Annotated in this window: 94 protein-coding genes, 7 pseudogenes and 1 riboswitch (1 of these 102 running past the window's edge); of the genes and pseudogenes, 55 read left to right on the top strand and 46 right to left on the bottom strand. The window is 40.8% G+C overall.

The window, feature by feature from the left end; genetic code table 11:
- The 7 genes and pseudogenes from polA to AC0L6R_RS02160 form a co-directional block, all read left to right on the top strand.
- Nucleotides 1–2,457, top strand: a pseudogene (polA, locus tag AC0L6R_RS02190) (DNA polymerase I); it begins 371 nt to the left of the window's first position.
- 193 nt (nucleotides 2,458–2,650) lie between these two features.
- A pseudogene (radA, locus tag AC0L6R_RS02185) lies at nucleotides 2,651–4,025 on the top strand (DNA repair protein RadA).
- A 224-nt stretch (nucleotides 4,026–4,249) separates the two neighbouring features.
- Entirely contained in the window at nucleotides 4,250–5,563 is a 1,314-nt protein-coding gene (locus AC0L6R_RS02180) for a tyrosine-type recombinase/integrase (protein WP_473269750.1), read from the top strand.
- Between the two features lie 55 nt (nucleotides 5,564–5,618).
- Nucleotides 5,619–5,960, top strand: a complete 342-nt coding sequence (locus AC0L6R_RS02175) for a hypothetical protein (protein ID WP_473269749.1) — start codon at nucleotides 5,619–5,621, stop codon at nucleotides 5,958–5,960.
- 155 nt (nucleotides 5,961–6,115) lie between these two features.
- Nucleotides 6,116–6,715, top strand: a complete 600-nt coding sequence (locus AC0L6R_RS02170) for a hypothetical protein (RefSeq protein WP_473269748.1) — start codon at nucleotides 6,116–6,118, stop codon at nucleotides 6,713–6,715.
- 326 nt (nucleotides 6,716–7,041) lie between these two features.
- Nucleotides 7,042–7,281, top strand: a complete 240-nt coding sequence (locus tag AC0L6R_RS02165; protein ID WP_283412533.1) for a type II toxin-antitoxin system RelE/ParE family toxin — start codon at nucleotides 7,042–7,044, stop codon at nucleotides 7,279–7,281.
- Nucleotides 7,278–7,590: pseudogene (locus AC0L6R_RS02160) on the top strand (helix-turn-helix domain-containing protein). Before AC0L6R_RS02165 ends, AC0L6R_RS02160 begins: the two are co-directional and overlap by 4 nt.
- 326 nt (nucleotides 7,591–7,916) lie before the next feature.
- On the opposite strand, the gene AC0L6R_RS02155 reads toward AC0L6R_RS02160, so the two are convergent.
- Complete coding sequence (locus AC0L6R_RS02155) at nucleotides 7,917–8,126, bottom strand: group II intron maturase-specific domain-containing protein (protein WP_473269747.1); 210 nt, start codon at nucleotides 8,124–8,126, stop codon at nucleotides 7,917–7,919.
- 161 nt (nucleotides 8,127–8,287) lie between these two features.
- On the opposite strand from AC0L6R_RS02155, the gene AC0L6R_RS02150 reads away from it, so the two are divergent.
- On the top strand, nucleotides 8,288–9,679 hold the full coding sequence (locus tag AC0L6R_RS02150; protein ID WP_473269746.1) for a sulfatase-like hydrolase/transferase: 1,392 nt from the start codon (nucleotides 8,288–8,290) through the stop codon (nucleotides 9,677–9,679).
- Between the two features lie 115 nt (nucleotides 9,680–9,794).
- Here AC0L6R_RS02150 and AC0L6R_RS02145 read toward each other — a convergent pair whose 3' ends face one another.
- Nucleotides 9,795–11,381, bottom strand: coding sequence for an ABC-F family ATP-binding cassette domain-containing protein (locus AC0L6R_RS02145; RefSeq protein ID WP_473269745.1), 1,587 nt, complete (start codon nucleotides 11,379–11,381; stop codon nucleotides 9,795–9,797).
- A 289-nt stretch (nucleotides 11,382–11,670) separates the two neighbouring features.
- On the opposite strand from AC0L6R_RS02145, the gene AC0L6R_RS02140 reads away from it, so the two are divergent.
- From AC0L6R_RS02140 to AC0L6R_RS02115, 6 genes are all read left to right on the top strand, one after another.
- Nucleotides 11,671–12,714 carry a family 43 glycosylhydrolase gene (locus AC0L6R_RS02140; protein WP_473269744.1) on the top strand — a complete coding sequence of 348 codons (1,044 nt, stop codon included), beginning with the start codon at nucleotides 11,671–11,673 and terminating at the stop codon, nucleotides 12,712–12,714.
- A gap of 259 nt (nucleotides 12,715–12,973) precedes the next feature.
- Entirely contained in the window at nucleotides 12,974–14,602 is a 1,629-nt protein-coding gene (locus tag AC0L6R_RS02135; protein ID WP_473269743.1) for a beta-L-arabinofuranosidase domain-containing protein, read from the top strand.
- Complete coding sequence (locus tag AC0L6R_RS02130; protein ID WP_473269742.1) at nucleotides 14,568–15,125, top strand: hypothetical protein; 558 nt, start codon at nucleotides 14,568–14,570, stop codon at nucleotides 15,123–15,125. The genes AC0L6R_RS02135 and AC0L6R_RS02130 overlap by 35 nt, the downstream gene beginning before the upstream one ends.
- Nucleotides 15,118–16,662, top strand: a complete 1,545-nt coding sequence (locus tag AC0L6R_RS02125; protein WP_473269741.1) for a glycoside hydrolase family 43 protein — start codon at nucleotides 15,118–15,120, stop codon at nucleotides 16,660–16,662. Before AC0L6R_RS02130 ends, AC0L6R_RS02125 begins: the two co-directional genes overlap by 8 nt.
- Nucleotides 16,663–16,757: 95 nt before the next feature.
- On the top strand, nucleotides 16,758–18,602 hold the full coding sequence (locus AC0L6R_RS02120; protein WP_473269740.1) for a glycoside hydrolase family 2 protein: 1,845 nt from the start codon (nucleotides 16,758–16,760) through the stop codon (nucleotides 18,600–18,602).
- A gap of 5 nt (nucleotides 18,603–18,607) precedes the next feature.
- Complete coding sequence (locus AC0L6R_RS02115; RefSeq protein WP_473269739.1) at nucleotides 18,608–19,756, top strand: aldose epimerase family protein; 1,149 nt, start codon at nucleotides 18,608–18,610, stop codon at nucleotides 19,754–19,756.
- Between the two features lie 121 nt (nucleotides 19,757–19,877).
- Here AC0L6R_RS02115 and AC0L6R_RS02110 read toward each other — a convergent pair whose 3' ends face one another.
- Together AC0L6R_RS02110 and AC0L6R_RS02105 are read right to left on the bottom strand one after the other, a co-directional pair.
- Nucleotides 19,878–20,780, bottom strand: a complete 903-nt coding sequence (locus tag AC0L6R_RS02110; protein ID WP_473269738.1) for a serine hydrolase — start codon at nucleotides 20,778–20,780, stop codon at nucleotides 19,878–19,880.
- Between the two features lie 40 nt (nucleotides 20,781–20,820).
- A complete protein-coding gene (locus tag AC0L6R_RS02105) occupies nucleotides 20,821–22,140 on the bottom strand; it encodes a sulfatase family protein (RefSeq protein WP_473269737.1) in 1,320 nt (439 codons plus the stop codon).
- A 324-nt stretch (nucleotides 22,141–22,464) separates the two neighbouring features.
- On the opposite strand from AC0L6R_RS02105, the gene AC0L6R_RS02100 reads away from it, so the two are divergent.
- Nucleotides 22,465–23,001, top strand: coding sequence for a DsrE family protein (locus AC0L6R_RS02100; protein WP_473269736.1), 537 nt, complete (start codon nucleotides 22,465–22,467; stop codon nucleotides 22,999–23,001).
- A gap of 159 nt (nucleotides 23,002–23,160) precedes the next feature.
- Here the strand turns inward: AC0L6R_RS02100 and AC0L6R_RS02095 are convergent, their stop codons facing one another.
- Nucleotides 23,161–24,636 carry a S41 family peptidase gene (locus AC0L6R_RS02095; RefSeq protein WP_473269735.1) on the bottom strand — a complete coding sequence of 492 codons (1,476 nt, stop codon included), beginning with the start codon at nucleotides 24,634–24,636 and terminating at the stop codon, nucleotides 23,161–23,163.
- Nucleotides 24,599–26,413, bottom strand: coding sequence for a S41 family peptidase (locus tag AC0L6R_RS02090; protein WP_473269734.1), 1,815 nt, complete (start codon nucleotides 26,411–26,413; stop codon nucleotides 24,599–24,601). Before AC0L6R_RS02090 ends, AC0L6R_RS02095 begins: the two co-directional genes overlap by 38 nt.
- A 540-nt stretch (nucleotides 26,414–26,953) precedes the next feature.
- On the opposite strand from AC0L6R_RS02090, the gene AC0L6R_RS02085 reads away from it, so the two are divergent.
- The 9 genes and pseudogenes from AC0L6R_RS02085 (at nucleotide 26,954) to AC0L6R_RS02045 (ending at nucleotide 39,799) form a co-directional block, all read left to right on the top strand.
- On the top strand, nucleotides 26,954–30,841 hold the full coding sequence (locus AC0L6R_RS02085) for a sensor histidine kinase (protein ID WP_473269733.1): 3,888 nt from the start codon (nucleotides 26,954–26,956) through the stop codon (nucleotides 30,839–30,841).
- A 116-nt stretch (nucleotides 30,842–30,957) separates the two neighbouring features.
- Entirely contained in the window at nucleotides 30,958–34,260 is a 3,303-nt protein-coding gene (locus AC0L6R_RS02080; protein WP_473269732.1) for a sensor histidine kinase, read from the top strand.
- A gap of 212 nt (nucleotides 34,261–34,472) precedes the next feature.
- A pseudogene (locus tag AC0L6R_RS02075) lies at nucleotides 34,473–34,667 on the top strand (sensor histidine kinase); the annotation flags it as partial.
- Nucleotides 34,668–34,923: 256 nt separating this feature from the next.
- On the top strand, nucleotides 34,924–35,511 hold the full coding sequence (locus AC0L6R_RS02070) for an alpha/beta hydrolase (protein WP_473269731.1): 588 nt from the start codon (nucleotides 34,924–34,926) through the stop codon (nucleotides 35,509–35,511).
- Between the two features lie 164 nt (nucleotides 35,512–35,675).
- On the top strand, nucleotides 35,676–36,386 hold the full coding sequence (locus tag AC0L6R_RS02065; protein WP_473269730.1) for a sugar phosphate isomerase/epimerase family protein: 711 nt from the start codon (nucleotides 35,676–35,678) through the stop codon (nucleotides 36,384–36,386).
- On the top strand, nucleotides 36,361–36,540 hold the full coding sequence (locus AC0L6R_RS02060; RefSeq protein WP_473269729.1) for a hypothetical protein: 180 nt from the start codon (nucleotides 36,361–36,363) through the stop codon (nucleotides 36,538–36,540). The genes AC0L6R_RS02065 and AC0L6R_RS02060 overlap by 26 nt, the downstream gene beginning before the upstream one ends.
- Before the next feature lie 283 nt (nucleotides 36,541–36,823).
- On the top strand, nucleotides 36,824–37,201 hold the full coding sequence (locus tag AC0L6R_RS02055) for a hypothetical protein (protein ID WP_473269728.1): 378 nt from the start codon (nucleotides 36,824–36,826) through the stop codon (nucleotides 37,199–37,201).
- Nucleotides 37,138–38,364: a M20/M25/M40 family metallo-hydrolase gene (locus tag AC0L6R_RS02050; RefSeq protein ID WP_473269727.1), complete on the top strand. Its 1,227-nt coding sequence runs from the start codon at nucleotides 37,138–37,140 to the stop codon at nucleotides 38,362–38,364. The genes AC0L6R_RS02055 and AC0L6R_RS02050 overlap by 64 nt, the downstream gene beginning before the upstream one ends.
- A 349-nt stretch (nucleotides 38,365–38,713) precedes the next feature.
- Nucleotides 38,714–39,799 (top strand): serine hydrolase domain-containing protein, encoded by a 1,086-nt coding sequence (locus tag AC0L6R_RS02045; protein ID WP_473269726.1) that lies wholly within the window; start codon nucleotides 38,714–38,716, stop codon nucleotides 39,797–39,799.
- Between the two features lie 15 nt (nucleotides 39,800–39,814).
- Here AC0L6R_RS02045 and AC0L6R_RS02040 read toward each other — a convergent pair whose 3' ends face one another.
- The 4 genes from AC0L6R_RS02040 to AC0L6R_RS02025 form a co-directional block, all read right to left on the bottom strand.
- Nucleotides 39,815–41,341 carry an arylsulfatase gene (locus tag AC0L6R_RS02040; RefSeq protein WP_473269725.1) on the bottom strand — a complete coding sequence of 509 codons (1,527 nt, stop codon included), beginning with the start codon at nucleotides 41,339–41,341 and terminating at the stop codon, nucleotides 39,815–39,817.
- 24 nt (nucleotides 41,342–41,365) lie between these two features.
- The gene (locus AC0L6R_RS02035) at nucleotides 41,366–41,878 is read right to left on the bottom strand and encodes an ATP-binding protein (RefSeq protein WP_339867380.1); all 513 of its coding nucleotides are present in this window, start codon (nucleotides 41,876–41,878) and stop codon (nucleotides 41,366–41,368) included.
- 172 nt (nucleotides 41,879–42,050) lie between these two features.
- Nucleotides 42,051–42,674: a nicotinamide riboside transporter PnuC gene (gene pnuC / locus AC0L6R_RS02030; protein ID WP_473269875.1), complete on the bottom strand. Its 624-nt coding sequence runs from the start codon at nucleotides 42,672–42,674 to the stop codon at nucleotides 42,051–42,053.
- Between the two features lie 167 nt (nucleotides 42,675–42,841).
- Nucleotides 42,842–43,360, bottom strand: a complete 519-nt coding sequence (locus AC0L6R_RS02025) for a hypothetical protein (RefSeq protein ID WP_473269724.1) — start codon at nucleotides 43,358–43,360, stop codon at nucleotides 42,842–42,844.
- A gap of 278 nt (nucleotides 43,361–43,638) precedes the next feature.
- Here AC0L6R_RS02025 and uvrA point away from each other — a divergent pair.
- Together uvrA and AC0L6R_RS02015 are read left to right on the top strand one after the other, a co-directional pair.
- A pseudogene (uvrA, locus tag AC0L6R_RS02020) lies at nucleotides 43,639–46,456 on the top strand (excinuclease ABC subunit UvrA).
- A gap of 137 nt (nucleotides 46,457–46,593) precedes the next feature.
- Nucleotides 46,594–47,124 (top strand): hypothetical protein, encoded by a 531-nt coding sequence (locus AC0L6R_RS02015; RefSeq protein WP_473269723.1) that lies wholly within the window; start codon nucleotides 46,594–46,596, stop codon nucleotides 47,122–47,124.
- Here AC0L6R_RS02015 and AC0L6R_RS02010 read toward each other — a convergent pair.
- The 5 genes from AC0L6R_RS02010 to AC0L6R_RS01990 form a co-directional block, all read right to left on the bottom strand.
- The gene (locus AC0L6R_RS02010) at nucleotides 47,022–47,360 is read right to left on the bottom strand and encodes an AAA family ATPase (RefSeq protein ID WP_473269722.1); all 339 of its coding nucleotides are present in this window, start codon (nucleotides 47,358–47,360) and stop codon (nucleotides 47,022–47,024) included. The two genes, AC0L6R_RS02015 and AC0L6R_RS02010, sit on opposite strands and share 103 nt — an antisense overlap.
- A 46-nt stretch (nucleotides 47,361–47,406) precedes the next feature.
- The gene (locus AC0L6R_RS02005) at nucleotides 47,407–47,607 is read right to left on the bottom strand and encodes a YgaP family membrane protein (RefSeq protein WP_283411850.1); all 201 of its coding nucleotides are present in this window, start codon (nucleotides 47,605–47,607) and stop codon (nucleotides 47,407–47,409) included.
- The gene (locus AC0L6R_RS02000; protein ID WP_283411851.1) at nucleotides 47,604–47,915 is read right to left on the bottom strand and encodes a rhodanese-like domain-containing protein; all 312 of its coding nucleotides are present in this window, start codon (nucleotides 47,913–47,915) and stop codon (nucleotides 47,604–47,606) included. Before AC0L6R_RS02000 ends, AC0L6R_RS02005 begins: the two co-directional genes overlap by 4 nt.
- A 127-nt stretch (nucleotides 47,916–48,042) precedes the next feature.
- On the bottom strand, nucleotides 48,043–48,588 hold the full coding sequence (locus tag AC0L6R_RS01995; RefSeq protein WP_473269721.1) for a peroxiredoxin: 546 nt from the start codon (nucleotides 48,586–48,588) through the stop codon (nucleotides 48,043–48,045).
- A gap of 357 nt (nucleotides 48,589–48,945) precedes the next feature.
- Nucleotides 48,946–50,340, bottom strand: a complete 1,395-nt coding sequence (locus AC0L6R_RS01990; protein WP_473269720.1) for an MBL fold metallo-hydrolase — start codon at nucleotides 50,338–50,340, stop codon at nucleotides 48,946–48,948.
- Between the two features lie 423 nt (nucleotides 50,341–50,763).
- Between AC0L6R_RS01990 and AC0L6R_RS01985 the strand changes: the two genes are divergently transcribed.
- The 8 genes from AC0L6R_RS01985 (at nucleotide 50,764) to AC0L6R_RS01950 (ending at nucleotide 62,756) form a co-directional block, all read left to right on the top strand.
- A complete protein-coding gene (locus tag AC0L6R_RS01985; RefSeq protein WP_473269719.1) occupies nucleotides 50,764–53,295 on the top strand; it encodes a M14 family metallopeptidase in 2,532 nt (843 codons plus the stop codon).
- Between the two features lie 242 nt (nucleotides 53,296–53,537).
- A complete protein-coding gene (locus AC0L6R_RS01980) occupies nucleotides 53,538–55,337 on the top strand; it encodes a M14 family metallopeptidase (protein WP_473269718.1) in 1,800 nt (599 codons plus the stop codon).
- Between the two features lie 268 nt (nucleotides 55,338–55,605).
- Entirely contained in the window at nucleotides 55,606–57,765 is a 2,160-nt protein-coding gene (locus tag AC0L6R_RS01975) for a TonB-dependent receptor (protein WP_473269717.1), read from the top strand.
- A gap of 11 nt (nucleotides 57,766–57,776) precedes the next feature.
- Nucleotides 57,777–58,421: a hypothetical protein gene (locus tag AC0L6R_RS01970; RefSeq protein WP_283411857.1), complete on the top strand. Its 645-nt coding sequence runs from the start codon at nucleotides 57,777–57,779 to the stop codon at nucleotides 58,419–58,421.
- Nucleotides 58,422–58,497: 76 nt separating this feature from the next.
- The gene (locus AC0L6R_RS01965) at nucleotides 58,498–59,571 is read left to right on the top strand and encodes a sensor histidine kinase (protein WP_473269716.1); all 1,074 of its coding nucleotides are present in this window, start codon (nucleotides 58,498–58,500) and stop codon (nucleotides 59,569–59,571) included.
- Nucleotides 59,568–60,320, top strand: a complete 753-nt coding sequence (locus AC0L6R_RS01960) for a LytR/AlgR family response regulator transcription factor (RefSeq protein ID WP_473269715.1) — start codon at nucleotides 59,568–59,570, stop codon at nucleotides 60,318–60,320. The genes AC0L6R_RS01965 and AC0L6R_RS01960 overlap by 4 nt, the downstream gene beginning before the upstream one ends.
- A gap of 37 nt (nucleotides 60,321–60,357) precedes the next feature.
- Nucleotides 60,358–61,575 (top strand): hypothetical protein, encoded by a 1,218-nt coding sequence (locus AC0L6R_RS01955; RefSeq protein ID WP_473269714.1) that lies wholly within the window; start codon nucleotides 60,358–60,360, stop codon nucleotides 61,573–61,575.
- Between the two features lie 128 nt (nucleotides 61,576–61,703).
- On the top strand, nucleotides 61,704–62,756 hold the full coding sequence (locus tag AC0L6R_RS01950) for a DUF4221 family protein (RefSeq protein WP_283411861.1): 1,053 nt from the start codon (nucleotides 61,704–61,706) through the stop codon (nucleotides 62,754–62,756).
- Nucleotides 62,757–62,863: 107 nt separating this feature from the next.
- Here AC0L6R_RS01950 and AC0L6R_RS01945 read toward each other — a convergent pair whose 3' ends face one another.
- From AC0L6R_RS01945 to AC0L6R_RS01935, 3 genes are all read right to left on the bottom strand, one after another.
- Nucleotides 62,864–64,435, bottom strand: coding sequence for an Rne/Rng family ribonuclease (locus AC0L6R_RS01945; protein WP_283411862.1), 1,572 nt, complete (start codon nucleotides 64,433–64,435; stop codon nucleotides 62,864–62,866).
- A gap of 183 nt (nucleotides 64,436–64,618) precedes the next feature.
- A complete protein-coding gene (locus AC0L6R_RS01940; RefSeq protein WP_283411863.1) occupies nucleotides 64,619–65,446 on the bottom strand; it encodes a tetratricopeptide repeat protein in 828 nt (275 codons plus the stop codon).
- An 18-nt stretch (nucleotides 65,447–65,464) separates the two neighbouring features.
- Entirely contained in the window at nucleotides 65,465–65,773 is a 309-nt protein-coding gene (locus AC0L6R_RS01935; protein WP_091696410.1) for an HU family DNA-binding protein, read from the bottom strand.
- 121 nt (nucleotides 65,774–65,894) lie between these two features.
- Between AC0L6R_RS01935 and mutY the strand changes: the two genes are divergently transcribed.
- The 5 genes from mutY (at nucleotide 65,895) to AC0L6R_RS01910 (ending at nucleotide 75,285) form a co-directional block, all read left to right on the top strand.
- Nucleotides 65,895–66,992 carry an A/G-specific adenine glycosylase gene (gene mutY, locus AC0L6R_RS01930; protein ID WP_473269713.1) on the top strand — a complete coding sequence of 366 codons (1,098 nt, stop codon included), beginning with the start codon at nucleotides 65,895–65,897 and terminating at the stop codon, nucleotides 66,990–66,992.
- Nucleotides 66,993–67,039: 47 nt separating this feature from the next.
- Entirely contained in the window at nucleotides 67,040–67,507 is a 468-nt protein-coding gene (locus AC0L6R_RS01925; protein ID WP_283411865.1) for a single-stranded DNA-binding protein, read from the top strand.
- A gap of 70 nt (nucleotides 67,508–67,577) precedes the next feature.
- Nucleotides 67,578–68,927: a gliding motility-associated protein GldE gene (gene gldE / locus AC0L6R_RS01920; protein ID WP_473269711.1), complete on the top strand. Its 1,350-nt coding sequence runs from the start codon at nucleotides 67,578–67,580 to the stop codon at nucleotides 68,925–68,927.
- Nucleotides 68,928–69,320: 393 nt separating this feature from the next.
- A complete protein-coding gene (gene gltB, locus AC0L6R_RS01915) occupies nucleotides 69,321–73,811 on the top strand; it encodes a glutamate synthase large subunit (protein ID WP_283411867.1) in 4,491 nt (1,496 codons plus the stop codon).
- 1 nt (nucleotide 73,812) lies between these two features.
- Nucleotides 73,813–75,285: a glutamate synthase subunit beta gene (locus AC0L6R_RS01910; protein ID WP_473269709.1), complete on the top strand. Its 1,473-nt coding sequence runs from the start codon at nucleotides 73,813–73,815 to the stop codon at nucleotides 75,283–75,285.
- 76 nt (nucleotides 75,286–75,361) lie between these two features.
- On the opposite strand, the gene AC0L6R_RS01905 is transcribed toward AC0L6R_RS01910, so the two are convergent.
- Nucleotides 75,362–75,790: a DUF4890 domain-containing protein gene (locus AC0L6R_RS01905; RefSeq protein WP_283411869.1), complete on the bottom strand. Its 429-nt coding sequence runs from the start codon at nucleotides 75,788–75,790 to the stop codon at nucleotides 75,362–75,364.
- 93 nt (nucleotides 75,791–75,883) lie between these two features.
- Nucleotides 75,884–77,215 carry an NAD(P)/FAD-dependent oxidoreductase gene (locus AC0L6R_RS01900; RefSeq protein ID WP_473269707.1) on the bottom strand — a complete coding sequence of 444 codons (1,332 nt, stop codon included), beginning with the start codon at nucleotides 77,213–77,215 and terminating at the stop codon, nucleotides 75,884–75,886.
- A 146-nt stretch (nucleotides 77,216–77,361) separates the two neighbouring features.
- On the opposite strand from AC0L6R_RS01900, the gene AC0L6R_RS01895 reads away from it, so the two are divergent.
- Both AC0L6R_RS01895 and yjjX read left to right on the top strand, forming a co-directional pair.
- Entirely contained in the window at nucleotides 77,362–78,069 is a 708-nt protein-coding gene (locus tag AC0L6R_RS01895) for a YebC/PmpR family DNA-binding transcriptional regulator (RefSeq protein WP_283411871.1), read from the top strand.
- A 25-nt stretch (nucleotides 78,070–78,094) separates the two neighbouring features.
- Nucleotides 78,095–78,660, top strand: a pseudogene (yjjX, locus tag AC0L6R_RS01890) (inosine/xanthosine triphosphatase).
- A 201-nt stretch (nucleotides 78,661–78,861) separates the two neighbouring features.
- Here yjjX and AC0L6R_RS01885 read toward each other — a convergent pair.
- Entirely contained in the window at nucleotides 78,862–79,848 is a 987-nt protein-coding gene (locus AC0L6R_RS01885) for an NTPase (protein ID WP_473269705.1), read from the bottom strand.
- Between the two features lie 69 nt (nucleotides 79,849–79,917).
- On the opposite strand from AC0L6R_RS01885, the gene AC0L6R_RS01880 reads away from it, so the two are divergent.
- Together AC0L6R_RS01880 and AC0L6R_RS01875 are read left to right on the top strand one after the other, a co-directional pair.
- Entirely contained in the window at nucleotides 79,918–80,847 is a 930-nt protein-coding gene (locus AC0L6R_RS01880; RefSeq protein WP_473269703.1) for a M28 family peptidase, read from the top strand.
- Between the two features lie 120 nt (nucleotides 80,848–80,967).
- Entirely contained in the window at nucleotides 80,968–82,695 is a 1,728-nt protein-coding gene (locus AC0L6R_RS01875; RefSeq protein ID WP_283411875.1) for a chloride channel protein, read from the top strand.
- Nucleotides 82,696–83,133: 438 nt separating this feature from the next.
- Here AC0L6R_RS01875 and mtgA read toward each other — a convergent pair whose 3' ends face one another.
- Genes mtgA through AC0L6R_RS01845 form a run of 6 tightly spaced genes read right to left on the bottom strand, consistent with a single transcriptional unit; the run spans nucleotide 83,134 to nucleotide 88,476 of the window.
- Complete coding sequence (gene mtgA, locus AC0L6R_RS01870) at nucleotides 83,134–83,802, bottom strand: monofunctional biosynthetic peptidoglycan transglycosylase (RefSeq protein WP_473269701.1); 669 nt, start codon at nucleotides 83,800–83,802, stop codon at nucleotides 83,134–83,136.
- 37 nt (nucleotides 83,803–83,839) lie between these two features.
- Nucleotides 83,840–84,136 carry a hypothetical protein gene (locus AC0L6R_RS01865; RefSeq protein WP_473269699.1) on the bottom strand — a complete coding sequence of 99 codons (297 nt, stop codon included), beginning with the start codon at nucleotides 84,134–84,136 and terminating at the stop codon, nucleotides 83,840–83,842.
- 25 nt (nucleotides 84,137–84,161) lie between these two features.
- Complete coding sequence (locus tag AC0L6R_RS01860; RefSeq protein ID WP_473269698.1) at nucleotides 84,162–84,635, bottom strand: class I SAM-dependent methyltransferase; 474 nt, start codon at nucleotides 84,633–84,635, stop codon at nucleotides 84,162–84,164.
- A 52-nt stretch (nucleotides 84,636–84,687) separates the two neighbouring features.
- On the bottom strand, nucleotides 84,688–86,622 hold the full coding sequence (locus AC0L6R_RS01855; RefSeq protein WP_473269696.1) for a DUF3857 domain-containing protein: 1,935 nt from the start codon (nucleotides 86,620–86,622) through the stop codon (nucleotides 84,688–84,690).
- On the bottom strand, nucleotides 86,615–86,740 hold the full coding sequence (locus AC0L6R_RS01850) for a hypothetical protein (RefSeq protein WP_473269695.1): 126 nt from the start codon (nucleotides 86,738–86,740) through the stop codon (nucleotides 86,615–86,617). Before AC0L6R_RS01850 ends, AC0L6R_RS01855 begins: the two co-directional genes overlap by 8 nt.
- Nucleotides 86,741–86,793: 53 nt before the next feature.
- Nucleotides 86,794–88,476, bottom strand: coding sequence for a DUF3857 domain-containing protein (locus AC0L6R_RS01845; RefSeq protein ID WP_473269693.1), 1,683 nt, complete (start codon nucleotides 88,474–88,476; stop codon nucleotides 86,794–86,796).
- Between the two features lie 189 nt (nucleotides 88,477–88,665).
- Between AC0L6R_RS01845 and AC0L6R_RS01840 the strand changes: the two genes are divergently transcribed.
- Complete coding sequence (locus AC0L6R_RS01840) at nucleotides 88,666–89,130, top strand: MaoC family dehydratase (RefSeq protein WP_283411880.1); 465 nt, start codon at nucleotides 88,666–88,668, stop codon at nucleotides 89,128–89,130.
- Nucleotides 89,131–89,240: 110 nt separating this feature from the next.
- Nucleotides 89,241–90,404: a hypothetical protein gene (locus AC0L6R_RS01835; RefSeq protein ID WP_473269692.1), complete on the top strand. Its 1,164-nt coding sequence runs from the start codon at nucleotides 89,241–89,243 to the stop codon at nucleotides 90,402–90,404.
- 87 nt (nucleotides 90,405–90,491) lie between these two features.
- On the opposite strand, the gene AC0L6R_RS01830 is transcribed toward AC0L6R_RS01835, so the two are convergent.
- The 4 genes from AC0L6R_RS01830 to AC0L6R_RS01815 form a co-directional block, all read right to left on the bottom strand.
- Nucleotides 90,492–92,885 (bottom strand): outer membrane beta-barrel protein, encoded by a 2,394-nt coding sequence (locus AC0L6R_RS01830; RefSeq protein ID WP_473269690.1) that lies wholly within the window; start codon nucleotides 92,883–92,885, stop codon nucleotides 90,492–90,494.
- A 203-nt stretch (nucleotides 92,886–93,088) separates the two neighbouring features.
- Nucleotides 93,089–93,700 (bottom strand): superoxide dismutase, encoded by a 612-nt coding sequence (locus tag AC0L6R_RS01825; protein ID WP_473269689.1) that lies wholly within the window; start codon nucleotides 93,698–93,700, stop codon nucleotides 93,089–93,091.
- Between the two features lie 103 nt (nucleotides 93,701–93,803).
- A complete protein-coding gene (locus tag AC0L6R_RS01820) occupies nucleotides 93,804–94,247 on the bottom strand; it encodes a nucleoside deaminase (RefSeq protein WP_283412534.1) in 444 nt (147 codons plus the stop codon).
- Nucleotides 94,248–94,259: 12 nt separating this feature from the next.
- Nucleotides 94,260–95,390 (bottom strand): hypothetical protein, encoded by a 1,131-nt coding sequence (locus AC0L6R_RS01815; protein WP_283411884.1) that lies wholly within the window; start codon nucleotides 95,388–95,390, stop codon nucleotides 94,260–94,262.
- A gap of 242 nt (nucleotides 95,391–95,632) precedes the next feature.
- Here AC0L6R_RS01815 and AC0L6R_RS01810 point away from each other — a divergent pair, with 242 nt between their 5' ends.
- On the top strand, nucleotides 95,633–96,667 hold the full coding sequence (locus tag AC0L6R_RS01810; RefSeq protein WP_473269687.1) for a Na/Pi symporter: 1,035 nt from the start codon (nucleotides 95,633–95,635) through the stop codon (nucleotides 96,665–96,667).
- A gap of 62 nt (nucleotides 96,668–96,729) precedes the next feature.
- On the opposite strand, the gene deoC is transcribed toward AC0L6R_RS01810, so the two are convergent.
- From deoC to AC0L6R_RS01795, 3 genes are all read right to left on the bottom strand, one after another.
- The gene (gene deoC / locus AC0L6R_RS01805; RefSeq protein WP_473269686.1) at nucleotides 96,730–97,398 is read right to left on the bottom strand and encodes a deoxyribose-phosphate aldolase; all 669 of its coding nucleotides are present in this window, start codon (nucleotides 97,396–97,398) and stop codon (nucleotides 96,730–96,732) included.
- Entirely contained in the window at nucleotides 97,391–98,263 is an 873-nt protein-coding gene (locus tag AC0L6R_RS01800; RefSeq protein WP_473269684.1) for a Rossmann-fold NAD(P)-binding domain-containing protein, read from the bottom strand. Before AC0L6R_RS01800 ends, deoC begins: the two co-directional genes overlap by 8 nt.
- A gap of 91 nt (nucleotides 98,264–98,354) precedes the next feature.
- The gene (locus tag AC0L6R_RS01795; protein WP_473269683.1) at nucleotides 98,355–98,600 is read right to left on the bottom strand and encodes a hypothetical protein; all 246 of its coding nucleotides are present in this window, start codon (nucleotides 98,598–98,600) and stop codon (nucleotides 98,355–98,357) included.
- A gap of 127 nt (nucleotides 98,601–98,727) precedes the next feature.
- Here AC0L6R_RS01795 and AC0L6R_RS01790 point away from each other — a divergent pair, with 127 nt between their 5' ends.
- Nucleotides 98,728–99,306, top strand: a complete 579-nt coding sequence (locus AC0L6R_RS01790) for a methyltransferase family protein (RefSeq protein ID WP_473269681.1) — start codon at nucleotides 98,728–98,730, stop codon at nucleotides 99,304–99,306.
- Nucleotides 99,307–99,361: 55 nt separating this feature from the next.
- Here AC0L6R_RS01790 and AC0L6R_RS01785 read toward each other — a convergent pair whose 3' ends face one another.
- The 3 genes from AC0L6R_RS01785 to AC0L6R_RS01775 are packed head-to-tail and all read right to left on the bottom strand — an operon-like array spanning nucleotide 99,362 to nucleotide 101,494.
- Complete coding sequence (locus AC0L6R_RS01785; RefSeq protein WP_283411889.1) at nucleotides 99,362–99,964, bottom strand: trimeric intracellular cation channel family protein; 603 nt, start codon at nucleotides 99,962–99,964, stop codon at nucleotides 99,362–99,364.
- 23 nt (nucleotides 99,965–99,987) lie between these two features.
- Entirely contained in the window at nucleotides 99,988–100,605 is a 618-nt protein-coding gene (locus AC0L6R_RS01780) for a class I SAM-dependent methyltransferase (protein WP_473269678.1), read from the bottom strand.
- Nucleotides 100,583–101,494, bottom strand: coding sequence for a patatin-like phospholipase family protein (locus AC0L6R_RS01775; RefSeq protein ID WP_473269676.1), 912 nt, complete (start codon nucleotides 101,492–101,494; stop codon nucleotides 100,583–100,585). Before AC0L6R_RS01775 ends, AC0L6R_RS01780 begins: the two co-directional genes overlap by 23 nt.
- Nucleotides 101,495–101,554: 60 nt before the next feature.
- On the opposite strand from AC0L6R_RS01775, the gene AC0L6R_RS01770 reads away from it, so the two are divergent.
- The 7 genes from AC0L6R_RS01770 to AC0L6R_RS01740 all read left to right on the top strand — a co-directional run bounded on the left by AC0L6R_RS01770 (nucleotide 101,555) and on the right by AC0L6R_RS01740 (nucleotide 106,409).
- The gene (locus AC0L6R_RS01770) at nucleotides 101,555–101,977 is read left to right on the top strand and encodes a VOC family protein (RefSeq protein ID WP_283411892.1); all 423 of its coding nucleotides are present in this window, start codon (nucleotides 101,555–101,557) and stop codon (nucleotides 101,975–101,977) included.
- A gap of 9 nt (nucleotides 101,978–101,986) precedes the next feature.
- The gene (locus AC0L6R_RS01765; RefSeq protein WP_473269675.1) at nucleotides 101,987–103,045 is read left to right on the top strand and encodes an aminotransferase class I/II-fold pyridoxal phosphate-dependent enzyme; all 1,059 of its coding nucleotides are present in this window, start codon (nucleotides 101,987–101,989) and stop codon (nucleotides 103,043–103,045) included.
- Nucleotides 103,046–103,368: 323 nt separating this feature from the next.
- Entirely contained in the window at nucleotides 103,369–103,605 is a 237-nt protein-coding gene (locus tag AC0L6R_RS01760; RefSeq protein ID WP_283411895.1) for a hypothetical protein, read from the top strand.
- Between the two features lie 21 nt (nucleotides 103,606–103,626).
- Nucleotides 103,627–103,893 carry a hypothetical protein gene (locus tag AC0L6R_RS01755; protein ID WP_473269673.1) on the top strand — a complete coding sequence of 89 codons (267 nt, stop codon included), beginning with the start codon at nucleotides 103,627–103,629 and terminating at the stop codon, nucleotides 103,891–103,893.
- A gap of 84 nt (nucleotides 103,894–103,977) precedes the next feature.
- The gene (locus AC0L6R_RS01750; protein WP_473269672.1) at nucleotides 103,978–104,664 is read left to right on the top strand and encodes a hypothetical protein; all 687 of its coding nucleotides are present in this window, start codon (nucleotides 103,978–103,980) and stop codon (nucleotides 104,662–104,664) included.
- The gene (locus AC0L6R_RS01745; RefSeq protein ID WP_473269671.1) at nucleotides 104,651–105,373 is read left to right on the top strand and encodes a hypothetical protein; all 723 of its coding nucleotides are present in this window, start codon (nucleotides 104,651–104,653) and stop codon (nucleotides 105,371–105,373) included. Before AC0L6R_RS01750 ends, AC0L6R_RS01745 begins: the two co-directional genes overlap by 14 nt.
- A gap of 52 nt (nucleotides 105,374–105,425) precedes the next feature.
- Nucleotides 105,426–106,409: a TlpA family protein disulfide reductase gene (locus tag AC0L6R_RS01740; protein WP_473269669.1), complete on the top strand. Its 984-nt coding sequence runs from the start codon at nucleotides 105,426–105,428 to the stop codon at nucleotides 106,407–106,409.
- Nucleotides 106,410–106,411: 2 nt separating this feature from the next.
- Here AC0L6R_RS01740 and AC0L6R_RS01735 read toward each other — a convergent pair whose 3' ends face one another.
- Genes AC0L6R_RS01735 through AC0L6R_RS01720 form a run of 4 tightly spaced genes read right to left on the bottom strand, consistent with a single transcriptional unit; the run spans nucleotide 106,412 to nucleotide 108,648 of the window.
- The gene (locus AC0L6R_RS01735; protein ID WP_473269668.1) at nucleotides 106,412–106,843 is read right to left on the bottom strand and encodes a secondary thiamine-phosphate synthase enzyme YjbQ; all 432 of its coding nucleotides are present in this window, start codon (nucleotides 106,841–106,843) and stop codon (nucleotides 106,412–106,414) included.
- A complete protein-coding gene (locus AC0L6R_RS01730) occupies nucleotides 106,840–107,304 on the bottom strand; it encodes a TfoX/Sxy family protein (protein WP_473269667.1) in 465 nt (154 codons plus the stop codon). The genes AC0L6R_RS01735 and AC0L6R_RS01730 overlap by 4 nt, the downstream gene beginning before the upstream one ends.
- 17 nt (nucleotides 107,305–107,321) lie before the next feature.
- Nucleotides 107,322–107,744, bottom strand: coding sequence for a hypothetical protein (locus tag AC0L6R_RS01725; RefSeq protein ID WP_473269665.1), 423 nt, complete (start codon nucleotides 107,742–107,744; stop codon nucleotides 107,322–107,324).
- Nucleotides 107,745–107,802: 58 nt separating this feature from the next.
- Nucleotides 107,803–108,648 (bottom strand): fumarylacetoacetate hydrolase family protein, encoded by an 846-nt coding sequence (locus AC0L6R_RS01720; RefSeq protein ID WP_473269664.1) that lies wholly within the window; start codon nucleotides 108,646–108,648, stop codon nucleotides 107,803–107,805.
- A 159-nt stretch (nucleotides 108,649–108,807) separates the two neighbouring features.
- Nucleotides 108,808–108,904, top strand: a riboswitch (TPP riboswitch).
- 136 nt (nucleotides 108,905–109,040) lie between these two features.
- Between AC0L6R_RS01720 and AC0L6R_RS01715 the strand changes: the two are divergent.
- Nucleotides 109,041–111,449, top strand: a pseudogene (locus tag AC0L6R_RS01715) (TonB-dependent receptor).
- 83 nt (nucleotides 111,450–111,532) lie between these two features.
- Here the strand turns inward: AC0L6R_RS01715 and AC0L6R_RS01710 are convergent.
- From AC0L6R_RS01710 to AC0L6R_RS01690, 5 genes are all read right to left on the bottom strand, one after another.
- Entirely contained in the window at nucleotides 111,533–112,018 is a 486-nt protein-coding gene (locus AC0L6R_RS01710) for a hypothetical protein (RefSeq protein ID WP_473269663.1), read from the bottom strand.
- A 182-nt stretch (nucleotides 112,019–112,200) separates the two neighbouring features.
- Nucleotides 112,201–112,992: an amidohydrolase family protein gene (locus AC0L6R_RS01705; protein ID WP_473269661.1), complete on the bottom strand. Its 792-nt coding sequence runs from the start codon at nucleotides 112,990–112,992 to the stop codon at nucleotides 112,201–112,203.
- On the bottom strand, nucleotides 112,934–113,320 hold the full coding sequence (locus AC0L6R_RS01700; RefSeq protein ID WP_473269660.1) for a hypothetical protein: 387 nt from the start codon (nucleotides 113,318–113,320) through the stop codon (nucleotides 112,934–112,936). The genes AC0L6R_RS01705 and AC0L6R_RS01700 overlap by 59 nt, the downstream gene beginning before the upstream one ends.
- A 112-nt stretch (nucleotides 113,321–113,432) precedes the next feature.
- Nucleotides 113,433–114,641, bottom strand: coding sequence for a hypothetical protein (locus AC0L6R_RS01695; RefSeq protein WP_473269658.1), 1,209 nt, complete (start codon nucleotides 114,639–114,641; stop codon nucleotides 113,433–113,435).
- 165 nt (nucleotides 114,642–114,806) lie between these two features.
- The gene (locus AC0L6R_RS01690) at nucleotides 114,807–115,142 is read right to left on the bottom strand and encodes a hypothetical protein (RefSeq protein ID WP_473269657.1); all 336 of its coding nucleotides are present in this window, start codon (nucleotides 115,140–115,142) and stop codon (nucleotides 114,807–114,809) included.
- Nucleotides 115,143–115,343: the final 201 nt, after the last annotated feature.

Below are 115,343 nucleotides of genomic sequence, written 5' to 3'. Positions count from 1 at the left end.
CAAGCAGGCAGAGAAGGAAAACTTCACTGTTTATATGATGACGCCCGATAAGGATTATGGGCAACTTGTAGATGATCATATTTTCCTCTACAAGCCAGCCTTCATGGGAAATGGTGTGGATATCATGGGGCCAAAAGAGATCTGCGCCAAATGGGATATAGAGCATGTAGATCAAGTTCGGGACATTCTTGGCCTTATGGGAGATGCTGTGGATAACATTCCTGAAATTCCTGAAATTGGACAAAAAACCGCTGTCAAACTTCTAAAGACCTACGGCACCGTAGAAGAATTGGTGAAAAACACCGCTGATCTGAAGGGAAAGCAAAAGGAGAATGTGGAGAACTTTGCCGCGCAGGGTATTTTGTCAAAGGAACTTGCCACGATCAAATGTGATGTGCCAATTACCTACGTAAAAGAAGACCTAAAATACGAGGGAATCGACGAGGAGAAAGTTCGTGCGATTTTTACAGAGCTTGAGTTTAGAACCCTAGCTTCCAGGGTTTTCAAAGGCACAGACAAAAAAGCTGCAGTTCAGAAAAACGATCAATTAGGACTTTTCGGAGAGGCTCCAGCTGCTACAGCCTCTTCCTCACCTGCAATAGAATTTGAAGAGGAATCTGTAAACGTAGCCGAGCAAAAAGCACCGGATACTATTCACAGCAATATTCAGAATTATCATAAGGTCAAAGGCAAGGCTGAAATCTTGGAGCTTGTTGAGTATTTGGAGATTCAAAAAGAGCTTTGCTTCGATACCGAGACTACTTCCGTAAATCCAATGGAGGCTGAGTTGGTTGGAATATCCTTCGCCTATGTGACAGGGGAGGCATATTATATTCCTTGTCCAGAAAGTCGGGAGGAGACCTTAGCTATTCTTGAGTTACTGAAGCCGGTTTTTGAAAACGAAGCTATTCTGAAAATTGGCCAGAATATCAAATACGATATTTTGGTACTGAAAAATTACGATATCGAAGTCAAGGGAGTCCTTTATGACACCATGCTTGCACATTACCTGATCGATGCGGATGGCAAGCATTCCATGGATTGGCTGGCAAAGCAATACCTGAATTACGAGCCAGTTTCCATCACAGAACTGATTGGCAAAAAGGGCAAGAATCAGGGAAATATGCGTGATGTAGACGAAGATGAAGTGACTGCGTATGCTTCTGAAGATGCAGATATTACGCTGAGGTTAAAAGCAGAATTTGATCCCTTATTGAAGGAGAATAACCTGGAAAAACTGTTTGACGAGGTAGAAAATCCGCTGATCAATGTACTCGCGGATATGGAATTTGAAGGAGTTCGGATAGACATGGAAAGTCTGGCAGAAATGTCCCTTTTGTTGGAAAAAGAAAGTAAGGAGATCGAGAACACAGTCTATGAAATGGCTGGAGTTAGATTCAATCTAGCTTCTCCAAAGCAACTGGGCGAAGTGCTTTTTGATAAATTAAAACTCGATCCCAAAGCCAAGAAGACTAAAACCGGTCAATACGCTACCGGTGAAGAAGTGCTAAGCAAACTTGCACATGAGCACGAAATCATCCAGAATATTCTGGACTTTCGCCAAATGGTGAAGTTAAAATCTACCTACGTGGATGCCTTGCCGCTCTTGATCAATTCCAAAACAGGTAGAATTCACACGACCTATAACCAGTTTGTGGCTGCAACAGGCCGTCTTTCTTCCATCAATCCAAACCTTCAGAATATCCCAATCCGAACCCAGAGAGGCCGGGAAATCCGAAAGGCTTTCGTCCCAAGAGATGAAAACCACATCCTATTGGCAGCGGATTACTCTCAGATTGAATTGCGGATCATGGCGGCTTTTTCAGGCGATGAATCTATGATCGAGGCCTTCAAAAGCGGAAGAGATATTCATGCGACTACCGCTGCAAAGATCTTCCAGGTTCCCTGGAAGAAGTGACTTCAGATATGCGTAGAAAAGCCAAAACAGCCAATTTTGGGATTATTTACGGTATTTCGGCTTTTGGACTTTCACAGAGATTGTCTATTTCACGCGGTGAGGCCAAAGAGATTATTGATTCCTATTTCAAGGAATTTCCTGCTGTGAAAGAGTATATGGATGGAGCCATTGAAAAAGCCAAAACTCACGAATACGTGGAGACTATCCTCGGTCGCCGGAGATATCTTCGGGATATCAACAGTCGAAATGCAACCATGCGTGGCTTTGCGGAGCGAAATGCGATCAATGCACCAATCCAAGGATCTGCAGCCGATCTGATCAAAGTCGCCATGATCGATGTGCATCAATGGATGAAAAAGGAAAACCTCAAGTCCAAGATGATCCTTCAGGTGCATGATGAATTGGTTTTTGATGCACACAAGGATGAGGTTGAACTCCTTAAAGCCAACATACCTGGTCTGATGTCCAATGCCATCAAAATGGCCGTACCGGTAGAAGTAGAAGTTGGAACAGGCACGGATTGGCTGCAGGCGCACTAGGAGGTTGGAAGTTGAAGGTTGGAAGGTTGGAAGGTTTTAAATTCGATATTCAACGTTCGGCATTCATTATTTATAAATTGAAAGTTTTGAAAATAACTTCCAGATTAACTTGCTAGGAAAAATTCACTTCCTAATTCAATCTCCGAGGTTCCAGCAAACCTCCTAAATAGCATCTCGTAATTCCCATATCCACATGGCCAAAATAAAAACAACATTCTTCTGTCAAAACTGCGGTGCTCAAAGTCCAAAATGGCTAGGCAAATGCCCTGCTTGCGGGGAATGGAATACCTATGTGGAAGAAGTGATCCAAAAGGAGGAATCAGGGAAAGGGTCTTGGAAAACTCCAACAACAGGCACCCAAAAAAGCATCTGTACCTAAGAAAATCCAAGAAGTCAACTACGAGGAGCAACCAAGATATGTAACGGGAGATGCGGAGCTTGATCGGGTTTTGGGAGGAGGAATTGTACCGGGTTCACTGGTATTAATTGGCGGAGAACCTGGAATAGGGAAATCTACGCTGATGCTTCAGATTGCTTTGATTCTCAATACCAAAAAAATCCTCTACGTCTCCGGTGAGGAAAGCGAGGCTCAGATCAAGATGCGTGCGGATCGTATGTCTGCAAAAAACCCGGAATGCTACGTGCTTTCGGAAACAAATACCCAACAGATTTTTCAGCAAATCGAAGCGCTAAAGCCAGATTTACTGGTGATTGATTCTATCCAAACCTTGACTTCTCAGTATGTAGAATCTGCTGCAGGCTCAGTTTCCCAAGTCAGGGAATGCACTGCCGAACTCATGAAGTTTGCCAAGGAAACAGGAACTCCGGTATTCCTAATTGGTCATATCACCAAAGACGGTTCCATCGCCGGACCAAAAGTACTGGAGCATATGGTGGACACGGTTTTGCAGTTTGAGGGAGATAGACACATGAGCTATAGAATTCTGCGGACATCCAAAAACCGCTTTGGATCTACCCATGAGCTCGGTATTTATGAGATGCGAGTAGAGGGTCTCCGCCCAGTCGCCAATCCATCAGAAATCTTACTGACACAGCGGGAAGAAGTGCTAAACGGTGTGGCCATAGGCGCCATGATGGAAGGTAATCGCCCACTTCTGATCGAAATCCAATCCTTAGTCAGTCCAGCAACTTATGGGACTCCGCAGCGAAGTAGCACGGGCCATGATGCCAAGCGATTGAATATGCTACTGGCAGTATTGGAAAAGCGGGGCGGAATGCGACTTGGGCAGCAAGATGTGTTTTTGAATGTAGCAGGTGGACTAAGAGTGGATGATCCAGCACTGGATCTGGCAGTTTGCGCCTCTTTGATTTCCAGCTATGAGGATACGCCTGTTTCTGAGCAAATTTGTTTTGCGGCAGAAGTTGGTTTGGGTGGAGAAATACGGGCTGTTCACCGAATCGAAAACCGAATCGCAGAGGCTGAGAAACTAGGTTTCAAAAAAATCATTGTCTCCAAATACGCTGTGAAAGGCTTGGATCTCAGCAAATACAAAATTGAAGTCATGCCTGTAAGTAAGCTGGAGGAGGTTTATCAGAAGATTTTTTAGGAATTTCAAGTGCTAAATGGTCCTTGGAGAAAAAAGTTTGGAGCCGGTACGTCGAAAGATTAGTAAAGCACGTGGAGGGTAATAAAATCCAATGAAGTAGGATTCTGAATCACAATTAATTGCGCATATTAGCTCTATAGAAATATATACGCAACCGTTTATTTTTTTCGCTTATGATCACTTCTATAGAAATTCGAGTCTTCGGTAGGAAGATCTTACTTAAAATGCCCAAAAATGACACTGACATCCATTTTGTCAAAGGAATCACTTACGCTAGGTGGAATCAAAATCAATTCGTTTGGGAAGTACCGCATTATTCAGGCAACTTAGAAAAGTTAAAGGCCTATTTTGGAGATAGAATAACTCTTATAGAAAAAGATGAGGTAATTAATTTAAATCATGTGGCAAAACCCACAATTGAAAAAGACGAGATTTTAATAATACAAACTCAAAAGAACCGCCTTAAACTACTATTTGCGTATGTTCCAGAATTAATAAAGCATATAAAAACCATTCCTTATTCAATCTGGGATACCAAAAATAAGTGGTGGACAATACCCTATAGTGAACAATTCCTTGGAGAAATAAGTCAAGTTGCGAAGCGCCTTGGCCTTAAAATTACTTTTGAAAAAGAACCTCCCAAGAAACAAGGGATCAATAAGTTGAAACGTAAAGAGGCAGCCTATTACAAAACATGCCCAGATACCTATTTAAACAAGCTCCAAGAGCTACGCTATAGCGAAAACACTGTGAAAAGCTACGTTCCGCTTTTTGAAGAATTTATAAATAATTTTCCAAAAGAAGATCTTGACTCATTAAATGATAGACATGTGATGGAGTTTTCAAGATTTTTAGTGACAGAAAGAAAGGTATCTACCTCATATCAAAATCAGGCGATTAATGCTATCAAATTTTATTTTGAGAAGGTATTAGGAGGAAAAAGAAAGTTGTATTTTGTGGAGCGTCCAAGGCAGGAACAGACGCTTCCTACAGTATGCAGTGAAGAAGAAATCAAACAAATATTATCTGGCATCCAAAACATCAAACATAAAGCCATTTTGAGCACTATTTACTCGGCAGGATTGAGGATCAGCGAGCTGATCAACCTTCCCATAAATGCGATAGATTCGGATCGAATGCAGATCTATGTAGAAAATGCTAAAGGAAACAAAGACAGGTACACGATCCTGTCCAAGAAATTATTGGAGCTTTTACGAGAATATTTCAAGAAAGAAAGGCCTCACTATTGGTTATTTGAAGGAGCGGGAAGCACCAAGGAAAAACCTGTTCAATACACATCGCGAAGTATCCAGCAGATTTTGAAGAAGGCGTTAAGTAAGACCAAGATAACCAAGCATGTCACAGTCCACACGCTAAGGCATAGTTTCGCTACTCATTTATTGGAAAATGGGACTGATCTTAGGTACATACAGAGTCTTCTAGGACACAGCAATTCCAAAGCGACGGAAGTCTACACCCATATTACAACCAAGGGATTTAGCCAGATCATCTCTCCATTAGACAAATTGGATATATAAAATATATACGAAACTAGTTGCGTATAGCGACTCGTTGTAGAGCATTTATAACCACATGAAAAACTTGGACATCTTTCAAATCAAAGCTCAACTCAATAGAGGAAAAAGTGTTGAACAGTTTTTAGGAACTGGCAAAAGTGGTGAACACGAAATACTGAAATGGATTGAAATAAGACCTGAAAAGGAATCATTCATTCTTGTTTATCACGAAGTGTTTAATGACTCTGACGAAGGAATTGAAAGCATTTACAACTATTCTTATGTTGCACCAGATGACCTTTATGGAAAGGATATAACTGAATTAAAAAGCGTTGAGGAAATTCTTAACAAAGCTCAATCTATATTTGGGAATGGCAATTTCTATAATGAAGGATTTTTAGACGAAATCATAAAATAAAACGCTCTACAACAAGAAATAAAATTCAAGCGGGGTTTGTGGATTAATCATGTTTATCTTTCTCATTCAAATTTCGTCACGATTGACTGCGCTTCGCTTCGTCTTCCCGCTCGAAATTTTATTTAATCGTTGTAGTGCATTTAATTCCACGACCAATGAAGATTCTTTTGAATATTTTGTTTCTTTCTCTTTTACTCGGCTCCTGCAAAAAAGAGGAAATAAACGTTGAGGAAAAATTGGTTAACGATATTTTGTTTTCAATCATAAGTGACAATAGCGAGTTATTTGATTCGCGATGTAAAATGATTGATGGATTTACCAATAGATTCGCAGCGCCATCTGTTAATTACGATTCGGATTCAACATTTGCAGGTTCAGTCTCGGATTTGTTCGACAGCGATGAGATTGAATATTTGATAGGACAAAGAAGAAATACAGAGAAATTTAGATTAAAAACAAAGGATTTTAAAAAGACATTTGACTTAATTGAAGAGGCTGGTTTTGATACGTTATTGACTGCTGTTGAATATTCAATAAATACGGATACACCGCTTAATTATTGGGATGAATTTGATTCTAAGTTTGGTTGCATTCAAGGTTTTTCAAAACCTCTGATTTCAAAAGACCAGAAAACTGTAATAATAAAATATTACCAATTATCAGGACCACATTCTGCGGGAGGATTTACTAAAATCTTTAGATTAGTTGATGAAAAATGGATTGAAATAAAGCAGATTGATCACTGGATTAGTTAACTAAATAAAAACGCACTACAACAAAAAATAAACACAATGCTAGGTTCGGTTATAACTTTCAGCTCGCGTCTTTCGGCATTTCGTCAGGTCCTATCGGACACTGACGCATTTGAAAGCCGCACTGTTTTTATTTAGTCGTTACCAGCAATGATCTTCAAAGCGCGATCTATTGTTTCTTAATTAGGAAACATATATCTTTACTTCAAAAACGAACGGTGAAGGAAAAGTTTCGAGTAGAGTTCATGGAGGAGGCTGTTAACTTTTTAGATGACGTGGATGAAAAATCCAGAGAGAAGATTCTCTTCAATATTTGAAAGTCTAGGCAAATAAATGACAAAGAACTTTTCAAAAAATTGAAGGGTGAAATTTGGGAATTTCGAACGTTGTATCAGAAAACCTACTTCCGACTTTTTGCTTTTTGGGACAAGTCTGACAGCCAAGATACTGTGGTCATTTCCACGCATGGACTGATCAAGAAAACTGGAAAAATACCGAACTCCGAAATTGAAAAAGCTGAACGTTTGAGAATAAATTATTTTGAGAGCAAGCAAAAAAGAAAGCCATGAAGACATATTCACTTGAGGAACTAACAGACAAACACGTTGGAAAAAAAGGAACGCCAAAGCGAGATGCGTTTGAGTATGAACTCCGAATGGACTTATTAGGGCAGGCCATCAAGGATGCTCGTAAAGAGCGCAACTTAACACAGGAGCAACTTGGTGAACTAGTTGGAGTTAAGAAAGCACAAATTTCCAAACTAGAGAACAGTCTAACAGATGTCCCCATTTGAAACCATCATCAAAGTATTCCGAGCATTGAATGCCAAAATCGACTTTAACGTCGAACTTCTTAACCCGACGGATGGAAATGGGTAAATGCTGGTAATCGAGTAGACGGCCGTGAGCCATAAGCCCACAGCCAGTCCCGATTTACGGGAGTGCGCCTCTCACACCACTCCTGCACGTGCGGGATACGGGTCTTCCCGAAGTATCGGGACAGGCAGTATACGGCGGTTCACTGAATCTCAGGCTTTGATTTAGAGCAATAGTCCAGCATACTTAGATAACCTTTTCTTCTCAGCCTTGAAAGTGTGATTGTCGTCACCAGTATTGGACTTTGAGCCACAGCCCAGCCTCCTTTTCTGCCTCCCCACATTCTGGCTCTTTCGCTAAAAATGTCCTAAGGGACAATTTCTTAACGCTCAGCCCTTCCATGCATAGGAATGGTCTTGATCCACTCCCAATCTGATCAGGTTTTTACGTTTTCGCTCAGGCTTTTTCTCCACCGCGGCGGACCAGATGCAATATCGGAGACGGTTTCTTAACCACTCATCGAGTGATTTCAGTTTGGCTGTGATACTGGCGAGACGATAATTGTTTATCCAGCCCCTACACGCTATCTCTCTGTACATCCAAGATCAGAATAATCTTAAACTAGAAAAATTAGATTCTAGTCCTTTTGCCCAATTATCACTGAAGATCGCGTATTGGTCAAATAGAACCACCAAACTTGCCATTAATCAATAAATTCGCCCCTAGTCTAATTTTCAAAATAACGCTTGAATCTACCCCTATGAGATATTTTGCCCTCAGTCTATTTTTTGTCTTTTCATCCAATTTATTTGCTCAGGATAGAACTGCTGCAGACAAGCCCAATGTAATCATCATCCTTACCGACGATCAGGGATATGCAGATGTGGGCTTCAACGGCAGCACAGAAATCCCAACCCCGGGAATTGATCGAATTGCAAAAAATGGGGTAGTATTTACTTCCGGCTACGTTTCTTATGCAGTTTGTGGGCCTAGCAGAGCGGGCTTGCTTACTGGCAGATATCAGGACAAATTTGGCTTCGCAAAAAACCCGTTGATGGCTCCGAAGGATTCACTGATGGGGCTTCCTCTCAGCGAGGAGACCCTAGGCGCCGCCATGAAAAAAGCAGGATATGCCACGGTTGCTTTTGGAAAATGGCATATGGGGGTTCACCCGACTTTAAGGCCAAATAAAAGAGGATTTGATGAATTTTATGGATTTCTCAGCGGTGGACATAGGTACTTTCCTGAGGACTTTACCTTGCAGGATATAGAGCAATCCAAATCCCAATACGATGCCTATAATACCAAATTGCTCAGAAATACCGAGCGGGTAGAAGAGACAGAATACCTCACGGATGCCTTGTCCCGAGAAGCTGTTGATTTCGTCGAAAGACACCAGAAAGAACCGTTCTTCATGTATCTAGCTTACAATGCACCACATGCACCTATGGAGGCTACAGAGAAGTATCTCAACCGGTTTTTGCACATCAAAGACATCAAGCGTAGAACCTATGCTGCCATGGTAAGTGCGGTGGATGACGGGGTTGGTGCTTTGTTGGATAAACTGGAAGAATTGGAGCTAGATGACAATACCTTGGTTTTCTTTTTATCTGATAATGGCGGACCTACCGCACATAACGCTGCTGACAATGCTCCTCTACGCGGTTTCAAGGGTGATTTCTTTGAAGGTGGAGTACGCGTTCCTTTTGCGGTACAGTGGAAAGGTGTCATTCCTGAGGGCATCAGGTATGACAATCCTGTGATCTCTCTGGACATATTCTCCACCGCTGTTGCTCTGGCTAAAGTGACTCCTAAAAACGAACTGGATGGAGTGAATCTGATTCCTTACCTGACTGGTGAAAACAATGGAATTCCGCATCAAGAGCTTTATTGGAGAAATTACGACACACAGAAATTTGCGATCCGGACAATAGACAGCAAGCAAATCCTAAAGAAGGATGAAACTTATCTTTTTGATATCCAAAAGGATATCGCTGAAAAAATAAATTTAGCTGCTACTCAGGCAGAGCGGGTCAAAGCATTGGAAAATATGATCAAAACCTGGGAAAAGTCCTTAATGGATCCAATTTTCATGGGTTTGTCAGAAGACAAAAAATACTCAGAACTACATCCTGATCGGTTTAATAAGTAGTCAGTATTCCTGTCTAGCTGGTTGCGACCAAATTTCCTATGATTCAAAGCGGAACTGATCGAGTAGAGATGACCGAAGTAACTTCAAAGCATATCCTCAGTTTTCGCTAGATCTCTCAAAGTTGGATGGAGGACTCTATCATCACCTGCTCTAGAAAAGACTCATCGTGGGAAACCACGAGCAATGTACCCTGATATTCGTTGATGGCAGCGGTGAGTATTTCGATGTTTTGGATGTCCAGGTTATTGGTCGGTTCATCCAAAATGATCATATCCGGTGCATGACTGCTGATCGTAAGGCAGCAGAGCATGAGTCGCATGCGTTCTCCTCCACTAAGCACGCTACAGGATTTACTCCAATCTTCTTTAGTGAAAAGAAACCGATTTAGCCTGATTTTGACTTCATGTTCTTTCAGTTCGGAGGAATTATATCGCTCTGCTTGCTCGTAAACACATAAGTTATTGTCTATCAAGGAATAATCCTGATCGATGTAAACAGCATTTATTTCAGCTCGGAATAGTTTACCGATCTGAGGATTTAATTCTCCCAATATAAGCTTGATCAACGTAGTTTTTCCAGAGCCATTTTGTCCCTTCAGGGCAATTCTCTCACCACTTGTAATCTGAAAATCCAGGTTAGTTTTCCACAGGTTCTGCGCATGGTATGCGAAATTCATGTAATCTGCAGTAATGAGCACTTTGCCTCTGTGTAACTTAGCATTGTCAAAGCCAAACTTCATTTTATCGATGTCCGGCAACTCTTTTCTCAATTCCTGCAATTCCTGAGAAATCCCTCCAATTTTCTCAGTATGGACATTTTTGATTTTTGAAGTACTCTTTTCTGCGTTGTTTCGAAGCGTGTTCATCATGATCGTCGCAATTCCAGCTTTCTCCTGCTTTTTCTTGCCTCGGGCATCCAACTTTTGCTGTCTTTCTATTGTTTCCCGCTCTTTCTCTTTGGCCTTTCGCAACGCCTTTTCCTTGCTTTTTACATCATGGTCGAGGGCAGCAAGTTCCTGCTGTTTTTGCGAAGCGTAGAAATCATAATTCCCTCCATAGGTGTGGATACCTCTTCGGGTGAGTTCGCATACAGTATCCAGCAGGTTCAGCAGTTTCCGATCATGACTGACTAGCAATAAGGCATTGGAAGTGGAGGAAATATAATTGTAGAGCAGATTTCTGGATTCCGTGTCAAGATGATTGCTCGGCTCATCAAGCAGCACCAGATCAGGCTTATGAATCGCAATCCCAGCCAGAAAAACCTTAGTTTTTTGCCCCCCACTGAGGTTTTCAAGTTTTTCTGAAAGATCAAATTCTGAAATTTGCCAATACGCCAGCGCTTCTTTACATCGCTCTTCTACAGTCCAATCGTCGTCAAGCAAAAGCAAATTGCTTTCAGTCGCTTTTCCATCGAGAATTTCATGAAAGGCCGTGAGTTTTTCGGAAATTCCCAGAGCCTGAGCTATGGTGAGATGATTGAACTGCCCGAAAATCTGAGGTATATAATAAGGTTGGGATTCTATTATCAACTGCCCGTCTGAGGATGCGATTTCCTGAGCAATGATTCGCAAAAGGGTTGATTTTCCCACACCGTTATTTCCAATTAAGGCAACTTTTTGGTGTTGATTAAGGGTAAGGTTGATGTTTTCAAACAACAAATCCTTATTGGGATGTATATAGGTGATGTTCTGTAAAATGAGCATAATTTCTCTTTGAAGATTAAACAAACAGCGTTGCCAAGAGGCTGGATTGCTGTATTTATAGTCAGAAAGAAATTAGATTTCACATAGTGATTGTGCGGGAATGAGGTGCAAATATAGTGGAAAGGTATAGACAGTAAAAATGGGGATAGAATTTCTAAAGGTGAATTCTCTCCATATCAAACGGAGTTAAAAGTAAAAATCCTGTGACGATTTTCATCTCCAAACTCTCCTTTCGAATTTCTCACTAGAAAACATTTTCGTATAACTTGGAGAGTCAAATTTAATCGTCATGCCCATTGTCCCTTTGCTAATCATCCTATTCACAGTATATCAGAATCCTTCTAAAATTGAGGCGGCTGAGTATTCATTGCATACTAATGACACGCTCAGATACGCCAACCCTGTCTTTGAACCGGTGCTTGCAGACCCAACAGTCATTCAGGTTGGCGCGGAATTCTATGCGTATGGCACAGAGGATAATTGGGGTGAAGAGGGAGGCTATTACTTGGTTCCTGTGATCAAGTCGAAAGACCTGATAAACTGGGAATTGCTAGGCAACTCTATGGACAAAAAGCCTGAATGGAAAGAAAGAGGAGGCATTTGGGCACCGGACGTCACACAAGTCGGGGAGCAGTTTTACATGTACTATTCCTTTTCCACTTGGGGAGATCCAAACCCAGGTGTGGGATTGGCAATAGCTGAAAGGCCGGAAGGTCCATTTGTAGATGAAGGGAAAGTTTTTGACTCAAAGGAAATTGGTGTCGCTAATTCAATTGACCCTTTTTATATAGAACAAGGCGGGAAGAAATACCTAGCCTGGGGAAGTTTCCATGGTTTGTACATGACTGAATTGACTGCTGATGGCAAAAAGCCTCACGGACAAAAAATCCAACTTGCAGGTAATCATCTGGAAGCAGCCTATATCTATGAGAAAAATGGATTTTACTATCTTTTTGGTTCTGCTGGGACTTGCTGCGAAGGAGCAAATAGCACGTACAAAGTTCTTGTGGGACGATCTGAGAATCTGGAAGGACCTTATTTTGATCAGCAGGGTAATAGTATGCTAGATGCTGACTCTGGAACATTGGTGGTAGGTCCAAATACAAGCGGAATTGGCTATGCCGGCCCAGGACACAATGCTGAAATCATCACAGACGCAGAAGGTCAGGATTGGCTACTGTATCATGGGATGGCCAAGCAAAAACCAAAACTCAATAATGGGACTAACAGAAGAACTTTGCTATTGGACAAGATTAGCTGGAAAGAAGGATGGCCCACTATTAAAAATTTTGAACCAAGCATCACCTCACAAAAAGCACCAGTTTGGAAGTAGAGTTTTTTATAGTCTCCTAGGTATGAGGGAGTATAATTTCCTATAGGAATTATAGACTTTTAGATATTGCCCTCAAAAATAAAGTGCTTTTTAGATTTTGATTACTACCTTGCTAGCTAGAGTCAAATCTATTTTTAATAACAAAAACCCAAACCTATTATGAAAAAGACCTACACTAGAAACACAACTAAGATCAAACCTAGTTTGAAGCAAGGCGTTGCACTTTCGGGAACATTTATTGTCCCAAAACCTGCTAAAAATGTTAAAAAACCGCTTTAAATCAACGCTTGCACTTATTTTCTGTGCAGCACTGATTTCTTGTACCTCTGGAATAAGATCCAATAACTCGGTCACAATCGTCGACCGAATCCCCACAGAAAACACAAATCAATTTTACATCAGCAACCGGGCGCCTTTGGCGCCCAGTGCGCTGATTAAGCTTCCCGTAGGTGCTGTGAAGCCAGAGGGATTTTTAAAAGAATACCTCATTCGCCAGAAAAATGGCCTTACTGGTAACCTAGGAGAAATTTCCGCTTGGCTTCAAAAAGAAAATAACGCCTGGCTCTCTAAAGATGGCAGTGGAGAATGGGGCTGGGAAGAAGTGCCCTATTGGCTGAAAGGATACGCCAACATCGGCTACATCATGGAGGACCAAGCCATGATCGATGAATCCATGATCTGGCTGGAATCTGTGCTTACCAGTCAGCGGGAAAATGGTGATTTTGGACCCAAACTTATGGATGGAGATCATCCGGATTTCTGGGCGAAGATGATCATGCTTTACTGTCTACAATCGTACTACGAGCATTCACAGGATGAGCGCGTGATCACGCTCATGACCAATTATTTCAAATATGAACTGACAGTTCCTGATAAGGAATTCCTCGAAGGATATTGGCAAAGATTACGTGGGGGAGATAATCTTCACAGCGTGATTTGGCTTTACAACCGCACAAGAGACGATTTTTTATTAGAACTAGCTGAAAAAATCCACCAGAAGACTTCCGATTGGGGAGGTAGGGATCTGCCTTTAGAACAGGTGAAAAATTATTATGAGGTGCGTGATGGAGGCGAAGTTCCTGATTGGTATCGCGATCAAGTCGATTGGCACAATGTAAACCATGCGCAGGCATTCCGCGAACCAGCTCAATATTATCTACTGACCAAGAACGAGAAAGACCTTCAGGCCACTTATGAAAATTTCAACATCATCCGTGAGCATTTCGGTCAGGTTCCTGGCGGCATGTTTGGCTCTGATGAAAATGCAAGACCGGGATATGCGGATCCGCGTCAAGGCGTAGAAACCTGTGGAATGGTGGAGCAGATGAATTCCGATGAGCATTTACTAAGAATAACTGGAGATCCCTTCTGGGCAGATCATGCAGAAGAAGTTGCGTTTAACACATATCCGGCAGCTGTGATGCCTGACTTCAAGGCCTTGCATTACATCACTTCACCAAATATGGTTTTGCTGGATGCTGAGAATCATTCACCAGGAATTGCTAACTCTGGCCCATTCCTGATGATGAATCCTTTCAGTTCTCGTTGCTGCCAGCATAATCATGCGCAAGGCTGGCCCTATTTTATAGAAAATCTATGGATGGCCACTCCTGATAATGGTGTCGTAGCGGCAATGTATGGAGCTAGCAAAGTGGAAGTGAAAGTTGGAGATGGAACAATTGTAAACATCGAAGAAACAACGCATTACCCATTCGAAGAGGAAATCAAGTTTGCGCTGAGCACAGCAAAAGCAGTAGACTTCCCTCTTTATTTACGTATTCCTGCATGGGCAAAAGGAGCTTCCATTTCCATCAATGGAGAAGTAGTGAAAGAAAATATTTCCGGAATCGGCTATGCTAAAATCAGCCGAACTTGGACTCAACGGTGATCAAATTTCGCTTTCGCTTCCAATGGAAATCGAAACCAAAACTTGGGAGAAAAACAGCAATAGTCTGAGCGTAAGCAGAGGTCCTTTGACCTATTCATTAAAAATCAGAGAGAAGTATTTCAAAAAAGACAGTGAGGAAACGGCCCAATGGGATTCCAAGTGGCAGAAAGGCGCGGACACGAAGAAGTGGCCGTCTTGGGAAATTCATCCGGTAACGGATTGGAACTACAGTTTGGTAGTGGACGAGAATGATCCTGTATCCTCTTTCGAAGTAATGGAAGGACATTGGCCAAAATCTGATTTCCCATTCTCTCTGGAGGAAGTTCCAATTAAAATCGTAGCAAAAGCCCGTCAGATTCCCGAATGGCAATTAGATCAATATGGCCTTGTGGGAGAATTGAAGGATCTTCCAAAGATTTCCGATCAGCCCATAGTAGATGTAACACTAGTTCCAATGGGTGCAGCGAGATTAAGAATTACCGCATTTCCTCAATTAAAAAATAACCCAAAAATCAATGAATAGGCTGATACCCTCATCTAAAATTATCGCACTACTTTTCCTAATTATTGGATTTTCCAATATCGGATTAGCTCAAACACAATCCTTTTTTAACCCTGTGTTGGCAGGCGATCGCCCAGATCCAACAGTGGTGAAGGTTGACAAATACTATTACGCTTCTGCTACATCTAACGAGTGGGCGCCACTTTTTCCAATCTTCAAATCCGATGATTTGGTGAATTGGGAGCTGGTAAACTATGTTTTTCCAGATGGAGCTCCAGATTGGGCAAAGAATAACTTCTGGGCTCCCGAGCTTTCGTATGATGAGGAGCAAAATAAAATCTACGCTTACTATACTGCCCGAGATAAAGAAAGCAATAGGCTTTCCGTCGCAGTAGCTAGCGCAGATTCGCCGGAAGGAAAATTTAAAGATCATGGCCCACTTGTCGCTCAGGAATATGGATCTATCGATGCTTTTGAAACGCGGGATGAAAATGGGAAACTCTATGTCCTTTGGAAGGAAGATGGAAATAGCAAAGGCCAAAAAACTCCAATATGGGCTCAGGAAGTGAACGGGGAACGCACCAAACTGATCGGTGAGAAGCATGAGCTTTTCCACAATGATCAGGATTGGGAAGGTGGTTTGGTAGAAGGCATTGCCATTTTCAGAAAGAACGGCTATTTCTATGCGACTTATTCTGCTCGTGGTTGCTGCGAAATCTCCTGTGACTATGTAACTGGCGTAGCACGAAGTAAAACACTTCTGGGACCATGGGAAAAATACGATATGAATCCAGTCATCAAGGATAATGAGAACTGGAAATGCCCTGGACACGGAACCGTAGTCGAGAAAGATGGAGAGCTTTGGTTATTAAACCATGCTTATAATCAGGAGGGGTCTGTTTATGTAGGTCGGCAAGGAGTTTTGCAAAAAGTAGAATGGACAGCTGATGAATGGCCAGTTTTCGCAAACGATGAAAAATACGAGCGTAGCAAAGCTTCCTTGGAATTTAATGACGATTTTAAAAAGCGACTGGATCCAGTTTGGCAATGGCGTGTTACTCAGGATATTCAGTATGAAACCGGTAAAAAAGGTCTGAGACTACAGGCTTCTGAGGAAAATGAAACGCTGGGAACTCTATTGGTTCAAGGCACAAAATCTCTGGATTATCAATACGAAGCAACAGTGATTCCTGACGGGAATGCTGCAGCCGGATTAGCGGTAATTGGTGGTGCTAATAATGGCTTCGGTGCTCCTCCTGCAGGAATGGGCATTTCTGTAAAGGGAAACCAGCTGATCCTTTGGGAAACGATCAACCAGAAGACTAGAGAAATTGCCAAACTGGCGATTCCAGACAGCAAAGAAGTCAAATTAGTTTTAAGCATGGAAGATGGCTACAAAATGACTACTTCGGCCCTTGTGGATGGAAAAGCAATTCAAATTGGCGAGACACAAGACGTGAAGCATCTTGTGCCTTGGGGCATGGGATTCCGCCTTGGATTAGTAGCCAAAGGACCAACAGATTCTTATGCCCATTTCAAGGAAGTGAAGATTTATTGAAATAGTTGTAAAAAGTATCATGTACAAAGTACAAAGTACCATAAACTAAACGAATAGATTTTACCCCATAATTAGAAACTGATAAACCTATATATATGAAAAATACCCTCTTAATTGGCGCTTGCCTGCTTTTTGCCCTGCAAATTGCGACAGCACAAACTAGTCAATACAAGCCTGTCGAAGGAAAAATAATGACTGAGTGGGCATCTGAGGTCACCCCAGAAAATGTCCATCAGGTATACCCACGCCCTCAAATGACCCGCGAAAATTGGGTGAATCTAAACGGGCTTTGGGACTATGCTATCAAACCAAAAGGTCAGTCAGCTCCAACAAGTTTCGACGGGGAAATCCTCGTGCCATTCGCTGTGGAATCAGCCCTTTCTGGAGTTGGGAAAACTGTAGGCAAGGACAATGAACTTTGGTACAACACCACTTTTACCACTCCAAAGAAATCAAGCAAAGACAAGGTTTTATTGCACTTCGGAGCATCAGATTGGGAGACGGAAGTATTTGTCAATGGCCAAAGTATTGGAATTCACAAGGGTGGATATGATCCTTTTGATTTCGATATCACAGAGCATTTGAAATCTGGTAAAACACAGAATTTGCAAGTTCGCGTATGGGATCCAAGTGATGACGGACCTCAGCCACGTGGTAAGCAGATCAATAATCCTCATGGGATCTGGTACACTCCTGTGACTGGCATCTGGCAAACTGTATGGTTAGAAACTGTACCTGCAGCCTATATATCTGGCTTGAGAAATGCATCGGATATTAAAAGCAGTCAGATAATGGTAACTCCGGAAATTTCAGGAGCAGCCGCTGGCCAGCAAGTCAAAGTATCTGCTTGGAAAGATGGAACAATGCTCGCTGAGCAAACCATTTCTCCTACCCAAACGGCTAAGTTGGCTATCAAGGATGCGCAGCTTTGGGCGCCTGGAAATCCAGTTCTCTATGATTTGAAAGTAGAACTAGTAGATGGGAAAAAAGTAATTGATGCAGTTGGAAGCTATGCGGCTTTGAGAGAAATCAGCATGGCTCCCGATGAAAACGGAATTCAGCGAATGATGCTGAATGGTGAGTTTTTATTCCAATATGGACCGCTTGATCAAGGCTGGTTTCCTGACGGATTGTACACAGCGCCAAGTCATGAAGCGATGGTTTTTGACATTCAAAAGACTCAGGATATGGGCTTCAATATGATCAGAAAACACGTGAAAGTGGAGCCTGCAACTTGGTATCATGCCTGTGACAAAATGGGAATGCTGGTGTGGCAGGATATGCCTAGCGGAGACATGGGAAATGGTTGGGAGATGAAGCTTGCCGTGTTGGGAAGCGGAACAGACCGTGACAGAACGCCAGAGTCTGAGGCGATTTTCAGGGAAGAATGGAAAGAGATCATGGATGATTTCTATAATTTCCCTTCGATTGTGGTTTGGGTACCTTTCAATGAAGCTTGGGGTCAGTTCAAAACCAAAGAAATCTCTGAGTGGACAAAAAACCATGATCCTTCACGGTTGGTGAATAGTGCAAGTGGTGGAAACTTTGAAATGGAAGGGACGAAGATAGCCGGAGACATCATCGATTTGCACAATTATCCAGATGCAAAAATGCCAGCACCGGGGATTTATGGAAAAGATAATATCTTGGTGCTTGGAGAGTTTGGTGGATTGGGACTTCCAGTGGATGGGCACGTTTGGCAGCAGAAAGACAATTGGGGCTATCAGAGTTTCAAAAATCAAGATGAGCTTTACGATCGCTATGCAGGGCTGATGACTAGATTAGGGGAATTGATAGAAGCAGGTCTTTCGGCAGCAGTGTATACCCAGACTACCGATGTGGAAGTGGAGACTAATGGACTGATGACTTACGATAGAAAGGTCATCAAATTCGATGTTTCTAAGATGAAAAGCATACATTCACCTTTATATAAAAAGTGAGCAAAATGAAGAATCATTTCAATAAAGTACTTGGCGCTACCGCGCTGGGTATTTTACTTTACAGCTGCGATAGCAAACCAAAAGAAGAAATTAAAGTCGAGGACACTGTAGAAGAGCAGGTTTTCGGCACAACTTTTCAAAATAAAAAAGTGGAAACATACGAGATCAAGAATGCCAATGGCATGAAAATGAAAGTCACCAACTTTGGTGCACGGGTTACCAATCTTTGGGTTCCTGATAAGGATGGAAATCTGGTAGACGTAGTTCTAGGATTTGAGACGTTAGATGAATATCTGGAGAGTGGTGAGAAATACTTCGGTGCTGCGATTGGTCGCTACGGCAATAGAATTGCAAATGGAAAATTCACGCTGGACGGAGTAGAGTACACTTTGCCTCAGAATAATAATGGACAAACACTTCACGGCGGTCCAGGCGGAATGGATTATGTCATTTGGGATGTGGAGAAATCCGGAGAAAATGGCTTGATCTTCAGCTACACTTCACCAGATGGAGAAGAAGGCTTCCCTGGAGAGCTGAAAGTGAAAATGATCTACACGCTGACAGATGACAATGAATTCAAAGTCACATATGAAGCGGAAACTGATAAAGCCACTCCCGTGAATTTGACTCACCATTCCTTTTTCAACCTTAATGGTGCAGGAAATGGAAATGTGCTGGATCATACACTTCAACTGAATGCGAGTGAATACACACCGGTGAATGAGGTGCTAATTCCAACTGGTGAAGTGGCATCCGTGAAAGAAACACCTTTTGATTTTACTGATCCAACCACAATTGGCGAAAGAATAAACCAAGAAAATCAGCAATTGAAATTCGGCGGTGGATATGACCACAACTGGGTGCTGGACAAAACTGGAAATGACTTGTCTCAAGCGGCAGTAATTTCTTCGCCTCAAACAGGTATAGAAATGGAAGTTTGGACTACCGAGCCAGCGATCCAATTCTACAGCGGTAATTTCCTAGATGGCTCAGTCACAGGAAAAGGAGGAAAAGTCTATGAACTGAGATCTGCATTCTGCTTGGAAACCCAGCATTATCCTGATTCTCCGAACCAACCGAATTTCCCGTCAACGATCTTGAAACCGGGAGAAAAATATGAACAAACTTGTATCTATAAGTTTGGAACGAAATAAAAGCAGAAAGCCATCCTCAGAAATGGGGATGGCTTTTTTAGTTTTTTTTAAACCGCTAAGGACACAAAGAAAGCACACAGCTGAGATATCGTATGCCTAGTCCTGACTTATGCAGACAAAGCTAATTATTTCCATTTTTAACCACATATTCAAATACAGTTTTAGAAATCCCCGCCAACTGCTCAGTTCCGGCATTAAAATCCTGTAAATTTTTCGAAAGAAGCACAAGCACATACGATCTTCCATCTGGTAAATAGACAATTCCGGCATCATGATGAACGCCAGTTATTGATCCTGTTTTATGAGCAACGCTCACTGTTTTCGGTAGGTAAAAAGGAATGATTTCGTTGAATTGCTGATCTTTCATTATCGCGATCATCTTTTCACAATCCTCCTTAGTCCCAGCCGTATGTTGAGCGATTGCTTTCATAATCTGCAACAAATCATTCGCAGTAGTAGAATTGCTCAATCCTAACTCGTAAGCTTTAGTATCCTCCACTCCTCTTAGCACCTCAATTTTATCAGCTCCCAAGTCACGCATCGTGGCAGTTACATTTTTTGCACCTACCAATTCAATCAGGACATTAGTGGCCAAATTACTGCTTACGGTGATCATGGGATACATCAAATCTGTGAGAGCTACGGTCGTTCCGATCTTACTATAAATCACATCATCACTATCTACTCCGATATCCATACTGTATAACCTGCTATCAACTATACTTCTGAATTCATTCTTAAGCAAAATCGAATCACTCAAATCGATTTTACCTGCATGCTGCTGTTTAAACAGCTCAATCATCACAGGTACTTTCATCGTGCTGGCAGCGTGAAATTCTTCACTGGCATTGATCAACAAACTATCTGATGGATCTGACAAATTGTAAAACGCTACTGCGACATCGCCTTGAATGGAGTCAAGCTGAGCCTGAATGGTAGTTTTCAGACCTTCCTTTTTGGATACTTTCTCTTTACAGGAAATAAGAAAACAAAAGGCTAGAAAGAAGGTAAGAGTTATCCGCATGGTGGTTTTCAGATTCATAGATATTAAAATAAATCTCAAGTTAAGGGTTCGAATTGGTTAATTTCGTCACTTCATATCCTTCCATTACCTTTTCGAATGTTGAGATCTTCTTTCTCACTTCCTTCGGCAAACTCAATTTCTGAAGTGGCGTTTGTTCTAATGGATCACTTGTCATGGAGTATATTCTACCGTCTCCATAGAGCTTCCATTCGGTATTTTGCACGTAGGTAGCATTTTCAAACTTCCCCCAGTTTGGTGCATAGTAACAGTAAATCCAGTCTCGCTTCAGAGAATTTTCCCCAATTAACTGCGAATAAAAGCTCAATCCATCAGTTTGAATAGCACCTGAGTTCTGATAATTAACGGTTTCCAAAAGTGTAGGCAAAAAGTCAGAGAAGTCAATCAGGTTGTCATTTATACTTTCCGGCTTGATTTTCCCTTTCCAGTTTGCAATGAAAGGAACATGGGTGCCAGCAGTAGTAGTATAACCTTTGTCTCCTTTGATGGAAGTACCAAGTTGAGAGCTAGTTACTTTTCTATCTGTACCATTATCTCCCACGAAGAGTATCAAAGTATTTTCTCGGATGCCGAGCTCTTCGGTTTTCGCTACAATTGAACCAACCAACTTGTCCATGTAGTTCACCATTTCTCCGAAGTAAATCGGGTCATTGATTTTGGATTTGGAATCAAAGTCTTCAAAACCTGGATTTGATGGAGTTGGTACAAATGGGTCATGAGTGATCGCCATCGGATAATAGATGAAGAATGGCTCTTCCTTATTTTTCTCCATGAAAAGGTTAACCTGCTCGGTAAAAAGATCCGGTCCATATTTACCGGTATAGGTTTGGGTGCCTGAATTTGAGCTAATCAGAGGATCTTTGTATCTGCTGCCAAGCTCTTTGATTTGCCACAAAAAATACTCGTCAAATCCGGCTTCTTCAGGAAGCGACCCTATTTTTCCGCCTGCCAACTCTTGCTGATTTTCATTTCCATAAAGCTGCCATTTGCCAGCAATGAAGGTTTTATATCCAGCTTCTTTCAAATAATCAGCGAATGTAAGTTCGTGAGGATCCAGCAATCCAAAGCCTATGTAATTTCTGAAATTGTATTTGCCTGTCATGATTTGCACTCGGGATGGAGTACATAGCGGCATGGAATAGGTCTGCGTGAAGTTCATTCCTTCTGCTGCCAGCCTATCCAGATTGGGCGTGTAATAATCATCAGATCCATTAATTCCCAATGTTTCAAAACCCAAGTCATCAGCCATGATCAGGATGATATTTGGAGAACGTTGCGCCTTTGCCTGAAAGCAAAAACAAAAAGTGACTAAACTGATCCGTATAAATGAGCTGATTTTCATGATGGTCTCTTGAGTTATCTTAAAAGTAAAAAAGCTTATGCTAAATACCAGAGAAGGGGATTAAATCAACTTCATCACCACTGAGTTGGAATACTTGGCTAAAAAACAGAATAATAATCTGAAGCACAGCGCAATAGATAAACAAAGATTTGAATAACTTAGAAAGAAAAACAGCCAAACTGTTTTCATTCAAGCTGAAGTAAATGTACTCGGCTTCTCCAAGTTTCCGATTAGTCCAAGTTAATCCTCGACGTTTTGGAAGGTATTCCAACTTGTTCTGACCTGTGCAAACACAATAATTATTTCAACTTAAATACTAAAGCTATGAAGAAGTACTTTTTTACATTCATAATGATTTGCGTTGCCGCGAGCTTTTCAAATGCCCAAGAAATTGTTTATCCAGCGATTCAAGGATATGGCGGAGTGAATGAAGTTCCTTTCGAAACCATCAAACCTGATCCTACGCAGCACTATAAATTTGTAGTTGAAATAAATAATAGAATTGAAGATAAAAAGGAGCTTTCCGGCTATCTGGACTATGCGGCAAAAATGTACAATGTCCATATCTATTCGGGAGTACCAAAGGAAAATATTGACTTGGTGTTTGTGGTTTATGCAGGATCCACCCCGATTACAATTTCCAATGAAGAATACAAAAAGCGCTTTGAAGTTGACAATCCAAATGCCGGGCTCTTGGAAGAGCTTAAGAAAAATGGAATACGGGTCATTGTCTGTGGACAGTCGATGATGAAGCAAAATTTAGTGCCGGACATGATCTATCCAGGGGTTGAAATGGCTTTGTCTAGGTTTACTGCGACTACAGATTTGATGAATAAGGGGTATTTGCTTTTTTCGCTTTAATCAGACAGATGATTTCATCCAATCATTTTCACGCCCTTCAGAGAAAAAACCGGAAACTCGGCAGTAAGTGGTAATTGAAAAAACCAAAGAAGGCAATCAAATAGATCGCACTTCTTTGGTATAAAGCTTTTTTAGCTTGATGCTTTTGCCCACTAGAACTTAATTCTTTCCATTCTTAAAACTCTTATCAGGATAGGCAGGAGCCTGAGGAATAGGTCTAGGATCAGCTTTGATCAGTTCTTTCAAATGTTCTATTGCAGCATCTAACTGCGCATCTTTTCCTTCAAAAGTCGCCTTAGGCATATTGATCACTTCGATATCGGGAATAAAACCTACTCCTTCGATGAGCCATTCGCCTTCTTCGCCATACACACCATTCATCGGTGCTCTTGCAATACCATTATCGGAAAGTGTATTTGATCCGGATAGCCAAACTTCTCCTCCCCAAGTCCGCGCACCGATAGCTTTGCCCCTACCCAATCTTCGGAAGCCTTCCGCAAAAGCTTCTCCATCGGAAGCCGTAAACTCATCCACCAACAAGACCAAATGACCTCGGAACGCATAAGGCATATTCCAATATGGTTCGCCGGTTCTGCTTTTCCAGTAGAAGAAAACTTCCCGCATCAATTTCTCCAGAATAAAGGAATCTATGTTTCCTCCACGATTTTGGCGCATGTCGATGACCAAGCCTTCTTTTTTAAACTGAGGGTAAAAATCACGGTACCACTGCCCAATATCTCCTGAGGTCATCGCACGAAGGTGTACATAGCCCAAGGACCCGGCAGATTTAGCCTCTGTCTCTAGTCTTCGTGTATACTCCCATTCGTTGTAGCGGAGATTGGATTCAGCTTGCGGGGACATGGGCTTAAGGATCTGATCGGTTTTAGCTTTGCCATCAGCAGAAAGTAAAGAGATACGAACCTGCTTGCCCGCTTTGTCTCTCAATAAATAATAGAGATCTGGCACTTCCATCACCCCTACTCCATCAATGTGTGTAATAATATCACCCTCCGAAATACTCAGATCTGGATGAGAAAGTGGCGACATTTCATCAGGATAGTCTGGGTCAGACAGGTAGATATGATCGATGGAATAGCCTCTTAACTTTTCATTTCGACTAAGTTTAGCCCCTAGCATCCCGAAATTGACATTATCCTCACCATCTCTCAAGTCACCACCTCGTACCGAAGTGTGTAGTACAGACAGTTCGCCTACCATTTCACCTATCACGTCAGATAACTCAGCGCGAGTAGTAACACGGTCAACCAAAGGAAGGTATTTTTCATGCATTGCATCCCAATCGACTCCATGCATTCCAGTATCATAAAAATAATCCCGCTCCATCCTCCAGGCATCGGTATAGATCTGCTTCCAATCTTCGCTAGGATCGATGGAGTATTTTACACCACTGATGTCCACTTTGCTCTTGGAAAGGTCAGATACCGGAGATGTACCTAGCTCAACCACAGAAATCATGCTTCCACTCCGAACTAAGATGTATTTCTTATTAAGCGAAACCGTAAAGTTTCTGACATTATCGATAAAGGCTTTTGGCTCTGGCTTGTTTGAAATCGGGACCATCATCAATGGAGCCTTTTCAGAACCTCCGCCGCCTCCTCCATAAAACACACCCATGCCCTGGACCTATTTCATGGTAATAAATAGCTTTATCAGTCACAATAAGGTTGGTATAATTTCCCGCTGGCACTGGTACTTCCCGAAGTCTAGTTTGGATGCCTTCTTCTTCGATAGTTACCGATACTTTTTCAGGCGCTTTCTCTGCTTCTTTTTGCAGTTCATTGTTGAAAAAGAAAGGAGAAACCAGACCAGACTTAAGCCCAATTTGATAGATTTTCATCTGCTTTTCCCAGAAAGGCTCTGGCTGACGTGTACCCCAAGGACTTCCAATTACAGACTGAAAATTACGATCAGAAAGGAAATACAACCAATTGCCATCTGCACTCCACTGCGGGCTAAGGCTATTTGCCCGATCAGAGGTCATTGCAATTCTCTTTTTACTGTCAATGTTGAAAGCATGGATTTGGGAAAAAGTATTGCTTGCAGCTTGGACATAGGCTAGCCATTTTCCGTCAGGAGACCAAGCCATATTGGATGTAATATCTTCATCTGAAGTAGTCACCTTGATCTGAGCTCCGCTAGCTTTATCCATGACCCAGATTACACTATTTAAATCTCTGTAGGCGATTTTTGATCCGTCTGGCGAAGGAAGCATATCGAATTTAAGGGTAGTTCCATTTTTAGAAACTTGCTTTCCCTCATCCATTCCCAAGCTATTGTATTCGTGAATTTCAAATTCTGAGCTTTCGTCAGAGAAGGTGAAAATCGACTTTCCATCTGGAGAGAATATTGCATCCCGATAGCGCACACCTTCTTTTCGACTGAGACGAACAGTTCTGCCATCTTTCACCGGAGCAGAAAATACACGGCCGCGGGTGGTCATTACGACACGTTCCCCATCATTGGAAACGGCCATATTACTTAAGTATAACATGGGATCATCTACCCATTTTTCCCGTAGCTGATCAAAATCTGAAATAAGCTGAATGGCTAAGGTCTTTGCAGTGGCTCCTCCTAAATCCATTAATTTAAGATCTGCACCGACCCTATAGACGAGTTGATTTCCGGAAATTGAAAACTCCCGAACATCGAAGCTGGGTTCTTTGGTAAGTTGGGCAAGTGCACCTCCATCCTCATCCATGCTCCAGACATTCACAATGCCGTCTCGGGAGGAAAGAAAATATACCTTTCCTTGATGTGGCACCGGATGATGATCCTCTCCATTATAGTCTTTGGTCAATTTTACAGCTTCTGCAGCTCCTTCTTTATACTTCCAAAGCTGGCGAGCTGTGCCACCTTCGTAGCGTTTAGTGACATTATTGTGGAAAGTCGGCCTAACAAAAAAGTAAGTGGAGCCATCGGCGGAGAAGCTTCCTTCAGCCGCCATTTCCAAAGGGAGCAGTTGTTTCGCGCCGCTTTCTACATTGACCGTAACCGTGTTGAGTTTTGGTAGGGTAGAATATTGATTGGTGACGTAGGCTATTTCAGAAGCAGATTTCCAAGCCGTAGGAATCGAAGAAGACGGTTCGTAAGTCAGACGCTTAGGAAGTCCTCCTGAAATCGGCATCACATAGACCTCTGTAGGACCTTCGTAACTGGCAGCATATGCAACCCATTTGCCATCAGGGGAAATCTTTGGATCAGATTCATCTCCTGGATGCGATGTAAGTCGAGTGGCATTTCCACCAGCCACCGTTACTCTCCAAATATCACCTTCAGCGACGAAGACCAATTGATCTCCGTTTAGGTCGGGATGCATAAAATAACCCCTAGTAGATTGTGAGAAAGAAAAGTTGTAAATGAGGAGAAAAAGAGGAAGAAAGAATTTTGACATAGCTTCTAGAATTAGTAGAAAGTATTCAATCTAATTCATCTAAAAGAAATCCCAATGCCTTTGGTAAAATTTTCGGCTCTGCCTCAATTTCAGGGGTGCAGGAAGAGAGGTTATAAGGAGGTTTAGATAAGAAAGCTCGCTTTTTCATAATCTGGCTGCTAGGAGAACCTATCAAATCAGACAAACCCACCCTGCCTAATTAAATAATAGCTCGCTTCTCTAAAGAGCAGAACATATATTTTAACCTTCGTTTTTCTAAGTTTAAGATTCAAAAAATCCAATTTATTATACTATTTTGAATTGAATTCTCTTCGTAATCACTTATTTTCAGATAAATAAGTGATTAACTCGAATAGTAATATTTTTAGTAAGCATGAAAGTTTTGGCAGATCGATTTTTCTCAAATTATACTTATCAGACTAGGTCCTCACCTTTTAATTTAAGATGTCACGAGAAGTTTTTCATTTCTATTCAAAATCCAACTTGAGGCAAAACCTTAAAGATCTAGGTCTAGTGTCTCTCCCATAAATTTTTAATTAGATGAAGAATTTCATGATAAGTTCAATAGTTAGAACGATAACGATTTTTACACTTTCCTTTTTTGTCTTATTGGCTTTGCCGTTAAAAGCTCAGGAAATTCAGTTAGAAACAATCTCTATTTCCAATGGACTTGCGTCCCCACAAGTCATGGATGTGATGCAAGACAGCTATGGCTTGATATGGTTGGCAACGGGAAATGGGATACAGCGCTACGATGGCTATACTTGGAAGACTTTTCGGAATACGATTGGAAATCCTAACACGCTGCAAAACAATGTGACTTTTGATATCGAAGAGGATAAAAATCATGATTTGTGGATCGCAAGCGACAAAGGAGTTACTAAATATGATAGGTCCAATAACACTTTTACCAATTATGATTTTGAGCAAATTTTTGACTTAGCTCTAGGGTCCGGGAGGGCATTCAATATACTTGCTGATTCTCAAGGAAGAATTTGGGCTACCACAGCGGCTAAAGAAATTGTGTTGTTTTCACCTGAGAATGACACTTGGGTTTTGGCCCCTTACCTGCATTTGGAAGGGACTAAACAGGAGAGATCTGGTCTCAGTTTTCCCCTAATTGAAGATAAGGAAGGCGGAATTTGGTCAGGCTCGACTACTTATGGATTAATGCATTTTCAGAAAGGTGGCGGAGGATTTAAACCCATTGATTTAGGCCAGTTTGTGGATTTTGCTTCTATCATCAATGGGATTACATCACTCTATTTTGACAAAGACGGCATACTTTGGATTACAAGTAGACTCGAGATTCATAAGTATAACCTTGCTACTGAAGAGCTGAAAATGATCACCGAATACGACTATTCGCTCGAAGATGTATACAGCTCATTGAATTCTATCAATGAAGATCGGGATGGTAATATTTGGGTTTTAAATAATTTCAGAGGGGTATTGAAGTTTGAAGGGAATACAGATTCTTTTCAGGAGGTCCTTATTCCTGGCAATAGAAAAATCAATTCAGGCGGATGGACTCATCGCTTTACTAAAATGCTAATTGATTCTAGTGGGATTATTTGGTTTGGCTCTCTGAGCAATGGGCTTTTCAAATACGATCCCATTAACAAACCTTTCAAGTTTTATAGCAACCAAGCAGATGACCCAAAATCAATTAGCCCAGGAGGCGTTTATGGACTGTATGCTTCCACCATCAATCCTGGAAAAGTATTTATTGGAACTCGGGGTCACGGAATTAACATTTTTGACAGTTCAGATAAATCAATCACAAAGGTAGACTTTTCATCAGAGCGGGACATGTTTGGAGGTTCTGCTCGCTCTATTTACGAGCAAAAAGATGGAACCATTTGGGTAGGAACTTGGGGTGATGGCCTGATTAAAATGGATAAAAATTACAATGAAATCAAGCGTTTCAAAAATGATCCAAATGATAAAAATAGCCTTATCAACAATCAAGTACGTGTTATCAGAGAAGACAGAACTGGTAAACTATGGATAGGGACGAATGGAGGGTTGGACGTTTTTGATCCAAAAACAGAAACCTATAAGGAAATGGTAAGTCAGTATGCCAAATCCTATTCTGAAGAGATCATCACAAAAGTGAAAGGTTGGTTGGAAAACGACATGGCCTTGGCCATCATAGATAAGGTCACTGACAATAAAGAGCTCACCCAAGAAGTAGAAATCACAGAAAAAGCCACCTATTTCTTAGTGACTGTCGGAGAAGGAGATTTGGCCAGTATGGCTGATTTTGGTTGGCTGAGGAATCCATCCGGTGAGACTATTGCTGGAATGGAATCGTTTGGAGACAGTTATTTCGCGGGAGGTGCACCGAAAAACAGAATGCTAATTACTCAACTTGAACTTTCACCCGGCACCTATTCATTGAGGTATTCTTCCGACGATAGCCACCACTATAATAGCTGGAATGCACCTGAACCAGAGTTTCTTCCATTATATGGAGTAGCTCTTTTTAAACAAGAAAACCAAGCAGAAAGCCAGGCAAAAGTAGTGAATATCAATGAGCAGAATGCCGAGGTAATTATCCAAGACCCAAATATCTCCGACATAGAAATAGGAGAAAAATACATTTGGGTAGCGAGCCTAAATGCAGGCTTGACGCAAATAGATCCAGAAACAAATGCAGTAAAATACTACAGTAGTGACCCACTCGACCCTACTACTTTAAGCAGTATTCAAGTCAATGATGTATTTGAAGATGAAAATGGATTAGTCTGGATGGCAACTTATGGAGGCATCAATATCTTGGATCCCGGCACAGGTGAAATCACTAAATACACAGAAGAAGATGGGTTGCCAACAAACTTTCTGGAAACCATACTTCCAGGAGAAAACGGTGAAATGTGGCTTTCTTCCAGAAATGGTCTGATCCAAATGATCCGAAATGAATCGTTGAATAAAGTAACCTTTATAAATTACAATGAAGATGATGGAATCGGCGGGGATGTATTTATATCATTAGCTGCCGAAAAAACACCAAACGGCAATTTTTATTTTGGTGGAGACCATGGCCTTACCACATTTTCTACCATCGCATCTAATAAAGTACCGCCATCGGTAATCATCTCAAACCTTTCTATTTCTAACCGATCTATATACGATCTGGGGGAAGAATCGCCACTGGATGATGATCTTCTCGCTACAAAATCGATAACCCTCAGCTATGATCAGAATGATTTAAGCTTTGAATTCGCAGCACTCCATTATGCAAACCCTTCCAAAAATCAATATGCTCACATGATGGAAGGACTGGATGGGGATTGGGTGTATGACAATAGAAACTTTGCTTCGTATACCAATCTTGAACCGGGTACTTATACCTTTAAAGTGATTGCTTCAAATGCCTATGGTGTCTGGAATGAAGAGGGGGCCTCGCTTCTGGTTACCATTCTCCCTCCTTGGTGGAAAACTTGGTGGGCATATACCCTTTATTTCGCCGGACTTGGACTAATGATCTTCGTAGCGTATTCAGAATTGAAAAGAAGAATTCGGGTCAAGGAGCGATCTCAAAGTTTGGAACGGGAAGTGGCCCAATCCAAAGAAATTGAGAAAGCCTACACCAAATTGAAGGCTACTCAGTCCCAATTGATCCAATCCGAAAAAATGGCTTCACTGGGTGAGCTTACTGCTGGGATCGCTCATGAAATTCAGAATCCACTCAATTTTGTAAATAACTTCTCCGAACTCAGCGTAGAATTGATCGATGAGATGCAAGAAGAATTTGCACAAGGAAACACTCAGGTGGCTATAGAGATATCCAATGATCTGAAGGAAAATCTGAGTAAAATCAACCACCATGGAAAGCGAGCCGATTCCATAGTGAAGGGAATGTTAGAACACAGCCGAACAAATGCACGTGATGTACAGCCTACCAATCTCAATGCACTTGCAGATGAATTTTTAAGGTTGAGCTACCACGGATTAAGGGCAAAAGATAAAAGCTTTAATGCTGACTTCTCTACAGAATTAGCCCCTGACCTACCTAAGGTAGATGTGGTCAGTCAGGATATAGGAAGAGTAATTCTGAACCTGATAAACAACGCCTTCTATGCTGTAGATAGTAAGTCAAAAAATCTGAAAAGCATGGACAATGATCTGGGAGAGTACAAACCAAAAGTAATTGTAAAGTCCAGATTAGTAGATCTCGCAGGTAATACAGGCGGAGTAGAAATAGCTGTGGAAGATAATGGAGAAGGAATCCCCAAAGCTATCAAAGACAAGATTTTTCAACCATTCTTTACCACCAAACCTACTGGAAGTGGAACTGGACTTGGATTATCAATGAGTTACGATATCATCAAGGCTCATGGCGGAGATCTAAGAGTGAAAAGTAAGGAAGGAGAAGGTACCGAGATGATCATCTTTTTACCGATCAAAGAGCAATTAGTATGAAATCGAGTCTGCTTGTAGCAAAGAGGCATCTCAAAACCGATAAACAAGGATATGATTACATTCCGGCAAACCTTAGCCGAGCTGGCATTTGTCCTTTGAAAGTCAAGTTATAACCCATGAAAAGCACTGAAGCGCTAAAAGCAGAAAACAAGCAACTCCAAGAGGCATTGGAACAAAGGACCTCGGAGCTTCGGAGAAAAAATCAGGAGCTGCAGATTGAGGCTTCATTAGAAAGAGTCAGAATAGTAGCTATGGGTATGAAAACCCCAGATGACATGCTTCAGGTATGTAGGATTATTGCAACTCAGTTAACTATCCTGGGTGTCAGACAAATTCGAAACTTACAAACTGCGATAATAGAATCCGAAGAGGAGATTTACCTCTGCTACCAATATTTCCCTAGCTATAATCGGGATGTAATAGAACGTACCGAATATCCCAAAAACCCCGTAGAGCAACAAATGGTCAATCAGATGCTTGCCACACGGGATAGTCATTTTTTGGGAGCTTTGTCAGGTGAAGACCTGGCTGATTTTCGCGCACATCGCAAACGGGAAAAACATTTGGACGATCCACTTTTGGAAAAGTCAGTGGAGCTCGGATATTGTTTTCTATCAATTGGAGAAGGCGGTCTTGGCATCACCCTTTATGGATCTTTGGAGGAGGAAAGCATAGCCCTCTTCAAACGATTCCATCAGGTATTTACCTTAGCATATCAGCGATTCCGCGATATACAAAAAGCGGAAACCCAGGCCAGAGAAGCAGAGATTGAATTAGCCTTGGAGCGAATTAGGGCCAAGACGATGGCAATGCATAGTAGTTCGGAATTAGCAGAAGCTTCTATTTTATTAGATCAGCAGGTGCGAAGCCTCGGCATTCAAACATGGGGATGTGCATTTCATGTCTATGCAGAAGATGAAGCCGGCGATTACGAATGGTTCAGCAGTGCCAATGGTGGCTTGCCTTTCTATAAAACACCAAGAGAGAAATTCTTTTTAGATTTTTATGAAAGGGGGAGGCGTGGAGAAAAATTCTATGTAAAGGAGTTTGAAGGAGAAGAATGTAGATCTCATTATGATTATTTAAAAACCATTCCCATAGCTGGCGATTCACTGATAGCCTTGGAGGAATCGGGGATTGCTTTACCGGATTACCAAATCGATCATATTGCCTTCTTTAAGTATGGCTATGTTCTTTTTATTACATATGAGCCAGTTCCAGAAGCCTATGAGATTTTCCAACGCTTTTCCAAGGTTTTTGAACAAACCTACACCCGCTTTCTAGACCTCCAGAATGCCGAAGCCCAAGCCAGGGAATCGGAGATCCAACTGGCACTGGAGCGGGTGCGTGCCCGAACCATGGCAATGCAAAAATCCGAAGAACTTGCAGATGTGGCATTTATCCTCTTCGAGCAACTTAGAAGCTTGGGTGGTACCCTTTGGGGAACCGGCTTTGGACTTTGTGAAGAAAACAGTGAAAAGGATGAGTTTTGGTTTGCAAATGAAAATGGAGTCTTGCCCCCAGTTGCTATTCCCAACACCACAGATGCCGCGCACAAGCAGATGCGTCAAGGCTGGCAAGAGAAGTTCGAACTTCTGTCTATCGAAAAATCCGGCAAGGCGTTAAGTGATCATTACGATTACATGCTATCCCTTTCAGAAGTACGACCATTCTTCCAGAAAATCATTGATGAAGGCCTTTCTTTCCCTGAAAACCAGGAATGGAATGCTGCTTATTTTTCCAAGGGTTATCTGTTGATTATCACTTTAGAGCCTTATCCCGACAAGGAGATTCTACAACGCTTCGCAAACGTGTTCGAGCAAACCTACACGCGATTTTTGGATCTTCAAAAAGCAGAAAGACAAGCAAGAGAAGCGCAAATTGAAGCAGCCTTAGAAAAAATACGAAGTAGAACCATGGGAATGCAGCTTAGTAATGAATTGCCTGATGCCGCTCATGTGCTTTTCAATGAAGTTAGAAAATTGGGAATTCCAGCATGGAGCTGCGGATACAATATTCTCTCTGATGACAAAAAATCCTCTTTGTGCTGGATGAGCAGTGAAAATGAAGTACAACCATCATTTAGACTTCCACTGACAGAACATATTAGTTTACAGCCGTGGTATGAGGCCATCATTAAAGGTGAAGACTTATTTGTATATGAGCAGGGTGGTGAAGACTTAGTGGAGCATTATCGTTACTTGGGGGAATTGCCAGATTTGAAATCCGTTTTTGCCCAATTTGATGCGGCCGGTATTTCACTTCCTACTTTCCAGGTTAATCACTTGGCCAAATTCGACCAAGGATTTCTATTGTTTATTACCTACGAGCGGGTACCAGGAGCACATGCTATTTTCCAAAGGTTTACCAAGGTTTTCAACCAAACCTATACTCGTTTTCTAGATCTAAAAAAAGCAGAAGCGAGAGCCAAAGAATCTCAAATCGAAACAGCATTAGAACGCGTGCGATCCAGAACTATGGGTATGCAGCAATCCGAGGAGCTTGGAGATGTGGCAACTATCTTATTCAACGAGATGAATGGATTAGTGTCCAATCTCTGGACCTGCGGTTTTGTCCTATGTGAAGAAAATCGCAAGGAAGACGAGTGGTGGCTAAGTATGGATACCGGTTTCACTCGAGGTTTTTTCCTACCAAACGTAGGTGATTTTGCACATGCTTCCTTATATGAAGGATGGCAAAAAGGTGAAGCTTTACGCTCTGTTGTTTTGGAAGGAGATGCACTCTCTGAGCATTACAATTGGCTGGTAAGTTTGCCGATCGCGAAGAAGGTCTTTGATGAGATGGACGAAAAAGGCATCGAGCGACCAACTTGGCAAAAGTTGCATGCAGCCTATTTTAAAACAGGGTATTTGGTCATCATTACCGCAGTGCCTTGTGCAGAGGAAGAAATCTTCAAGCGCTTTGCACAAGTATTTGACTTGACCTACACCCGTTTTCTTGACTTGCAGCAAAAAGAAGAACAAGGCAAAAAACTTGTCGAAGAAAAGCTAAGGCTGGAGCGTACCCTGAAGGACCTTCAGGCCACCCAAGCTCAGCTGATCCAATCCGAAAAGATGGCTTCGCTGGGTGAACTTACAGCCGGCATCGCCCACGAGATTCAGAACCCATTGAATTTTGTGAATAACTTCTCGGAAGTCAGCAGTGAAATGTTTGACGAGCTGATAGAAGAAATAGAAAAGGGGGATATGGAAGAAGTGAAAGCGCTCTCTGCTGATATCAAAGAAAATCTGATCAAAATCAAGCATCATGGCAAGCGAGCTGACTCCATCGTCAAAGGCATGCTGGAGCATAGTCGATCAAGTTCAGGAGAAAAGACCCTGACCGATATCAATGCCCTTGCAGATGAATTCCTAAGGCTTTCCTACCATGGATATCCGAGCCAAAGACAAAAGTTTTAATTCAGACTTTAAGCTGGAACTAGATCCTCAGCTCCCAAAGGTAAATATCATTGGGGAAGCGACACTGGCAGAGTCATTCTGCAATTTGGTGAACAGACGCTTTCTATGCCTGTGCTGAGCGAAGCCGAGGTGCAGATAATGATTTTCGCCCTGAGGTATTAGTCTCTACCAAAAGATCTCTAAACGGGGTAGAACTTTCTGTAAAAGACAATGGTAATGGAATCCCAGACGCCGTGAAAGATAAAATCTTCCAACCATTCTTTACCACCAAGCCGACGGGATCAGGAACAGGATTGGGCTTGTCTCTGAGTTATGATATCGTCAAGGCGCATGCAGGGGAAATTCATGTCCTAAGCACGGTAGGCGAAGGAACCGAGATGGCGATCTTTTTGCCAATAGAAGAATAGATCATAAAATAAACACCTGTACTGATGCCTCAGAATTTTGATTCAAAAGCGTTTTTTACCTAGGCATAAAAGAATCCCAAGTATTCTTTACCATTTTTACTCTGAAACATAGTAAACCTAACTGCCTAATGAAATGCCAAGCACTCCCCCTATTTAGTATTTTCCTTATTCTTTCTATTTTCCTTCACTACGCTGGCAAGTGTAGACACCGTCGCGACTTACAGTGCTTCCATGCAAAAAAGAAATCAAAGCTGTAGTGATCACGCCAAAAGATTACAACGAATCCAAGGATTATCCAGTCGTCTGTACCTGCTTCATCGGCTATTCAGGAAACTATAAGAATTGGATCGAAAAAGTCCCTCAAATAGAAAGTCTCGCTGATTTATACAATCTGATTATCGTCACGCCCGATGGTAATTTTGGAAGCTGGTACTGGGACAGTCCAGAAGTGGAAGACTCAAAATATGAGACTTACGTGAGCGAGGAATTAGTTGAGTTTATTGACCTAAAGTATAGCACAATTCCAAGTCGTGAAGGACGGGCCATCACGGGTTTAAGTATGGGAGGTCATGGTGCACTTTACCTTTCTTTTCGTCATCAAGACACTTATGGAACAGCCGGAAGCTTAAGTGGAGGAGTAGATATTAGCCCATTTCCAGAAAACTGGGAAATGAAAAAATACCTAGGAACCAAAGCAGAAAACCCTCAGCGCTGGGAAGAATATTCTGTGATGTACCAAAGCAATCGTCTGATTCCAAACAAATTAAAATTAATCATCAGCTGTGGTACAGAAGATTTCTTCTACGATGTCAATGTGAAGCTCCACGAAAGACTCAGCCTATAATAATATCCCCCATACCTTTACGACAGGTCCCGGGGGCCATACCTGGGAATATTGGGCTGATGCAGTGCAATACCGATTGCTATTTTTTCATAACTATTTTGAGCAGTCAAAGTAGCCTATCATACTCCTGTGTTTTTCACCATTATCTAATTAATCTCATTCAAATGATTAACCGCCGTGATTTCATAAAGCAAACCGGACTTGCCGTATCTGCTGCAAGTTTTGGACTAGCTGGATTCAATTCCCCGAAGGCTAAAGATTACAAAATGGGACTTCAGCTTTTTACGATCAGAGCTCCCATGGCAGAAGATCCAAAACTAGCTTTAAAAACAATTGCTGGATTTGGCTATCAGGATACCGAAACCTATGGTTATGATGGTGAAAAACAGGAATTCTATGGAATGCCGGCTACCGATTTCAAGAAGGTTTTGGAAGATAATTCTCTGGTAAGCACCTCTGGTCATTACGATTTTATCAAGTATTACAACGGATCCTCCGAGGACATGATGCGATATACAGATCAAAGCATTGTAGGAGCTCATGCCCTAAACCAAAAGTATATTACCTGGCCATGGCTAGATCCAGAGTCCCGCTCAATCGAAAAATTCAAGATCTTATCCGATAAGCTGAATTTGATTGGAGAAAGAGTGAATAAAGCCGGACTTGGCTTTGCCTATCATAATCATGATTTTGAGTTTATTGACCATAACGGTGAAATCGGCTATGATATCATTTTGCAAAATACAGATCCAGAGCTAGTCAAACTTCAGATCGACCTGTATTGGGTCGCACACAGCTCTCCACTAACTGCCCATGAACTTTTCATGAAGAGCGCCAAGCCGATTTGTCATGTGGCATATCAAAGACATGGATAAAGTTTCGAGAGACTATACCGAAATGGGGAATGGATCAATTGATTACACCAAAATTCTCCCAGCTGCTAGCCTCTCCGGAATGGAATACTACTACATTCAGCAAGGAGGGAATTTCGCCGCAAAACCCTATTCAAAGCGTAAAAGAAAGTGCTAGCTATTTTAAGAAGAATCTGATTAACTTATTTGCTTAGGGGTCATCCCAAACATTCCCCCCTTTATACAGAAAAACGAGTGCAGAAGCTAAGGGCTCAATCATTAGGACAAGCACATCTCTGTACGCCCACAAATCCACCAACGGTGCGGAAATCACGTTACTAAGCGATAATTTTAAAAATAAAATAGTCATATATGGAATTGAGCATGTTCAATCCTACTCAGATTGGGATGTTTAGATCATATAAAATTCTATTCGACCAAAGAAAACCAAATATAAACATATGAAAAAGAGATACTTATTAGGCGTGGGCCTGATGCTGCTTCTCGGCAGCAATGTCCAAGCACAAGATGAAGTGATCGAAAAGATCATCAAAGAGGAAACTGAAAACTCCCAACTCAAGCAGATCGGACACGAATTGATGGACGGTATCGGCCCAAGATTGGTAGGTTCCCCTCAAATGCAAAAAGCGCACGATTGGGCAGTAGCAAAATACAAAGGCTGGGGTATAGAAGCTCGCAATGAGCAGTGGGGCGAATGGAGAGGCTGGGAAAGAGGAATTACCCACATCGATATGGTGGCTCCTTGGACAAATCCTTGGCAGGCCAGCAATTGGCTTGGAGTCCATCTTCTCCAAAAGGTGGGGCTCAAGGTGAAGTAGTGGTAATCCCTGAACTGGCAGATGAAGCGGCTTTCAAAGCATGGCTTCCTTCTGTAAAAGGCAAATATGTAATGATCTCCGCTCCGCAGGTGACAGGCCGTCCTGATTACAACTGGGAGGAATTCGCTACTGAAGAATCTTTCGAGAAAATGAAAGAAGAACGTACTGAATCTAATACAGCTTGGAACCAGAGACTTCAAAAAACAGGTCAAGGCAGAAGAGAGCTACCTATCGCACTTGAAGATGCAGGAGCACTAGGTATCATTACTTCTTACTGGTCCCAAGGTTTCGGAGCAAACAAAATCTTCTCTGCATCAACTAAAAAAGTACCAACTGTTGATCTTTCTTTGGAGGATTATGGCTTGCTTTTCAGATTGGCTGAAGGTGGCGAAAAACCAATGATCAACCTTAATGCGCAATCTAAAGAAAACGGCATGGTTCCGACTTTCAACACAATTGCTGAAATCAAAGGTACTGAGAAGCCTGACGAATATGTGATGCTTTCTGCACACTTTGACTCATGGGATGGCGGTACTGGTGCTACGGATAACGGAACTGGTACAATCATGATGATGGAAGTGATGCGAGTATTGAAAGAAGTCTATCCTAACCCTAAGCGTACAATCTTGGTAGGTCACTGGGGTTCTGAAGAGCAGGGACTGAACGGTTCTAGAGCTTTCGTAGAAGACCACCCTGAGATGATGCCTAAAATCCAGGCGCTTTTCAACCAGGATAACGGAACCGGTCGTGTGGCCAACGTATCTGGACAAGGCTTCATACATAGCTATGAGTATTTGGGCAGATGGATGTCCAAAGTACCTCGCGAGATCACCAGAGATGTTGAAACTACTTTTCCTGGCAATCCAGGAGGTGGCGGATCTGACTACGCTTCCTTCGTGGCAGCTGGTGTTCCGGCATTTTCATTGAGCTCTTTGAACTGGTCTTATTTCAACTATACTTGGCACACCAATTTAGATACTTATGATAAAATTGTGTTTGATGACGTTCAGAATAACGTGATCATGGCAGCTATCATGGTTTATATGGCCAGTGAAGAGGACGACATGGTATCCAGAGAGGTACGTGTACCACTCGGAAGAGGTGGTGAGCCGGCAGAATGGCCAGCAGTAAGATCTCCTACTAGAAAAGGTGGAGTAGAATAGTATTAACCTCTTATCTATATATTAAAAGCCACGGGAAACTGTGGCTTTTTTGTTTTTATTTACCGCAGATGGCACAAGCAACCCTCTCTCCCACATAGAGAATTAGGTTATAGCCCAAATTCCTTTGCTTAAGTAAAGAATACTTTAAAACAAAATCATAAAAACCTGCCGTACAGAATTCACGGCAAAAGCAATCATTTATAAATGCCGCACTCTCGAAATTAAGCTCTGCCAACTCTGCGGGACTTTATGGGCTTTGCGGTTAATATTATTTTTCAATATCCTCATTTCCACCCCATATTAGCGCAACAGCAAAACCTTTTGTAAATTCCTGATAAATCCCCTTGTCATGAATAGATTTCTTGCACTCTTTCTTCTGGCTTTTATCCTTATACAACCTAGTGTTTTTGCGCAGCAAAAAATCCTAAAAGAAGCAATTGATAGAGCTCAGACAGAAGGGTTTTCTGGAGTAGTACTCGTAGCAGAAGATGGCAAAATACTTCTCGAAGATGCGATGGGAATGCGAACCTATGAAAATCGTGCACTCCTACACGAAAGCGATATTTTCGAATTAGCTTCCCTATCTAAGCAATTCACTGCAATGATGGTTATGATTTGCAAGGAAAAAGGACTTCTGAGTTTTGATGATCAGCTTTCGAATTACATCGAAACTCCATACCCGGGAATTACCATTCGTAATCTTCTCACGCATACCAGCGGATTACCGGATTATCAGGCCGTAATGAATCAGCATTGGGACAAAAGCAAAGTAGCCGGAAACCCTGAGATTCTTGAATACCTGCGCAAATACAAACCAGCGAAGTCATTTGAACCTGGCGACAAATACGAATACAGTAATACGGGCTATGTTCTTCTTGCTAGTATTGTGGAAAAAGCAACTGGAGAGGATTTCGTAGAACTTATGCGGGAGTGGATTTTTAAGCCTCTTGCCATGAAAAACACTGACATCCGATCTTTGGAGGAAAAAGCGAAGGTTAAGAATTTTGCCGCAGGACACATCAAAGATGGGAACGGCAATTATGTAAATGCAAATACATTCCAATCCTCCGATTACACAATTTGGCTGGGCAACAGAAAAGGCCCGGGAAGAGTCAGCAGCAATGCAGAAGATTTGCTGAAATGGGATCAAGCGCTTTATACCGAAAAGCTAGTTTCCAAAAAGACCATGGAAGAGGCTTATAGTGCATTCAAGCTAAACGATGGAACACGCAGCTATTACGGATTTGGCTGGGAGATAAAGCCTCAAAGTCCATTTGGGAAAATGGTCATGCATACTGGTGGAAACCCTGGATACTCAACGATCATCGTTCGCTATTTGGAAGAAAATAAAACCATCATCATCCTAAACAATAATGCTCACCCAGATATGATGAGACTAGTGGAAGCAGCTACCCTTTCTTTGGGGAAATGGTAACTGCTTCCTACAAAATCAATCTCCCAAAGCAGGCATTCTAAAAGTACTCACCACAGGAGTTTCATGCTCTTTTGCCATGATTTCTTCAAATTTCTTAATCAAATCCGGGTGATCAGCAGCAATATTGTTCTGCTCCAGAATGTCCTTTGAAAGATCATACAACTCGATTTCCAAGTTATTTTCCTTAACTATATTCTGACGTACGGCTTTCCAGTTTCCCATTCTTACGGCTTGCTGACCGCCAGTTTCGGGAAATTCCCAATAGAGATAGTCATGCTTTTCTTGTTCTTTCCCCATCAATTCCGGCAGGAAGCTTTTTCCATCCAAATTTTCAGGAACAGATGCGCCTACCAACTCGGCCAGGGTAGGGAAAATATCGTAAAAAACTGAAATGTGATCCGAGGTACTCTTCTCAATCTTTCCTGGCCAGCTTACCAACATTGGAACTCGAATACCTCCTTCGTATAGGAAGCCTTTTGTTCTTCCAAATCCATTCGTGAATGGAGCAGAGCTTTCGAAGTAATCATAATCCACTCCACCTACATAAGTTGGCCCGTTGTCACTAGTCACGATAATCATGGTGTTTTCCTCCAAACCCAATTCCTTAATTTTTGCTCGGATCTCGCCGATTTGCTGATCAAGCTTGGTGATCATCGCCGCATAAGTAGCATTTGGATATTGATTAGGAAAATAGCCTTTGTTTCCATTATAAGGTTCTTCAGATCCAAATTCGGAAATATATTCCTGTCGCTCTTCATTCGGAATCTGCAAAGGAACATGCGGAAGAGGAGAAGCATAGTATAGGAAAAATGGCTCATCCTTATTTTCCTGGATGAAATTCATCGCCTTTTCATGCATCAAATCCGGCGCATAATCATTCTGCTCATATTTGGCATAACTCGCCGGATCATTTGGATCATCACCTTCCCCCAGTTTGGTAGCCGGAACGACCAAGTCATTATCCAACATCACTTTTTCTTTGTTTTCCCAAAGGTGAGTTGGGTAGAGATTGTGAGCTTGACGCTGGCAATTGTATCCGTAGAAATAGTCAAAACCCAAGTTATTTGGAATTCCTTCCGTCAATGGCGCACCCAAACCCCACTTACCTACTATGCCAGTTTTATAACCAGCTCTTTGAAGCATCTTGCTCATGGTCTCTGTTTCTGCAGGGAGATTTCTCTGCCCCTCAAGGTTTGGATCTGCAGAAGCTTTGGCATAATCCCATACATCTCCACGCTCTTTCATAGCATCATTTCCGCGTATATAAGAATGCCCCATATGCATTCCTGTAAGCAAAACGGATCTCGCAGGAGCGCAAACTGGTGCACCGGAATAATGATTCGTAAAAATCATTCCTGTCTCTGACAAGGCATCAATATTCGGCGTTTTGATTTTCTTCTGACCTTGATAACCTACCTCACCAAAACCTAAATCATCGGCCAGAATAAAAATTATATTGGGCTTAGTGGGCTTTTGATCTTCAACTTTTTGGCAAGAAAAAAATGAGAGTACTAGAATTAGAGAGAGAATATTTCGTGTCATAGCAATGTGTTTTCAAATTCGAAACTAAAGCAATTCGAGGGCTTTTGTAAGCCGCTCATCCCTATTTCCAGAAATTAGATAAAAAGGAAAACCGCTTTCCTTCGCCAATTTGGTGTATAAATCAAGAAAGTAATTTCGCATCTCCAATTCTGGATATTCCCGCAAAGGGTCTGGTGTCCAGGGTAAATCGGTATCGGTAAGAAAGATTTTAGCATACTTTCTCGCAGCTATTTGCTCTAGTACCCAAGGATCAGTCTTCCCAAATCTATGCTCCGACCAAATGTGGATAACTCGCAAATCTGTATCACAAAAAAGATACTTTTCCGCTCCTTTAGCTATCTCATCTTCCAAGGCAACCTGCCCTTTTCCTATTTCAATCAAATCTTCGTAGCGATATTCTCTACCTAACTGATCTAAGTATTCCCGAGCATATTCTGGCACCCAAGGCTCCCCAAAGTGATTAGCCAGATCTTCTGCCAGTGTGCTTTTGCCTGTTGATTCTGGACCGAGAATTAAGATTCGTTGTGGATTGGGCATTGATAAGGTTTTTTACCGCAGAGGCCACGGAGGTCAACACGGAGTGGCGCAAAGCAGAATTTTTAGTGGTATGAATAAGGCTGAAAGCCCAAGATACCAAAGCCCAGCCTAACGGGCTGGGTTTGCAATTATTTAGTTTCCCTTAGCTCCGAAAGAGCGAAATAATATCTAATTATAAAGCATAAATCTCATGTCTTCTCGCTGATTTGATCCAGGCAATTAATCCTATAATCGCCAAAATAGTGAAGAAAAGGTATTGAAATGATGTCAGGATCAATCCTTTGTAAAAATAAAGCGGAACAGCCACCAAATCAGTCAAAATCCAGAAAATCCAGTTTTCCACCTTCTTTTTTGCCATCAACCACATGCCTACAAACGCAGAAGAGGTCGTGAAAGAGTCCCAATAAGGCACATCGCTATCTGTGAAATTGATCAAGACATAAACGAGGACTAAATAAGACAACACAAATATTCCTAATGAAACCGCCCAACCCGAAGGTTTGAGCCATGTCACGGGCAGCTCCGCTTTTCCCTCCTTCGGATGAGTCCAAACATACCAGCCGAAAATCGACATACTGAAGTAATAGGCATTGATTCCCATATCTGCGTAGAGCTTGTATTGCAAACAAATCCAAACGTAGATGAGCGTGGAAATAATGCCTGTGGGATATACCCAAATGTGCTCCCGCATCGAATAACCCACAGAAGCAATTCCGAAAAACACAGCAATAGCTTCCAGCCAAGTCATCGCAGCAAGACCTTCCCTTATTCCATCATATAAAAATTGGAATTCCATGATGCGAAGAAAAGGAATAAAATTGTAAGTACTTGTCCGCAGTGGCGGATTGGAGAATTGCCTGGCAGGAAAATACTTAACCAAAAGCGGAAATATCCAGCCAATAAAAATGCCTCCCAACCATGGGAAGCATCTTCAATGGAAAGCAACTTTGATAATCGCTGTTCTTAGAAGTCCTTAACAAGTGGATAAATAGGCTTTTCTCCATCCCTTTGCATATCCCAAATTAGATCTCCATTCAGCCAAAGCTTCTTAACGATTACAGAATTGCCACTATAACTAAATTCAGCTTGCAATTCATCTATTGATCCATCTTTCCACTCCAAATAGGTGGTTGGTTTAGCTTCATCCTCTGATGAATTTAAAATCACATTTAGTATGTACTTATCCACACCCGCCAAAGGCTCCGGTTCTACAATCCTGGGAAAGCTTTTCAAGTGGTTAATCTTAGAGTCATAAACCTCCACTTTCTCTCCATCAAGGAGAAAAGAAACTGACAAATCGCTCGCTTCAAGATGTTTTGGCTCGCTTGGGTCCAATAAATCAACATTCTCTTGATTTACTACATTGAAAAGGAAGGCCACGTCAAGGTTGGTACATCCGCAAGGCTTTTCTGCTTCCTCACAAGAAAAGAGTACTAAAACTACCGGGATAAGAACCCAAAAACGTTTGCTGAAAATTTTCATAATTTCATTTTAATGTAAAAAAACTGCTACAAAATATGGATAAAGCGACACGCCAAGATAATTCAAAGAACCTTGAAACATCATTCACATGTAAATGACGGTTCCTTCATTACAAACGCTACAGCAAATTTGTCTACTTCCCCCCAAGCCATTCGCCTAAACGAACTAGTATATCTTAACATATCGCGAATTAAGGATTTCCATCCATATCCGACAATTTGCTGCAAGCTTCAAACTTTCCAAGGAGTTCCTCTGTTCCTTTCGTAACTTTGTCCCCTATGACTTTGAGTACATTAACAGCCAATACATCCATCGATTCCCTCGATCCCAAGGAATTCATTATCATCAAAAACGCCCGGGTGAACAACCTGAAAAGCCTGAGCGTCGCAATTCCAAGAAATAAATTTGTTGTTGTAACCGGGCTCTCGGGCTCTGGAAAGTCTTCTTTGGCTTTCGATACGCTGTTTGCCGAAGGCCAACGCATGTATGTGGAAAGCTTAAGTTCTTATGCCCGCCAGTTTCTCGGCAGGATGGAAAAACCCGATGTGGAATACATCAAGGGTGTAGCTCCGGCCATCGCTATTCAGCAAAAAGTCAATACAAAAAATCCTCGCTCCACCGTAGGGACAACAACAGAAATTTACGATTACCTCAAGCTACTTTTCTCCAGAATAGGGAAAACAATCTCGCCTATTTCTGGGAAAGAAGTAAAGCATCACACCGTCACAGACATCGTGGATTACATTCAATCTTTTGAAGAGGGATCAAAAGTCATGATTTCCTGCCCGCTTCAAATTGAGCGTGGAAGGAAGATCAACCAAGAGTTGGAATTGCTCTTGCAAAAAGGATATACACGGATTTTAATTGACGATGAAGCCTATTTTGTCGAAGATTTGCTTCAGGAAAAAAAGATTCAAAAGGGGAATTATGAGATCTTAATCGACCGTGTGGCTGTTCACAAGGAGGATGAAGACAATCAATTCCGTATTGCTGATTCGGTGCAAACTGCGCTTTTCGAAGGTCACGGAGATTGTAAGATTACCATTCCTGGTCAGGAGACTAAGAGTTTCTCAGATCGCTTTGAACTCGACGGCATGCAGTTCGAGATCCCTTCGGTCAACTTCTTCTCTTTCAACAATCCATTCGGTGCCTGCCGTACCTGCGAAGGGTTTGGAAATGTGCTGGGAATTGACCCCGATCTGGTTATTCCCGAAAAGGACCTTTCAGTCTATGAAGGCGCAATTGCTCCTTGGCGAGGGGAATCCTCACGAGCTTGGGTGGAACCGCTTTTGAAAAAAGGAATCGAGTTTGACTTCCCTATTCATAGAGCTTATGAGGATCTGAATGACAAGGAAAAAGCCTTGCTTTGGACGGGGAACAAGTATTTCAAAGGTCTGGACGCATTTTTCAAAGACCTGGAAACCAAAACGCATAAGATTCAATATCGCGTAATGCTTTCACGTTTCCGCGGTCGTACGACTTGCCCTGACTGTAAGGGAACGCGCTTGCGCAAAGATGCTTCTTATGTAAAAATCGAAGATAAATCCATTCAGGATATCGTGCTGATGCCGATTGACGAAGCATTGCCGTTTTTCAATAACCTTGATCTTCCACCCCATCAGGCAAAAATCGCGAGCAGATTGCTGAAAGAAATCCAGAGTCGATTGGAGTATATGGATCAGGTTGGATTAGGATACCTAACCTTGAATCGCTTGACTTCTACTCTTTCTGGCGGGGAATTTCAGCGTATCAAATTGGCGACTTCCTTGGGCTCTGCGCTGGTAGGCTCCATGTATATCTTAGATGAACCAAGCATCGGTTTGCATCCAAGAGACACCGATCGTTTGGTCGAAGTGTTGAAGTCACTTCGAGAGCCTGGGCAACACCGTGATCGTAGTTGAACATGAAGAAAAGGTAATGAAAGCGGCTGATCAGATCATTGATATTGGCCCAGATGCTGGTGTACATGGAGGAGAGTTGCTTTTCCAAGGGACAATAGCTGAACTCATGACCTCCGCTCAGACGCACACTGCCAAATATTTGCGTGGGGAAGAGTTGATTTTCCAGAAAAATGGCAATCGCAAGTGGAAGGATTCAATTACAGTAAAAGGCGCTAGGGAAAATAACCTTAAGAACATTTCTGTAAAATTCCCGCTGAACACGCTCACCTGTGTAACTGGAGTTTCCGGTTCAGGCAAGTCTACTCTGATCAAAAAAGTGCTTTATCCTGCTTTGGGAAAAATGCTGGGTACTGTCATCGACGAAAGTGGAAAGTACGACAAGATCGAGGGAGACTACAAATCCATTTCTCAAGTGGAATTTGTGGATCAAAACCCTATAGGAAAGTCGTCCCGATCTAATCCTGTGACTTATGTGAAAGCCTATGACGCAATTCGTATGCTTTTCTCCGAGCAGCCTATTTCCAAGCAGCGAGGCTATAAACCTGCTTTTTTCTCTTTCAACGTGGATGGTGGTCGCTGTGAAAATTGCGCCGGAGAAGGAATCACCACTGTTGAAATGCAGTTTATGGCAGATATCCATCTCACTTGCGAATCCTGCAAAGGCAAGCGATTTAAGAATGAGATATTGGACGTAAAGTACAAGGAGAAGGACATCTCTGACGTATTGAATATGACCATCGATGAAGCCTTGGATTTCTTTAAGGGAAAGACTCAAATTATCAATAAGCTGCAACCACTACAGGAAGTTGGGCTTGGCTATATTGGTATGGGACAAAGCTCCAATACGCTTTCAGGTGGTGAAGCTCAGCGGGTAAAGCTGGCTTCCTTCCTAGGCAAGGGCGGAACTAAACAGGTTGATCATATCCTATTTATCTTCGATGAACCTACGACTGGACTTCACTTTCATGACATCAAAAAACTCCTGCATTCCATCAATGCACTGATCGATCAGGGACATTCAGTAATCATCATTGAGCATAATACCGAGGTGATCAAATCTGCAGATTGGGTAATCGACTTAGGACCAGAAGGAGGAAACAAAGGAGGATACCTGACTTTCGAAGGAACCCCAGAAGATATGATGAAAGAAGAGGGAAATTATACTGCGAAGTATTTAAGGGAGGCTTTTGTGTAATTCATGGCTTTCAGAAGGATGACCGTTCCCTTTTAACTTCTTAATTCTTATTAAATCAAAGACTCGGTATTTTATAAACCTCATCTTAATGGATATATTAGTTCAGGTGTTTTTCGTATCCTAACTTTAAATCCATCATGATCTATCGCATCCTATTTCTATTTTCCCTAACAGTGATCCCACTAGTTACTTTTGCTCAAGAACGAGTAGTGGTTACTGATCCAGACATCAAATTCAGCTATGTTTTGCCAAAAGACTGGCAGGTAAGTGACGACGGCTATGATTATAAGATAATTGCTAAAGAAATAGATAATGCAATCCTATCTATAACCTATCTAGAAAGCGCTCAGGGGACAGAAAATTTTGAATCGGTAGGTGCAAAGCAATCCTTCAACGAAGATTTTCTTTTTGAAATTCAGTACATTTTACCTGAGGAGTTTCCGAATTTAAAAGTGGAGGAAAATGGAACAACTACGATCGATGAAACTCCGGCTAAGTGGGTGAAATTCTCCTATGGCACAAATGGAGATAAAATGGGCATTTTTTACATGCACCAAAAGCTGAATCAAACCTTCAAAATAACGGCAACTTCACCAACCGAACAATTTGAAAAAGCGAAGCCATTTTTCACTTCAGTGATCAATTCTTTCAAAGCAGAAATGAGATAGAACGCAGGTTGCGTAAAGTTTAGAATAAACCCAATATGCAGATTTGGGGTAGAGGCTTTTTCCAGATCGATGTAGATACTTTCTTTATCCAATGTCAGGTTTTTGACAAGCGTAGTTTTCCCTACCTGCTTAGGCCCCAAGAGCCCAACTACAGGGAAAATCGAGAGACATTCCCGAAGTAGTGGAAGTATTAGCCTTTCACCAAAAAGAAATACCTGGTAAACCTTACCAGGCACTTGTTACTATAGGATGATAGCAACTTTTTCAACTACTCAATCGAATTCATTTCCTACGGGTACTAATCCCAAAAGGAAGGTATAAAGGGCAAAAATTGATAAATGCAGTGACAGTGAAAATAACTGCCAACAGCCCCAGAACTAGTGCCCAGGAACCAGAAATGATACCTGTGAAATACAACACCGCTATGCTGACCGCAAGTAGCAAGCGAATGATTTTGTCCGCGGAACCCATGTTCTTTTTCATTTAATGCATTGATTTACTTTTTGATACGTTCCACCATTAATAACATTTTCAAAGCCGTTTTGCTCCAAAATGCTTTTCGCTTGTCCGCTTCGATTACCAGATCTGCAAAATACTACAATGTTTTTCTTACCCTTGAATTTGGATAGCTGAGAGCCAATCCTATCCAAAGGGATATTTACTGCTCCTTTGACAGATCCAGAAGCAAACTCCCCGGCAGAGCGCACATCTACCAGGAATGCGCCTTGCTGTATTGCTTCAATCAATTTGGTGTTATCGGTAGCTCCGAATATTGCTGATAGAAATCCCATATATTATTGATTTTATGTGTTTTATAAAGATTTTTTTGCGAGATACCAATCCACCTGTTCTAGGGATTTATCCGCTTTTCTTTCTGCCAAACCTTCCAAAGTCTTTGGTGCTCCAACGATCACTTTATCACCTGGTCTGCCAGTTTAGTGGCATCGCAACTTTGTACTCGTCAGAAGTTTGAAGGGCCAGCAAGGTTCTTTTAATTTCATCCATATTTCGCCCTACATTCAATGGATAGTACATTATCAATCTAATTTTACCAGTAGGGTCAATTATAAATACCGCCCGAACTGCTGCAGTTTCACTTTCGCCAGGCTGTAGCATGCCATAGAGCTTTGATACTTTCATATCTAGATCCGCGATGATCGGAAAGTTGAACAGTACCCCAGTTTTTTCATCGACCGCATTGACCCAAGCAATATGCGAATGAATACTATCTATACTTAAACCCATCAATTTAGTGTTGTGCTGCTCAAAGAAATCACTTTCCATTGCGAAGCCACTCATTTCGGTAGTACAAACAGGCGTGAAATCAGCAGGATGGGAAAATAAAATCACCCAGCTCCCCTTATTATATTCTGAGAACTTGAGATTCCCTGTAGTAGTTACCGCATCAAAATCCGGTGCCATGTCACCAATTCTTGGTATTGAATTTATTACTTGAGTATCCATGATTAACGTGGTTAGTTAGACTTATTATAAGGGCAATTTCCACCTTTCTTGCGTCTACTACAGCGACTTTTGTCACATAGAAAGCTTTAATTTTCAAGTTAGTATGAACCTATTTTTAGGCCTTTAATCTTGAGGCACAATTCAAAAATGAAGGTGCCGGTAAAAGTAGAAACGCTATAATTTTATAACCAAGATTTATTCAGGCCTTCTTGGACTTGCCAATCTGAAAGCGCTAAAAATCTTTAAAAATTCACTGGTGATTAGACAGCATTTACCATGAAAATCGAAAGTTAGATTAACGATCTTCATGGTAATAATCTTCCACTTTGGTGAGGATTGGCTGGTGGAATAAATAGATTAATTTTTTACTACTTCATTACCTTTCTCTAACCACTCTTTCATTCCTCCAGAATAATTTTTCACCTCATCAAAGCCATTTTTTCTCAAAAGAGAATAGGCTATAGCAGCACGATCTCCACTTTGACAGTGAATTACCACTTGTTTGTCTTTGCTGATTTTATCCAAATTGCTCTCAATAGTACCTACAAAGACATGGTCCGCACCTTGGACATGGCCAGCTTTGAACTCGGTGGTATTTCTAACGTCCACTACCTGTACATCATCCTTTTTTGCCAAGGCCTTAAATTCTTCCATATCGATCACATCAGCCGTCTGCAATTCCAAGTCGTAGGCAGACACATCCTCTATAAATCCATAGATATTATCCAGTCCAACGCGCATCAACTTTCTAGTCAAATCTTCCATCTGGCTTTCCTCTGCGACTAAGATAAATTGCTCTTGATAATTCAGCAGCCAGCCAGCCCAAGTTGAAAATGAATTATTACCTTGAATATTGATGCTGTTTGGTAAGAAACCTTTAGCGAAATCGACTTTATTTCTAGTGTCTATTACTTTCAGCCCATCATTATATGCTTTGAGAAATTGAGCCTTGCTTAGCTTGGCATGCTGAGGAACTTCCACCAAAAGAGGCCTCTCTACCTTATTCAAGTGCTTCATCATAGCAAAGTATTTAGGAGGCTCAGGTTGACCGTCTAGCAAATAATCCACGAATCCTTTCTCATCAGAAGCATATTGAAATGCCCAATTTCGGATTTTTTCGTACCCTACAGTAGAACTTGGTACAGACCCCAAGGATTTGCCACAGGCCGACCCAGCGCCATGTCCTGGCCATACTTGCACATATTCAGGCAGCTCCGCAAAGCGTTGAATCGATTCATACATTTGCACAGCTCCTTTTTCCTGTGTACCTACGACACCGGCAGCTTTTTCCAACAAATCTGGTCTACCGACATCTCCTACAAACACAAAATCCCCTGTGAAAATCATGACTGGTTTGTCCGTAGCAGGATGATCTGTGAGCAAAAATGAGATGCTCTCAGGAGTATGTCCTGGAGTACGCAAAATTTCCAAGCTTAAGTTTCCGACGTGAATTTTATCTCCGTGTAGAAGTCCTTTATGGTCAAATTCATACTTCCAATCTTTGGGCCCTTCGTCTGACAAGTACATTGTGGCACCAGTCACGGCAGCTAATTCTCTAGATCCACTAAGGAAATCAGCGTGAATATGAGTCTCGGCAATATGAGTAATCTTCATATTGTTTTGTTCTGCGATCTTCAAGTAGACATCCATGTCCCGCTGTGCATCGATCACAATAGCTTCGCCTTTTACCTGACAGCCTATAAAGTAACTTGCCTGTGCTAGGGATTTGTCGTAAACATGTTGGAAAAACATAAGTATAGTAGTTTGCTGTTGTTAATTCAATTAGATACTTTAAGTACGGATGAGTATGGGCTACGTTCTGAGACTTTTGTCACATTAGCCTTACTAGATAATGAACTCACTCTAGTTAAAGTAAGCTTTAGAAAAGTGTTCTTCAATAGAAGATAACATGATATATATGTATATCCGCTTCTGTGTCAGTGTGAAGTCAAAAGCAAAAAAGGATATCTTAAACTTAAGAATTGAGGCCCCTTCGATCATCGGTCTTCCGACCAGATAAGCAAAGAATCTAAGGTGACTGGCATCATTGGGGATAATCATATAAGAAAATTAGCTTTTACTTATTTAACCTTGCTTACCAAGTCTTTTTTTAATCGGTGGTAAGGCAATTCACAAATCATCTTAAATTTCAGGTGGATTAAAAACCTACTCCTTATGAAAAAACTCTTACTCTTATCATTATTCATTTTTTTGACCACTCTCTGCTCCTGGGCCCAAATCCAGACCCCTGAGCAGTTTTTGGGTTATAAACCAGGTGATCGCTTCACTCCTCATCACCGCATGGTTGACTATTTTGAGCATGTAGCAGCTAATAATCCTAATGTGAAACTCATCCAATACGGCGAAACAAACGAAAAGCGCCCGCTGATTGTGGCTATTCTTTCGAGTTCGGAAAACATGGCCAATCTGGAACAAATCCGTACTGATAATCTTAAGAGAACGGGTATGATGGATGGAGACCCTTCTACTTCAGTACCGATAAACTGGATGTCCTTCAACGTTCATGGAAATGAGTCTGTAGGAATGGAAGCTGCGATTTCATCGTTTTACACTTTGGCAAATCCTGAAAATGCCAAGTCACAAGAATGGTTGAAAAATCAGGTGGTCATCATAGATCCATGTATCAACCCCGATGGTCGCGATCGCTACTCCAATTGGTACAATCAGAAAATGAACACTACCCTTCAGCCTGATTTACAATCTGTAGAGCATAATGAACCTTGGCCTGGCGGAAGAGCAAACCACTATTTATTTGATTTGAATCGAGATTGGGCATGGCAAGTTCAAGTAGAATCTCAGGCTAGAATGAAGCTTTACAACGAGTGGATGCCTCAGCTGCACTTGGACTTTCACGAGCAAGGCATCAACAATCCCTTTTACATGGCACCAGCTGCCGAACCACTTCATGAGCAGTTGACTGAGTGGCAGCACGAGTTTCAGGATACTTTTGGTAGAAACACTGCCAAATACTTCGATGAGGCAGGGAGATTTTACTTCACCAAGGAGCGTTTCGATCTACTTTACCCATCCTATGGCGATTCCTATCCTATGTTTAACGGAGCTATCGGCATGACTATCGAGCAAGGTGGTGGCGGTCAAGCTGGAGTTGGCGGATTTGATGCTGTAGGAGACACGGTGACATTGAGCTACAGAATTCAAGGCCACTATACCGCAGCGATGTCGGCTGCAGAAGTAACCAGCAAAAACGCTGAAAAATTACTTTCCGAGTTTGAGAAATTCTTCGATGAAAACTCTACATCTCCAAAAGGGCAATACAAAAGCTTTGTAATCAAGGGAGAAAGCAATCCTGCTCAGGTAGCCAAGTTGCTTGAACTTCTGGATAAAAATAAAATCACCTATGGAAAGGCAGGAGCTAAATCTGGTTTGAAAGGCTTTTCCTATACTTCTGGGAAAAGTGAATCTTTCTCTACAAGCGAGGAAGACATTATCATCAATGCTTACCAGCCAAAAGCAGTTTTGACGCAACTATTATTTGAGCCAAATCCAGTTTTAAATGACAGTATCACTTATGACATCACAAGCTGGTCCATGCCGTATGCTTACGGATTGGAGGCGTATGCCTTAGAAACCCGTGTGAACGCAGCAGGAGAATACGAGAAACCTGCCTTTTCTGCAAATGTGGCCGGCAAAACTCCGGTCGCATACATTGCCTCTTGGCAAGGGACCAATGATGTGGCATTCCTATCAGCCTTACTCAAGGCAGATATTCGTGTTAAATACAATGAGTTTCCTTTTGAAGTAGAAGGAAAAAGCTTCTCCGCTGGATCTCTGATGATTACCAAAGGAGGCAATGAGTATGTGCCGAATTTCGACCAAACGGTAGTCGAGATCGCCAATAAATTTGGGGTGACTCTTGCTACCACCATGAGCGGCTATGTGGACAAAGGAAAAGACTTTGGCTCGCCTAATATCCGTGTAATCCAAGCCCCAAAAGTAGCGTTAGTAGGTGGAGAAGGAACAAATTCGCTGAACTACGGTGCACTATGGCATTTCTTCGAGAAAGACCTGAATTATCCACTGGTAAATCTGGAACTAGATAATATGGGTCGCTACGACCTAAATAAATACACAGTGCTCATCATGCCTTCCATGCGTGGTGGAGGATTGAGCAAATCAGCTGAAGAAAACGTAATGCAATGGGTTCGAGGCGGAGGAAAACTAATTGCCATCGATGGTGCTTTGAATTTATTCGCGGACAAAGAGGGGTTTGACCTGAAGACTTTCGATAGTGATGATGAGAAAAAAGCTGCCAAAAAGAAACTGGATTCCCTAGCAAAAGCAGAGCGGTTAACTCCCTACCAAGAGGGTGAACGTGTGGCAATTTCAAGAGGAACAGCCGGGGCAATTTACCAAATAACGATGGATGAAACTCATCCACTCGGCTATGGAACTGGTGGGAAATACTATGCCCTTAAAAACAATTCTAACAAATTCACCTACCTAAGCAATGGAGCAAATGCCGGAATAATTGCAAATAACGATGCGTACAGAACCGGTTATATTGGATTTAAAATCAAATCCAGCATGGGTGAGTCACTGGCAATAGGAGTAGAGAGAGCTGGCCGTGGAGAAATTGTTTACTTCGTGGATGATCCAATTTTCAGAGGTTTCTGGGAGTCTGGTAAACTGATTTTGAGTAACGCGATCTTTATGGTAGGACAGTAAGACAGAGCGAATAGATTAGTCATCTGGGCATTTGAGCAAAAAATATCCAAGTGCTGCCGTTTGTGTTTCCTATGAATTAGCACTCAGTAAGCGACTGAAAATCCCTAAGCCCGGTCTTCTTTTGGGGGCTAGTCCATTTCAGACTGGGCTTCTGTGCGTTTAAATGAACAATTGGCTTTTTAACTAAAAATGATTCGCTACTATCGAAGTACTTCCGATATTTAAGCAAACAACCACCAAACATGAAATTACTTCAGCATCTAGTTCTGGCTCTTCTACTTTTCGCTACACCAACCTTCATTATTGCGCAAGACATCATGCCTCCAACTATTCCCTGGAATGGTAAAAGCAAAGAATTACTTGTGGATAAGTCTGAGAAATGGGTGACACCTTTTGAGCTTTCCGATGGATTAGAATCGCCTACTTATGCCGAAACAATGGCATGGATAGAGAAATTAGTCGCAAACTCTGAATATCTCGAACTAGTCACTGCAGGTACAAGCGAACAAGGAAGACCGATTAAACTTGTGATTGGTTCAAAGAATAAGGAATTCGGTTCAGATAAATTATCCACATCATCCAAACCTCTGATTTTCTTTCAAGCAGGAATTCATGCAGGCGAAATAGATGGAAAAGATGCGGGTATGATGTTGCTTAGAGATATTAGCCAAGGGAACAAAATAGGCTTATTAGATAACGCCAACCTACTTTTCATTCCAATTCTAAATGTTGACGGTCATGAAAGAAGAAGTGAATATGGGAGAGTAAATCAGCGAGGTCCTAAAGAAATGGGCTGGAGAACAAATGCCGTAAATCTCAATCTGAATAGAGATTATACCAAGTTGGAGACTGCAGGAATACAAGCTGTGACAGAAGTTATCAACAGCTACGATCCTGATTTATACATTGACATCCATGTCACTGACGGGGCAGACTATCAATATGACATTACTTACGGCTATGTAGCCACTGGCGGATATTCCCCGGAAATTTCATCTTGGCTTTCTACCAAATTTCAGCCAGAAGTAGATCAAGCCTTAAAGGAACAAGGACACATTCCCGGCCCCTTGCTATTCGCAGCAAATGGCAATGATTTCTCTGCGGGAAATGTCGCTTTTTCCTTCAGTCCACGATTCTCTCATACCTATGGTGATATCCGACATATGGCTTCTATCCTGATTGAAAATCACTCACTGAAACCATTCGAGCAGCGTGTTTTAGGCACTTATGTGTTTTTAGAGCAAGCGATCAAATCTCTGGGGAATCATTATGCTGCACTACAAAAAGCGGTCGAATCTGATTCCAATCAACAGAAAGAGTCTATTCCAGTCAAATTCAAATTCCGGGATACCCCGGCTGATTCAATGAAATTTCTTGGAATAGCTTCTTCAAAAGTAAAATCCGAAATAACTGGAGCAGAATATGTGAAGTGGGAAGGAAAACCTGTGACCCAGTCAGTCCCAAGCATTTTCATGGATGTACCGGAGCTGTCGGTTTCTGTTCCAAAAGCTTACTGGGTTCCAGTAGAATGGACAGATGTAATCACAAAGCTAAAACAACATGGAATTCAATTTGAAACCATTAAGGAAGCAAGAGAAGTGAATGTCGAGTTATCCACAGTCACCAGTTTTTCCATGGGAAATCAGCCATATGAAGGATTAATGCGTGTGCAAAGATTTGAATTGGATAAAACATACCGAAGGCTGACTTTAAATCCTGGATCAATAAGGGTACCTACTGATCAAGCTCTCGGTGAACTTGCTGTGATTTTGCTCGAACCAGAATCTGTGGATAGCTTTTTTCAGTGGGGATATTTCAATTCGATATTTTCGCAGACAGAATACATGGAAACCTACATCATGGAGCCTTTGATCGCTAGGATGCTATCCGAAGATGCAGATTTAAAAAAGCGATTTGAAGCTGAGAAGTTTTCTAACCCAGACTTTGCAAAATCCCCTAGAACCATTTATTCCTGGTTTTATAAGCAAACTCCTTATTTCGACCAAAACTGGAAAGTAATTCCTGTAGGAAGAGAATGGTAGTAAAACCACCTTATAATTACTTATAGCTATCATTTTGTATAAATGACTACAATCTGTTGAAAGCCTGGTAATGCCAGGTTTTCAACAGATCATGTGTCCCAAATTGAATTTCAAGGTGACCACACGTTGTTTTCCTACTATTTTGCATTTCTGAGGATTTTACTCAGTCTTACATTTTTACACTTCAGTCGCCAATTGCTACACTTCAGTCAGCTTTAATTTTTTCAACAGGACAAGTCGTGCACTTTTGATTCAAATCTAAATCGAAATGAATCCACGACTTTTACTTTTTATCGCCTTTCTTCTTTTGCAAACTCAAGCTTTTGCGCAAGCAACTATCCGAGGAAAAGTGCTGGACGAAAAAGGATTACCACTGCCAGGAGCAAACATCCAGCTCAAAGGAAGCTATGATGGAGCTACTAGTAGCCAAGATGGAAGTTATCAGTTCGAAACTTCTGCAAGGGATGCTCAAGTTTTGGTTTTCAAATTTCTTGGCTTCAAAACACAAGAGCTTGCGATTACTATTGCACAAGGTTCCAATGAAGTTCAGCCAATCGAATTAATTGAGGCGATCACCGAAATGAACTCCGTGACAATCTCTGCCGGAGCAATGGAAGCTTCTGATGCAAGCAAATCTGTAATCCTAAAGCCACTCGACATCGTGACTACACCAAGTGCCATGGGCGATATCATGGGAGCTTTTCAGACACTTCCCGGCACAAGCACCGTGGGAAATGATGGGAGATTGTTTGTTCGGGGTGGCGATGCAAGCGAGGTAGGAATCTACATCGATGGAATGCGTGTAGGAAATGCCTATGGAACCACCGCCGGGAATGTGCCGACCCGCACCCGCTTCAATCCTAACCTATTTAAAGGAACATTTTTTAGCACCGGAGGCTATTCAGCTGAATATGGTCAAGCACTTTCCTCAGCCCTAGCTTTAAATACAAAAGACCTCTCAAAAAGAAGCCAAGGAGACCTAAGCTTGATGACTATCGGCGGAGGATATTCACATACACTTGCCAATGAAAAGCAAAGCATTACTGCAAGTGCAAACTACTTCAATCTTGGACCATACCAAGGTTTGATTAAGCAAGAAGTTGATTTTGAAAAAGCTCCAAATGGCTGGGATTTGGAAGTCGCTGCGCAAAAGAAAACCGGAGAAAATGGACTCCTTAAAATAATGGCAAGAACTGAGTCAGGAGGAATGAGCCTCTGGCAGCCACTTCCAGGAACTGAAAAGCTGGTTTTGGTAGATCTAAAAAATAATTACAGCTATGCTCAGGCCAATTGGAGAACAACATTGAAAAATGACTGGTTGGTTTTTACAGGGATATCATACTCCAATAATTTTGACAAGATCGCCTATGATAGCTTAATCATCGAGCGCAAGAGTGAACTGGCTCATATCAAAGGAATTGCAATCAAGGACTTTTCCGATCGCCTTTCTGCAAAATTTGGTGTTGAGCATTTCATCCACCCCTATTCAGAAAAGTTGGTTGCTGAAGGTTGGAAGAGAGACTTTAAAGATCATGAGACCTATCTATTTACTGAATGGGATTTCTATTTGAATAAGGATCTAGTATTTCGAGGAGGCTTGAGAGGTGGCGCAAGTTCGGTATCTAATGAGAAATGGGTGGATCCAAGATTCTCTATAGCTTATCAGCTCGGCGATAAAGGTCAGCTGTCTTTTGCGACAGGAAGCTTTCATCAATTGCCTTTGGAAAACTTCCGTGTGTTGAATACCAATCTAGAAAATGCTGAATCAAATCATTTGATTTTAAACTACCTGTTTTCCAAAGAAGGCTTCACCTTCAGAGCAGAAACATTTTACAAGTCATACGATCAGCTGGTGACATTTGAAGGGTTGCCAGACGATCCAAAAGAACTCGCAACTAATGGATCTGGCTACGCCCGAGGAATTGATTTCTTTTTCAGAGATCGTGAGACCTTCCGAAATACGGACTACTGGATCACCTACAGCTTTGTAGATAGCAAAAGAAGCTTCAACCAATATGAAACCCAAGTTCAACCAAGTTTCGCTCCGAAGCATAATGTCTCTGTCGTAATAAAGCATTTTATCGTTCCCTTCAAATCTCAGATCGGAGCTTCATTTGCCTTCAATGATGGCTACAGCTACACCAACCCAAACTTGGATAATTCAGATATGAACGCCAAAACCAAAAGCTTCCAAAACCTAAGCTTATCCTGGAGCTACTTACCAAAACCGAACCTTATCATTCATCTTGCATGCTCCAACGTTTTGGGCAGAGACAATGTCTTCGGCTATACCTACAGTCCAAAAACGAATTCCCAGGGTGTTTTTGAATCCATTCCTCAAGGGCAAGTCGCTCCTAGATTCCTATTTTTAGGAGTTTTCCTCACACTTTCCAAAGACAAAACAGCAAATAATCTAAACAACCTTTAATCCATAAAATCATGAAAAAGTCAATCCTAACCATCGCTCTTTCCTTTATATTAATTTCTTTAGCACAAGCAGCTGATCCGGCTTTCATAGCAGCTATGCAAAAGCAACTAGCTGCGAAAGCAACAATTGAAACCTTTGAACAATCCCAGGAAGTCACTAATGGGTTTATGAGAATTGCTGAGGCTGCCGAGTCAGAATGGCTTCCATTCTATTATGCGGCTTTATTGAAAACAGAAGCAGCTTTTCGATTCGATATTGATAAAGATAAAAGTCTGGACGAAGCTTTGGAATTAATCAAAAAAGCAGAAAAAATAGCTCCAGGAAACTCCGAAATCACCGCCCTTAATGGATATATTTTGATGGGAAAAATATCTTTGGATCCTGCAGGTCGTGGTCAGACGATGAGCCCAGAAGCAATGCAGCTTTTTGGAAAAGCAATAAACCTAGATCGTGAGAATCCAAGAGCAGTTTCCCTGATGTCTCAAATGGAACTAGGGATGTCTCAGTTCTTTGGAACAGGACCGGAAAAAGCATGCGGAATGGCAAGAATGAGCCTAGAGCTTTACAAAAAAGAACAAGCAAAAATCACAGAAGAATATATCCTACCTACTTGGGGAAAAACCCAAGCTGATCAGGTCGCATCTAAATGTAATTAAGCAAAGAAAACATGCCTTAATTTCTTTCTGCGTCAACTACAGAAAGGAATTGAGGCTTTTTAATTAATTTCCCAATATGTCAGAAATCGACCATAAAGGAATCTGCAAAACAAAAGGAGGTATTTGGAGTACATTACCAAGCTTTCTTGTCATCAACTTAGGTATTGCAACTGTCCTGATGTTGTATTTCTGCCCAAGTTGTTTTTTAAGCTGGGAAGGAATTAAAAGCCTTGCACCAGATTTCCTTTTCTCCTTAAGTATTACCATTGCGATGAGCTATGGCGGTAATGTTGTCGAGAATTTTTATGACAAAAGAATATCGTGGATTCATCATCCTGCAAAACGTTTCATACTAACAAGTGTAACTTATCTCAGTTATGCCTTTTCGGTCTCATTCATCATTGTAGGAATATATTCCTGGGTCAAAGGTAATTTTACACTTGACAATATCCCCTGGAAGATGATCTTCAACTATTCTCTGATGCCAATGGGAATAGCATTGGGGTTTATGGCTTTGTTTACTACTCGATCATGGCTGTTGGAATGGAGAAAGTCAGCCCTCGAGGCCGAGATTCTTCGAAACGAAAAATTGGCAAGTCAATATCAGTCTTTGAAGGATCAATTGAACCCCCACTTTTTATTCAATTCCCTTAATGTGCTTTCCAGTTTAGTTTATGAAAATGCAGACAAATCTGCAGCTTTCATTCAGAAGCTATCCCGTATATATCGCTACGTGTTGGAAGCACAAAAAGAGGAATTAATCGAGCTGGAAAAGGAAGAGAGTTTTGCTAAAAATTATCTCGAACTTCAGAAAATTAGATTTGAAGAAAGCTTACAGTTTTCGATAAAAATTGAGAATCAAAACGGGTTTATACCACCACTTTCGCTCCAACTTCTATTGGAAAATGCGATCAAACATAATATTGTGAGCCAAAGTGAACCACTATTTATCCACATCTACAGAAAGGGTAATGATTTATGGATTAGCAATACTTTTCAGCCTAAGTCTAGCCAAACTGAGCCATCAACAGGAATAGGATTGAATAATATAAAAATGAGATATCAACTCCTTTCTGAAAGAAACATGGAAGTAATTCAGACGGAAGATGAGTTCTTGGTCAAACTGCCAATTTTAGAGTTATCCACATGAGAATCGTTATTATAGAAGACGAAAAACCTGCTGCCAATCTGCTTAAAATGCAAATAAAGAGGCATTTTCCAGATGCTGAAATAATTGAAAATTTAGACAGCGTTTCTAATTCTGTTCGGTGGTTTCAACAAAATAATCAGCCAGATTTAATATTCAGCGATATACAATTAGCAGATGGAATCAGCTTTTCAATTTTTGAAAAAATAAGTTTATCCACACCAATTATTTTCACTACAGCATTTGATCAATATGCCATCAAAGCTTTTCAGGTGAACGCTATCGACTACCTTTTGAAGCCAATTGATCCAAATGATTTGACAAGAGCTGTGGATAAGTTCAAAAGCAACCAAATCCGATCCTCCATAGATGTTGATGTCTTGAAAACCCTACTTAATCCAACAAAATCAGCATACAAATCCCGGTTTTTGGTACGCTTTGGAGAGAAAATTCAAAGTATACCAGTGGATGATATTTTGTATTTTAACAGCGAAGAACGAATTACTTTTTTGCATACACTGGATGGAAAAAAATACGTGCTAGAAAGCACTTTGGAACAAACAGAATCCCAGGTAGACCCAGTAAAATTCTTTCGGTTAAACCGAAAATACCTGAGCAGCCTAGAAGGGATTGATGAAATTTTCTCCTATTCCAATAGTCGTTTGAAAGTCACTTTGAAAAATTGCCGGGATCAGGATATTTTAATTAGCCGGGAAAAAGTATCGGATTTCAAAAGCTGGCTCGATCAATAATTTAGATAAATCGAATTTCTAATGTATTTTTTGAAAGATGAATAAAAGCACAGATTACGAACGCAAGCAGGAAGAGCTCACTTGGCTCGAAAATCTCCAGCGGAATAGCTGGGAACCGGAGGTGATTATATCGGGTATTACCCTTGCATTTTTGTTTGTCTTCCCGGCGAAAATTTATGAGTTCTCTGTTTACCTTATTCAGGAAATTGGTGTGGGGTATTTTCCGAGTTTGTTGATTCTTTTTTATCTGACCACGGTCGTTTCAGTTTTTAAGATATTTTTTGTGGTACATCTTTGCCTTCGATTTGTGTGGGCAGGACTCTTAGGACTTAGTTATGCATTTCCCGAAGGTGTCATCAATAAGAACCTGTTCAAAATGGCTCAGGACTATGAATACCAAAAGCCAGCAGATATGGTGCTCCGGTTAGAAAAAGTCTGCAGTATGACATTCGCCTATCCGGTTTCACTAGTGTTGGTGTTCCTGACTTTTACAGTTTATCTAGGATTATTGATTGGTGTTTACGTCTGGTTCGATCTCAATTTTTTTATCATTTATGTGATTTTCATGGTGAGTATGATTGGTTTCATGGCATTGACTTTTGCCAAAAAGAAAACTAAACTCAAAACATGGTATACTCAAAGTATGTTAAATTCTATTTCAGCCATATATCAAAGTAACATAGGTAAATGGCTAGCTGTAGTTTACTCCTTTTTGATTTTTGCTTTCTCTACTCCTATTATTATATCTGATACTCAAGACTTCACTACTTATAATAATGATCGAGGATTAATTGAAAAGGAATTGGAGTGGTCGGCCAAGTATCTGCATTATGAAACAGAACATGATTTCAATACTAGGTATCCAAGAACCTTTATTCCATCCGAAGAAATCAGTGACGACTATCTAAGATTAGGCATTGCCAGATATGAGGGAGATGGAAAAATAATTGAACAATTGAATACGGATTTTGCTAAGGAGTTAGATTCTCTGGGATGGAAAACCCTTAAAGAAACTGCAGACCTTCATAGGGTTTATATAGATGAGCAATTAGTTAAAATAGATTCTTGGTCGAAACATAGAATCGGAACCACTAAGCAAAAAATATATCAAACAGGAATAGATATTTCTAATCTTGAAAATGGTACCCATTCGCTGAGGGTGCAAAAACTACTATTAGAATATGGATTTGTGGATAATGAGCCTACTCTGATTATTGTAAACCAATGGGATCAGCTTCAATTTATTAAACGGTAAGTTTTTCATACCGGAATAGTTAATTTACAAAACACTTCCTTCTCCCATTAATGAAAAGATTTACATTACTCACTTTTTTGGCCTTCTGTATTATTGGCATTTCTTGCTCCACAAAGTCTCAAAAAGAAATGCCGATCCTTGATCTGAAGGATTTGATTGTAGATACCCTGTATTTGGAGAAGGATACATTGACCAAAAATCTCGGCTCCTATTTTTCATTTTCCGATACTGATTCAGGAAAAATAATGGCAACCTATCTAAATCATGAATTACTAATTTATAGCTATCCAAAAGGAAAACTGTTAAAAAGACAATCTTTCGAAAAAGAAGGGCCAGATGGTATAGGTTCCTTTATCACCGGCAATTTCATAGATCATAGTAGTATTTACTTTCTATCACAGCAGAAAGAATTGATTCAAGCTGATTTAAATGGAAATGTACTTGGGAGATGGGATTTACCTGAAGTAGATAGCAAAAGAGGGTATGCAAACTACTCAAGCATCGTACACAATAACCTCCAAAAATCAGGAAATGAGCTATTTTTTGTCGACATCCCCTTTGTTTTTAAAGAGGATTTTGTGGACTATGATAAGTGGGGAATGGTTTTCAATACGGAAACAAATAGCTTTTCAAATTACCAATTTCTTTACCCTCAATCTATAACAGAGTACACCGACGATGACCAGTTGGGGTTATTTAGCCATGTTTATAACCCTAAATCCAATGAGCATCTAATAAGTTTTTCTATCTCAGACTCTTTAGCTATCCTAAAAAATGGAAAGCAAAGTTGGAAATGGGCAGGAACGACGGCTCCCCTAGAATTCAAAAAAGGGATCACTATTCCGAGTGGAGAATACATTGTATTTCAACCAAATTATGAAAGCAGTAAATATGAAGGACTGGATTTGGATGCCTATGCTGAAAAAATCTTACGGTGGGTTAGAATAAAAGGACCTAATGAAGATTACCCAAAGAGGCAAGAGTATCGCCTTTTAGTTTTTGATCAAGAGTTGAATCCAGAAGCAGAAATAAAATTCAATACTGTAGAATTGGCCAAGTTTGGGTTTAACACGCCCCAAGGTTATGCCTTAAATCTTTATACCAAAACGACAGACGATATCGTGGCATATGCGATAATTGACTTCTCAAAAATCAATGAAGTAAAGTCGAGAACCAAGTAGGCAAAACAATCAAATATCGAAGTAAGACCACAGCTCAAACAAAACCTTGCAATATCAGGTAATCTTTGAGCCTTCCAGGATAAAAAAATTCATAAAAAAAAGCGAGACTATTCAGTCTCGCTTTTTACTTGTAGTTCGATTTCCTCTCCAGATTCATCCAAGAATCTGTATTCCGTCACGGGTAGGGAAGAATCTTTGATCAGTTTTATCCATTTATTATACTTGAAAAACCACTTTACTCTTCGGCTAATAATGCCTGTAGTGAAGTATGCGTGCAGGTAGGGATGCAGCCCAATTTGTATTTTACTCACATTTTGGATAGTAGCAATATGATCTACGTCTCTTTCTAGCTTATCAGCTATCAAAATAGACGCTTGAATTTTGCCGGTGCCGTTGCAAGCCGGGCAAGTCTCTTTGGTCACAATATTGACCTCAGGCCTTACTCGCTGTCTGGTGATCTGCATGAGCCCAAATTTGCTCAGCGGCAAAACAGTATGCTTAGACCTATCAAACTTAAGCTCGTCCTTCATCGCTTCGTAGATGGCTTTTTTATTTTCGGCCCTCTTCATGTCGATAAAATCGACCACGATAATTCCTCCCATATCCCGGAGTCGGAGCTGTCTGCCAATTTCTTTAGCTGCGACCAGATTGGTTTTTAAGGCCGTTGATTCCTGGTCACTTTCTTGGTTGGACTTATTACCACTGTTCACGTCGATGACGTGCAGGGCTTCTGTGTGCTCGATGATCACATACCCTCCTTGCGGAAGGCTGACCGTTTGTCCAAACAAGCTTTTGATCTGCTTTTCTATTCCAAAATTTTCAAATAGCTTGGCTTTACCATTGTAAAGCTTTACAATTTTTTCTTTTTCAGGGGCTATATTCCTGATGTAGGATCTGATCTGATCGTAAGTAGATTCTTCTTCTACGGTGATTGCGTCGAATGATTCGTTGAGCAGGTCTCTCACAAGTGAGGAAGCCATGCTCATCTCTCCAATTATTTTGTCGCGACTCTTGGCTTTCAACAATTTTGCCATGCCTTCTTCCCAGTTAGTGAGAAGATTACGAAGGTCTTTATCTAAGTCACTAACGGACTGACCTTCCGCCACTGTACGGATTATTACTCCGAAATTGGCTGGTTTGATGGAATTGATGAGTCTCAGGAGACGTCTTCTTTCCTCGTTGCTTCTGATCTTCTTGGATACGTTGACCGAATCTGAGAAGGGAACCAACACGAGGTAGCGACCTGGTAGAGAGAGCTCACAGGATAGTCGAGGCCCCTTCGTAGAGATGGGTTCTTTGACGACCTGAACCAGTATTTGCTGGTTTTTCGATAGAGGACCAGATATTTTTCCAATCTTATCGATTTCAGGTTCGTTTTCAAAACCCTTCAAATTGTAATTGCCGTAGTTGTTGTTGCGCACCATTTTGGTGAACTTCGTCAGGCTGTTGAAATTTGCCCCGAGGTCCTGGTAATGAAGAAAGGCGTCTTTCTCATAACCTACGTCAATGAAGGCTGCATTGAGCCCATTGACGATTTTGCGGACCGTACCGAGATAAATATCTCCAACTTTGAACTGATTGTCCATTCCTTCGGAATGCAACTCAACCAGGCTCTTGTCTTGAAGGAGGGCAATTCGACTTCCGTTTTGAGCAGAATCGATTAACAATTCCGTACTCAAAATCTCGTCTTATTATACTATGTAAATGAACGTTTACTCAAATGACAATAAGAAGAAGTGTATTACTTCTTCTTATGTCTGTTTTTTCTTAGTCTCTTCTTACGCTTGTGCGTAGCGATCTTATGTCTTTTTCTTTTCTTTCCGCAAGGCATAGTCTTTGGATTTAGTAGTGATACAAATAATTTATAGCTTGTCGAGATAGCTTTCGATACTTCCAAGAATCATTTCATCGGTAGTCATCGCTTTCACTTTCTCAAACTGGGCTTTCGCTTTGTTGTTTTGTTTGGCTTCGAAATAGCTCACTGCCAGATAAAATTGCCCCTGAAGGTTGTCCGGGTGATATTGGATTAATTCCTCAAATCTCTCGGTGGCACGCTTATACTGACCTGATTGCATAGATAGTACGCCCATGTTGAACAGTCCATCCTCATTTTGTGGATCCTGCTCCAAGATTTCTCTTAGCATTGTGATCCCTTGCATAGGATTGGACGAGGACACATAAGTCATCGCTACCTTGGTTTTCAAATCCAAACGGGTGGGATCGTTATCCAGCACCTGATTTAAATACTTTCGGGTCTGCTCGGCAGTATAGGATACTTTCTCTGGATCTAGCGCGAAACTGAATGCTTCATAATAAGCGTTTCCTGCTTTCTCTGCTAATACCAGGTCCGACTGCTGATCAGCAGCTAAACTAAGATAATACCCAGCACTATCGTACTTCCCAAGTTCCTGATAGATTGCTGCGATTTCTTCCGAGGAAGATTTCATTTCCTCTTTCGAAGTGTTTTCAGCGATCTGAAGTTTCAGTGTATTTATCTGAAGCCTCTGATCAGGACTTAACTCAGCCTCATGCATTGCTACTGGATCCTCGGATGAAGTGGCTGCGGCTCCAGTTTCCTGGGAAACTGAATCTGCTTTACTTTCATTGTCTACGACCACAGTAGGAAGAACATACAATCCTCCGACTGCGACGATCCCTAGTGCAATAAGTATGAGTTGAGATCTTTTCATGTCAAAAACTCTTCAGACTTAGTCCTGAGGAGCTAGTTCCTTGATTTTTTTACTGTTTTTGATCTTCTCTACAAACACCTTAGATGGCTTGAAAGCCGGGATGTAATGCTCGTCGATCACGATAGCTGTGTTTTTGGAGATGTTTCTGGCGATTTTTTTAGCTCTCTTCTTGTTGATGAAGCTACCAAATCCTCTCACGTAGATGTTGTCTCCTTCAGACATTGAATCCTTCACTACTTTGAAGAACGCCTCAATGGCTTGTGTAACATCATCCTTCTGGATTCCTGTTTTGTCCGAAATCTTAGTGATTACTTCTGCTTTAGTCACTGTAATATTAATTTAGAAATTACGAAATAAGCTTAACAACCTATTAACCAAGTGTTTTTGGGACTGCAAATGTAAGACAACCATTGTAATTAAAAAACTTATTCATAAAAATTAGCTTGATTTGTATGATAGAATATTATTGACCATGGATCACAAAACCACTGAATATCAGACTTTTTCGTATCAAATACTAACTTGGTATAAAGAAAACCCACGTGAATTACCATGGAGAGAAACCCATGATCCATACAAAATTTGGCTCTCAGAAATCATTCTTCAGCAAACTCGCGTCGCTCAAGGGTTACCTTATTATTATGCTTTTGTCGAGGCTTATCCTACGGTAAAAGATCTCGCTTTGGCTCCGGAGGAAGAGGTACTGAGATTGTGGCAGGGGCTGGGGTATTATAGTCGAGCCCGCAACCTTCATGCTTGTGCAAAGAGTATCTGGTTTGACAAGAACGGTATTTTCCCCAACACGTATGATGAGCTACTTAAACTAAAAGGAGTTGGTAGCTATACCGCGTCTGCAATTGCCAGTTTTGCTTATGGTGAGGTAAAGGCAGTGGTAGATGGAAATGTATTCCGGGTGCTAGCACGATATTTCGGTATAGAAACAGACATCGCGAGTTCCAGGGCGAAGAAAGAATTCGAAGCTTTAGCCAACCAAATTATCCCAATAGATCAACCCGGAGAGTTTAATCAGGCAATGATGGATTTTGGAGCAAGGATGTGTACGCCCAAAAATCCAGGATGCGAAATATGCCCTCTCAAATCGTCTTGTTTTGCCCTCCTATATAATATGGTGTCGGATCTACCTGTGAAAATCAATAAAGTGAAAATTAAAGAGCGTCACTTCCATTACTATGTGATCAAGTGCGGTGGTAAATGGGTTTGGAAAAAAAGAACCTCCGGTGATATCTGGGAAGGGCTATTTGACTTTCCTCAGGAAGAAACTAAAGAGGATCAAAATTTCCAAGCTATCGATATTCCTTCAGCTAGCGAGAAGGAATTTCAGCCATTCCCAAAAAAATACAGACACATTCTGTCACACCAGCGATTGAATGCTGTTTTCTCAGAAATAGAAATAAAGGAAGAAAATTTGGATCAGCTTGAAAACTGGTGCGAAAAGGAGGGTTTTATGCTGGTAGCAGAGGACAAAATTGAATACCTGGCTAAACCGAAGTTGATCGTAAACTTTTTGAACGATCAAGGGATTTGAGTACCTTCAAGTATTAGATTTTTTCAAACTTTAAAATAAACTAAACTATGGCAGGAGTAAATAAAGTAATCTTAGTGGGTAATCTTGGGTCAGATCCAGAAGTTAAATATTTGGAAGGTGACAATGCAGTAGCAAATCTTAGCATCGCAACTACCGAAGCTTACAAAAATCGAAATGGCGAACGTGTAGAGCAAACGGAATGGCACGACCTGGAAATGTGGGGAGCTCAGGCAAAAATCGCTGAGCAATACCTCAAAAAAGGCAGTCAGATCTATGTGGAAGGCAAACTCAAAACTGACAAATGGCAAGATGAGCAAGGTCAAAATCGCTACCGTACTAAAATCAGAGTGTTAAGCTTCACTATGCTGGGAGCCAAGCCAGATGGTGCCATGGGAGGAAACACTAATGCTCCACAGCAATCAAATCAACAAAGACCGGCATCTGCAGCTCCTACTTCTGCACCAAAAGCACAAGAAATGGTCTCAGATACGGAAGATGATGATCTACCATTTTAATAATCTATTCCTCTGGAAGCTATTTTCAGGGGAATTTTTTAATTTTGCATTAACCATTGCGGTTTAATACATGGACGATCCCTACCCGAGTTACCATTTACTCGCTCAGATTAGCTCACCTTCGGTAAGTTATTTGATTCTAAATGGATTGCTTTTTATACTACTATTAATAGGCTCTGCCCTGGCTTCTGGTTCAGAGGTAGCATTTTTTTCCCTAACCAATGAAGATCTAGGCAATATCGACGAGGATAATACGCCTCGCGGTAAAAAAGTGATAAACTTAGTAGAGTCGCCTAAAAACCTGCTCAGCACTATTCTGATCCTCAATAATCTAATTAACATTGGGATAGTGACATTAACTACATTTGTGGCATGGTCCATCTTTGGGCAAAATGCCACAGGAATTATCATCATCCTTGTCCAAACGGTTGGAGTAACTTTCGCAATCGTGTTTTTTGGGGAAATAGTACCGAAAGTATATGCGAATAAAGCCAAGGTCGAATTTAGCCTAATCATGGCTCCAAGTATCAGTTTTTTCTCTACAATACTTCGACCTTTTTCTAAGTTCTTGATGGCCTTTAGTAATTTACTCGAAAAGAGGATTGAAAAAAAGGGCTATTCCCTCTCGGTAAATGAACTGAATCAGGCCTTGGAATTGACAACTGAGGACGCTCCAAATGAAGAACGAGAGATACTACGAGGAATCGTAAACTTTGGTACCCTTACAGTAAAGCAGGTGATGCAAAGCCGCATGGACATCACGGCAGTAGATATGGAAATGGATTTCCATGAACTGATGGACAAAATCAATAAAAGTGGCTATTCTAGAATCCCGGTTTACGAAGAAACTATTGACAATATTCAAGGCATACTCTACATAAAGGACCTACTTCCATACATTGAAAAAGACGAAGATTTTGCATGGAATGAATTAATCCGAAAGAGTTTCTTCGTACCGGAAAATAAGAAAGTAGATACACTTTTAAAGGATTTTCAATTGAAGCGAGTCCACATGGCTATCGTTGTGGATGAGTATGGAGGAACGTCTGGTTTGGTCACATTGGAAGATTTGATAGAAGAAATTATTGGGGAAATAAATGATGAATTTGATGACCATGATGACATCTTCTTTCAGGAAATTGATCCTTCTACCTTCATTTTTGAAGGAAAGGTCTCTCTCAATGATTTTTGTAAAAAACTGGAATTAGACGGACAGATTTTCGAAGAGGTAAAAGGTGAAAGCGAATCACTTGGAGGCTTGCTTTTAGAGTTGAATTCCAAATTGCCAAAGAATGGCACAAAGATCAAGTTTGAGGATTTTGAATTTACCATCCTTGCAGTAGATTCACGGAAAATCAAAAAAGTAAAGGTTCACATTAATTCTTTAGACAAGGATTCATTAGGGCCTTATACTGATTGAAAAGCAGCCAATTACAATATTTTTAATTATTCAATGAATTCAGAATAATATTCTTCAGCTGAATCATTAAACAACGAATCGACGAATTCGAAAGAAAATTCACGGAAAATAATTTTATTTTTTTTAAGATTAATTTTGGGTACCCCAAAACTAAAATCATGACATACTTTTTTCTGGAAAAGTGTCAAAAAACACCCTATCTATTCAAATACCGCTATAAAATTTACAGCTACGTTCAATTTTTCACACCAAAAAGGTAATTGCCAAAATTTTAATAAAGTTAAAATCCATAAGTAATAAGGCACTAAAGCACCCGTTTTATTGCCGTAATTTTAATAGGACATTTTTTTTTTGTAATTTTTGGAAATTTTGAACCTAATAAATTCTATAAAAATGCAAGAAGGTTTGTATCGATCGGAGTTTGAGCATGACTCCTGCGGTATAGGTGCAGTTGTCGATTTGAGCGCAGTACCCTCACATGAGACAATTAGCGATGCCTTATACATGCTGAGCAACATGGAGCACCGTGGTGGAAGAGGGGCTGATCCCAAATCTGGCGATGGTGCTGGCATATTAATTCAGGTACCACATCAGTTCCTTAAGGATATCACTGCACGTACAGAAATCGAGCTTCCAGAAGCTGGATCTTATGGCGTGGGCATGACGTTTTTCCCAAAGAATAAGCAACTATTCCACAAGTCAAAAGAACTACTTAATCAACTTATTGATGAGTTGGGTTTTGAATTAATCGGATATAGATCCGTGCCGGTGGACGAAACCGTACCAGGTTCCGGAGCACTAGAAGTGATGCCTAATATAGAGCAACTTTTTGTCAAGCATAAAAAGGGACTCACAGGAATTGAATTGGAGCGCAAGCTTTATGTGCTTAGAAACTATTCCACTTCTGAAATCAACACTAAGATTCCAGGAGTAAACCAGTCCTTCTATTTTGCGAGTTTGAGCAGTCAGACACTTATATATAAGGGACAACTTCGGACTGATCAGGTATTGGCTTTTTACAAAGACTTACAAAACCCGAGAATAGGCTCTGCATTTGCAATTGTACACTCACGATTCTCTACCAATACTTTTCCAAACTGGAGATTGGCACAGCCATTCCGATTCCTTTCTCACAATGGTGAGATCAATACGATCAAAGGGAATCTGAATAAGATGAAGTCTAAGGAAAACCTCATGAAATCGAAGTTTTTCACTGATGAGGAGCTTTCTCGATTGATGCCTATTACTGATAAGCAGAAGTCTGATTCAGCGAATCTTGACGCGATGGTAGAACTTCTCACGTTGAGTGGTAGATCCCTTCCTCATGCTATGATGATGCTTGTGCCAGAAGCTTGGCAGGATAATGAAGTGATGGATCGAGACAGAAAATCATTCTATAAATTCCATGCTTCACTTGTTGAGCCATGGGATGGTCCAGCTGCTTTGCTCTTTACAGATGGAAAATCTGTTGGTGCTACGCTTGACAGAAATGGCCTGCGTCCACTTAGATACTTTATTACTAAAGATCAAAGACTGATTCTTTCTTCCGAGGCAGGCGCATTGCCTATTCGGGAAGCTACAATATTAGAAAAAGGCAGAATCAGTCCAGGTAGAATGATTTGGGCTGATTTGGAAAAAGGCCGAGTGGTATTTGATGAGGAAGTAAAAGGTGAAATCTGCAGAAAACAGCCTTATGAGCAGTGGGTAGCAGACCAGCGAATCAAACTTCGTCTGGAGGATGCCCCAAAAACGCTGACTCATCCATATTCTACCGAGAACATTAAAAAGCACCAAACTATATTTGGATACACTTCTGAGGAACTCAAAGTAGTCTTGAGCCCAATGGGAGATACTGCCTATGAAGCAATTGGCTCAATGGGAGCGGATACCCCATTAGCTGTTCTATCCAAAGAAAGTCAGCATATTTCCAATTACTTCAAGCAACTATTTGCGCAGGTAAGTAATCCTCCGATCGATCCGATTCGTGAGCGTTTGGTGATGTCTTTGTTCACCCGATTGGGCGTAGGACAGAATATTTTGGAAGAAAGTCCTAAGCACACGCGTCAAATCCATATTTCCCAGCCAGTACTGCTAAATGAAGACCTGGAAAAGATTCAGAATATGGAAGGGCAAGGCTATAGATGTGCTACTCTTTCCAGTCATTTCCTAGCAGATCACCAGCCAGGAAGGCTTTTGGAAGCACTTGACAAGCTATGTGATGAGGCTGAAAAAGCAATTAGTGAAGGAAAAAATGTCATCATTATTTCTGACAGAAATAGTACTAAAGAATATGCACCAATCCCATCTCTATTGGCGATCGGGGCAGTTCACCATCATCTTGTCAAAAAGAAAATAAGAACTAGCGCCGGCTTGGTGCTGGAATCTGGAGATATCCGCGAAACACATCATTTCGCAACTGCAATTGGATACGGTGCTTCTGCCATCAATCCATACATGGCATTGGAATCTCTTTTGGATATGTTTGAAAAAGGTGAATTGCCTAATGCAAAAAACCAGAAGAAATTATTCTCAAATTATCAAGCGGCGATAGGAAAAGGACTACTCAAAGTGCTTTCCAAAATGGGAATCAGTACGCTTCAGTCTTACCAAAGTGCACAGATTTTCGAAGCAGTAGGACTTGGACCAGAAGTTATTGATAGATGTTTTAAAGGAACAATTTCCAGAATCTCAGGTATAGCTTTTGACGAATTGGCTGAAGAAGTCTTGATTCGTCATAGGGCCGCTTATGAGACAGATTCTCCTATTCTAGAGCAAGGAGGCGTGTATCAGTGGAAAAGAAGAGGTGAAAAACACTTATTCAATCCTGAAACAATCCACCTACTTCAGAAATCTACCCGCTTGAATGATTTTGCTTTGTATAAGAAATTTGCAGCCAAAATCAATGAGCAAAGTAAAGATGCTTTGACCTTAAGGGGCTTATTTGAATTCAAAAAACGAATCTCTGTACCAATTGACGAAGTAGAGCCGGCATCTTCCATTATGAGAAGGTTTGCCACTGGTGCGATGTCATTTGGATCTATTTCTCACGAAGCACACTCTACTTTGGCGATAGCCATGAACAGGATAGGCGCCAAGAGTAACTCTGGAGAAGGCGGAGAAGACGAAATTCGATTTGCCAAAAAAGAAAATGGAGACTGGGAACGCTCAGCGATTAAGCAAGTAGCCTCCGGTAGATTCGGCGTAACTAGTAATTACCTAACAAATGCCGCCGAGCTCCAAATTAAAATGGCACAAGGAGCAAAACCTGGTGAAGGTGGTCAGCTTCCAGGACATAAAGTAGATGATTGGATCGGTAGAGTAAGACACTCCACGCCTGGCGTAGGTTTGATTTCTCCTCCACCACACCACGATATTTATTCTATCGAGGATTTGGCTCAGCTGATTTACGATTTGAAAAATGCGAATAGAAAAGCCAGAATCAATGTCAAGCTTGTTTCCCAAGCGGGAGTCGGGACTGTAGCAGCAGGTGTGGCTAAGGCCATGGCTGATGTGATCCTCATCTCTGGAGCAGATGGAGGAACAGGAGCATCTCCATTGAGTTCAATTCGTCATGCAGGTTTACCATGGGAGCTTGGACTCTCTGAAGCACATCAAACGCTAGTGAAAAACAACTTACGTAGCCGTGTTGTCCTTCAAACCGATGGTCAGCTAAGGACTGGGCGTGATCTTGCGATTGCAACCCTTCTAGGAGCTGAAGAGTGGGGAATTTCTACTGCTGCTCTAGTAGTGGAAGGATGTATTATGATGAGAAAATGCCACCTGAACACTTGTCCAGTTGGAATTGCAACTCAAAATCCAGATCTAAGAAAATTATTTACAGGTGATCCAGATCATGTGGTAAACTACTTCCAATTCTTGGTACAAGATCTACGTGAAATCATGGCTTCGCTAGGTTTCCGTACAATAGATGAAATGGTCGGACAAAGCAACGTGCTCCAGTCTACCGGACATCTGAACCATTGGAAATGGGATAAAGTGGACTTAAGTCCAATATTCCATAAGGTAGAAGTTCCAGATCACGTAGGTATTCACAAGCAAATTGATCAGGATTTTGAACTGAAGAGAGTTTTGGACCGGCAGCTAATCAAAGCTGCACTACCATCACTTGAACAAGCGATGGCTTCCTCTGGAAGTTTCCAGATCAAAAATATTGATAGGTCAGTGGGAGCGATGCTTTCCAATGAGATTTCTAAAATATACGGTAGTCCAGGATTACCTGAGGATACCATCAACTTCAAATTCACAGGGTCTGCAGGCCAGACATTTGGAGGATTCCTTACCAAAGGAGTCAATTTCGAACTGGAAGGTGAAGCCAATGATTACTTTGGAAAAGGTCTTTCCGGCGGAAAACTGATCATCTACCCAAGCAGAAATGCCAAATTTGTTCCTGAGGAAAATATCATCATTGGTAACGTAGCTTTCTATGGTGCTACTTCTGGTGAGGCATACATCAATGGAAAAGGCGGGGAGCGATTCTGCGTGAGAAACTCCGGTGTACAAACTGTAGTAGAAGGAATTGGTGATCACGGTTGTGAATACATGACGGGTGGTTTGGTAGTGAATCTTGGAGAGATAGGACGAAACTTTGCTGCCGGAATGAGCGGCGGGATTGCCTATATCCTTAAAGATTACATTACAGAGATCAATCCAGAATTGGTCGATATCGATATTCTGGAAGATGAGGATTACAGCACAATCAAGACATTCCTGAAAAGACATGTAAAACTGACTAAATCAGGGTTAGGAACTAAGTTTCTAGAAGAATGGGATACTTATAAAGAGAAGTTTATTAAAGTGATTCCTAGAGATTACAAGGCAGTTTTAGAGAAAAGAGCATTAGAACAATCAAAATCATTGGCGTAAAATGGGAGCGAAAGAAGGATTTATACAATTCAAAAGAGAAACTCCGGTTACCCGTGACGCGAAAGCTAGAATAGGTGACTACAAGGAAATATATGAGCCATTTAGTGGCGAAAAGTTAAATAATCAGGCTGCACGATGCATGGATTGTGGGGTACCGTTTTGCCATAATGGTTGTCCACTTGGTAATGTAATACCGGATTTCAATGATGCGGTTTATAAAAACGAATGGGAGCAAGCGATTAAAATTCTACGCAGCACCAACAATTTCCCTGAATTCACAGGGAGAATTTGTCCAGCTCCGTGTGAAGCAAGCTGTGTATTAGGCATCAATAAAGATCCCGTTGCGATTGAATTGATCGAAAAAAACATCGCTGAGAAGGCATACGAATTAGGCTTGATCAAAGCAAATCCGCCAAAAACACGAACTGGAAAATCAGTTGCTGTAGTAGGCTCTGGGCCTGCAGGACTTGCAGCAGCAGACCAACTAAATCAAGCAGGGCATGAAGTAACGATTTTCGAAAAAGACTCAAAGCCAGGAGGATTACTTCGATTTGGCATTCCAGATTTCAAGCTTGAAAAATGGGTGATTGATCGTCGAATCGAATTCATGAAACAAGAGGGAGTAATTTTCTCATGTGATACTGAAATAGGTTTCAATATCAAAGCGGAGAATATTCTTAAAAACTTTGATGCAGTGGTACTTTCCACTGGAGCAGGACAGCCCAGAGGATTAAACATCAAAGGCGCTGAAGCAAAAGGTGTTCATTTTGCCATGGAATTCTTAGGCCAACAAAACAAGGTGGTATCTGGTGAAATTAAAGAAAACCCAATTTCTGCTAAAGGTAAGCACGTCATCGTAATAGGTGGTGGAGATACTGGCAGTGACTGTATAGGCACATCTAATAGACATGGAGCTGCTTCAATTACTCAGCTTGAACTATTGCCTAAGCCTCCTCAGCAGAGAAACACTCTGAATCCTTGGCCAGAATGGCCTATGACTTTGCGTACTTCAAGTTCGCATGAAGAAGGTGCTGAGCGTGTATTCTCGATCCTTACCAAGGAATTTATTGTAAATGAAGAAGGTCAAGTAACTGGCTTAAGCTTGGTAGATCTAGAATGGGTACATAAGGATGGTCGAATGGTTTTCGAAGAAATTGCTGGAACCGAACGTACCGTTCCATGTGATCTCGCATTCTTGGCGATCGGCTACACTGGACCGGCGCAGAATGGTTTACTAGCAGCATTTGGGGCAGAAACTATGGAAAACACGCTTCCGAAGTCTAAAAATTATCAAAGCACTAATTCAAAAGTTTTCCTAGCTGGAGATATGCGAAGAGGTCAATCTCTAGTCGTTTGGGCGATATCTGAAGGTAGAGAAGCTGCTGTAAAGGTAGATGAATACCTAATGGGAGAATCTAACCTTCCACAGAAAGACGAATCGTTCTTCCAAGTGGAAGAGGAAATATTAGATTAAATAAGCTGTATTTCAAAGACAAAAAGCCATCCCGAGTGTTCAGGATGGCTTTTCTAGTATTATGAGAAAAGGAGAATTAATTACCTCCTCTTCTCCCTTTCCGTGGATCACCTTCGATTTGCGCATTTGGTCTGCCTCTACGACGATCATCCATTCTTTCCGCCTTGATTTCAGTCCATTTTGCTTTTTGCTCTTCAGTTAGCACCGCCTGGATTTTAGCATCCTGGGCTTTCAATTCCTCCCTCTTGGCTTCCATTTCTGCTTTTCGTGCCTCCATTTCAGCTTTTCTTTCAGCCATTTCGGCCTCATTCTTTTTAGCATACTCAAGGTTGATTTCTAAGATCTGCTTTTTCTGTGCTTCAGTAAGTGAAAGTGACTCAGCCATTTGCTCAGTAGATCGCTTTGCTCTTTCTTCCGCGGTTGGTCTTTCACCACCTCTCTTTTGTGCCATTGTGCTTAGGCTGATCATAACCATCATACCTGTAGCGAAAATCCATTTGTTCATGTGTTCTAGTGTTTAGTTACACGATTTAGACAGACCTAGAACAGATGAGTTTAATCACACATAAAATTGTTTTTGTTAACAAATCTAAATTATCTATCTCTCTTCAGTCAGTTCTTTCTGCTCACTAGGGCGCACCGCTTTAGGTTTGATAAGCAATCTTAGGCTTGGGTCGAAGCTCAAATAATTCCAAGACCAATCGAGGAAGATAAATACTTTGTTTTTCACCCCAAGGATCGCCATCAGGTGAACAAATAGCCAAGTAAACCAGGCAAGAATGCCCTGAAACTTGATAAATGGTAAGTCAACCACGGCCAATTTTCTACCTACAGTAGCCATGGAACCCAAATCCTTATATGTAAAAATTTTCCTCTCTTTGCCCTCTTCGATTCTTTGAAGATTAGTTGCAAGGCAAACAGCTTGTTGAATAGCTACTTGAGCAACTTGAGGATGACCCTTTGGATACTCCGCCTGAGACATCAAACTAATATCTCCCAAGGCAAAAACATCCGGACACCCTTTAACTTCAGAAAAATCATCAACGAAAATTCTACCATTCGGGGCATAACTTTCCTCATCAATTCCCCCAATTCGATTCGGTTTGATACCAGCAGCCCAGAGAAGGGTTTGCGTCTGAATTGCTTCTCTATCTGCTAGAATTACTTCCTCTCCATTATAGTCTTTCACCAAGGTTTTCAGCATCACTTCTACCCCAAGATCCTGCAGATACTTCAATGCATGTGCTTTTGACTCCGGAGACATAGAACCTAGTAAATCTGGGCCTGCCTCTATAAGCACTATCTTCATATTATGGAAATTCAACTCGGGATAATCCTTTGGAAGCACAGTATTCCTCAAATCGGCCATTGCTCCGGCCAGCTCTACTCCAGTTGGTCCGCCACCGACGATCACTACATTCATCAATGATTTTCGATCCTCAGATCTCTCAATATTGATAGCACGCTCGTAGTTGGAAATTATCTTATTCCTGATGTAAAGCGCCTCAGAAACAGTTTTCATTGGAGAGGCAGATTCTTCTATATTTTTATTTCCAAAATAATTAGTGTCCGCCCCCATTGCCATCACCAGATAAGTATAATCCAAGTATCCCATGTCGGTATAGACCCGCTTAATTTTTGGATCAAAGTACTCCACCTGCGCCATCCGAAAAGTCACATTTTTTGACCCATGAAATATTTTGCGTAGCGGAAATGAAATAGCGCTGGGCTCCAGGCCTGCTGTAGCCACTTGATAAAATAAGGGCTGAAACTGATGGTAATTGTGCTTGTCCAAAAGGATCACCTGAAACTTCTTTTTCATCAGCTTCATTGCAAGCTTTAAACCTCCAAAACCTGCGCCTACAATAACTACTTTCGGTAAATCTGATTTGGGAATGTTTGGGAGAGGATGGGAAAGAAAATCCGACATAATAAAAGTGTTTTAATTGCTTACGATTTATAAGCTATTTTGGGCAGATTTCTGGGATTAAATTACCAAAACTTTCTTCTGAGTTATTCATTTTTCAGCCTAAACGAAAAGAATTGCTAATTTTACCACGCTAATAGTTTATAACCATGGGAAGAGCATTTGAATTCAGAAAAGAGAGAAAATTCAAGCGTTGGGACAAAATGTCCAAAGTTTTTACGCGTCTAGGAAAAGAGATCGTGATGGCGGTGAAATCGGGTGGTCCCGATCCTGCTTCTAATCCAAGACTTCGTACAATCATCCAGAATGCGAAGGGAGCACAAATGCCCAAAGACCGAATTGAAGCAGCTATCAAGCGCGCCTCAAATAAGGATGAGAAAGATTACGAAGAAGTGGTTTACGAAGGCTATGGCCCTTTCGGAATCGCTGTCGTGGTAGAAACCTCCACAGACAACATCAACAGAACTGTCGCTAATGTGAGAAGCTATTTTTCTAAAGCTGGTGGCTCACTAGGAACGTCTGGATCAGTGGTTTTTATGTTTGACAGAAAGGCTGTTTTCCGCTTTGCAAAAGGGGAGTTTGACCTAGAAGAATTAGAGTTCGAATTAATTGATTTTGGCCTGGTAGACATTGATGAAAACGAAGGAGAAATCTTCGTTTACACAGAATTTGAAGACTTTGGCACCATGCAAAAAGCACTAGAAGAACGAAATATAGAAGTTATCAGCGCGGACTTTCAACGCTTCCCGACTACCCTCACAGAACTAGATGAGGAGCAGGAAGAGATTATCAATAAGATGATAGAAAAGATGGAAGATGACGATGACGTAAATCAAATTTTCACAAACATGGCCTAGGCACCCGCCTAGGTTTTTTTATTTTATGAATTTCCCAAAAAGAGAAAATTTCCAGGCTGTAGAAAAGCCACTAATTATTGTAGGAAGTAAGAACCCCGTTAAAATAGATTGTACTGAATCCGCTTTTACTGAAGCTTTTGCTAAGGGATTTGTGGTAAATGGCATCAATGCTGCCTCGCAAGTTTCCGATCAACCCAAAGGTGATGAAGAGACCTATTTGGGGGCAAGAAATCGAGTAATCAATGCAAGAAAAACCTTCCCTGAAGCAGACTATTGGGTGGGTATAGAAGGAGGAATAGCTGAGGATGAAGGAGGCATGTACGCTTTTGCTTGGATATATATCGAAGATAAAACTGGGTTAAAAGGCAAAGCAAAAACTGGAATTTTTTACCTCCCAGAAGTCATTGCTAAACTCATTCAATCTGGAATGGAATTGGGGGAAGCTGATGACCAGGTTTTTCTCAAGAAAATTCAAAACAAAATGGAGGTTCTGTGGGCATCCTAACTCATGGTGTACTTACTAGACAAACCTATTATAACCAAGCAATTATACTGGCTTTGATTCCTTTTATGAACAAAGAACTGTATTAAGAGAATCGATTTTTCTAATTTTTTTAGCTAAGTACATTTTAATCGAAAAAAATTTGATTATTATTGAATAATTGAAATTTACAACTTTGATTTATCCTATAGAGACGGAATATTCCAACTATCTCTAATAAATCAATACTAGTAGAAGTTGCTTAAATCACCCCTATCATTAAGTAGCTATAGACCTCTCATTGGAGAGGTCTATTTTTTTAAATTCTTTAGAAAGTTATTCAAGGCTACTCTCCAATCAGGATCAGCATCCCATTCAGGGCCTATGTACAGCTCCTCACGAACAAGAAGCTTGATGTAATATTTTACAACTATCCTTGAAGCAGCTTCATCCGTTCTTGGTTCTAGCCCCATACTTTTCATCAAATCTGCTTCTCTGCCTTCTACTTTTACCAACAGAAACTGGACTTTTTCTTGAATTAATTCTGCTTCAGATTTTGCCTCGGTGAGCCACTCAATTTCATATGGATATTCCTGCTTGAGCACTTGTTCGATTCCGGCTTTTTGAGCTGCCTGCTCAGCCAGGATCACTTCGGGCGACTTACCATACATATCATACCTAAAGTAACTAAGTAGGCCTGTTTCTGCTGATGAGCCTTCAATTGTAATCCCTAACTTAAACACATCAAGGTTGAGCGGATTTTGGGGAATAAATTTAAGGTTAGATGTCGTTTCCGTATTACTGATACTTAGAAACTCAGGCACTTCTAAAACAAGAAGATTTTGTGTCGGCTGAAGTTCACCTATACTAGCAAACTGGCCAGTAACCGCGCCTATATCAGCTCCTGTTATGCCATAAAGCGATTTACTTGGAATAATATTTTTGTCACCGGTAAAAGACCCTACGTGAATATTCATCTGATTTTTCTGCCTGGTGATTAGAATAATATTCTTAACAAGCCGCTGCTGAAACGCCTTGGCAAAGTCTGTCTGCACAGCCTCAGATAGCGCTACTTTCTCTAGTTCAAAATAGGCCACAGGATCTCCACCTGCCTTTACCAGTGAATTGTGCACGCTATCTGCCACTTCTTCCCAAGTCATGATGGGTCTAGCAGAAGGGTCGGCTGAGATTAAAACCACCGATTTTCCATTAAAAAATGTCTGAGGTAGAGCCCCTTGAGCCGAAACCGGCTTGTGATTTACTAAAAGAATAAAAATAAAAAGGATATTATATTTCATGAATTCAGAGGTGTGATCCACTAAGCTTATTAATTTTACCAATATACATAACGCAAAATACTTTCCTTGATGCAACTCTCAATCAAAAACGCAATAAGTTGTTTCTTATTTCTACTAATTTTTCAAGCGAATGGGCAAAGTATTTCTCCAAAAAGTCTCATTGAAAATATCAAGTATTTATCTTCTGATGAGCTTAAAGGCAGAAAAACTGGCAGTGAAGGAAATGCTGAAGCACGTTCTTTTATTCTTGATCAATTTAAAAGCATTGGACTGAAGACGCAATATGCCGATTATCAGCAAAAGTTTACTTTTGAAAGTAGGAGAGATAACAAAACATACGAAGACGCTATTAATATTTTAGGGTTTGTAGCTGGTAAGGAGTCAAAAAAACTGATTGTAATTACTGCACACTATGATCACGTGGGAATAGGCAGGCCCAATGCAGATGGTGATACCATTTACAACGGTGCCGACGACAATGCATCAGGAACTGCCGCATTGATAGAATTAGCCAGGTATTTTAAAAAACATAGACCTGAGCACTCCATGATTTTTACTGCATTGGACGGCGAAGAGATGGGATTACAAGGTGCAAAAGCATTACTTAAAGATTTCCCCTTTGAATTAGATCAAATTCTTCTCAACATCAATATGGATATGATTTCCAGAAATGAAAAGGGAGAGTTATATGCTTCGGGTACTTACTACTATCCCACTTTTAAAACCATCTTAGAAGGAGCGTCTATTGGTTCTACTCCCAAGTTAATGTTTGGCCACGATGAACCGAACACAGGAAGGGATAACTGGACTCAATCCTCAGATCAAGGACCATTCTTTAATGCGAATATTCCACATATTTATTTCGGCGTAGAAGATCACCCAGACTATCATAAACCAAGTGATTCTTTTGAAAATATAGACGAACAGTTTTATATCAATGCTGTCAACCTTATCTTGAAGTGTACAATAGCATTGGATGTGGAATTACCCAAAGAGTAAGGCCTCTCCTTTCCATTGGTTTACTTCTTACTTACCTTAGACTTTTAAGCACGCAACTAACGCGATATTTTGGCTAAAACTGATTTTATCACCAGGCTTTTGATATGGAGACTCAGACACATGAGTAACCAAACCTTTATCCTACTTCTCAGCGGGATCATAGGTATATTATCAGGTCTTGCCGCAGTGATTCTAAAGGAAGGAGTACATGCTATTCAGCATTTTCTAACGGAAGGGTTTTATAAAGAATATGCCAATTTCCTTTATATCATCTATCCACTTATCGGTATTGTGACAGCCTACATCTTAGGAAAGTATATTTTCAAAGATTGGGGGGGGCATGGAATCCCGGATATCCTGTTCAACATCTCCAAAAAGCAAAGCATCATTGCAAGAGTAAAAACCTACAGTCGTGTAGTTACTTCTGCTATAACTGTTGGATTCGGTGGATCTGTCGGTCTTGAGGCACCAATGTTAGTAACAGGCTCGGCGATCGGATCTAATGTTGGATCTCTTGTTCACCTGAATGCAAAAAAGAGGACACTCCTGATAGGCTGTGGTGCAGCCGCTGCCATTTCTTCCATATTTGGCGCTCCGATAGGCGGAGTGATTTTCGCGATAGAAGTAATCATGATGGAAATTAGCACTGCTAGTTTTATTCCCCTGTTGATTGCATCTGTTACCGGCTCTTTGACATCCATGGTTCTTATCGGCAAAGACTCCGTTTTCAACTTCAAATTGACTGAAAACTTCCAGGCTTCCCACATGCCTTATTATTTGCTGCTGGGAATAACCTGCGGTATAGTATCTCTCTATTTTAGCCAGGCTGTAAGAAAAACAGAATCTTTGATGGAGAGTTTTGATAGCCAAGCTTTGAGGATACTTTACGGCGGGGCAATCTTGGGAATCATGGTTTTTTTCCTGCCTCCTATCTATGGAGAAGGGTACGAAACACTTAACACGCTAATCGATGGAAACTCAAGCCAATTACTTGAAAGAAGTCCTTTTTTCTCGATTATTGAGAACCCCTATATCATCATTATTTTCTTAGCCTTTATCATCTTAGTAAAGCCAATAGCATCTGCAGTCACTCTTGGGGCAGGTGGAAGCGGAGGAATATTTGCTCCTTCCTTATATGTAGGTGGAATTTTAGGTTTTCTTTTTGCCTACACAAGTAATCTTTTTGATTTTACAATTCCTCTTCCTCTCGCTCACTTTACTTTAGTTGCTATGTGTGGAGTGATGGCAGGAGCTCAGCACGCACCTCTTTCTGCGATATTTTTAATAGCTGAATTAACAGGAGGTTATGAGCTTTTTGTCCCATTGATGTTTGTTTCGGCGATTTCTTATGTAACTAAGACTGCCTATCAGAAAGACAGCATCTACATGATTCAACTGAAAGAAAAGGGCAGAAACTTACCTGAGTCAAAAGATCAAGAACTTTTGGAACTCATAACCATTTCCCATGTAATTGAGCGAGACTTGCTTCCAATACACCCTGATTCGAAATTGAAAGATTTGATCAACTTAGTGAAAATATCCAAGCGCAATATTTTTCCTGTAGTAGATGAGTTTAAAGCTCTAAGAGGTATAGTCACCTTAGATGATATTCGGGACATCATGTTTGATCGAGAGAAGCAAGAGAACTTGACGATTAAAGAGCTAATGCATAGTCCCCCTGAAATCCTATTGGCTACTGAGAATATGCAAAAAGCTATGGAAAAATTTGAATTGTCTGGTGCATGGAACCTCCCTGTAATCGAAGATGGCAAGTATTTGGGCTTTGTTTCCAAGTCAAGAATCTTCAATGCATACCGAAAACGGCTCATCAAGCAAAAGCAAGATTAACGTAATTAAGAATAATATTTGGAAGAGTGGATTATCCACTTTTTTACCTCTGTGTTTTAACTGATTTTTTCAAGTTAGGCTGCTTTATCCACAAAATTACCTTTAAAAAACTCTATATATTTAGCTGTTTTACAGGCGGTTAGCTATAGAATATTTACAAGTGTGGATAAATTATCGAAAATGTGGATAAAAAATACTTGCTTTTTTTAAACCTCAAATAGAGCCCAAAAACAAGGATCGCATGATTAAATAGGTACAAGTTTGAACTCCAAAATTTAACCTGAAAAACACCTATTTTCGATCAATGCTAAAAGATAATTTTGTAGGGCTTCAATTCCTTTTAAATAATTGAGAAAAACAGGAGTACAAAAACAAGAAATTGAAATCCCTCAAACTTTTACATCAAATAATCCTATTTTAATAGTACAAATCCAACGTTTATATTCCCATACCAATTGGAGGAAGATTGTTCATCTGCCTTAGAATCCAGACTTGCCTCCCTAAGATATATGGGGTTGGTCTGGCTGGCGACCATCTTCTTGGATTAGGAAGAACTGCAGCTATCAAGGCTGCCTGATTTCGGGTTAGTTTGGCTGCTGGTTTATCGAAAAACTCCTGAGAAGCAGCTTCAATACCGTAGATTCCCTCGCCCATCTCTATCACATTCAGGTAAACTTCCATGATGCGCTCTTTAGGCCAAATTAGCTCTACCAACACGGTAAAATATGCTTCAAGTCCTTTCCTTAAATAATTACGCGATTGCCATAGAAAGACATTTTTAACTGTCTGCTGGGTAATGGTACTCGCTCCCTTTACACGCTTTCCTTTCTTGTTGTTTTCCCATGCCTTTTCCATCGCTTCAATATCAAACCCATTATGGTCAAGAAATTTTTGATCTTCTGATGCATACACAGCTTGGGGTGCGTTCTTGGATATTTCACTAAATGGAACCCAGTCTTTCCGAAGACGAACCTCTTTTTCAGAATCAAATGCCTGTTCAAAAACTCTAATAACCATTAATGGTGTGAGTGGCACAGGAACGAAACGATAGAGAACAGTCAACCCCACGGATAAAATGAAAAACCACATAAGCGTTTTCCAAACCAATCGCCATAGCCACTTTAAGAACTTTCATATTTTCGTTTTAAACGGTAGCACTCACCTGTATAAAATGGTAGAAAAACACTGCATTATCATCCAAGGCAATAGAATCAAGATCATGCTCCATTGCCAAAACATCTTCTTCTGTAACCAATTCTGCTTCGATCATTCCAGAAGCAGCACTTTTCATTAACTCCTTCCAATATTGAGTAATTTCTTTAAGCTCCTCAGGGTTTCGCTGATCTAAGTGAAACCCTCCATGAAATAGCCCAATTTCTCTGTAGCCAGCATTCCTCAACAGATTACCAAGATTAGCCCCAATATCTGGATTACCACCCAAAGATACCTGCAGATCATTGTAGTTTTTATAGTATTTTGTCAGACCCTGGAAGTGCAGGATGAAAATAGAAACTAGAATTAAAAACCTCTGTGAACCAGAGCTTAGTCTCAGGAAGAAGATAGGGCTTGATGGCTACCAAAACTTGAGCTGCATCAGGAATATGCTCTAATGCCCAGCAAATGAATACTGAATCATAGTTCTCTTCAACCTGTAGTTTTCGGGCGTCTTGACAGACAAATTTAACTCTATCCCCAGCAAACGCTAAATTCTGTCTGGCTCTATCAATTTGACTTTGGGAGTAATCTACGCAGGTAATCTCAAGGTCAGGAAATAGCCTTAACAAAACTTCAGTTTGCGCCCCTACTCCAGAACCTACTTCAAGAAGTTTTTTGCAGCCAGAAAAATCAACCCTAGGGTAAATTAAAGAACCAAGCACACCGGCTTGGTCCATCAGCCGCTGTTGCTCCTTAGGAATGTATCCATGTAAATATGCAGTCATGTCCTTGGATATTTGCTCTCAAAATTATCAATAAAAGAACAAATACTGCACGTCAGTTTGGTGAAGGAGATGACTTCTTTTTCAGAATCACAGGTTCTGAAAGTTTTGAAGCAACACTTTCCATAAAATACTTAAGGTTTTCATATTCACTTGCAGGAATAAGTGGGTTATTCACTACGAACTTCGCTGAAATTGTCAGACCATTATTAACCACAAAAGGGGAGTAAATAAAAAGTACATACTCTCCATTAATAGTATATCCAGCTTCCAAAGGGTAATCATCTAATTCATATCCTTCTGGAATATTAACGACAGTATTGTACGTTTCTGTAAAAGCATAACCAAAATCGACAGGAAACATCCTGTACTCTTGAGTAAAAGGATTCTCAGAGAAAGAAGAAAATTTAAGTGGGTTAAATAAAATCATCTCATTCGCTCCAAAATCGGTAAACTTTGTGTCAAAACTCATAACGAGAAAGTCCTTTTCCTCAAGCAAATTATTGACCTCAAAATTTTCAAAAACTACTCCATCCTCCTTATCAAATAAATCCTCTAAAGACTCCTTTCTTTTTTCGATTCCACTTATTTCTTGAGCCAAACTAAGACCTCTATATCTATAATTTCGGTGAGAATTGGTCATTATTAGTTGTCCTTCCTCATTCATCTCAACCCGACCAAAATATTGAGAATTAGAATTATGCTGGATATCTATAGGGATGAGCTTACTTTGATCTTCCTGTAAATACAGGCCTCCCTTCACATGTTTATCTAAGTCAACGTATCCAAAAGGTGCGTCAGGCTGCGATAAATCAAGATATTGAGGCTTCCCATCAAGTACTGCTAACAACAATATTTCATCAAACTGATTAAGAAATGGGAACGGCACCAAGTCGCTTCTTCCATAGCCTTTACTGCCAATAAGAACTGGCTCACAAGGAATTCCTTCTGACTTGAGAACTCCCATTAGTGCGAGCATAAGCTCTCCAGGGGTACCTACCTTGGACTTTAGCAATTGATTGAGATTTTGTTGAGGATAAATCCAGTCTTCACCTTCTACTCTAAAGTTATTTCTCAAATAATAATAGGCCTTCTGGGCTGTTTCCAGCTGTGTAGCACCCTTCAAATCAACGTCAAGGAATTCTTTTGTTATGGGATTATTTCTATAAAATCCCTTCTGCGTATAGTGAGAAATTACTTCGTCACCCAGCACCTCCCAAGTATTGAGCACATCCTTCCATTGTATACCCATATCTCCAGAGGTTCTATATTGAGCCAATTGAAATTCTATTCGGTCCACATAGTCTCTATAATTCTTCATAAATGGCTCTTCTTTCAGGGCATGTAAGTCCTTTAGAGTCCAAGTGTAATTATCAAATTCGTGGGTTTTCTCTACACTACTAGCGAAATTTTGACCTTGTCCCATGGTCCTATATTTCAGGTTAGGGTTCATTTTAATTCCATATTGACTGTATAGAGTAGGAAGTGTATTTTGAAATGTCCACCCGTCAATAAATGTGAGATTTTTATCCACTTTTTTGTATTGATACTCGATGATAGACCCCACCTGTACATTCGGAAAAGAAATCCTCAGTTCCTTATATCCACCATCCAGATCTACTTCAAAAATACCATCCTTAGAAACCTTTACTGTTTCTGCATTGCCATTTGCAAAATTTGTTGTTTGGGCCTTCACCCCTGAAATGTCCTCCATTCTTTGGTCCCCGGCATAATAGCGAATACGGATATCGGCATTTGCCTTACCTGCTTCGGAAAGCACTTTCATGCGGATAAAATAAGTGGTTTCGAGTAGCCCAGGTAAGAATTTAGAATTCCCATACGACACTAATATCACAGCTGATGCATCTGGCTCAAATGCTACCTCAGTCAAAGAAATCTCACTGTCGCTAAACTCTCCCAGTTTAGCTATTTGAGAAAATGTAATCCTCGAAATTAGGATCAAAATAAGGGTTAATAAGGTTTTATTCATTTCTACTTGCGGCTGTGTTTTTGATAAAATAGAAGTTAGAAGCGCCTAGCGTATTAATTCGTTTAATAAGTTCTGATTTAGATTCATCAGTCATTTCTTCACCGATTGAGAGTTTCATTTCTCTTTTTACATGTAAGTATTTACCATCTAGCGACGCAGATAATGTCACCGCTATTCCTTCTTCCTCAATCGATAAATTACCACTGGAAGATTTTCTGCTTCCATCACCTCAGGAAGCTCAATTTCATACTCATCAATTTGACTAAGTGAATTATTGACCAGCATCTCTTCGGTTACTTTCCCCAGAAATGGTTTTAAAATCATTCGTTTAGCTGTATTCTGGACAAACTTTTGAATAAATCCATTATAGCTTACCTCTGCCAGCAAAAGGGAATCTTTATGATCAACAGACAGCTCATATTGCTGAATAATTAATCCTGCAACAGGTGAATTTCGGTTGAAATAATCGCGCTGTTCTCGGGTATCGAGATGTTGTTTTACCATAAGCATGTCTTCCGCAAAATTGCCATCAACTTTAAGCCTCGTTCCAATGGAAGCGTCTCCATTATTATCAATTTTCACCTCATTTTTGCTGTGGATAGTATTCCAGTCGAGTGAATTATAGGAAGGTGTTTTAGTCAAATAACCTCCTTCTCCATCAATGACCAAAACGTGTCTATTCTTGGTAAAGTCTCCTAGAAACCCAGCGGGAAGAGAGTTAGAAGTACATTCCAACCAAACTGGACTCTGTCCTTCTTTCATTGGCACCTGCAGGATCACATGGTTAAATTGATTGGAGGGAAGATCTATCTCGATATCATCCGCATCCTTACCAGCTTGTACCAAGGTATAGTTGGAGCTGATCCCGACAGCCTTCAACATTGCTTGCATCAGATTTGTCAATCCTTTACAGTCTCCATATGCATATTTCACTACATCTGAAGCTAGCATAGTTTGCCACCCACCAATTCCTAATTGGATACTGACGTAGCGGTAGTTTTTTTGCAGGTAGTCATAGAGAATCTGAATTTTCTCGTACTCACTCGAAGCAGTTGACACCATACTTAAAAGCTTGGCTTGAAAATCCTCCGGAAGAGCTTTTCGCTCTTCATTTAGCTTAAACTGCCATGCTGCAAGCCCAGACCAATCTTCCATTTTGCCTACATAATCCCCCATCCCAAAACCAATAGGTGCTAACAATAGCTTGTGATCATCTTCCTTCTTCAAATCAGGAGTTTGAACTGGAAGATCTTTTTCTACCCAGGTAATTTCAATTTTATTGTCAATGGCCTTTTCGGTTCTCTCGCCTAGCAAATTCACCGCTTTATACCTTAAGCCAATTTGCTCTGGATAGACCACAGTTAGCGTGGATTTCAACACCTTCTGATTATAGCGATGTACAGGTATCCAATCTCTCAAATGAAAATTAGTGGAAGATTTAGTCTCTATATTAATAGTAACCTGTATTGGGAACTTACTGCTTTTTACCTCAAAATACTTATGCCGATTATCATCAAAAATGCTGCTGGTAGAATAGATAGCTGCATCAGTCATGTCCTTTGTCTTCGCCTTCTCTATAGTTTTACCACTCAGCGGATCGGTAATTTCTATCTCAACATTTTCAATGTCATTCAACTTATTGTAAAAAACGGAGGTAAAAGCATGGCCTAATCCATCAGGCGAAAAGATGGTAAACTTGCGCTCTATTTTGTAGGTAACTTCATAGGATTCTGAAATTTCTATTCGCTGATCCTCTGTTAGTAAAGAATAGATGGTGGGATCCTCTTTGGTTGGAATTGTATCAACAGGGGCTTGAAGACCTAAGAATAAATAGGCTGCTACAAGTATTAGCATGCGAAAGTCATAGTTAAATTTGTGCAAAATAGATTTAATTACCATTAAAACTAAGCCCATATTAAAATAAATTATTAGGATAAAATGAACGTTGCGCAAACAGGATAAATCACTCTGGTACTAAGTACATGAGTTTGTAAATCCCACTAAAACTTCCCTAATTTGGTTTATTACAAAAAAAAATATTCCATGCAACCAGTGATCATAGGTAGTTTTGAAGAGTTTGAAAAGTACAATGGACAAAAATTAGGTATGTCTGAATACTTCCAAATCACTCAGGAACAGATAAATATATTTGCAAAGGCCACGCATGATCACCAATGGATTCACACCGATCCTACAAGAGCTAAAGCTGAAGGAGCATTTGGGAATACAATCGCCCATGGTTACCTCACACTAAGTATTGTCCCGCATCTTTGGGAACAAATCGTAGATGTAAGAAATCTGAAAATGATGATCAACTATGGAATTGAATCCCTGCGATTTGCGAATCCCGTTTTGGTAAATAGTGAAGTTCGTCTGGTAGCCACTTTAAAAAATGTAGCTAACCTGCGAGGAACAGTAAAGGCTGAAGTAGAAGTAAAACTAGAAATCAAAGACCAAAAAAAGCCAGCTTTTACAGGCGTGTTGATATTTCTATATCATTTTCAGTAAGTCAATACAGAATCTCCTTAATCTATAGTAAGTTACCTGCCAAAATCAACAAATCGATTAGGTAATTAGCTGATGAGCAAATATATTAGTTGGAGCTAACCTCCAATTATATGAAACTTTCTCCCGGTCTTCTCATCCTTCTTGTTCCGTTTATCTTTTTTGCCTGCGAAACAGCTAATACTTCCGACAACTCAGAAAAATTAGATCTCGACTTAGAGATCAAGGACTCCATCCGCGTCGACTATATTGGTAAGCTCAATCTGATGGATGTCAATCCTGAGTTTAAGAAAATTTTATTCTTTGATCCGCAGAATATGAAGTTTGTCAGTACAGACTTTGATGGAAAAGTTCTAGGTGAGTTCAGCAAAGACCGAGATGCACCGGATGGGTTTGGTTTTTATCCAATGGCTGCCGGAAGATTCAATGCATCACAAAACATCCAGATTGTATCGATGTTTGGCATCTACGAGTACGATCTTGCGGGAAATCTAGTGACAAGTAAAAAAATCCCAAGAGATGAGGCAAAATCCTTCAGTGGTAGAGCAGATGCTAAGCGGGAAATTCAATTTGTAAAGGATAAAATTCTTCTAAGCGGAACGATTGGGCGTGGAGAATACAACAAGACCCAGCCAGAATTTTACGACACTTTTTTACAGCTTGTCTGGGCTGATCCTAAAACAGGGTCCTTTGAGCAATTTCTACCCCTGGATTCTGCTAGTATTTTTCAAAACAATATGTCCCATGAGCCGACGACGCTTTCACCCACGTTTGAAGTGATAAATGACCGCTTATACATCATCAGTGGAACAGACCCGTTTTTGAATATTTACGAGCTCGATTCTCCATATAGTAAGCTTGGGCGAATCCCTCTTAACCTCACGGATTACAAACTAAACGCAGGAGAGGATCCAAAGAAAGCAGATCCAAGAGCAATAAGTTATGATCCATCATTTGGTATCATTCAAAAATTAGTGAAGGTGGGAGGCAAGCTGTTTATCATATATGAAACCGGGTATAGCGAAGAAGATGCTACCCGCTCTCGCGAAAACATGTCTCAATCTGAATGGGAAGACTTTTATAGCCGTATGAAGGACACCTACAAAATGCGCTATCAGATCCTTGATCTTGATGGCACCATGCTCACTGATGCTGAAGTACCCGAAAACCTAAGCGATTTGTTCGTTAGTCGTGAAGGTGCACTATGGTTTATGGGTAAGCCAAACACAGATGTCGAAGAAGATTTTTTTACTCTCTATAAAGTAGAGATAAACTAAGAAAAGCCGGACCAATGGTCCGGCTTTTCTATTTCAGATAACCTTAGTCTAATCTATTTCGCTCTTCGGAGCTTCCTGAGTTACTTTTCACACGGAAGCTTTCCCTTTTGAGAAGTTATATTTCAATGTAAATCGAACTCCCTGGTTGCTTCGATACTGACGGAAACGCGTGTCGATATCAGCGAAGTCAACATTTGCTTTTATTACTTGTGTGCGAAAAAGGTCAGTTCCATTTACCGAAAGGGTTATTTTATCCTTCATGATAGACTTGGTAACGCCTGCATCTACCCATCCAAATCCGGCTATCTCTCCCTGTCCCCAAATCTGCGGCCCCAAATACATTCCCATCACTTCCACTTTAAAGCCTAGTGGCAAAACGAAATTGTGCTGCGAACGGACCATGAATGATGTCTGTGAATTGTCTAGGTAATCATCACCAATCTGTGACCGAAAGCGATTGTAATTCACCTGCACCATATTAGAAGTAGACCACCATTCTTTGATATCTACAGGGATAATCGCTCTGAAGTTTGCGTTTCTTGTTTTATCAAAGTTGTCAGTATAGGTAGTCGTAGTCCGGTCTTCATCATTCTGTACAAACACCTGCATAAACGCATCTTCCGTTTCGCTGTACCCAAGTGTGAATTGGTACATACCCTTCACCACATGATTCATCTCAATATTATTGGAGTACTGGGGCTTGAGATTCGGGTTACCCGTTTCACTTGTCAAAGGATCGATATAGTATACAAAAGGATTCAATAATCGATAATTAGGCCTGGTGATTCTGCGATTGACATTGTAGATGATCTGGTAGTTGTCGCTGATTTTATGCTGCAAGAAAGCACTTGGAAATAAGTTGAAATACTTCTGTTTATTTACTTGGTCCAGTGTCACTGAGTTACCGGTGATATTCGAATGCTCACCTCTTAGACCTGCCTGATAGGAAAGTTTTTCTGAGAATTTCCCTTTGTAGGAAACATATGCAGCTAGGACATTTTCATTGTAGATAAACCTATTGCTGCTTGGGTCAGGAATAAAAGGACCATCCTCCAATGCTTTACTTAGATCTAGGTTATTATCAGACTTTACCCAGCTACCTTTTACTCCCGTCTCGATTGTATTTCCTTTTCCTACTGGTTTTACAAAATCCACCTTCGCTGTTAAGATATTGTAATACATCTCATTCAGAGTCAGTATATTACTATTCATCGCATCTGTCATATTTGCGCCAACCCATTGTTGATTGGTAAGCAAAGATTTACTATCAGAATTCATACGGGTAAAATCCACATCGGAACTAATTTTAGTGCCCAAGGTGTCAAGTTTTGCATCGTAATGAAGATTAGCAAAATATCTACTTCCTGTTCCTGTAGCATCATTAATCGATTCTAGATAACTAATTTCATCCATGCCAGGAGTAATGATATCTGTCAGTGAGTTATTGTCATTTCTATCATGGGAATCCGAAGCCTGTACATTTATGGCGATATTCTGATTTTCATTGATCTCATAATTCGCCGCTCCGGTAAAAAAGAGATTTTTGTTTCTGGTCACAATTCTGGACTCTTGACTGAAATTAGAAATGCCTTCTGGCAAGGTGAAATTTCTGTAAATCTCAAGATCATTGAAATTGCCGTAGTGGTTGTAATTCAAGTTAGCATTTGTACTCCACTTGCCTTTTTTCACATTCAGTGCAACGCCGGTATTAGGTAGCCACTGCCCGTTATATAAAGCTCCTGCCTGTATATTTCCAAACATTCCATCCACTGTATTCTTTTTCAATTTGATGTTGATCACACCAGCAGATCCCTCCGCATCAAATCGCGCCGAAGGATTATTGATCACTTCTATGCTTTTAATATTTTCAGCAGGCATAGATCGAAGAAAATTCGCCAAGTCTGTGGCACTCATATAGGTCAACCGATCATTGATCATCACTGTAGCACCTGTACGTCCATTCAGATTGATGATCCCATCCTGATCCACGTAGATTTCAGGAGATCTTCCGATCACATCCAGCGCATTTGATCCCTCAGCCATTACGGTTCCCTCCACATTAATAGTGGTTTTATCAGGCTCAATGATGATTTCCGGACGGGTGGATCTTACAGTTACCTCATCCAGACCTGTCATTTCATCCTGGATAGTGACTGGCCCAAAGTTCTTCTTCGATCCAGGTTCAAGTTGAAACACTTCTGATTCAAAAGCAGTAAAGCCAATAGAAGAAACCACCAATTTCACCTTAGCAGTCTTGGTAGATTCAATTAGAAATTGCCCATTTTCATCGGATACCGCACCATCTACAAGATTACCACTAGTAGCGTCGATCAATGCCACATTAGCATAGGGAACGGACAGTTCGTTTTGATCAGTAACTTTTCCGGTAATTACGCTGACATCTTTGTCTGCAGCAGCAAGGTTGCTAATCCCTAGTAGATAGGTGAAAAGCGAAAGAAAAAGTAAGTTGGTAGTTTTCATCTCAATAGTACTTTGTGTGTTATTGTACCACCTATTGAAAAAGAAATGCCAAGGCTTAAAAACCGCCTAAAATAGCCCTATTCGACATTTTTTATTTCTTAGCAAAATAAGAGTGTATCGAAAACGTACAGTGTTATTTCAGCTTTGGACATAAAAAATCCCCGAACGTAATGTCCGGGGATTCCAATTTTAGCTTTAAAAGCTTATTTCTTCAACGCTTCAGCGTAGTTCGCATTTGCCTGATCCCAGTTGATCACATTCCAGAAAGCGGCAATGTAGCTAGGACGAAGGTTTTGATAATTCAGGTAGTAAGCATGCTCCCACACATCAAGACCGATGATAGGAGTTCCTTTGATTTCAGCTACATCCATAAGAGGATTGTCCTGATTTGCAGTAGATACAATCTCCAAAGTACCAGCTGCAGTTAAAATCAACCAAGCCCAGCCAGACCCAAATCTAGTCGCTGCTGCTTTATTGAAAGCTTCTTTGAAAGAATCGAAGTTGGCAAACTTTGCATTGATCGCATTAGCCAAATCACCAGTTGGTGCTCCGCCTCCAGTTGGAGACATGATTTTCCAGAAAAGGCTGTGATTATAATGACCACCACCGTTATTTCTTACGGCAGTGTTTAAGCCTGCAAGTTGAAGCAATTCTTCTAGCGACTTGTTTTCCAAGTCAGTTCCTGCGATTGCATTGTTAAGATTAGTTACATATCCATTGTGGTGCTTACCATGGTGGATTTCCATAGTTTTTGCATCAATGTGTGGTTCCAAAGCCGTAGTGGCATAAGGTAAAGCTGGAAGTTCGAAAGCCATTTTGTTTTATTTTAAGGTTAAAAGATTGATTAAAAATCTTACAAATAATCTGCCTTAGCAACCAAGTGAAAACGAAAAAGGTTCTTTACAGATCAATTTCCTTTTATTTTCTCAGTTTTTTGAAAAATTCCAGCAAAAGCTGTTCAGATTCTAAGGCAAGACTTCCTGTGAATACTTTGGTTTTGGGGTGGACTATTCCCGGATTGCTTTGCAAATACCCTCTTCTAGGATCAGATGCACCATAATGAATTTCACCGATTTGGGACCAAAAAAGTGCTCCCCCACACATTACACAAGGCTCTAGCGTTACGTAAAGCCTACAATCATTCAGATATTTTGCCCCCATGTAATTCGCAGCGGAAGTAATTGCAAGCATTTCTGCATGAGCTGTTACATCATTGAGCTTTTCCGTTTGATTGTAAGCTTTGGCAATGATTCTGTTTTTAGAAACTATAACAGCCCCAACAGGAATTTCACCCTCTTCAAAAGCAATTTTGGCTTGCTTCAGGGCTTCATTCATAAAGTACTCGTGGCTGTATAGTTCTATTTCCAAAATGGCCTAGAAAAAATCCAGAATCTCGTTTCTCACGCCATCATTGATAATGAATGCGAGAATCAGGGATACCACTAATCCGATAAATGCCTTGGACACGTCATTTCTAGCCATTTTAAAGGCCCTGAATAACCACGCATTTCTCTTCTCTGCCTTCGCGTGCTTACCAAGTGCAATTGCGATTTCTCTACCTCCAAGTAACCCTATAAATACCCAAGTAGTACTCATCGGAACATTGCTATAAAGCTTAAAGTAGAACAGTATAATAGCATAAACGAAGTCAACAATCGTCGCCGCACGAACATCTGTAACGCTTGACTTTTCGTTTACAATTCCTTGGATTTTATCACCTTTCATGTAGAAAAGAAAGCCTAATCCTATAAATACAAACCCTGCATAAATGGAGAATTCTACTGCATCCAATTGTCTTGGAAGAAATACCGCAATATTTGCAGCATCCTGCATGATCCACACTGCCCAAAGTGTCCCAGAGGTAATCCACTGCAGGTAAATCCAATAAGGTGCTGGTTTCCCTTTTAGGTAATTTTTAACAAATCGCTCAAGAACAAACCATACAGCTATTGCGATAGAGAATGCAAGCAGGTACCCCACAAAGCTCTTAAACATCACGCTAACAATAGTCCCAGCTTTGTATGTAAAGACATTCAGCAACAAAAATGTAGTAGAAACAGGCATTCTGAGCCTGGTCATAATCAAAAGAACGATAGGAGCAGCAAGCTGAAGAAATACAAAACTTGTCGGCGCTTTATCCAGACCTGGAACAGATAATCTCTGGTAACTCACGTCTCCACTATAGGTAAACCAGCTGTAGGTAACCGTGCCTACGAATATAAGGCCCATGAAAAGCCATAACCAATACCACTTCTTATTATGATTGGAAGCGATAAAAGTACCGATCGTCTGAATACTGTCATTGGCGATAGCAGAATATGCAGCCAAAGCAAAGCCAAACCACATAGCTGCATACGTATAAGGAGTGATTACCGCAGCGATGGATATGAGTACACAAATGATGATTAGAAAGGGTTTCTCTTTCTTGGTGAAATCAAAGAGGGAGTAAGCACTTTTGGAGAGCTTATCCTGATTAATATTTTGGTCTATTTTTTTCTTGGCCATGATTTGCCTTTTGGTCGGTCGCGCAAAATTAAAGAAGATATCCTTCTATCCATGTTATCAAATTGTTAAGTAACTACAATTCCTCTTCAAAAAGGAAGTTTTGCCTTGTTTTTCGCAAAAAAATTTCAACTTTTGCCCAATATTTTATTAAAAATTTGGATTCTAGGATAGTTCAAGACTCTTTTATAAATCCCTAATCCTGAGGTAAAATAGAATGCGGGAGATTTATTCTAAACTAAAAGATGGAGAGCTTAGAGCCGGAAAAAGATAAAATTAATAAGACCAAAAGCTATATCATGATGCTTTTGGCACTGTTGCTATTCATCTTCGCTATTGATTTGCTCACAGTAGCAATGAGTCATTTGAATAATGACGTAGCCGAAAATATCCTACTCGCTACAAGAAACCCTTTTGTAAGTTTATTTATTGGGCTTTTGATGACTGCCCTAATTCAAAGTAGCTCTACCGTAACTGCCAGTGTTGTAGCAGTGGTAGCGGCGGGCAACCTTACCTTAGAGCAAGCAGTACCTATGGTCATGGGTGCCAATATCGGAACGACGTTAACCTCTACGCTGGTTTCCCTTTCTTATATAATGAATAAAAAGCAATTCAAGCGCGCCCTGTCTGCGGGAATGCTGCATGATATCTTTAATATTTTCACAGTTATTCTTCTTTTGCCGCTTGAGATCTATTTTGGTTTTTTATCTAAGGTTTCAATCCAGATTGCACATTTATTCACTCCGGATGAATCCTACACAGGACCCATCGTCTACAATAAAGTATTTACCAGACCGATTACAGAATGGATCTCGAGCACTATAGATATTCCATTCCTGACCATGATTATCTCCATTTTCATGGTTTTTGCTGCCATAAAGATCTTATCTACATCAGTTTATAAGGCATTCGTTCTGAACAGTTTTCAGGACATTAATAAACTGATTTTCAAAAACCCCTACATGGCTTTCATTTATGGGACTTTCTTCACCGCTGCTGTACAATCGAGTACAGTCACCACTTCCCTGGTTGTCCCTCTTGTTGCCAATAAAAAGGTATCTGTCAAAAAATCCTTCCCTTTCATCATTGGAGCAAACATTGGCACGACCATAACTGCTGCTATTGCTGCTATTTATAAAACAGAAGCCGCTATAGCGCTAGCTTTTAGTTCACTTTCTTTTCAACTTTATTGGGGCTCTGATATTTCTGCCTTTTCCTGCAGTGAGAAATATTCCGATCAGACTAGCTCTGTCTATGGGAAAAGAATCGGTGAAAAGTAAATTTTTAGGTTTTGCCTATATCCTTTTGACTTTCTTCATTATTCCGTTTCTACTGATATATTTCAGTAACGATTAAGTAGTTCGCAGGAATTCATTAATGCTTTTGCAGAGCTAGTCCCAATCCTATCAGCACCAGCATTTATGAGTTGCAGAGCAAAATCCAGCGTTTTGATGCCTCCACTTGCTTTGATACCCACATTGGAAGATAAATTTTCCCGCATCAATTTGATATGTTCCACTTTTGCGCCAGCGGAGGCATAGCCAGTAGATGTTTTCACAAAATCTGCCCCAGCATCCTGACACATCAAACTAGCCTCAATAATTTGCTCTTCATTCAAATTGGCTGTTTCTATAATGACCTTGAGAATTCTCTCTTCCTCGTGGCAAATTTTGGCTATCTGAGCAATTTCTATTTTTGGCCAATTCATCCCAGAATGATAAGCCGTTTGAGACCACACCAGATCTAATTCATCTGCACCTTGACGGATTGCTTCTTTGGCTTCAAATACCTTCGTCGCGGTATCGGTGTATCCAAAAGGAAACCCAACCACCGTGACTAATTGTATGTTTTCTTCGCCTAAATCTCTCCTTACTTTTTTCACCCAAAAGGGAGGAACGCAAACTCCCACAAATTGCTCATCAATAGCTTCTTTAACTAATAAATCCACCTCCGTTCCAGTCATCGTAGGCTTCAAAAGTGTGGATTCCAAAAAGCGATTCAACTTATTCATATTGATTTACAAAGTCATTCAAATAGATAAACTCAATAGTCAAGTCCCCATCCCGTGCAATCGTCGCTCGCTCTAGAATTCCAGAATTATCTTCCAAAAGCGCTGGAATCACCCATTTCATCAATTGAATTCCAAATTCCTGGCTAGCTTCTCGAGGCAACTCACAAGGCAAATTATCAATAGCCATGACCGATATGCTTGTCTGACTTCCAAAGGCAGGAATTTTCTCTCCCGTTTGGCGATCCACATCATACACTGGATCAGTGATTGTGCTGGACGTGATCGTAGTCGGAATTGATCCGCCCACATCACAGCTCACATCAGCAATCACGGAAAGCTGAAAATCCTCGCCTGAGATATCCTTCAATTCAAATAATCTTGGAGCATCTGGATCCCAGTAAGCTCCGGAAATAAGCATCTCGCCCGCCTCTGCAAATTTCTGGAAGTGGCTTTCATACTTTTCAGGGAAGGTGTAAAACTCCTCCTTGTCAAACCCTCCATCTGATTTCCTTCTATTATAATCTGCTGAGCTCAAATTAACATACACTGGCTCTTCAAAATAAAGATGCAGGAAATCATGCACCGAAACTTCGCGAATCTTTAATGAATTCAAAATCTCCTTGGCACCGTTTCCAACACGTCCCGAACCAGTAAGAATAATTTTCACCGGTGGCAATTGCACTTTGGCAAGCTCAGCATGGAGTTCCTTCAGATCTGCGCATTCATAAGCCCGCTTAATCTCAAAAAGGTCAGTCTTTTTTCCATACGTCCAAAACGCATTGTATGCTCCAACTATACCAGCCCACCTTCCAAAAGCCACTACACGATTTCCCAGCTCATTTTTCAATACTTCATAATCAATCAATCGGATTTTTTTGTCCAGTACTGCTTGGAGTAGTTTCCTATTGTAAGGTTGTTTTTTGATCGTATGCGAAAAGAAAAAAAAAGTTTTCCCCTCAATTAAATTGGAAATAGGAACTTCCTTTTACCCCAAAAAGAACATCACAAGTGGAAATATCCTCAACTACTTCAATCCCTGAATCAACAAATTCCTGATCTGTAAAAGCCCTAACAGGACTAGCTTGCACTTGTATGCTGATCTTCCCGGCATATTCCTCCTGAATCCTCTTCAGTTGCTCTGGCGTAAAAGGAACACGTTTATCTGGTGGGTTTTTTCCTTCGCGGATTATTCCGATTTTCATCTGTTTATAATTTGACTTTTATTAGCCATATGGAATCTCGCATGGTTACTAATTATTCCTTCGTGTATCGTTTGCGACAAGCTCGATTTCATAAAAATTATAGTGGCTACGAATTTAATATACTACAATGAGTTATGTACTGCTAGCACTAAGTTGGATCATTTTTTACACAGCCCATTCTCTGATGGCAGCATCCAAGTTAAAAAGAATTTTGGAGGTAAAATGGGGAGACGCTTACAAATGGTATCGATTAGTTTATACCTTAATTTCACTGATACTATTCATTGGCATTTTGATTCAAGCAGTCTTAATTCCGAAAACTACCTTGATTTCAAAAAGCGACTTTACAGACTATCTTGGATATATGCTGGCAGGATTTGGAACAATCATAGCTACTAAATCAAGCAAAAACTACTCAATGAAGCGATTCCTTGGAATTACCCCTAGTGTAGAGAATTCTGAAGAATTGATTACAACTGGTCTTTATGCCAAGGTCCGGCATCCTCTCTATTCTGGATTGTTGTTGATTTTTCTAGGGTATTTTCTATTCTCAGGAAGCCTAACTTCCGTGGTACACCTAAGCTGTTTGGTTCTCTATCTACCTTTTGGGATATACTTTGAGGAAAAGAATCTTGTACTCCAATTTGGCGAAGCTTACCAAAACTATAAATCAAAAGTCCCTGCGCTTATTCCAAAGTTTTGGTAATCAAATCCTGATCAGTTTTAAACCTGAGAAATGAATTTGCCAATTAAAAATTGACTTAGTCCAGTCTAGGCAAACTCAATTTATATTTCATCGACAGCATGCGGATTGCAATAATTACTGAGATCGAGATCAGTAAATTAATATCTCTCGCGACTTCAAATGAATTGATAATTAAATAAACTATTGCACCTGCCAGGCAAGCAGAAGCATAAATTTCCTTCCTAAATAGAATAGGTATTTGATTTGTCAAGGTATCTCGAATTACCCCACCCATCACTGCAGAAAACATTCCCATGATAGCAGCAATCTCAGGCCTCATGCCTAGACTGAGCGCTTTTTCCACACCAAGTACTGTGAAGAAAGCAATTCCCAGGGTGTCAAAAAGAAAGAAAGTTTTACGAAGTCTACTCAGGAAGCGTGGAAAAATAAAGGCAGCTAAAATACCGATAAGAATTGCATACAGAAACTTTACATCTGCGATCCAAACCAGTGGATAACTGTCCAACAAAATGTCTCTAAGTGTACCGCCGCCAATGGCAGTAATAAATCCTGTAAACCCAGCACCAAATAAATCATGCTCAAGCTCTCGGATTGCCAATGCCCCTGAAATTGCAAATACAAATGTTCCAACCAGTTCTAATGCGTATTGTAAATCCATAGTCTGAGCTTTTTGTTGGCTGTTTACAGTTCTTTTTTCATCACAAAAACTCCCATTTCCCTTTGATCCAGCACCAGAACTGTTTTAGGCGCTTCCAAGTAGGTCAATCCAAGTTGCTTAAATTTCTCCAGATGTGCTTCACTAAGTAAAAACCTTTCAGACCCATCAGGTAGCGCGAATCTTCCTCCTCCAAGATCATGGCTTTTTTCCAAAATTCCCCCAAAAGCCGTCGTCATTCGAAACCACAAGGTCCCGCAGGTTTTCAGAACTCTGAGCATTTCATCTATCATCTTCCAGAACTTACTTTCATTTTCGGCAAAATGTAGAACAGCAGAGCAGATCACAGCGTCAAAGGCCGATTGGTGAAAAGGTATCTCTTCCAAGCCAGCAACCTGAAATCGATATGCATCATAACTTTTATTCAGGCTTTTTGCCAGGTAGCGACAGTATTGAACTGCCGTTTCGTTCTGATCAACCCCAAAAACCTGATAACCAGCATTGATGAAGTAAACTGCATTTCTACCTTCCCCGCAGCCTGCATCCAGGATTTTCATATCTGTAGAAAATCTTCCCTTCAGAATCTGATCCAAGAGGTAGATGTCGATATTACCAAGTAATTTATTGAGTTCGGAAATGTTCATTTTCCCAGTTGTCTAAGGCTTGAATTGCTTTTTTTCTCCCAATTTCTATCAATTCCTCCGCTCGATGGAATTCCAATGTTCCTGCTTGATTTCTTGCTATTTGAATCGATATATCAACTTTATGTTTTTCAATCAACAAAGCAGAGAACCGATCTTGAAGCAAATCAAACGAGCGTGTCATCAGGCTTATGGAGCTGAGCGAGGTTTTCTTTTGTTCTTTCACCTGCTCAGGAAAATACTGTCTCATCTTTGTGCGGTAATCTGCTACCCAAGCTGGCATAGAAATAAAGCTTTTACCAGTTGCATCTTTTTTAGGTGGAATAACCAGTTCAGAATCCCCGGCATTTAATCCTACTACTACGATCATATTTTCGTCGGACAGCCGCAAAAGTGAAAGGGGTACAGGATTTAGTACGCCGCCATCAATTAACTCTTGACGATGAAAGCGTGCAGGCTGAAAAACAGTAGGTATACTTCCTGATGCACGAATGGCAGTATACAAGCTTCCTTCTCGAAAAACCACTTCCTTTCCACTGATATAATCTACTGCATTGCAATAAAAGGGGATCTCAAAATCCTCGATTTGACAGTCCTGAACCACTTTTTTCAAGGCATTATAAACCTTTTCTCCTTTGATAAATCCTCTCGAAGAAAAAGTAAAATCCATCAAAGAAAACACATCCAGCCGATCCAAATGGCAAATCCAATCTTTGAATTCGGCCAATTTTCCTGCAGCATACATTCCACCAACTAATGCGCCAGCTGAACACCCCGCAATCTCAGCAATGTGATAGCCACGTTTTTCAAGCTCTTCGATGACACCTACATGCGCTAATCCCCGCGCTCCACCGCTGCTCAAAACCAATGATACAGATTTCCTTTTCTCCATACTTTTTAGGGAATAAACAACTAAATTGACGCCGAAAAACCCTCAACGAAAGTACACATAATGAGCCAATTTAAACCCTTCCACCTCGCTTTCCCAATCCGGGATATTGCAGAAACCCGCGCCTTTTATGGTGATCTACTTGGATGTGAGATCGGTAGAAGCACTGATAAATGGATAGATTTCAACTTCTTTGGTCACCAGCTATCAGCACATATCAAACCTGAAGAATTAGCCTTGGCGCATACAAATACTGTGGATGGGAAATATGTTCCTGTTAGGCACTTTGGAGCAATACTACCCTGGGCAGAGTGGCATGAATTAGCCGACAAACTCAAAGCACATGGAATCGAGTTTGTTATAGAACCATACATTCGATTTCAAGGAGAAGTGGGCGAGCAAGCTACTATGTTCTTTTTGGATCCTTGTGGAAACGCACTGGAATTCAAATCCTTTCAGGATGAAACTCAGATTTTCGCCAAGTAATACTTCGTTTTGAAAAATCACTACCTAGATACCGGCATAGGAAGGATGATAGAAATAGAGGGCAGAGAGCATCTCTATTTCAGTGGTACATCCTATCTGGGAATTGTTCAAAACAATGACTTTCTGGATATATTGGCTGATCGATTGTTTGATTTTGGTTCCAACCATGGGCAAAGTCGACTTAATAATATTCGTCTTCTTATATTCGATGAGTTTGAAGAAGCCTTTGCTGCATCCGCTGGAGCTCCAGCAGCGGCGGTTTTTAGTTCAGGTTATTTGGCAGGAATCGCTGCATGGAAATCCTGCTATAAAAATGCTGAAGTAATTTGGATCGCTCCTGATGCACATTCTGCAATTGTACCTGATGAGTTATCTCCTTCTACTCAATTAAATTTTGTACAATGGAAAAAATCTTGCTTAGAACTATCTGATGAGCTATCACCACGCAAAATTTTACTAATTGGCAATGCGTTGGATCCTTTTCTCTGTGAAATCCACGATTATAGTTGGGTAAAAACCATCGCTAAAAAACACGAAGTTACTTTGCTAATAGACGATAGTCATGCCTTCGGCACCATTGGCAAAAGCATCTACGGCACGTACGAAAACTGGGATGATCCTAACATCAATCTAGTGGTGACAGGCTCACTAGGAAAAGGGTTAGGCCTGCCCGCTGGGATAATCTTAGGTAATGAAAAACACTTGGAAACCATCAAGTCAACTCCGCTTTTTGGAGGAGCCTCACCTGGGTCACCCGCGCACTTGAGCGCTTTTCTGGATATGGAGCATATTTATTTGGAGGCGAAAAGCTGGCTGGAAGATGCCTGTGGAATATTCGCCCAAGAGACAGCCGAGATTGCTCAAATCAGCGGAAGTAGGGCATTTCCGGCATTTGCGTATTCAGATCCATCTTGGGTGAAAGAGTTTGAAAAAGCAGGCATCATCACTTCTTCTTTTCCATACCCTACAGTAGAAAGTCCATCTGTGAACAGAATCGTGATTTCAGCCTTTCATGAACTAGGTGATATCATGTATCTCAATCAAATCATCCAAGGGTTGGTCAAGTAAGTGAGCCTTCAGCCATTTTACTTCACTTCGAAAAATAGATAAATTTAAAAACCATGGAAGTATCAAAGGGCAAAGAACGATTCGAAAGGCATTTCACTCCTTACTTCAAGTATTGGTATAAACTCACGCTCCCAAGTCCTGTACTCTTCGCTTTTGCAACACATTTCACAATTAATAGAGCTATTTCATGGGAATTTATCGTTGAAAGAAACTTCTATTCTACATTCATCTGGTATCTTATTCTCACCAGTATCTCGAACTATTACATTTTCTATAGACCTAACTTGAAGTATCATCAGAGTTCAAGTAAAAATTCAAGTTAAATGAAAAAACCACCTTTCTTATACCGTTCATTTTTCAATTTCTGGTTAGTTTATATACTTCCTGCCAGTATTCTTACGATTATCCTCACGCAGCTTTTCAAGGGCTCCATCAGCTGGGAATTCTTTAAGCTTCCATCCACTTATGTCAAAATGCTGATCTTTCAGGTGATTTTTGGGTTGTGGATGTATTTTCGAGACTTTAAGCCAAAATCACAACAATTTAAAGATGGGCTCTGATCAGCAAATCAATGTTGCCAAATGAAAAACAGTAAGACAAATAAACCTTCTAGTAATCAGAAAATTCCTTTTCTATATCGCTCCTTTTTTAATTTCTGGCTAGCGGTAGTTTTGCCTGCAACAATCATAGCACTGATTATTTCTAAGCTCTATTATAACAATACGATCAATTTAGATCCTCTAAGAGAACTTAACACCTGGTTTTACTTTACCATTCTGCAAGTGTTTGTCACATTTTTCACTTACCTGTGGGTGTATAGATTGAAGGCAAAAAAGTACCAAGAGTAGACTGCAGTTAATTTACGCAATGAAAAATATCCCACTTACGAGTAGAAGGCAAAACAATATAATTTTAAGCCAAATCCAGACTTGATGAAAATCTCTCTTTTAGCTATTCCAGTTCTTCTTATAGTCACTCTTTCCTGCCAAGGAACAAAATCTGAGGAAACCACAATTTTTGAGAGTTTAGACAAGTTACCGTCTGTTTCGGTGAAAGATGTCTCTGCCTTTTCCTTAGGAAATGAGAATGTCCTAATCAGTGGAACTCATCAGGAAATTACCTTAGAAAGCATTCAGCTTTTGAGTGGTATTAGCGCAGCAATCAAAATCGGGGAAGAGACGAGTTGTCTGGAAAACCCAACTTCCTTCACTAAATATCCATTTGCTGCAAAGCAATTTTTCCAACTTGAAAATCAAGGTGTGGAAATAAATCAGCTCCAATACTTAAATAATGATAAGCTTGGAGTCACGCTACTATACTCCCTAAAGAATGTGGAAAACTCTGCGAAAAACGTTCAGTTTCAGGTTCAAGTAAATACCAACCTTAAGCCTAGTGTATTGAAAGACAGCACGTTTGGCCGTGACGCAGCAGATCAGGTTATTTTTGATGAATTGACAGGAATTTTCACAGCAAAAGATGGTGCAAACGACTGGTATGCAGTCTGGGGAAGCTCCCAGCGATTATACTATAGAACCAATCAATTCAAATTGCACCCCAGAAGTATCCGAGTTCGGTGCAAGTACTGGATTAGAAATTTCCATAGAATTGGCAGCAAATGAGGAGCGGGTAATTCCTATTTTCATTGCAGGTTCTGACCAAGGTGAATTCACAGCCATTGAGACGTTAATTGATCTTCGGGCTGAAATACAAACCGATTGGGATGAGCGTTTTGCTGTGATAGATTCTCTTCAACGCACTTCCAAAATCAACATTCCAGATGCAGAAATTCAAGAAGCATATGAATGGAGTAAGTACAAAACAGGATTAGTTGAATTTGAAAAGGGCTTAAAACGGCATAGTAGAGGAGATGACGATAATGAGGAGTTATATAAAGTGATTGAACTGCTGAGTAAGGATTTTGTGGAAAAGGTAGATCAGGCCATTTTCTCCACCAAAGGGACGAGACACTTATCCCCAGGGCATGTGATGATTCAGCCTTTACTTTTAATCTCTCCTTTTGGAATACTACCTGACATTGAAAACCGAGTGACATACATCCGTCCAAGTTTGCCAGCCGATTGGGAGAGCGCTTCACTAGAGAATCTATGGATCGAAGACAACGAAATCAGCATTTACATCAATTCTGCGGATAAGCAACTGACCATAGAAGTTACCCAAACGCAAAAGAAAGCAGGAATTTCCATCGAGCTTCCAGAGAAATACACGAAGGTAAAAGTACTAGGCAAGGAAGTAAGTAACGACACCAAAGATGGATTCCGAAGAATTTTGATGACGGGAGATCATGTGAAGGTAGAGGCAATGTTATGAATTGAATTGTAATTAGTTAGTAAGTATATTATGAGTATTATTCTTACTAGCCATGAAAAAGCTCTTCATACTTTCGATTTCTCTTCTTACCACATTTACCACTTTCGGCCAAGAAACCATAGTAATTGCTAACCTCTCCGGGGTTCCCAATAAAAAAGACATGATCCGTGTCAGTATGGATTTTATAAGTTACCAGCTGGATGAAAACCTGAGCGCTAAGGTGAGTAGCTCATCTGAAATTCCGACCCAAGTGACGTTGATGAAAATCCAATCCAACGGAAAAATCACCGAAAGAGAATCTTTCTGGGTTTATGATGATTCCTATCAAATCACAGGAGACGTAGAAGACTTTTCCTCCCTAAAAATCAGCCCTAATCACCCTTACAATGAAATAGAGAGCGCATTTTATAACTCAGACAAAGAAAGACAAAAGGAAATCATTTCTGAAAACCTAGACAAAGCTGTGGGTGTGCAGCTCATGGCCTCGTCTGTGTCCTATTATTCAGATGAAGAATTGGAACAGCTATTAGCTAAGATTCCAGGGTCTTTACATGCTACAGACTACTACACCAAGACCAAGACTAATTTACTCACGAAGGATGCCCCAAAACCAAAAGTTGGGATGAAAGCCATCGATTTTGAACTGGAGAGTCGCGCTGGCGGAATGGTTTCCCTGTCAGATTTCGATGGGAAATATAGACTGCTGGATTTTTCGAATTCGGGATGTGGCCCATGTTTCATGGCACTGCCTGATATCAAAGAAGCTTATGAAAAATACAGTTCAGAAATAGAAGTTATTTCCATATGGGATGACAAAACCAAAGACATTTGGATGAATTCTTCCAAAAAACACAAAGAACAAATCATCTGGACAGACTTATGGGATGCCGGGGGGCTTGTATCCAGCTTGTATCAAATCCAGATCCTTCCTTCCTATATTTTAGTCAATCCTGATGGGGAAATAGAAAAGATCTGGAACTCGTACAAAAAAGGCAAAATAGTACGCGAAATGGATTCACTCTTTGAGAAAAATTAGACTCATTTTTCCTGACCAAAAGCTGTGAGAATCAGGCTTCTGCTTCCTGCATTCCTACGAAATTCACAAAGATAAATTCCCTGCCAAATTCCCATGTTGAGTTTTCCACCGGAAATGGGGATTTGTAGGCTTGTGTCAAAAAAACTGGCTTTAATGTGCGCAGGCATATCATCCGGACCTTCGTAAGTGTGGATAAACCGTGGATAAGATTCTGGAATTAACTCATTTACAAAGGTCTGGAAGTCCTTTCTGACCGTAGGATCGGCATTTTCATTGATGGTCAATGCTGCGGAGGTATGCTGGATAAAAACCTGTAAAAACCCTGTTCTAATCTGTGATATTTCAGGAATTGCCTCTTCGATTTCATCGGTGATCAAATGATAACCTGATGGATAAGACCGTAAACGAAGTTTGTGCTGGAAAAACTGAGTCATATCATAAAGATATAACTCAGATAAACAGATTTACCTTTTCCAACCAATTTGATTGGTTTAGTTTGAAAATCGAAATTCAAAAGCAAGGGCACTTCCTGACTGTGGTACTTTAGGCTCTTTTTTGCCAAGGGATTATATTCCAAAGCTTTTTCCACCCAAAACTCCCAGTCTTCATCCATATCGAATCCTTCTGGATCCACATAAACAAAGCCTTTCATCGGTCTCCCGGTGAACTCCATTGGACGACAACCTTTTCGCTTCATACATTCCTCCTCAGCAAATTCCCCTACCCGCACCATCAACCTGTCTTCTTTGGTATGCTTCTCCTGATTTAGACCAATGCACATTTTATCTTCCAACATGAAAAGCATTCCTCCCATCATTCTTTTGGAAGTAAACGAAACACCATGTCTCCTAAAACTAGTAGCCAATCGCTCAGCTAAATACTCATCGTAGGCCATAGAGAAGAGTTAGTTTATCATTTCACAAGAGCAAGATAAATTGAAGGGCCATCGCAGGGCGCACTTCCACCAACCAACATCCCGTTTTCTTCAATTGTCAAGTACTCAAGATTGGCAGAACAGCTGTTTCTCAACCTGTCCTCAGGAAAAAACAATTTATAATTGGTGCTTTTACCGCCAACTTCATATATCAACTCTTCCTTTTCAAAGAACCCAGTGATTGAATCATCTCCGACAGTTTTTAAAAAACTACCGTCTTTTTTGAATAGATAGGTATAGCTAGAGTCTGTTACCGACTGAAAACCTGAATCTCCAGCAAAGCCATTACTCTGCCAACCTGCTATTTTCCAAGTCTGAGGAAATTCATCATACGGATCTTGATTTTCCTGACAGGAAAATATAATTGTCGTAATCAGAAGAATGAAAAGGGAGCGCCTCATGAAGGGTCGATTAAAATATACAAACCAAATACGAAGCTTAATCTCAAATCGCTACAAATCAGATCTTCTCAATGAAGTTTTCCAAAACCCCAACCTCATCGATTCCAATTCTCACTTTGTCTCCCACTTCTAAGGTAAAATCATCCGGTACAATTCCTGTTCCCGTCATGAGAAAACAACCAATCGGAAAGGTGTTCCCGCGGAAAAGCCAGCCTGCTAATTCTTTTGGTTTCCGCTTTAACTGTGTCAGAGGAGTCTCCCCAACAAAAGCTAAAACATCATCCCGGAAGATTTCCAATCGGATATTCGCAGTTTCTTCAATCGCTTTATCTGTAATGAAAAGACAAGGCCCAATCGCCGCACAACCTGCATAAACCTTCGCTTGAGGCAAATAAAGGGGATTTTCTCCCTCTATGCTTCTACTGCTCATGTCATTGCCGCAGGTATATCCTTGGATTTTTCCGGAGGGAGACACCACCAAAGTCAATTCTGGTTCTGGTACATCCCAAGTAGAATCCTTACGAATATTCACCGCAGATCCAGGAGCTGAAACACGGCTGGCAGTAGCTTTGAAAAATAGCTCCGGACGATCGGCATTGTAAACCTTATCGTAAAAATCTGCTCCACCAGCATCTTGAGATTCTTCCATTCTAGCAGTACGACTGCGGAAATATGTCACACCAGCAGCCCAGATTTCCTGATTTCCCATAGGTGCCAAAATACCTTTCTCCAGAAATTCATTTCCTTCTTCAGAAGGTATTTCTTTCCAGGATTTGGATTCAGTTACCAAATGCTCTTTTAGGTTTTCCTGAGCCAGAAGCTTATCCCAATCCATTGCTGGGCCTAAAAAAGTTTGATTTTGATACTCTAAGAGTGTGCCCTCAGGCAGTTTATAAATTTTCATAGGTTAATAGGGTTTGATCAGAAATTTAGGAAAAAGAATTGAGAGATGAGTCAAAGACTCAGACTAAACCCATTTTATCATCTTACAACGTAGTCTTTGGTAAAATCAATTTTCCACTCCCCAGATTTGCGTAGCAGTTTTTCCACATTACCTTTGCTATTAGATCATAGGGGGTGCCTTAACAAAACGGGCTGAGATCATACCCATACGACCTGATCCGGGTAATGCCGGCGAAGGGAAATGAACAAGCGTAGTAGAAAAGAGAATCATTAATCTGAAGAGGTACCCTTCGGGACTTTTGATTTTGTCATTGCTACAGGGTAAACAATAACGGAGAGCTTCCCTAGAGCTTTCTCATGTTTCACTCAATCTTCCGAAAGGGAAAATTACACATGAAAAAAGTACTGTTAAACCTGGCATTTTGCCTGTTTGCAATTTCCACTTGGGCACAAAATAGTCTCAGTGGAAAAGTAGTGGATGGCTCAAGCGGCGAACCACTAATCGGAGCGTCAGTCTGGACCGAAAAGCAAGGCCGTGGAGCGGTGACGGATGAAAACGGAAATTTTATAATTACCAAATTAAAAGAAGGCGAGATTCAACTCCGGGTGTCGTATGTTGGCTTTGAAACACTTCAAAAAAGCCTCAGCGTGCCTTTAGCAGGAGAATTAAGGCTAGAGCTAAATCCAACAGATCTCCTGTCAGAAGAGTTTATTGTCTCTGCGACTAGAGCATCTGCGACTACTCCAACTACTTTCCAGACGATTGATAAGGCTGAACTTGCCAAAAGAAATCTGGGACAGGATATCCCGATTCTTTTGAATTTCACCCCATCTGTAGTGACAAATTCTGATGCTGGAGCCGGAATCGGCTATACCAGCATGAGTATCCGCGGATCGGACCAAAGCCGAATCAATGTGACCGTCAATGGTATTCCTATGAATGATGCAGAATCACATGGCGTATTTTATGTCAATATGCCGGATTTTGCTTCTTCCGTAGACAATATCCAAATCCAGCGGGGTGTTGGAACCTCCACTAACGGAGCTGCAACCTTTGGAGCCAGTCTGAACATTCAAACAGATACCCGGAAAGATGAACCCTATGCTGAAATTTCCAATTCTGTAGGTTCCTTTAATTCTTGGAAGCATACAGTAAAAGCAGGAACAGGACTTTTGAATAACCGGTTTGCGGTGGATGCCGAGACTATCCAAAATCACCTCTGATGGCTATGAATGGATCGCGCATTTTCTGATTTGAAATCTTTCTTCGTCTCTGGAGGATACTATGGTGAAAACCACGTAGTAAAATTGAATGTTTTCTCAGGAAAAGAACAAACCTATCAGGCCTGGTGGGGACTTCCGGAATCAAAGCTCGAAGAGGATAGAACCTATAACTACTACACGTACGACAATGAAACTGACAATTACCAACAGGACCATTATCAACTGATTTACACCGGAAAAATTGGTTCAAATTGGAAAACAAATGCGGCGCTTCATTATACTTATGGGCGGGGCTATTATGAGCAGTTCCGTGAAGATGATGATTTTGCAAGTTATGCTCTTCCTAATGTAGTAATCGGAGGAGAACACCATTTCCAGCACGGATATCATCCGCAGAAGATGGCTAGGACCATGACTTCTTTTGGGGGGATCCCGTTCTTCTGTCAATTATATCTCGAATGATGGAAAATGGGATGTCATCTTAGGCGGTGGAGCCAATCGCTACGACGGAGATCACTTGGGCGAAATCATTTGGGCGAGAATTGCTGGAGAAACCAATATTCGGGATCGTTATTATGACAACAATGCTGTGAAGGACGATAGAAATATCTATTTGAAAGCAACGCACGAAATCAGTCCTGGATTGAATCTCTTTGGGGACTTACAGTTGCGTGGGATTGATTACGCGTTTCATGGAGTCAACGACGATCAAAGAATCGTAGATGGCAATCAAACCTATACCTTTTTCAATCCAAAATTCGGTTTGAGCCTATGAGCGAAGCAATGGGCAGGTGTGGTATGCGAGCTATGCTGTAGCGAATAGAGAACCAAAGCGTTCGGACTTTACGGATAATCCCATCACTGAAATCCCTAGACCAGAACGATTGAATGACATCGAAGCTGGAGTAAGAGCTCAAAAAGGCAAGTTTAATTACAACGCCAATTTCTATTACATGGATTATAAAGACCAATTGATATTAACTGGTCAGATCAATGATGTGGGAGCATACGTTCGAGAAAAAAAATGTCGCGAGTTCTTATCGTGCCGGAATCGAGCTTTCGGGTGGTTATCAAATTTCGAAGGCCCTTACTGTAGGTGGAAATCTGACACTGAGCCAAAACAAGATCAAGGAGTTTACCGAGTATGTGGACGATTACAGCACAGAAGAATTCCAGCAGGAGGCGTTTACTTACGAGGATACGGATATTGCGTTTTCTCCAAATGCTATTGCATCTGCAATCCTAGAGTATAAACCAATCGAGAACCTTTCGTTGAACTGGATGTCGGAAGTATGTTGGAAAACAATTCTTGGATAACTCAGCCAATGACAGTAGATCACTGGATTCTTTTTTCACCAAATGATATCCGAATCAGCTACCAAGTGCAACCGAGATTCTTCAAAAGCTTAGAAGTGAACTTGATGGTCAATAATATCTTCGATGGAAATGCATGAACCAAATGGCTACACGTTTAGCTATTACATTCCCGGAGATTCTGGAAGAGAATTGATTACAGAAAACTACTATTATCCGATGGCTGGGACCAATTTTATGTTGGGGCTGACTATGAAGTTTTAGAAAAAAATAATCGAAGCGCTGAATTACTCCAGATATTTTGGAAAAAATCAGCGCTTCTTTTTTGCTTTAGAAAGATGAATTTTTCAAATCCCAAAACCCTTTTTAATTTCCTCCAAAGCAGCTACCGCATCCTTTTCTTTTGCAAAATCAAGTGCTAAAAACTTGGCTCCATTTGATAGCAATACACATTTATAAATAGTTACGTCGCGCGAAAGAGTTGGGCTAATCCCATTTGGAGTATTTGTACTTCGAAAGCTGTGTAGAATCAACTCCGCATTCTCGATCTTAGGTAGCTCTTGCCAATCTCCAATTTTAATCCATAGTATACTTTGATATGCTTTAAATCTGTTCCTATGAAAATCAATTTGAGTTCCTGTATAAATTGAAACCATAACCAACCCAACGAAGAAAGAACCACCGCCAACAATTCCTATCTTTTGCGGATCTGTACTGGCTTGATGGAAGACTGGAACAAGTAAAACAATGATACCAGCTGATATTAAAATGACACCTAATAATCGAGGGCCATTAATTCCAGAACTTCCAGTTTTATAGTTGAATCGGGACAAAGTGATCTTGGTTTAGGGTTTATGTAAAGGTTTTCGCATTTTCTTTACATATAAGAGACGACATGTAAAGCGGCTTTACATAGGTCTTGAAAAAAGCTTGAGCAAAAGATTTATTCAACCTGAAAAATCTTTTTAGCCTTTGTCTCAACCTCCGCGCTCCTGGCGATTATAAAAAGAATGCATTAATCCGGAAACACACTTTTATCCATTCCTGGCACAATACGAAGCGCATTTTTATAATATAATTTCTTCAAGACTTCATCCGAAAGTCCCAAGCCATACATTGCCCAAAAAGCGTGATATTTTTTGTAATAAGGGAAGTATTCATCATCTGTTTCCAACACTCTGAAATAGGTGTAATACTCTTCCTTGTTGTAAGCATCTTTTCCAAAAAGCACTCTATCCTGATATTTTTCAAAAAACTCCTTTGCACGTCTAGGTTGCCTGCCAAACTCAGCGATAACTGCCCCAATTCCAAAATTGACATTTGGGTATTTCTCCAAATGAGCACTGGCTGCATCAAGATCGTTTGCCATCCAACCCATGTGTGCGTTGATGAATGTAGTCCCGGGATGCTTTTCAAAAACATGGTGCTGCTCAGCCATGATTTGCTCAAATGGTGCTGGATTGTCATCTCCTCGTGCCCTATTAGGGTGCGTTTTCAACTCTAACCAACGCTCATTATTAGCATCCATTTCCTGCCAAAACTGCGCTGGGTCCGCTGAATGGATGATTACCGGAATCCCCAATTCACCAGCTTTTGCCCATACTGCATCTAAATCAGGATGATCCACCGGAACTCGATTTCCATCCACATCATTCACATTCAATCCTAGACTCTTATAGATCTTCAATCCACTTGCTCCAGCAGCCACATCTTCTTCCAGCTCCTTCACTGCGATCCGAGTCCAGTTTTCATCTCCAAATCCTGCAAAATTCAAATTGGTGAAAACCATAAATCGACCAGGGTGCATGCGTGTTAAATTCTTTAATCATGTCCTTGATATAATCCTGCTGGGAATTGCTATTTCCCCGTCCAAAACCTCTTCCACTTAGATTGACCAGAACCCCCATGTTTAACTCATCCATTTCCCCAACCAACTGATCAATCCTTTCTTCATTGATTCCTCCCTGATGACTGTGAATGTCTACGAATGGAAACTTTGCTCTTTGAACTGGGTGCTCAGGGACTTTCAGCGTAGATGGAGGGTTATATTCCTCAAAACTCATTTCTTGAGCTAGTAATGCATTTCCGAAGAAAAGAAAGGCAGATGCAAACAATAGTTTTGTAGAGGTATTCATAGACTAGCTTTTAGGGTTCGATAGGCTTGCTTACGCAAAATATTATACAAGAGTTAGGGGTTTTGAAAACAGAAAATCCCGATAAGCTACTCAGGATTTTTTGTTTAATTAATTATCTGGTTGTTCCTCCCTGGATTACCTGCCCAAAGAAGATGGCATTCATATAGAGTTTGTTTGTTCCAAACCAGAAAGCCCGGAAATTCATATTATCTGCAAAAGCAACAATGCGTCCTCTACCAATACCGGAAACCTGAATTACAGAACCATTTTGAATTCCAGGAAGATTGGAAGGGTGAAGATACCCTGATGCAAGAGGCTGATCAGTGTAAACAAGTGGATTTGCATAGGGATTATCCGAAGGCTCCATGAACAAATTATCATTCCTGAAGGTGTGAATATCTGAGTTTAGATAACCATAGCCGATGGGATGAGTCAGGTCTAGCGTGGCATTGAAGATTGCTCCACCTGTAACTTTTGCACCTGATTCATTTTCATAGTCCGCATAGCTTTTTTGTAAGCTTTTTTCAGGCTCGGCTCTATCACGGAACTTGAAATCGGCCACTTCATTTTGTGCTAGGAACTGAAGTGCTCCACCTTTGGCTAGTAAAGTACCTCCACTTGATACCCAAGACCTCAAGGTTGCAGCGCCAGACTTGCCAAGACCATTATATCTGCCATCGGGCATTAGGATCACGTTGTATCTATCCACTGTGCTTCCTCCTATATTATCCATCGGAAGGAGTGTGATCGGAATTTCAAAACGCTGATCCAGTAGATGCCAGATCTCTCCGGCTTCGTAACTATCCACGCCACCTTCTATTAGCAATGCGATTTCTGGCTTATCAAGAGCCATAATATTTGGAGAACCAATATTCAAACCGCCAGTATATCCACTTGTCAATCCATATATATCTACAGTCGATACGCTCGCTATTTCAGAGAGCTTATTGAAAAAAGCCTGATCATCCAATCCACTTTCCCCTTTTCCAATCAGTAAAGTACCTCGTCCAAACGTCTTACCGTCTGCTGTGGTAAATTCCCCTGTAGCTACTCTTACCTGAAAATCAGCGTTCATCAATTTGAAGGCAGCTTTTGGCGCATAATAATCCGTCCACTCCATCGCATACTGATAAGCTCCTGCTTCACCGATTACTTTTCCGGGAGCTAAAGCAATAGAGCTTTTCGAGATTTCATTCACACTTGCCAAATTCAAAATCTGACTATTCAAGGCCATATAATCCAGATTGAAAGCCATAGGATAAGTCCAAGCAGAAATATCATAGAACAAGCTATCCTTGAAGGTGTTTCTTGTTTCAAACATTGCCTTGATCAATCTGATACTGCGGCTGATCTGCTGGCACGATATAGGAATTTTCTTTATTGAATTCTTCACCATTTACCGTGATGCTCGTCATTTAAGCTGAATACTTTAATGTCATGCTGAAGGATCAAATCAGCTAGATGATAGCTTCTTGCATCATCTTCCTTACTTCCAAAAAATGTAAGCCTTATTCACATCTGCATCCACTTCCTTTTGAATGTCACTATAGAAATCCTTCATGAATTGATTTAATTCCTGACGCATTTCTTTAGCTGCCTGAAAAGAGGGAAGATTGGCCGTGAATTGATTTCTGATGGTAAAAGGAAAGCTGAGCATCCCATTTACACTTTCCTGCAAATGGCCTCGGGAACTGGCTTGCTCAAATAAAATACCTATGGAACCTTGGACATCCGGGGTAGGTTGAGCCTTTTCCATAGTAGTAATCATCGGAATTCTCCTGATTGTAGTAAAGGGAGCCAATTTGGTCCAAAGCTTTCGCATGGTATGTGCCTATTTTCTTTGTCAGTTCAAAGTTTTTCTCAGGTGTCAAAGGGTGCATTCTAGCTGGTACACCTGGCTGGAAAAAGAGGTACTATTTGTTCCCATTTCATGAAAATCCAAGTGGATATTAGGAAGCCATTCTTGGAACACACGAACTCTGTTTCTTGATTCTGGATGCTGTACTGGTAACCAATCTAGGTG

It is taken from the genome of Algoriphagus sp. 10J20-15, from assembly GCF_055809615.1.
Note: the sequence above shows the minus strand (reverse complement) of the source record. Positions and strands in the feature narration are given on the sequence as shown.

Coding starts and splice junctions, on each gene's coding strand:
- AC0L6R_RS01775 (WP_473269676.1), bottom strand. CDS start 101,494: ATGGAGAAAAGGAAATCTGTATCATTGGTTTTGAGCAGCGGTGGAGCG.
- AC0L6R_RS02000 (WP_283411851.1), bottom strand. CDS start 47,915: ATGGGATTTCTATCAGCAATATTCGGAGCTACCGATAACACCAAATTG.
- AC0L6R_RS01760 (WP_283411895.1), top strand. CDS start 103,369: ATGAAAAAACCACCTTTCTTATACCGTTCATTTTTCAATTTCTGGTTA.
- AC0L6R_RS02110 (WP_473269738.1), bottom strand. CDS start 20,780: ATGCGGATAACTCTTACCTTCTTTCTAGCCTTTTGTTTTCTTATTTCC.
- AC0L6R_RS02015 (WP_473269723.1), top strand. CDS start 46,594: ATGATCTATCGCATCCTATTTCTATTTTCCCTAACAGTGATCCCACTA.
- AC0L6R_RS01830 (WP_473269690.1), bottom strand. CDS start 92,885: ATGAAAACTACCAACTTACTTTTTCTTTCGCTTTTCACCTATCTACTA.
- AC0L6R_RS02090 (WP_473269734.1), bottom strand. CDS start 26,413: ATGTCAAAATTCTTTCTTCCTCTTTTTCTCCTCATTTACAACTTTTCT.
- AC0L6R_RS01705 (WP_473269661.1), bottom strand. CDS start 112,992: ATGCACCCTGGTCGATTTATGGTTTTCACCAATTTGAATTTTGCAGGA.
- AC0L6R_RS01885 (WP_473269705.1), bottom strand. CDS start 79,848: ATGAAATATAATATCCTTTTTATTTTTATTCTTTTAGTAAATCACAAG.
- AC0L6R_RS01965 (WP_473269716.1), top strand. CDS start 58,498: ATGTCAGAAATCGACCATAAAGGAATCTGCAAAACAAAAGGAGGTATT.
- AC0L6R_RS01895 (WP_283411871.1), top strand. CDS start 77,362: ATGGGAAGAGCATTTGAATTCAGAAAAGAGAGAAAATTCAAGCGTTGG.
- AC0L6R_RS01855 (WP_473269696.1), bottom strand. CDS start 86,622: ATGAATAAAACCTTATTAACCCTTATTTTGATCCTAATTTCGAGGATT.
- AC0L6R_RS01840 (WP_283411880.1), top strand. CDS start 88,666: ATGCAACCAGTGATCATAGGTAGTTTTGAAGAGTTTGAAAAGTACAAT.
- AC0L6R_RS01740 (WP_473269669.1), top strand. CDS start 105,426: ATGAAAAAGCTCTTCATACTTTCGATTTCTCTTCTTACCACATTTACC.
- AC0L6R_RS01910 (WP_473269709.1), top strand. CDS start 73,813: ATGGGAGCGAAAGAAGGATTTATACAATTCAAAAGAGAAACTCCGGTT.
- AC0L6R_RS01815 (WP_283411884.1), bottom strand. CDS start 95,390: ATGGCCAAGAAAAAAATAGACCAAAATATTAATCAGGATAAGCTCTCC.
- AC0L6R_RS01785 (WP_283411889.1), bottom strand. CDS start 99,964: ATGGATTTACAATACGCATTAGAACTGGTTGGAACATTTGTATTTGCA.
- AC0L6R_RS01940 (WP_283411863.1), bottom strand. CDS start 65,446: ATGAAAAGATCTCAACTCATACTTATTGCACTAGGGATCGTCGCAGTC.
- AC0L6R_RS02040 (WP_473269725.1), bottom strand. CDS start 41,341: ATGACACGAAATATTCTCTCTCTAATTCTAGTACTCTCATTTTTTTCT.
- AC0L6R_RS02025 (WP_473269724.1), bottom strand. CDS start 43,360: ATGAAAATTTTCAGCAAACGTTTTTGGGTTCTTATCCCGGTAGTTTTA.
- AC0L6R_RS01795 (WP_473269683.1), bottom strand. CDS start 98,600: ATGAAAATCGGAATAATCCGCGAAGGAAAAAACCCACCAGATAAACGT.
- AC0L6R_RS02045 (WP_473269726.1), top strand. CDS start 38,714: ATGAATAGATTTCTTGCACTCTTTCTTCTGGCTTTTATCCTTATACAA.
- AC0L6R_RS01900 (WP_473269707.1), bottom strand. CDS start 77,215: ATGTCGGATTTTCTTTCCCATCCTCTCCCAAACATTCCCAAATCAGAT.
- pnuC (WP_473269875.1), bottom strand. CDS start 42,674: ATGGAATTCCAATTTTTATATGATGGAATAAGGGAAGGTCTTGCTGCG.
- AC0L6R_RS01960 (WP_473269715.1), top strand. CDS start 59,568: ATGAGAATCGTTATTATAGAAGACGAAAAACCTGCTGCCAATCTGCTT.
- AC0L6R_RS01725 (WP_473269665.1), bottom strand. CDS start 107,744: ATGAGGCGCTCCCTTTTCATTCTTCTGATTACGACAATTATATTTTCC.
- gltB (WP_283411867.1), top strand. CDS start 69,321: ATGCAAGAAGGTTTGTATCGATCGGAGTTTGAGCATGACTCCTGCGGT.
- AC0L6R_RS01970 (WP_283411857.1), top strand. CDS start 57,777: ATGAAAAAGTCAATCCTAACCATCGCTCTTTCCTTTATATTAATTTCT.
- AC0L6R_RS01730 (WP_473269667.1), bottom strand. CDS start 107,304: ATGGCCTACGATGAGTATTTAGCTGAGCGATTGGCTACTAGTTTTAGG.
- AC0L6R_RS01875 (WP_283411875.1), top strand. CDS start 80,968: ATGAGTAACCAAACCTTTATCCTACTTCTCAGCGGGATCATAGGTATA.
- AC0L6R_RS01790 (WP_473269681.1), top strand. CDS start 98,728: ATGAGTTATGTACTGCTAGCACTAAGTTGGATCATTTTTTACACAGCC.
- AC0L6R_RS02120 (WP_473269740.1), top strand. CDS start 16,758: ATGAAAAATACCCTCTTAATTGGCGCTTGCCTGCTTTTTGCCCTGCAA.
- AC0L6R_RS02055 (WP_473269728.1), top strand. CDS start 36,824: ATGAAAAAGAGATACTTATTAGGCGTGGGCCTGATGCTGCTTCTCGGC.
- AC0L6R_RS01770 (WP_283411892.1), top strand. CDS start 101,555: ATGAGCCAATTTAAACCCTTCCACCTCGCTTTCCCAATCCGGGATATT.
- AC0L6R_RS02145 (WP_473269745.1), bottom strand. CDS start 11,381: ATGCTCATTTTACAGAACATCACCTATATACATCCCAATAAGGATTTG.
- AC0L6R_RS02135 (WP_473269743.1), top strand. CDS start 12,974: ATGTTAAAAAACCGCTTTAAATCAACGCTTGCACTTATTTTCTGTGCA.
- AC0L6R_RS01755 (WP_473269673.1), top strand. CDS start 103,627: ATGAAAAACAGTAAGACAAATAAACCTTCTAGTAATCAGAAAATTCCT.
- AC0L6R_RS01995 (WP_473269721.1), bottom strand. CDS start 48,588: ATGGATACTCAAGTAATAAATTCAATACCAAGAATTGGTGACATGGCA.
- AC0L6R_RS01850 (WP_473269695.1), bottom strand. CDS start 86,740: ATGAAACTCTCAATCGGTGAAGAAATGACTGATGAATCTAAATCAGAA.
- AC0L6R_RS02060 (WP_473269729.1), top strand. CDS start 36,361: ATGTGGCATATCAAAGACATGGATAAAGTTTCGAGAGACTATACCGAA.
- AC0L6R_RS01720 (WP_473269664.1), bottom strand. CDS start 108,648: ATGAAAATTTATAAACTGCCTGAGGGCACACTCTTAGAGTATCAAAAT.
- AC0L6R_RS01990 (WP_473269720.1), bottom strand. CDS start 50,340: ATGTTTTTCCAACATGTTTACGACAAATCCCTAGCACAGGCAAGTTAC.
- AC0L6R_RS01880 (WP_473269703.1), top strand. CDS start 79,918: ATGCAACTCTCAATCAAAAACGCAATAAGTTGTTTCTTATTTCTACTA.
- AC0L6R_RS01835 (WP_473269692.1), top strand. CDS start 89,241: ATGAAACTTTCTCCCGGTCTTCTCATCCTTCTTGTTCCGTTTATCTTT.
- AC0L6R_RS01700 (WP_473269660.1), bottom strand. CDS start 113,320: ATGAATACCTCTACAAAACTATTGTTTGCATCTGCCTTTCTTTTCTTC.
- AC0L6R_RS02065 (WP_473269730.1), top strand. CDS start 35,676: ATGATTAACCGCCGTGATTTCATAAAGCAAACCGGACTTGCCGTATCT.
- AC0L6R_RS02130 (WP_473269742.1), top strand. CDS start 14,568: ATGCTAAAATCAGCCGAACTTGGACTCAACGGTGATCAAATTTCGCTT.
- AC0L6R_RS02175 (WP_473269749.1), top strand. CDS start 5,619: ATGAAAAACTTGGACATCTTTCAAATCAAAGCTCAACTCAATAGAGGA.
- AC0L6R_RS02155 (WP_473269747.1), bottom strand. CDS start 8,126: ATGTACAGAGAGATAGCGTGTAGGGGCTGGATAAACAATTATCGTCTC.
- AC0L6R_RS01690 (WP_473269657.1), bottom strand. CDS start 115,142: ATGCGAAAGCTTTGGACCAAATTGGCTCCCTTTACTACAATCAGGAGA.
- AC0L6R_RS01925 (WP_283411865.1), top strand. CDS start 67,040: ATGGCAGGAGTAAATAAAGTAATCTTAGTGGGTAATCTTGGGTCAGAT.
- AC0L6R_RS01905 (WP_283411869.1), bottom strand. CDS start 75,790: ATGAACAAATGGATTTTCGCTACAGGTATGATGGTTATGATCAGCCTA.
- AC0L6R_RS02170 (WP_473269748.1), top strand. CDS start 6,116: ATGAAGATTCTTTTGAATATTTTGTTTCTTTCTCTTTTACTCGGCTCC.
- AC0L6R_RS01780 (WP_473269678.1), bottom strand. CDS start 100,605: ATGAACATTTCCGAACTCAATAAATTACTTGGTAATATCGACATCTAC.
- AC0L6R_RS02115 (WP_473269739.1), top strand. CDS start 18,608: ATGAAGAATCATTTCAATAAAGTACTTGGCGCTACCGCGCTGGGTATT.
- AC0L6R_RS02035 (WP_339867380.1), bottom strand. CDS start 41,878: ATGCCCAATCCACAACGAATCTTAATTCTCGGTCCAGAATCAACAGGC.
- AC0L6R_RS01980 (WP_473269718.1), top strand. CDS start 53,538: ATGAAATTACTTCAGCATCTAGTTCTGGCTCTTCTACTTTTCGCTACA.
- AC0L6R_RS01845 (WP_473269693.1), bottom strand. CDS start 88,476: ATGCTAATACTTGTAGCAGCCTATTTATTCTTAGGTCTTCAAGCCCCT.
- AC0L6R_RS01750 (WP_473269672.1), top strand. CDS start 103,978: ATGAAAATCTCTCTTTTAGCTATTCCAGTTCTTCTTATAGTCACTCTT.
- deoC (WP_473269686.1), bottom strand. CDS start 97,398: ATGAATAAGTTGAATCGCTTTTTGGAATCCACACTTTTGAAGCCTACG.
- AC0L6R_RS01860 (WP_473269698.1), bottom strand. CDS start 84,635: ATGACTGCATATTTACATGGATACATTCCTAAGGAGCAACAGCGGCTG.
- AC0L6R_RS01695 (WP_473269658.1), bottom strand. CDS start 114,641: ATGTTTGAAACAAGAAACACCTTCAAGGATAGCTTGTTCTATGATATT.
- AC0L6R_RS02105 (WP_473269737.1), bottom strand. CDS start 22,140: ATGAAAATCAGCTCATTTATACGGATCAGTTTAGTCACTTTTTGTTTT.
- AC0L6R_RS01985 (WP_473269719.1), top strand. CDS start 50,764: ATGAAAAAACTCTTACTCTTATCATTATTCATTTTTTTGACCACTCTC.
- AC0L6R_RS01955 (WP_473269714.1), top strand. CDS start 60,358: ATGAATAAAAGCACAGATTACGAACGCAAGCAGGAAGAGCTCACTTGG.
- AC0L6R_RS02180 (WP_473269750.1), top strand. CDS start 4,250: ATGCCCAAAAATGACACTGACATCCATTTTGTCAAAGGAATCACTTAC.
- gldE (WP_473269711.1), top strand. CDS start 67,578: ATGGACGATCCCTACCCGAGTTACCATTTACTCGCTCAGATTAGCTCA.
- AC0L6R_RS01735 (WP_473269668.1), bottom strand. CDS start 106,843: ATGACTCAGTTTTTCCAGCACAAACTTCGTTTACGGTCTTATCCATCA.
- AC0L6R_RS01975 (WP_473269717.1), top strand. CDS start 55,606: ATGAATCCACGACTTTTACTTTTTATCGCCTTTCTTCTTTTGCAAACT.
- AC0L6R_RS01825 (WP_473269689.1), bottom strand. CDS start 93,700: ATGGCTTTCGAACTTCCAGCTTTACCTTATGCCACTACGGCTTTGGAA.
- AC0L6R_RS02005 (WP_283411850.1), bottom strand. CDS start 47,607: ATGAAAAAGAACATGGGTTCCGCGGACAAAATCATTCGCTTGCTACTT.
- AC0L6R_RS02125 (WP_473269741.1), top strand. CDS start 15,118: ATGAATAGGCTGATACCCTCATCTAAAATTATCGCACTACTTTTCCTA.
- AC0L6R_RS02140 (WP_473269744.1), top strand. CDS start 11,671: ATGCCCATTGTCCCTTTGCTAATCATCCTATTCACAGTATATCAGAAT.
- AC0L6R_RS02085 (WP_473269733.1), top strand. CDS start 26,954: ATGAAGAATTTCATGATAAGTTCAATAGTTAGAACGATAACGATTTTT.
- AC0L6R_RS02095 (WP_473269735.1), bottom strand. CDS start 24,636: ATGGGTGTGTTTTATGGAGGAGGCGGCGGAGGTTCTGAAAAGGCTCCA.
- AC0L6R_RS02100 (WP_473269736.1), top strand. CDS start 22,465: ATGAAGAAGTACTTTTTTACATTCATAATGATTTGCGTTGCCGCGAGC.
- AC0L6R_RS01950 (WP_283411861.1), top strand. CDS start 61,704: ATGCCGATCCTTGATCTGAAGGATTTGATTGTAGATACCCTGTATTTG.
- AC0L6R_RS01810 (WP_473269687.1), top strand. CDS start 95,633: ATGGAGAGCTTAGAGCCGGAAAAAGATAAAATTAATAAGACCAAAAGC.
- AC0L6R_RS02150 (WP_473269746.1), top strand. CDS start 8,288: ATGAGATATTTTGCCCTCAGTCTATTTTTTGTCTTTTCATCCAATTTA.
- AC0L6R_RS02080 (WP_473269732.1), top strand. CDS start 30,958: ATGAAAAGCACTGAAGCGCTAAAAGCAGAAAACAAGCAACTCCAAGAG.